Here is a 104,169-nt window from a genome sequence, read left to right on the forward strand (position 1 = left end):
ACTGTGTAGCCAAAGCCACGCAGCATGCGCTCGGTGTGATCACGGGTAGGCGCAGGCTCGGTGACAGTGGTCTTGCCTTCAGCGTACAGGCCAGCCAGCAGCAGGCAGGATTTGACCTGGGCGCTGGCCATCGGCAGCGTGTAGGTCAACCCTTTGAGCTTGTGGCCACCGCGGATGGTCAGCGGCGGGCGCCCTTCCGGGCCGGTCTCGACCACAGCCCCCATTTCACGCAGCGGGTTGGCCACGCGGTTCATCGGGCGCTTGGACAGCGAAGCGTCGCCAGTCATGGTTACGTCGAACGACTGGCCGGCCAACAGGCCCGACAGCAGGCGCATCGAGGTGCCGGAGTTGCCCACATACAGCGGCCCGGGCGGCGGCTTCAGGCCGTGCAGGCCTACACCATGAATGGTGACGCGACCGTGGTTGGGGCCTTCGATGACCACACCCATGTCCCGGAATGCCTGCAGAGTCGCCAGTGCGTCTTCACCTTCGAGGAAGCCTTCGACTTCGGTGGTGCCTTCGGCCAGCGAGCCGAGCATGATCGAGCGGTGGGAAATCGACTTGTCGCCCGGTACGCGGATTCGCCCGGACAGGCGGCCACCCGGTTGGGCCAGGAAAATCAGATCGTTGGCGTTCATAGCGTCCACATAGGCCCGGCGGGCCAGGATTTTACTAAAATGCTCGCGGGCAACCCGTGCACGGGTGAATACACCCAGCAACTGGTGCCCGTCCCCTTCAGCGATCGCGTCGCGCAAGGCGTCGAGATCGCTGCGATATGTATCGAGTGTGCGCAGGACAGCGTCGCGGTTGGCGAGGAAGATGTCATGCCACATGGTCGGGTCGCTGCCGGCGATTCTTGTGAAATCGCGGAAGCCTCCCGCAGCGTACCGGAAGATCTCGAGGTTTTCATTGCGCTTGGCCAGCGAATCGACCAAACCAAAGGCCAGCAGGTGCGGCAAGTGACTGGTGGCTGCCAGCACCTCGTCATGGCGCTCGACCGACATGTGCTCCACGTCGGCATCCAGCGCACGCCACAGCCGGTCGACCAGGGCCAGCGCGGCCGGGTCGGTTTCGGCCAGCGGCGTCAAAATCACCTTGTGCCGACGGAACAGGGCGGCGTTGGAAGCCTCCACGCCGCTTTGCTCGGAACCGGCGATGGGGTGGCCGGGGACGAAGCGTGGCAGCCGCTGGCCGAAGACCGAACGCGCCTCACGGACGACATTACCCTTGGCACTGCCAACATCGGTAATGATCGCATCGCCCAGATCGAGCCGGGCCAGGACGGCCAGGACTTTTTCCATGGCCAGGATGGGTACGGCCAGCTGGATGACATCGGCACCAACACAGGCTGCGGCGAGGTCTTCTTCGCAGCGGTCGACCACGCCCAGGGCCACGGCCTGCTTGCGCGAAGGCGCGTCCAGGTCGACACCGACCACTTCGCGGCACAGGCCGCTTTCACGCAGGCCCTTGGCGAACGAACCACCGATCAGGCCGAGGCCGACCACGACCAGGCGGTTGATGATCGGCTCAGGTTTGGTTTTTGCTGCTTTTACCACTGGTGCGAACCCTGTTCTGAAATCTGGACAGCCTGCTGGACCCTACGGCGCCGCTTCGCGACCCTTTCGCGGCACAAGGCCGCTCCTACAAGGACCCTGCAGGAGCGGCCTTGTGCCGCGAAAGGGCTGCAAAGCAGCCCCAAGGGCCTTGAATCAAAGCACCGCCTTCGGATAAGAGCCCAGCACCTTCAGCGCCACCGCCTCCTGGCTGATCTGCTCGAGCACCGCCTTGATCAGCGGGTCGCGGTGGTGGCCAACGAAGTCGATGAAGAACACGTAGGTCCACTTGCCACTGCGCGACGGGCGGGTCTCGATGCGGGTCAGGTCGATACCGTTCTGGTGGAACGGCACCAGCAACTCGTGCAAGGCACCCGGCTTGTTGCTCATCGAGACAATGATCGAGGTCTTGTCATCGCCAGTCGGCGGCACTTCCTGGCTGCCGATCATCAGGAAGCGCGTGGAGTTGTCCGGGCGGTCTTCAATCTTTTCGGCCAGGCGGGTCAAACCATACAGGTTGGCCGCCATGTCACCGGCGATCGCCGCCGAGTTCCACTCACCCTTGACCCGCTTGGCCGCCTCGGCATTGCTCGACACGGCCACGCGCTCCACGTTCGGGTAGTGGGCGTCCAGCCACTTGCGGCACTGGGCCAGCGACTGGGCGTGGGAGTAGATGCGGGTGATGCTGTCGGTCTTGGTGTTTTCGCCTACCAGCAGATGATGGTGGATGCGCAGCTCGACTTCACCGCAAATCACCATGTCGTGCTCAAGGAAGCTGTCCAGCGTGTGACTGACAGCACCTTCGGTGGAGTTTTCCACCGGCACCACGCCAAAGTTGACGGCACCGGCCGCCACTTCGCGGAACACTTCGTCGATAGCGGCCATTGGCCGGCTGATCACCGCGTGGCCGAAGTGCTTCATGGCTGCGGCCTGGGTGAAGGTACCCTCTGGGCCGAGATAGGCGATTTTCAGCGGCTCTTCAAGGGCCAGGCACGACGACATGATTTCGCGGAACAAACGCGCCATCTCTTCGTTGCCCAGGGGCCCCTTGTTGCGCTCCATCACGCGCTTGAGCACTGCGGCCTCACGTTCGGGACGGTAGAACACCGGCTTCTCGCCTTCTTTCAGCGAGGCGGTCTTGACCCGGGCGACTTCTTCAGCGCAACGGGCACGGTCGCTGATCAGCTCGAGAATCTTCTCGTCGAGGCTGTCGATGCGTACGCGCAGCGCCTTGAGTTCCTGTTCGGACATCAGCCGTGCTCCTTCTCGAATTCAGCCATGTAGCCAACCAAGGCTTCCACAGCCTCAAGGCCCAGGGCGTTGTAGATGGAAGCGCGCATACCGCCCACCGAACGGTGGCCCTTGAGGTTGAGCAGGCCACGGGCATCGGCGCCGGCGAGGAAGGCCTTGTCCAGGCGCTCGTCAGCCAGGCGGAACGGCACGTTCATCCACGAACGGGCGTTGACGCTGATCGGGTTGGTGTAGAAATCGCTGTTGTCGATGAAGCCGTACAGGCGGTCTTTCTTGGCGCGGTTGCGCTGCTCCATGGCGTCGACGCCACCCTGCTCCTTCAACCATTCGAAGACCAGGCCCGAGAGGTACCAGGAATAAGTGGCCGGGGTGTTGTACATCGAGCCGTTGTCAGCCGAGACCTTGTAGTCGAGCATGGTCGGGCAGCTGCTGCGGGCATGGCCCAGCAGGTCTTCGCGAACGATGACCACCACCAGGCCGCTGGGGCCGATGTTCTTCTGCGCGCCGGCGTAGATCAGGCCGAACTGCGACACGTCGATGGGGCGCGAGAGAATGTCGGAGGACATGTCGACCACCAGGGGCACATCACCAGTCTGCGGCACCCAGTCAAACTGCAGGCCACCAATGGTCTCGTTGGACGCATAGTGCACATAGGCGGCGTTTTTGGTCAGATTCCAGTCGTTCTGGCCAGGGATGCTCAGGTAGTCGTAGGGCTTGGCACTGGCGGCGACGTTGATGTGGCCGAAGCGGCGCGCTTCTTCGATGGCCTTTTTCGACCAGATACCGGTTTCGATGTAGTCGGCAGTGCCGTTTTCCGGCAGCAGGTTCAGCGGAATTTCGGCGAACTGCTGGCTGGCGCCGCCCTGCAGGAACAGCACCTTGTAGTTGGAGGGGACGGACAGCAGGTCGCGCAGGTCCTGCTCGGCCTTTTCGGCGATGGCCACGTAGTCGTCGCTGCGATGGCTCATTTCCATCACCGACAAGCCCTTGCCGCGCCAGTCCAGCATCTCGGCCTGGGCGCGCTGCAACACAGCATCAGGAAGCGCGGCAGGGCCTGCGCAGAAGTTAAAGGCTCGTTTGCTCACATCCACTCTCGCTCTGCCAAATAGAACAAAATCATAATTCGGTGGCCACATTCCATGCAGGATCGGTGGCGCCTGCATCGCGGGCAAGCCCGCGCCTACACAGGCAAACGGGGCGACCTTGGTCGCCCCGTCCGGGTTTACGCTCGCTTACTCCTGCGGGGCCTCTTCGGCACCCGCAGCGTCTTCATTGTCTGGCGCTTCAGCCTCGGTGCCCTCCTCGTCCACCTCGATCACTTCATCGAGTTCGTCCTCGGACGGCTCCTGGATCCGCTCCAGGCCCACCAGTGTTTCATCAGCCGCCAGCTTGATAAGCGTCACACCCTGGGTGTTACGGCTCAGGCTGGACACTTCGCCAACACGGGTGCGCACCAGGGTGCCCTGGTCGGAAATCAGCATGATCTCCTCGCCTTCCTGCACCTGGATAGCACCGATCAGCAGGCCGTTGCGCCCTTTGGTACCCATGGCAATCACGCCCTGGCCACCACGGCCGCGACGCGGGAACTTGGACAGCGGGGTGCGCTTGCCGAAGCCACGCTCGGAGGCAGTGAGAATCTGCGAACCGGACTCCGGGATCAGCATCGAAATGATCTGCTGGCCTTTGCCCAGCTTCATGCCGCGAACACCACGGGCAGTACGGCCCATTTCACGCACTACGCTCTCGGCGAAACGGATGACCTTGCCGGCGTCGGAGAACATCATGACTTCTTTGGCGCCGTCAGTGATGGCCGCCGCAATCAGGGTGTCACCTTCCTTCAGCTTCAGGGCGATCAGGCCGTTGGAGCGTGGGCGGGCGAACTGCACCAGCGGGGTTTTCTTGACGGTACCGGAGGCCGTGGCCATGAAGATGTAGGCGCCTGTCGGCTCTGCCACCCACTCTGCGGTGTCGCCATCTTCCTCGTCGACTTCCTCGGCCTCTACCAGCTCACCCTCGAGCACGGTGTCATCAGCGTCTTCCAGCTCTTCGTCAAGGTCAGCGTTCTGCTGCAGCGCTTCGAGGTCGATCTGCAGCATGGCGGTGATGCGCTCACCTTCCTCCAGCGGCAGCAGGTTGACCAGCGGGCGACCACGGGCAGCGCGGGACGCTTCGGGGATTTCGTAGGTCTTCTTCCAGTACACCTTGCCCTTGCTGGAGAACAGCAACAGGGTGGCATGGCTGTTGGCGACCAACAGGTGCTCGATGTAGTCCTCGTCCTTTACGCCGGTCGCCGACTTGCCTTTACCGCCACGGCGCTGGGCCTGATAAGCGGACAATGGCTGGGTCTTGGCATAACCACCGTGGGAGATGGTGACCACGCGCTCTTCTTCCGGGATCATGTCGCCGTAGTTGAGGTCGTGGCTGGCATTGAGAATTTCGGTGCGGCGCACATCGCCGTATTCGGCACGGATGGCTTCCAGCTCTTCGCGGATCACTTCCATCAGGCGCTCTGCGCTGCTGAGGATGCGGATCAGCTCGCCGATCTGCTCGAGGATTTCCTGGTACTCGGCCAGCAGCTTCTCGTGCTCAAGGCCGGTCAGGCGGTGCAGGCGCAGGTCGAGGATGGCCTGGGCCTGTTCCGGCGACAGGAAGTACTTGCCGTCATGCAGGCCGTACTGCTCCGGCAGGTCCTCAGGGCGGCAGGAATCGGCGCCGGCGCGCTCGACCATGACCTGCACGGCACTGGATTCCCACGGCGTGGAAACCAGGGCTTCCTTGGCCTCGGACGGGGTTGGCGACGCCTTGATCAGGGCGATGACCGGGTCGATGTTGGACAGTGCAACCGCCTGGCCTTCAAGGATGTGGCCACGCTCACGGGCCTTGCGCAGCTCGAATACGGTACGGCGTGTCACCACTTCACGGCGGTGACGGACGAACGCTTCGAGCAGGTCCTTGAGGTTGAGCAAACGCGGACGGCCGTCGATCAGGGCGACCACGTTGATGCCGAACACGCTCTGCAGCTGGGTTTGCTGGTAGAGGTTGTTGAGCACCACTTCCGGCACCTCGCCGCGGCGCAGCTCGATGACGATGCGCATGCCGTCCTTGTCGGACTCGTCGCGCAGCTCGGTGATGCCTTCGATCTTCTTCTCTTTTACCAGCTCGGCGATCTTCTCGATGAGGCGCGCCTTGTTCAGCTGGTACGGCAGCTCGGTCACGACGATCTGCTGACGGCCGCCAACCTTGTCGATGTCTTCGATTTCGGAGCGGGCACGCATGTAGATGCGGCCACGACCGGTACGATAGGCCTCGATGATGCCCTGACGGCCGTTGATGATACCGGCAGTCGGGAAGTCCGGCCCAGGGATGAACTGCATCAGCTCATCGATGGTGACTTCGGGGTTGTCGATCAGCGCCAGGCAGCCGTCGATCACTTCACCGAGGTTGTGTGGCGGAATGTTGGTCGCCATGCCCACGGCGATACCGCTGGATCCGTTGACCAGCAGGTTGGGAATACGGGTCGGCATGACCGCCGGGATCTGCTCGGTGCCGTCATAGTTGGGCACCCAGTCGACGGTTTCCTTGTGCAGGTCGGCCAGCAGCTCGTGAGCCAGCTTGGTCATGCGCACTTCGGTGTATCGCATGGCCGCAGCGTTGTCGCCGTCCACCGAACCGAAGTTGCCCTGACCATCGACCAGCAGGTAGCGCAGCGAGAACGGCTGGGCCATACGCACGATGGTGTCGTAGACCGCAATGTCGCCGTGCGGGTGGTACTTACCGATCACATCACCGACCACACGGGCGGATTTCTTGTACGGCTTGTTCCAGTCGTTGCCCAGTTCGCTCATCGCATAGAGAACGCGACGATGCACGGGCTTCAAGCCGTCACGCGCATCGGGCAGCGCTCGCCCGACAATCACGCTCATCGCGTAGTCGAGGTAAGACTGTCTCAGTTCGTCTTCGATATTGACCGGGAGGATTTCTTTGGCCAGTTCGCCCATGAGAAGCCTGATTCCTTTTTCTGGTGAAACTTCGCAGCTCCATCAAGGGCCGAACGAAGCTCGCCGCCGCAGCGCATAAGGGTGCGACGACTTACGACAAATCAATGAGTTGTGCCATGGATCTGCGCAATGAAGGCCGCCGTGATGAGCGGTCTTGGAAACTGCCGGATGTTATCACAAAGGCGGGGGCGGTGGGGAGAGGTGGCAGTTGGTCTCAGCCGGGTTTGAATCCTGGTTTTTGTATTGCCTGCACCGGCCTCTTCGCGGGCTCGCCCGCTCCCACAGATTCACCACCGCCCTAAGGCCATGAGATATCCCTGTGGGAGCGGGCAAGCCCGCGAAGAGTCCGGTGCAGGCAGCGCAAAATCAGTGCAGGCGCTTGCGGCAAATCAACTGGGCCAGCTTGGCGGTATCCGGGCGCTCTACGATGCCCCGCTCGGTCACGATCACGTCGATCAAGTCGGCCGGGGTCACATCGAACACCGGGTTGAACACTTCGACATCCGGTACCGCCGGGGCACCGCCAAAGTCCAGCCACTCGTCGGCGTCACGCTCTTCCAGCGGGATATCCTCGCCGGTGGCCAGGTTCAGGTCGATGCTGGTGCTCGGCGCCACCACCATGAAGCGCACGCCGTGGTGCATGGCACTGACCGCCAGCTGGTAAGTGCCGATCTTGCTGGCCACGTCACCATTGGCAGCAATGCAGTCCGCCCCCACCACCACCCAGGTGATGCCCTTGCTCTTCATCAGGTGCGCCAGCGCCGAGTCGGCACAGAGCGTTACCGGGATGCCTTCGTTGGCCAGCTCCCAGGCGGTCAGGCGCGAGCCTTGCAACCAGGGCCGAGTCTCGCCGGCGTACACCCGCTCGACCATACCCTCCAGGTAGCCGGCGCGAATCACCCCCAGGGCGGTGCCAAAACCGCCGCTGGCCAGGGCACCGGCATTGCCGTAGGTGAGCAGGGCCTGGGCATTGCCCTGATGACGACGGATCAGCTCGATACCTTGCTGGGCCATGGTCAGGTTGGCTTCACGGTCGCTTTCGTGGATGGCCACGGCCTCTGCCTCCAGCACGGCCAGCACGTCTTCATCAGGGCGCAGGCGCAGCAGGCGTTCGCGCATGCGGTTCAGCGCCCAGAACAGGTTGGCCGCCGTGGGGCGTGCTTCGGCAAGGGTGAGGTAGTCTTCTTCCAGGTCCATTTCCCAGTCGCCACCCTCGGCCAGCCGCTCTTCCAGGGCCAATACCAGGCCGTAGGCCGCGGCAATACCAATGGCCGAGGCGCCGCGCACCGCCATGTCGCGGATTGCCGCCGCCACCTGCGCAACATTGTCGCAGGCCAGCCAGCGTTCCTCCGACGGCAGCAGGCGCTGGTCGAGCAGGTGCAAGATGCCGCCCTGCCAGCGGATCCCGGTCACCTTCTCCGCCGCCAAAAGTCGCTCGCGCATCGCCTCTCCCCGTGGTTCGCATGTCAAAAGCCGGCGATTATAGCGAGCCTGGGGGCCGAGCGCTCGGGTATACTCCGGCCCAATTTTGCGAAGTTTCAGAGGACTGTTCAATGAGCAACGTCGACCGCGCCGAAATCGCCAAGTTCGAAGCGCTGGCCCACCGTTGGTGGGACCGCGAAAGCGAGTTCAAGCCGCTGCACGAAATCAACCCGCTACGCGTCAACTGGATCGACGAGCGGGCCAGCCTGGCCGGCAAGAAAGTGCTGGACGTAGGCTGCGGCGGCGGCATCCTCAGCGAAGCCATGGCCCTGCGCGGCGCCACGGTAACCGGTATCGACATGGGCGAGGCACCACTGGCGGTGGCCCAGCTGCACCAGCTGGAGTCGGGCGTACAGGTGGAGTACCGGCAGATCACCGCCGAAGCCCTGGCCGAAGAAATGCCTGAACAGTTCGACGTTGTCACCTGCCTGGAAATGCTCGAACACGTCCCCGACCCGTCCTCGGTGATTCGCGCCTGCTACCGTATGGTCAAGCCAGGCGGCCAGGTGTTCTTCTCCACCATCAACCGCAACCCCAAGGCCTACCTGCTGGCCATCGTCGGCGCCGAGTACATCCTGAAGATGCTGCCGCGCGGCACCCATGACTTCAAGAAGTTCATCCGCCCGTCCGAACTGGGCGCCTGGAGCCGTGATGCCGGCCTGCAGGTGAAGGACATCATTGGCCTCACCTATAACCCGCTGACCAAGCACTACAAGCTCAACAGCGACGTCGACGTCAACTACATGATCCAGACCCTGCGCGAGGAATGAGCATGCGTTTGCGAGCAGTACTCTTCGACATGGACGGCACCTTGCTCGACACGGCGCCGGACTTCATCGCCATTTGCCAGGCCATGCTCGCCGAGCGCGGCCTGCCAGCCGTTGACGACCACCTGATCCGTGGCGTGATCTCTGGCGGCGCCCGCGCCATGGTTGCCACTGCGTTTGCCATGGACCCGGAAGCCGAGGGCTTCGAGGCCCTGCGCCTGGAGTTTCTGGAGCGCTACCAACGCGACTGCGCGGTCCACAGCAAGCTGTTCGACGGCATGGCCGAGCTGCTGGCTGACATCGAAAAAGGCAACCTGCTGTGGGGCGTGGTCACCAACAAGCCGGTACGCTTCGCCGAGCCGATCATGCAGCAGCTGGGCCTGGCCGAGCGCTCGGCACTGCTGATCTGCCCGGACCACGTGAAGAACAGCAAGCCTGACCCCGAGCCGCTGACCCTGGCCTGCACCACCCTGGGCCTGGACCCTGCCAGCGTGCTGTTCGTTGGCGACGACCTGCGCGACATCGAGTCTGGCCGCGACGCTGGCACGCGCACGGCTGCGGTGCGTTACGGCTATATTCATCCAGAGGACAACCCCAACAACTGGGGTGCCGACGTGGTGGTGGACCACCCGCTGGAACTGCGCAAAGTGATCGACAGCGCGCTGTGTGGCTGCTGAACTAGAGACAGGGAATACACAATGTTCGACTACACCGCCCGTCCCGACCTGCTGCAAGGCCGGGTCATCCTGGTTACCGGCGCCGGCCGCGGCATTGGTGCCGCGGCCGCAAAGGCTTACGCTGCACTGGGCGCCACCGTGCTACTGCTGGGCAAGACCGAGGCCAACCTGAACGAGGTCTACGACCAGATCGAAGCCGCCGGACACCCGCAACCGGTGGTCATCCCGTTCAACCTGGAAACCGCCCTGCCCCACCAGTACGACGAGCTGGCAGTGATGATCGAAGACCAGTTCGGCCGCCTGGACGGCCTGCTGAACAACGCCTCGATCATTGGCCCGCGCACGCCGCTGGAGCAGTTGTCGGGCGACAACTTCATGCGCGTGATGCACATCAACGTCGATGCCACCTTCATGCTCACCAGCACCCTGCTGCCCCTGCTGAAGCTGTCGGAAGACGCCTCGGTGGTGTTCACCAGCAGCAGCGTCGGCCGCAAAGGCCGGGCCTACTGGGGCGCCTATGGCGTGTCGAAGTTCGCGACCGAGGGCCTGATGCAGACCCTGGCTGACGAACTGGAAGGCGTGGCACCCGTGCGCTCCAACAGCATCAACCCGGGCGCCACGCGCACAGCGATGCGGGCCCAGGCTTACCCCAGCGAAAACCCGCAGAACAACCCGCTGCCTGAAGAGATCATGCCGGTGTATCTGTACCTGATGGGGCCGGACAGCAAAGAGGTGAATGGGCAGGCTCTCAACGCCCAATAAGCTTTTTTGCCTGTCCTGGCCCTATCGCCGGCAAGCCAGCTCCCACAGGATCACCACAGGCCAGGGCAATGTGGAATCCCTGTGGGAGCTGGCTTGCCGGCGATAGGGCCAGGACAGGCGAAAGATCAGCCGGCCGCCAACGCCGGGCGCAAACGGCCTTGCTGGCGGCTCTCCAGCTGCATGCACCGCTCCAGGAATAGGTACATGCAGTCGTAACTCTTGCAAATCGCCCTGCGCAACTCGGTACGCAGCCCAAGGCTCGGGTTCTCGCCGGCCAGGGTACAGATGATCTCCAGCGCCTCCCAAGGGTGCGCATCATCGTACTGAGCATGCATTTTCAACCACTTCATCGCCCGCTTGCGCTGGTCTTCCGGGAAGCCCTGGGCGTAGGTATCGGTCGAGCACACCACCGCCGACCATTCCCCGGTCGCACCCTCGATGGCGTAGTTGGTCGCTGCCATGGAAATGGCCAGGTTCTCGGTGGCGCACACGCGCCAGCACCAGTCGTTCAGGCCGTTCAGCTCGGGTGGCACTTCCTGGGCCTGCAAATCATGCAGGTGCACACCATGGGCCTGGCACCAGTTCACCCAGTAGTCGGCATGGTTGAGCTCGACGCGGATGTTGCGCATCAGCCAGCGCCGCGCCATGTCTTCGCCCTGATGGCGGCCATAGCGGGTCTTGGTCAGGTTATGGGCCATGTACAGAGAGAACTGCTCCACCACCGGCCAGCCACCGATCAGGTACTGACGAATGGTCGACTGCTTGAGCTGGCCGTCGCGCAGGCGCGCGTAGAACTCATGCTCCACCACCCGGCGCTTGCTCTCCCGGCAGTCTTCAATCAGTTGCTGGGCCCATTGGGGGTAGCTGGCGGGGTCCATCAGAGGCCCGATACGAACGAATGCATCAATCACTTTCAGCTCCTTGATCCTTGTGATTTCTCGCTAGCGAAATGTGCCAGGTGCCCGCTGCAACAGAGGCCGGGCGGCAATCCGTTGGCGCTGCAGACTGTCACAGGTGAACACCTGGGGGCGCTCGATCAGGTAACCCTGGGCGTAATCCACGCCTATTTCCTGCAGGGCCTGCTCGATCAAGGGTGTTTCGACGAACTCGGCGATAGTGCGTTTACCCATGACATGGCCGATGTGGTTGATGACCTCGACCATGGCCCGGTTGATCGGGTCGTCGAGCATGTCCTTGACGAAACTGCCGTCGATCTTCAAGTAATCCACCGGCAAATGCTTGAGGTAGGCGAACGACGACATGCCGGCGCAGAAGTCATCGAGCGAAAAGCGGCAGCCCAGCCCCTTCAACTCGTTGATGAAGCGAATGGCACTGCCCAGGTTGGCAATTGCGCTGGTTTCGGTGATTTCGAAACAGATCATCCGCGGCGGAATGGCATACTCGACAAACAACCGCTGCAGGTATTCAAGGAACTTGTCATCGCCAATGCTCGACCCTGACAGGTTGATCGCGCAGGTCGACAGCGGCCCTTCGCGGCCTTCGTCCAGGCATTGGCGCACAACCTGGAACACATTGCGCACCACCCAACGGTCCAGCGCACTCATCAGGCCGTAGCGCTCGGCCGCAGGAATGAAGCTGCTGGGCAGGATGGTGCGGCCACTTTCGTCGTGCAGGCGCAGCAGGATTTCGATATGGCCTGGGCCTTCAAAGGCTTTCAGCGGCGCTATTTCCTGTGCGTAGAGGCAGAAGCGGTTTTCTTCCAGAGCCACGTGCAAGCGCTGGATCCAGGCCATTTCGCCAAAACGCATGGACAGCTCGCTGTCGTCGGTGTGGTACACCTGTACGCGGTTGCGGCCCTTCTCCTTGGCCATGTAGCAAGCCATGTCGGCGGCCCGCAGCGAGGCCTCCAGGGTGCCAGGTGCCTGGGCCATGTGCACCAGGCCGACGCTGACCGTAGTGACGAACGGCCGCCCCTTCCACACAAAGTGCAAGCTCTGCACCATCTGGCGCAACTGCTCGGCAATGCGCTCGGCCTGCTCGGGCGGGCAGTTTTCCAGCAGCACGCCAAACTCATCGCCACCCAGCCGCGCCAGGGTATCGCCTTCGCGCAGGCCCGATTGCAGCACAGCGCAGATGTGCCGCAACAATTCGTCGCCAGCGGCATGCCCGCAGGTGTCGTTCACCAGCTTGAACTGGTCAAGGTCAAGGAACATCAGCGAATGCCGCCCGGCCTGGCGCGCCAGGCCGTTCAGCGCCTGCTCCAGGCGGTATTCGAACTCACGGCGGTTGGCCAGCCCGGTCAGGGCGTCATGGGTAGCCTGCCAGGACAGGTTGGCGATGTACTGCCGCTCCTGGGTCATGTCATGCAGCACCAGGACGATGCCACTGAGCTGGCCGTTACTGACGATCGGCGAGCCCACCAGGTTGATCGACACGGTGCTGCCATCCAGGCGCTGGATCAGCCGGGCATGCTCGGCGCCGCCCTTGAGGCTGCCACTCAGTACCTGCTCGACCAGGCTGCGGCCATCTTCCTCGGCCTGCTCGTCCACCAGGCTGAACAGCGCCGACAACGGCAAGCCCTGGGCCTGGCCAGACTGCCAATGCGTCAGTTGCTCGGCGGCTGGGTTCATGTAGCCGATGCAGCCATCCACGTCGGTGGTAATGACCGCATCGCCAATGGCCTGCAACGTGGTCTGGGCCCGCTCTTTTTCTTCCTGCAGTGCGCTGGCAAATGCCTGCCGCTGGGCCAGCAGCTTGCTGGAGCGGCGCCAGGCAATGGTAATGAGGAACATCGCTGTCAGCAGGTTGGTGATCAGCAGCACCCGCAGCAACATGCGCGAGCCTTCGCCCAAGGCATCGCTGAACGCCTTGGCCGCCGGCGTGACCCCTTCGTTGATGGTGACGATGCGGGCTTTCCAGGCGTTGACTGCCTGGGCGTCGACCGGGCCATTGGCAAAACTTTGGCGCATCTCGCCGGCCAGTACATCGAGCTTGGCCAGGTAGTCGTCGCCGATGTCCCAGTAGTCGATGGCTGTCTGCATGTAGCTGATGTTGCGAAAGTTACGGTAGAACCAGATGATCCGTTCGACATCGTTAGAGTGGTTGCCGCCTTGCAGCACAGCTTGGCGCGCGGCAGCCAGGTCGGGGCTGGGGTGGTCAAGCACCTCGCGTAGCTGGTGGTCACCCTGGGGCACGGTAATGGCCTGGCGATAACGCTGGTAGGTGCTTTCGTCGCGGGTGTCGGCGTACAGGTTCAGGTAATAGATGGCGTCTTTCTGCGCCTTGGACCACAGGCTTTCGCCCGCGACATAGGCACGCACGGCCGACAGCGTATAAAGGCTGAGGCTACCGAGTGCCACCTGGAAGACCACAACGGCGATGAAGGGCCAAGTGATGCCGAGCAACTTTGGCGCTTCGAGTGTGCGATGTCCCTTCATGGAGTCCCTGTCACAGAGCAGATAAGGCGCAAATCGACCCAGACAAGCACAGCGTAGGCCATCTGCCATCAACGTGACGGGGTTTTTTATGACAGGGAATCGCAGGATTTGCACGCACGCTGTGGGAGCGGCCTTGTGTCGCGAAAGGGCCGCGACGCGGCCGCCGAATTTAAAGGTTGATGCTGAAATTGCCGGGGCTGCTTTGCAGCCCTTTCGCGACACAAGGCCGCTCCCACAGCGACGGCACAAGGCACCTGAAATTCAGCTTTGCTGCAAGTGCCCATAAAGCTTGGCGTACAACCCACCCTCGGCAATCAGCTGCTGGTGGTCGCCATCTTCGGCCACATGCCCGCCATCGAACACCAGCACCCGGTCGGCCTGCTTCACCGCCGACAGCCGGTGGGCGATGATCAGCGTGGTGCGGCCGCTGAGGAAGCGCGCCAGGGCCTGGTGCAGGTTGTACTCGGTGGCGGCGTCCAGGGCCGAGGTGGCTTCGTCGAGAATGACCACCTTGGGCTCGGCCAGCACCATGCGGGCAATGGCCAGGCGCTGGCGCTGCCCGCCAGACAAGCGCACGCCGGAACGCCCCACCACACTGTCCAGGCCCTGTGGCAAGGCGGCGATGGTGGCATCCAGCTGGGCGATGCGCAGCGCCTGCCAGCACGCCTCGTCGCTGCAGTCGCGGCCCATGGCCAGGTTGGCGCGTACGGTGTCGTTGAACAGCGACGGGTGCTGCAACACCACCGCGACGTTTTCGCGCAGGGTTTCCAGGCCGATTTCCTGCAGGCTGGCACCGCCAAAGCGGATGGTCCCGGCCTGGGCGCTGTAAAGGCCAAGCAGCAGTTGCACCAGGGTGCTCTTGCCGCCACCACTGGCGCCGACAATCGCCACCTTTTCCCCCGGGGCGATGGACAGGTCGAGGTTTTCCAGCACCGGCTCGTCAGCATAGGCAAAGCGCAAGTCGCGCACTTCGATGCCCACCGTCTCGCGGCCGGCGAACGGGTCGCTGGCGGCCGGGTACTGCGGCTCGTCATCGCGTGCCAGCAGCTCGTTGAGGCGGCTCAGCGCACCTCCCGCGGCGTAGTAGGCATATTGCAGGTTGAGCAATTGCTCCACCGGCCCGATCATGAACCACAGGTAGCTGAACACCGCCAGCATCTGGCCGATGGAAAGGTCGGAGAACAGTACGGTCAGCATGGCCGCGGCGCGGAAGATGTCGATGCCGAACTGGAACAACAAGCCACTGGCTCGGCCACTGGCATCGCTCTTCCACTGGGAATCTACGGCGTAATCACGCACCTCGCGGGCGCGCAGGCCCAAGCGACCAAGGAAGTAGCCCTGGCGGTTGCTTGCACGGATTTCCTGGATAGCATCAAGGGTTTCCGTCAGCGCCTGGGTAAAACGCGCGGTGCTGTCGTTCTCAAGCTTTTTAAGGTGTTTGACGCGCTTGCCCAACTGCACGGTGAAGTAGATCACCAGCGGGTTGAACAGCAAGATCAGCAAGGCCAGCTGCCAGTGCATCCAGATCAGGATCGCCGCTGTGCCGGTCAAGGTCAGCATGGCCACCAGGAAACGGCTGAGTGTTTCGCCAACGAACTTGTCAAGGGTGTCCAGGTCGGTGACCAGATGGGTAGTGACCGTGCCACTGCCCAGGCTTTCGTATTCCTTCAGCGAAATGCGCTTGAGGCGCTCGATCAGGCGGATGCGCAGGCGGTAGACGATATCCTTGGCCAAACCGGCAAACAACTTGGCCTGGAGCACGTTGAATGCCAGGGCAGCCAGGCGCAGGCACAAGGTGAGCGCCAGCATCAGCCCGATATAACCGGCTGCCACCTGCCAGCTGGATGGCAGCAGGTGGTTCATCCACTTCAGGGCGGCATCGCCATGGCCCAGCAGCACTTCGTCCACCAGCAGGGGCAACAGCAACGGGATGGGCACACTGCAGCAAGCCGCCAGCACGGCGATGAGGTTGGCAGACCAGAGGTTTTTCTTGTGATGCAGGGCCAGGCGGCGGATTTCCGCCCAGCTCAGTCGATCGCCCGCAGCATGAGGCTTGCCCGGCACCGGGTCGGGTGACCCCGGCACATCAAGCACAGGCGGCCTGCTGCAGCCAGCGGCCGAGCAAGGGTTGCAGGCGCTCCAGCGGCTGGTAGCCGTTGGTCAGCAGCGCCAGCTGGCCATTGCGTTCGGCCAGCAGGGTCGGGAAGCCGGCGATACCCAGGTCCTGGGCCCAGCTGAAATCGGCTGCGGTGGCGGCTCGGGTATCGGCGCGGGCGAAGGTGTCGGCAAACACGGCGCGGTCGAAGCCGCATTGCGAGGCCAGCTCGACCAGCTGTGGCGCAGTGGTCACGTCCACGCCCTGCTCGTAGAACGAACGCTGGATCAGCGCCAGCAGCGGCCAGACGCGCTCGGCGTCAAGCTCGCGGGCGGTGACCAGGGCGCGACAGGCCGGCTCGGTGTCATAGACGAAGCCGTCAGGCATGGCCCCCTCGAAACGAAAAGGCTGGCCGGTGGCGTCAGCCACCGCCTGCCAGTGTTCGAGGATGTACTTGCGGGTGGAGCTGTCCAGCGCGCTGCCGCCGGTGCGCAACCCGCCCGGCACCACGCGGGTGGCAACGCCCGCCTCACGCGCCTGGGCGATCAGGGCGGCGGCTACCGGCGCGAACCCCCAGCACCAGGAGCACATCGGGTCCATCACATAGATCAGGCGGGCAGACATGCATCAAGCCTCGGCTTTGTAGTTGTAACCGATCGGGTGCGGCAGGTTGCGGGCCTTGGCCAGCTCGATCTGCTTCTGCCGGTCGATGGCGCTGCGCCGGGTCTTCTCGCTCAGGGTGTCCCAGCAATGCGGGCAGCTGACACCTGGCGAATAGTGCTCGGACGCGCGCTCTTGTGCATTGATCGGGTGGCGGCAGGCGTGGCACTGGTCGTACTCGCCTTCGGTCAGGTCATGGCGCACCGTGACGCGGTTGTCGAAGACGAAGCAGTCGCCGTCCCACAGGCTTTCTTCCTGAGGCACTTCTTCGAAGTACTTCAGGATGCCGCCCTTAAGATGATAGACCGCCTCGAAGCCTTCACCGAGCATGTAGCTGGAGGCTTTTTCGCAACGAATGCCGCCGGTGCAGAACATGGCCACTTTCTTGTGCTTGCTGGGGTCGAAGTTGGCCTTGATGTACTCCGGGAACTCGCGGAAGGTTTCGGTCTTGGGGTCCACCGCGCCCTTGAAGGTGCCAATGGCCACTTCGTAGTCATTGCGGGTGTCGATCAGCAGCACTTCCGGGTCGCTGATCAGCGCGTTCCAGTCCTTGGGTTCGACATAGGTGCCGACCGCCTGGTTCGGGTCCACGCCTGGTACGCCGAGGGTGACGATTTCTTTCTTGAGCTTGACCTTGGTGCGGTAGAACGGCTGCTCGTCGCAGTACGATTCTTTATGGTCGACATCGGCCAGGCGCGGGTCGTTGCGCAACCAGGCCAGCAGCCCGTCGATGCCTTCGCGGGTGGCCGACACAGTGCCGTTGATGCCTTCGTGGGCCAGCAGCAGGGTGCCTTTGACGTCGTTGTCGAGCATGGCCTTGAGCAGCGGTTCGCGCAGCTCTACGTAGTCTTGCAGGGTGACGAACTTGTACAGCGCCGCGACGACGATGGGTTGTGACATGAAACAGGTTCTCCAGGTGGTTGCCCTCGTAAGGGGCGGACCGGGTTTGACAGGTATTGAAAAAAGCATGGGGGCGCTTTGCGCCCCTTTCGCGGCACAAGGCCGCTCCCACAGGGACCGCGTAACCCGATGGCGAGTGCGGTTCCTGTGGGAGCGGCCTTGTGCCGCGAAAGGGCCGCAAAGCGGCCCCCGGATTTTGCAGGATTCTACCAGAACAACAGAAAGGTTTCAGTGCCCGCCGCCGGCACACACCGGCGAGGCCGGCGCTGCGCCGACCTTGGCCCACTCTTCTGCGGTGTAGGTATGGATGGCCAGGGCATGGATCTGCTGCATCAGCTCACCCATGGTGGCGTACACCTTCTGGTGGCGCTTGACGCTGTTCAACCCGGCAAACTGCTCGCTGACGATCACTGCCTTGTAGTGGGTCTCCTGACCACGACTGTGCATGTGGCTTTCGTCGAGCACTTGCAGGTGCTGCGGCGCCAAGGCACCCAGCTGTTGTTCAATGCGCTGTTGCATGGTCATCGCGGCGTGCTCACTTCTTGGCAGGAACGGCGGCCTTGCCTGCGTTAGGGTCCAGTTCCTTGGTCATGTCTTCCAGCAGCTTGTTCACCACCGGCACTGCTGGCTCCAGGCTCTGCTGGGTCAACTGGGCCGACTGCTGGGTAACCTTGGGCATTTCACGCAGTACTTTCTTGCCCAGCGGCGATTCGTAGAACTTGACCAGGTCTTTCAGCTCTTGTTCAGTGAAGGTCTGGGTGTACAGGTCGACCATCTTCGGCTTCAGCTTGTTCCAGCCGATGGCGTTGTCCAGCGCGGCGTTGGCCTTGGCCTGGTAGCTTTCCAGCACCGGCTGCTTGGCGGCCGGGGCCTTGGTCTGGGCAAAGCGCTGGGCGAACATCTGCTGGACCTGCATGTACACCGGGGTGCCCAGCTTGTCGGCGTTGGCCAGGGTCAGGAATTTCTCGGCAGCAGCGTTATGGCTGGCGGTGGCAGCGAGCACCTGGCCGCTGGCGCAAGCCAGGGCAACGGCGGCACAAAGGACACGGAGACGGGTCATTGCATTTCCTTCAAGGAGAGGGAGGCGGGTACCTCAGAGTAGAGCATTCTGCGCCGTGGTGGCGATGTGCTCAAGTGGCACGACGAGCGACGGAACCGCTCGGTCGAATCAAGGCCTAAACTGCGATTTCGAACTACACAGGAGTGAGTACAGAATGAGCCGTATCGAGACAGACAGCCTGGGCCCGGTCGAAGTTCCTGAAGGCGCCTACTGGGGTGCGCAAACCCAGCGCTCGCTGATCAACTTCGCCATTGGCAAGGAGCGCATGCCCATCGCGGTGCTGCACGCCCTGGCGCTGATCAAGAAGGCCGCGGCACGCGTCAACGACCGCAACGGCGACCTGCCGGCCGACATCGCCCGGCTGATCGAACAAGCCGCCGACGAAGTGCTGGGTGGCCAGCACGACGACCAGTTCCCGTTGGTCGTCTGGCAGACCGGCAGCGGCACGCAAAGCAACATGAACGTCAACGAAGTGATCGCCGGGCGCGCCAACGAACTGGCCGGCAAAGGCCGCGGCGGCAAAGCGCCAGTACACCCCAACGATCATGTCAATCGCTCGCAAAGTTCCAACGATTGCTTCCCGACTGCCATGCACATTGCTGCTGCGCAGGCGGTGCACGCGCACCTGTTGCCCGCCATCGCCGAACTGTCGTCGGGGCTGGCCGAGCTGTCGGGGCGCCACCAAAAGCTGGTAAAGACTGGCCGCACCCACATGATGGACGCCACACCGATTACCTTCGGCCAGGAGGTGTCTGCCTTCGTCGCCCAGCTCGACTATGCCCAGCGCGCCATCCGCGCCACCCTGCCGGCAGTGTGCGAACTGGCCCAGGGCGGCACCGCCGTAGGTACCGGGCTGAATGCCCCGCACGGTTTTGCCGAAGCCATCGCCGCCGAGCTGGCGGCGCTGTCCGGGCTACCCTTTGTCACGGCGCCGAACAAGTTCGCCGCCCTCGCCGGCCACGAACCACTCACCAGCCTGGCGGGCGCCCTGAAAACCCTGGCCGTGGCGCTGATGAAAATCGCCAACGACCTGCGTTTGCTGGGCTCCGGCCCGCGCGCCGGTTTGGCCGAAGTGCGCCTGCCAGCCAACGAACCGGGCAGCTCGATCATGCCAGGCAAGGTCAACCCGACGCAGTGCGAGGCGCTGTCGATGCTGGCCTGCCAGGTGTTGGGCAACGACGCGGCCATCGGTTTTGCCGCCAGCCAGGGGCATTTGCAGCTGAACGTGTTCAAACCGGTGATCATCCACAACCTGTTGCAGTCGATCGAACTGCTGGCCGATGGCTGCCGCAACTTCCAGCTGCACTGCGTGGCGGGCATCGAGCCCGATGCCGAGCAGATGGCCGCGCACCTGGAGCGTGGCTTGATGCTGGTAACGGCATTGAACCCGCATATTGGCTACGACAAGGCGGCGGAAATTGCCAAGAAGGCTTATAGCGAGGGCAAGACCCTGCGCGAGGCTGCACTGGAGCTGAAGTACCTGACCAATGAGCAGTTCGACCAATGGGTACGGCCGGAGAACATGCTGGCACCGGGTGGCAAGGGCTGAGTCATCTATAGCCTGTGCTGGCCCCTTCGCGGGTAAACCCGCTCCCACAGGGGTAGCACAACATTCAGCCCCGTGGTGAACCTGTGGGAGCGGGCTTGCCCCGCGAAAGGGACCGCGCGGTGCAAGGCACCGGCTTCGCCGGTGTTCGCGGGGCAAGCCCGCTCCCACAAAACGCTCAGTGAAACTGGGCCAATCGCGCCTTGCGGGCACGCCAACTGGCCACCAGCGATGGCCCCAGCGCCACCAGCGCCGAGCCGCACACCACGGTCACCGCCCCTACATAGCCCAGGGCATTGATGTCTTCGGCCTGCACGTACTCCGGCCACACCCCTGCCGCCACCGCCACCGCAACGAACGTCACCAGCGGGGTCAGCGCCAGGGTGGCACTGACCCGCGACGCCTCCCAGTGCGCCAGCGCCTCGGCGAACGCGCCGTAGGCCACCAGCGTATTCAGGCAACAGGCCAGCAACAGCCAGCCCTGCACCGGGGTCAGCTGCAACGCCTCCAGTGGGTGTACCCAAGGCGTGAGCAGCGCAGCGCAACTGAGGTAAATCACCATCATCACCTGCTGTGAATGCCACACGGTCAACAGTTGCTTCTGGCTGAGGGCATAGAACACCCAGATGCTGGTGGCCAGCAGAATGGTCAGCACGCCGGTGGTGTAGGTACCCAGTGAGGTCAGCAGCTCTTCGAGGCGCTGGTTGAAGAACAGCCCAAAACCCGCCAGCAGAATCAGCAGGCCCACCCCCTGCCCCAGGCTGAAGCGCTCACGGAACACAAACACGCTGGCCACCAGCAACAGCACCGGGCCGACCTGCACCACCAGTTGCGCGGTACCGGGGCTGAGCAGGTTGAGGCCGATCAGGTACAGCACGTAGTTGCCCATCAGGCCAAGCACAGCCACCACTACCAGGCCTTTGCCCCTGGGGGCCAGGCGCGTGAACGAGGGCAAGCGCTGTTGGGCTGCCAGCCAGGCAAACAGCAGGCCACCTGAAACCAGCAGGCGGTACCAGGTGACGGTGATCGGGTCGACCACCTGCAGTACCTGCTTGAGCTTGATCGGCAAGATGCCCCAGAGCAGCGCGGTCAGAAGTGCCAGGAACAGGCCATAGCTCCAGCGGCCGGAAGTGGTGTGCATAGTGTCCTCGGTCAAGCCCGTGGTGGGGGTGATTGAATTCTACGGGCTTGGAGGGCAGTGACGGGGGTGGGTGCCGAGAAAAGAATTCATCAGGTCATTCTTTTGGGGCATGGCTGGGGCTTGCGAGCTTTTGCGCCCGTGACATCAAGCGCCGCCCGCGCGGCGCTCGATGTCACGGGCGCAAAAAAATCCCAAGACCAGCACCCGGCCTATTTCTTGTGCTTGGCAAACGCTGCCTCCAGCGCCTCATTGATAGTGCGCAGCACCTTCACTCGCGCCCAGCGCTTGTCGTTGGCCTCCACCAGCGTCCAGGGCGCAATTTCGCTGCTGGTCCGGTCGACCATATCGCCCACCGCCTGGGTGTAGTCGTCCCACTTGTCGCGGTTGCGCCAATCGTCCTCGGTGATCTTGTAGCGCTTGAACGGGATTTGCTCACGCTCCTGAAAGCGCTCCAGCTGGGTCTGCTGGTCGATCGCCAGCCAGAACTTCACCACCACCACGCCGGCATTCACCAACTGTTCTTCAAAGTCGTTGATCTCACTGTAGGCGCGCATCCAGTCCGCCGGGCTGCAAAAGCCTTCCACCCGTTCCACCAGCACCCGGCCATACCAGGAGCGATCGAAGATGGTGAACTTGCCGCGTGCTGGAATATGCCGCCAGAACCGCCACAGGTAGGGCTGCGCGCGCTCTTCCTCGGTGGGCGCGGCAATCGGCACGATGCGGTACTGGCGCGGGTCCAGCGCTGCCGCCACGCGGCGGATGGCACTGCCCTTGCCGGCAGCATCGTTGCCTTCGAACACCGCCACCAAGGCGTGCCGGCGCATACGCTTGTCGCGCAGCAGGCCGGCCAGGCGGGCCTGTTCGGTGACCAACTGCTCCTGATAGTCAGCCTTGTCCAGGCGCAACGTCATGTCCAGGGCGCCGAGCAGGCTGCGCTGGTCGATACTGCGGCCCAGCGGTGCCACGTTGCCCTGGTGCTTGCCCTTGGGGTTGTTGGCCAGCGCGGCTTGCAGGCTGTCCAGCAAGATACGCCCCACCGCCAGGCTGCGGTAGTTCGGGTCTACGCCTTCAACGATATGCCACGGCGCATAATCGCGGCTGGTGCGGCGCAGTACGCGCTCGCCAAAGCGCACGAAGCGGTCGTAGGTTTGCGACTGCTGCCAGTCCAGCGGGCTGATCTTCCAGCTGTGCAGCGGGTCGTCCTTGAGCGACTTCAACCGGGCCTTCATCTGCTTCTTGGACAGGTGGAACCAGAACTTGATGATCAGTGCACCTTCATCGCACAGCATCTGCTCCAGGCGCTCGGCGCCCATGATGGCCTGATCAAGCACGGCATCCTTGAACACCCCGTGCACCCGCCCCTGCAGCATCTGGCTGTACCAGTTGCCAAAGAACACGCCCATCCGCCCCTTGGGCGGCAAAGCCCGCCAGTAGCGCCAGGCGGGCGGGCGGGCCAGCTCTTCGTCGGTCTGCTGGTCGAAGGTGAGCACGTCGATCATGCGCGGGTCCATCCACTCGTTGAGCAGTTTTACCGTCTCACCCTTGCCGGCGCCTTCGATGCCGTTGATCAGCACGATCACCGGGAAGCGCGCCTGCTGCTTGAGTTCGTACTGGGCTTCGAGCAGGGCCTCGCGCAAAGCGGGTACCTCGGCGTCGTAAGCCTCCTTGTCGATGCTGTGGCCGATTTCGGCGGATTCGAACATGCACTGGCTCCTTCAATGGATAAGCAAGACTAGCGGATTTCATTTCTGCCTGTACTGACCTCTTCGCGAGTGAACGCGCTCCCACAGGTAGCGGGTATGGCATAAAATCCTGCCATCCGCTGCAACCGAGCCAACCATGTCCACCCTCCTCCAGCACGCACAAATCGACTGGGACGACCAGGGCCGCCCCCACTCGCGGCAATATGACGACGTCTATTTCGCGGTCAACGAAGGCATCGAAGAAACCAAGCATGTGTTCCTGGGCCAGACCCGCCTGGCCGAGCGCTTTGCCAACCTGGCGCCGCATGCCTGCAAGGTGATCGGCGAAACCGGTTTTGGCACCGGCATGAATTTTTTCTGCGCCTGGCAGCTGTTTGACCAGCACGCGCACCGCGACGCCCGCCTGCACTTCGTCAGTGTCGAGAAATACCCTCTCGGGCACGAAGACATGGCCCGGGCAGTGCGCCTTTGGCCGGAGCTTGCCGCCTACACAGAGCCATTGCTGGCGCAATATGTGGCAGTGCACCCGGGCTTTCAGCAGTTCACCTTCGCCGATGGCCGGGTCACCCTGACCTTGCTGATCGGCGACGTACTTGAGCAACTGCCGCAACTCGATGCGCAGGTCGATGTGTGGTTCCTCGATGGCTTCGCCCCTGCCAAAAACCCCGAGATGTGGACCCCGGAACTGTTCGCGCAACTGGCGCGGTTGTCGCAGCCGGGCACTGTGCTGGGCACCTTCACCACCACCGGCTGGGTCCGCCGCAGCCTGGTCGACGCCGGTTTCGCCATGAAGAAGGTGCCGGGCATCGGCAAGAAGTGGGAAGTGATGAGCGGCGCCTACGTCGGCCCCCAGCCCAGCCCAGGGGCACCTTGGTACGCACGTCCCGCCGTTACACAGGGACCGCGCGAGGCGCTGGTGATCGGTGCCGGGCTCGCCGGCAGCACAACGGCCGCCAGCCTGGCCCGACGCGGCTGGCAGGTGACCGTGGTGGAGCGCCACGGTGCCCCGGCACAGGAAGCTTCAGGCAACCCGCAAGGGGTGCTGTACCTCAAGCTGTCTGCCCATGGCACTGCGCTGTCGCAGGTGATCCTGTCCGGTTTCGGCTACACCCGGCGCCAGCTTGAACGCCTGCAGCGTGGCCGCGACTGGGATGCTTGCGGGGTGCTGCAACTGGCCTTCGACAGCAAGGAAGCTGAGCGCCAGGGCAAGCTGGCCGCCGCCTTCGACCACAACCTGCTGCACGCACTGCCGCGCACGGAGGCCGAAGTCGTCGCCGGGGTGGCGTTACCGGCCGGGGGGTTGTTCTACCCCGAAGGCGGCTGGGTGCATCCACCTGCGTTGTGCCAGGAGCAACTGCAGCACCCAGGGATTCGACTGGTCACCCATCAGGAAGTGCTCGAGCTGCGCAAGGTCGACCAGCAGTGGCAGGCTTGGGCGGGTGACCGCCTGATCGCCAGCGCGCCCGTGGTGATTCTGGCGAGTGCCGCCGAGGTAAAGCGCTTCGAGCCTTGCGCGCAGCTGCCGCTCAAGCGCATCCGGGGGCAGATCACCCGCTTGCCGGCCACCGCCAGCAGCCGGGCACTGCGCACCGTGGTGTGCGCGGAGGGCTACGTGGCGCCGCCACGCGAGGATGAACATACCCTGGGCGCGAGCTTTGACTTCCACAGCGAAGACTTGGCGCCGACGGTGGCCGAGCACCAGGGCAACCTGGCGTTGCTGAACGAGATTTCCCTCGACCTGGCGCAGCGCCTGGGCACAGTTGGGTTGGCCCCTGAGCAGTTGCAGGGGCGCGCGGCGTTCCGTTGTACCAGCCCGGACTACCTGCCGATCGTGGGGCCGGTAGCGGATGGACAGGCATTTGCCGAAACCTATGCGGTGCTGAGCCGGGATGCGCGGCAGGTGCCGGATGTGGCCTGCCCTTGGCTGGATGGGTTGTATGTGAACAGCGGGCATGGGTCGCGCGGGTTGATCACGGCGCCACTGAGTGGCGAGCTGGTGGCGGCCTCGGTATGTGGGGAGCCGCTGCCGTTGCCCCGGGCAGTGGCAGAGGCGTGTCATCCGAACCGGTTTGCCTTGCGTAAGCTGATTCGGGGGAAGTAATCGGCCGGGGGCCGCCGGCGATTGGGCCGCACAGCGGCCCCATATAACAAATCGTTCTAAAACTCTCAAAAAGCACGCCGGTCAGTTCCTTAAGGTGCCCTAATCCTGGGCGCCCCCTCCCCAACGGAAAAACCGGTAAGGACTTATGTGCGGATTAGCAGGAGAGTTGCGTTTCACCCCCCTCGACCAAGCCCCTCGCCCAGCCGACCTGGCTGCGGTAGAGCGCATCACCCATCACCTGGCGCCTCGCGGCCCGGATGCGTGGGGCTTCCATAGCCAAGGCCCGATCGCCCTCGGCCACCGACGCCTGAAAATCATGGACTTGTCCGACGGCTCGGCGCAACCGATGGTCGACAACACCTTGGGCCTGTCACTGGCCTTCAACGGTGCCATCTACAACTTCCCCGAACTGCGCCAGGAGCTGCAGGACCTGGGCTACAGCTTCTGGTCCGACGGCGACACCGAAGTACTGCTCAAGGGCTATCACGCCTGGGGCGCAGCCTTGCTGCCCAAGCTCAACGGCATGTTCGCCCTGGCCATCTGGGAGCGCGACAACCAGCGCCTGTTCCTGGCCCGCGACCGCCTGGGCGTCAAGCCCCTGTACCTGTCGCGCAACGGCGAGCGCCTGCGTTTTGCCTCGACCTTGCCAGCGCTGCTAAAGGGTGGCGATATCGACCCGATGCTCGACCCGGTGGCGCTCAACCATTACCTGAACTTCCACGCCGTGGTACCCGCGCCGCGCACGCTGCTGGCCAACGTGCAGAAGCTTGAACCCGGCACCTGGATGCGCGTCGACCGCCATGGCGAAGTGGAACGCCAGACCTGGTGGCAGCTGAAATACGGTGCCAACCCGGATGAGCGTGAGCTTGATCTGGAAGGCTGGACCACCCGCGTGCTCGACGCCACCCGCGACGCCGTGGCCATTCGCCAACGTGCTGCAGTGGACGTCGGCGTGCTGCTGTCCGGCGGTGTCGACTCCAGCCTGCTGGTCGGGCTGCTGCGCGAAGTCGGCGTGGACGACCTGTCGACATTCTCCATCGGGTTCGAAGATGCCGGTGGCGAACGTGGCGATGAGTTCCAGTATTCCGACCTGATCGCCAAACACTACGGTACCCGCCACCACCAGTTGCGCATTGCCGAACACGAGATCATCGACCAGTTGCCGGCTGCATTCCGCGCCATGAGCGAGCCGATGGTCAGCCACGACTGCATCGCCTTCTACCTGCTGTCGCGGGAAGTGGCCAAGCACTGCAAGGGCGTGCAAAGCGGCCAGGGCGCCGACGAGCTGTTTGCCGGTTATCACTGGTACCCGCAGGTGGACGGCGCCGATGACGCCTTTGCGGCTTACCGCGACGCGTTCTTCGACCGCAGCCATGCCGAGTACCGCGACACCGTGCAGGCGCCCTGGCTGCTGGACACCGACGCCGCCGGCGACTTTGTGCGCGAGCACTTCGCCCGCCCCGGTGCCCGCGACGCAGTGGACAAGGCCCTGCGGCTGGACAGCACGGTGATGCTGGTGGACGACCCGGTCAAGCGTGTGGACAACATGACCATGGCCTGGGGCCTGGAGGCGCGCACACCGTTCCTCGACTACCGCCTGGTGGAACTGTCGGCACGTATCCCGGCGCGCTTCAAGCTGCCCGATGGCGGCAAGCAGGTGCTCAAGCAGGCAGCACGACGGGTAATTCCCCATGAGGTGATTGACCGCAAGAAGGGCTACTTCCCGGTACCGGGCCTGAAGCACCTGGAAGGCGCCACCCTGGGCTGGGTGCGTGAGCTGCTGACCGACCCCAGCCAGGACCGTGGGCTGTTCAACCCGGCCATGCTCGACCGCCTGCTGAGCAACCCACACGGCCAGCTCACCCCACTGCGCGGCTCCAAGCTGTGGCAGCTGGCAGCGCTGAACCTGTGGTTGAGCGAACAAGGAATCTAACCCATGAAAGCCCATGAAATCGCTTACGGCCAGCGTCTGTTGCGCGGCCAGGCGCCGTCCTACGAGCGCCTGCAGGCGCGCCTGGCCGGCGATGGCAGCCAGCCCCATGACCAGCCTCGCGCGGTGCACTGTGGCTGGGGTCGATTGCTGATCGGCCATACCTACCCCGACCCGGTCAGCCTGGCCGAAGAGCTGCTGGACGAACGCCCTGGCGAGCGCGACATCGCCCTGTACGTGGCCGCGCCGCAGCAGTTGCTGGCCCAGGCCCCTCAGCAGCTGTTCCTTGACCCGTCCGACACCCTGCGCCTGTGGTTTACCGACTACCGGCCGGCGCAGCGGGTGTTCCGCGGCTTTCGCGTGCGCCGGGCGCAAAACCCGGCCGACTGGCAGGCCATCAACACCCTGTATCAGGCACGCAGCATGCTGCCGGTAGACCCAGACCTGCTTACCCCCAGGCACCTGGGCGGCCCGGTGTACTGGCTGGCCGAGGACGAAGACAGTGGCGCAGTGATTGGCAGCGTCATGGGCCTGAACCATGCCAAGGCGTTCGACGACCCGGAACACGGCAGCAGCCTGTGGTGCCTGGCTGTAGACCCGCACTGCACCCGCCCCGGCGTGGGCGAGGTGCTGGTGCGCCACCTGATCGAGCACTTCATGAGCCGTGGCCTGGCCTACCTCGACCTGTCGGTCTTGCACGACAACCGCCACGCCAAGCGCCTGTACCAGAAGCTGGGTTTTCGCAACCTGCCCACCTTTGCGGTCAAACGCAAGAACGGCATCAACCAGCAGCTGTTCCTGGGCCCGGGCCCTGAGGCCGAGCTGAACCCCTACGCCCGCATCATCGTCGATGAGGCCCTGCGCCGGGGCATCGACGTGCAAGTGGATGACGCCGCTGGCGGCCTGTTCACCCTGAGCCTTGGCGGGCGCCGCATTCGCTGCCGTGAATCGCTCAGCGACCTGACCAGTGCCGTGACCATGACCCTGTGCCAGGACAAACGCCTGACCCAGCATGCCCTGCACAACGCCGGGCTGCAGGTGCCAGCGCAGCAGCTGGCCGGCAATGCAGACGACAACCTGGCGTTTCTCGACGAGCATGGCGCGGTGGTGGTCAAACCGGTCGATGGCGAGCAAGGCCAAGGCGTGGCGGTGAACCTGACCTGCATTGACGAGATCACCCGCGCCGCTGAGCACGCCCGCCAGTTCGACAGCCGCGTACTGCTGGAGAGCTTCCATGCCGGGTTCGACCTGCGCATCGTGGTAATCGGCTACGAGGTGGTGGCCGCGGCCGTTCGCCACCCTGCCCAGGTGCTGGGTGACGGCAAGCACAGCATCCGCCAGCTGATCGAAGCCCAGAGCCGTCGCCGCCAGGCCGCCACCGGTGGCGAAAGCCGCATTCCGCTGGACGGCGAAACCGAGCGCACAGTGCGTGCAGCGGGCTTTGCCTATGACGATGTATTGCCAGCCGGGCAGCGCCTGGCGGTACGGCGCACCGCCAACCTGCACACCGGCGGCACCCTGGAAGATGTGACCGAACGCCTGCACCCGGTGCTGGCCGACGCTGCCGTGCGCGCTGCACGGGCGCTGGAGATTCCGGTGGTTGGGCTGGACTTCATGGTGCGTGATGCCGGGCAGCCTGAATACGTGATCATCGAGGCCAACGAACGTGCCGGGTTGGCCAACCATGAACCGCAGCCAACCGCCGAGCGCTTTATCGACCTGCTGTTTCCGCATAGCCGGGCCTTGGCGTGAATCAATGACGGCCTCTTCGCGGGGCAAGCCTGTTCCCACAGGTCAGTGCTGGACTTGAGAGCCACCGTGGACCTGTGGGAGCGGGCTTGCCCCGCGAAGAGGCCGATGAAGGAGTACATATGCCTGAGCACTACCCCGAGCCCGATCTCGACTACCTCAAACGAGTGCTGCTGGAGATGCTCGCCATCCCCAGCCCCACCGGTTTCACCGACACCATCGTGCGCTACGTGGCCGAACGCCTGGACGAACTGGGTATCCCCTTCGAGTTGACCCGTCGCGGCACCATACGCGCCACCCTCAAGGGGCGGCAGTCATCCCCCGACCGGGCCGTATCGGCCCATCTGGATACCATCGGCGCCAGCGTGCGCCAACTGCAGGACAACGGGCGCCTGGCCCTGGCGCCGGTCGGCTGCTGGTCCAGCCGCTTCGCCGAAGGCAGCCGGGTCAGCGTGTTCACCGACACGGGGGTCGTGCGCGGCAGCGTGCTGCCGTTGATGGCCAGCGGGCATGCCTTCAACACCGCCATCGACCAGATGCCGGTCAGCTGGGACCACGTGGAGCTGCGCCTGGACGCCTACTGCGCCACCCGGGCCGACTGCGAGGCGCTGGGCGTGAGCATTGGTGACTTCGTCGCCTTCGACCCGCTGCCCGAGTTCACCGAAAGCGGCCACATAAGCGCCCGCCACCTGGATGACAAGGCCGGCGTAGCAGCGTTGCTGGCGGCGCTGAAGGCGGTGGTGGAAAGCGGCCAACAACCGTTGATCGATTGCCACCCGCTGTTCACCATTACCGAAGAGACCGGCTCGGGTGCCGCGGGTGCCCTGCCTTGGGATGTCAGCGAATTCGTTGGTATCGACATCGCCCCGGTGGCACCCGGGCAGGCCTCCAGCGAGCATGCGGTCAGCGTGGCCATGCAAGACTCTTCGGGGCCCTATGACTACCACCTGTCCCGGCATTTGCTGAAACTGGCCGGCGACCACGACCTGCCGGTACGGCGCGACCTGTTCCGCTATTACTTCAGCGATGCCCATTCGGCGGTAACGGCGGGGCATGACATTCGTACCGCGCTGGTGGCGTTTGGTTGCGATGCCACCCATGGCTACGAACGCACGCACATCGACAGCCTTGCGGCGTTGAGCCGGCTGCTGTCGGCGTACCTGTTGAGCCCGCCCGTGTTTGCCAGCGACTCGCAGCCGGCCAATGCCTCGCTTGAAAGGTTCAGCCACCAGCTGGAGCACGATGCGCAGATGGAGAGCGACACGCGGGTGCCGGCGGTGGACAGCCTGGTTGGCAATAAAGGCTGATGGCCTGGGGGCTGCTTTGCAGCCCCAAATGCCCGAACGTTTCGCGTAGCATTGCCCACACTTACTTCAGAACCTGCCCACCATGCTGATCCCCTACGAGCAACTGCAAGCCGAAACCTTGACCCGCCTGATTGAGGACTTCGTCACCCGCGATGGCACCGACAATGGCGACGACACCCCGCTGGAAACCCGTGTGCTTCGGGTACGCCAGGCGTTGGCCAAAGGCCAGGCGTTCATCCTGTTCGACCCGGAAAGCCAGCAGTGCCAATTGCTGGCCAAGCATGATGTGCCCCGCGAGCTGCTCGATTAGCACGCCAAGCCCGCGATGAGGTCAGCACTGGCAACCTCAAGCCCTGCGGGCCTTACGCTGACCTGCCTCCTTGATGCGCCTGTAGACCTCGGCACGATGCACTGACACCGCCTTCGGGGCGTCGATCCCGAAGCGCACCACCCCGTCACGCGTTTCTACCACCATGATCCGGATGTCATCGCCAATCACGATGACCTCCCCCACTTCGCGTCCTATTACCAGCATGTTCCGCTCCTCCAGCGAAAGGGAAAAACGGAGCGTGCATCGCGGGCATTCACCTACTCAATAGCTCCACAGCAAATCAGAAGCACCCTACATTCGCGGGTAATTTCCCCTACAGACCATTCACTTCGAATGCCCTCTGGCGCGCATTTTTACCGCCATTTTCGCCATTTCTTCATACAGCCGCTCAGGCGCCTGCCGCTTCAACGCCCAAGCTTCGCGCCCGGCTTCGTGGGGCAGGATCAGGAACTCGCCAGCGGCCACCTGCTGATGCATGTAGTCAGCTATGTCCGACGCACTGATCGGCGAGCCTTCCAGCAGCTTGCCCACTTGCGCTTTCATTGCCGGGTTGGGCCCGCGGAACGAGTCCAGCAGGTTGGTCTGAAAGAACGACGGGCACACCACGTGCACCGCCACCTCCAGTTGGCGCAACTCCACCAGCAGGCTCTCTGACAAAGCCAGTACACCGGCCTTGGCCACGTTGTAGTTGCTCATGCCCGGGCCCTGCATCAACGCGGCCATCGAGGCGATATTGATGATGCGCCCCTTGCTGCGCTCCAGCAGCGGCAGGAAGGCCTTGCAGCCTTTGACCACCCCCATCAGGTTGACCGCAATCTGCCAGTCCCAGTCTTCCAGCGACAGTTCAGCGAAGAAGCCGCCCGAAGCGACACCTGCGTTGTTGACGATCACATCGATGCCGCCGAGCTGCTCGGTGCAGGCCTGGGCCATGGCCGTCAGCTGGCTGTAATCGCGGACGTCGCAGCGCTGGAAGAAGCCGTCGCCGCCGGCAGCGCGTACCAGCTCCAGGGTTTCGCGCAGGCCGGCTTCGTTGACATCGGCCAGCGCCACGCGCCAGCCCTCACGCGCCCAGCGCAGGGCGATCTCGCGACCGAGGCCGGACCCGGCGCCAGTGATCATGATGCGGTTTTGCATGGTGGCTGGCCTTGTTCTGGTGAGGGTGCAACGAGTCTAAACAAGGCCGAGTGGGCAGGCAGGGTTCATCAGGCTAGTGAATGGGCGGGCATGACTGTGTGGTCAGTACCGGCCCGGCGCGGCGAAGAATCCCATACCGGCAATACTCAAATGGAATCTTTGCCAAGCGGCAACAGTCCGACTTTACAAGAGGCCAGCAATCCGAGGCCCTTTACCCTCAACTACGCAAGGACTCCGTCATGACCACGATTCTCATCATCATCCTGATCCTGTTGCTGATTGGTGGCTTACCGGTCTTCCCGCACTCGCGCAGCTGGGGCTATGGCCCGTCTGGCATCGTTGGCGCCGTGCTGGTGATTCTGCTGGTGCTGTTGTTATTGGGCATGATATGAGCCTGTCCGCCTGAACTTGGGGGCTACTGGGCCTTTGTTATCAGCAGCCCCCCTGAAATGCAGAACGCCCCGGCAAGCGGGGCGTTCTGCATTTCAGGGGGGCTGCTACAGCATCAGTGGGAAACCGCCCCGCTGGCACCCAGGCCAGTCTGCGAACGCACGAACTGCGGGTAGAACAGCGCACGCTCGTCGTCAGCCGCCTTGGACTTGTCGGTGACCGAGAAGAACCAGATGCTGACGAAGGCAATGGCCATCGAGAACAGCGCCGGGTACTCGTACGGGTAGATCGGTTTTTCGTGGCCGAGGATCTGCACCCAGATGGTCGGGCCGAGGATCATCAGCGTCACCGCACTCACCAGGCCCAGCCAGCCGCCGATCATGGCGCCGCGGGTGGTCAGCTTCTTCCAGTACATCGAAAGCAGCAGTACCGGGAAGTTGCAGCTGGCGGCAATGGAGAACGCCAGGCCAACCATGAAGGCGATGTTCTGTTTCTCGAACAGGATGCCCAAGCCGATCGCCAGCACGCCCAGGGCGATGGTGGTGATCTTCGACACGCGGATTTCGTCCTTGTCGTTGGCCTTGCCCTTGCGCCATACGCTGGCGTACAGGTCGTGGGACACCGCCGAGGCACCGGCCAGGGTCAGGCCGGCAACCACTGCCAGGATGGTGGCAAAGGCCACTGCCGAAATGAAGCCGAGGAAGATGCTGCCACCCACGGCATCGGCCAGGTGCACCGCGGCCATGTTGTTGCCGCCCAACAGGGCGCCGGCGGCGTCCTTGAAGTCCGGGTTGGTGCTGACCAGCAGGATCGCGCCAAAGCCGATGATGAAGGTGAGAATGTAGAAGTAACCGATGAAGCCGGTAGCGTAAAGCACGCTCTTGCGGGCTTCCTTGGCATCACTGACGGTAAAGAAGCGCATCAGGATGTGCGGCAGGCCGGCGGTACCGAACATCAGCGCCAGGCCCAGCGAGAAGGCCGAGATCGGGTCCTTGACCAGGCCACCCGGGCTCATGATCGCCTCACCCTTGCTGTGCACCTTGATCGCTTCCGAGAAGAGGGTGTTGAAGTCGAAGCCTACGTGCTTCATCACCATCAGCGCCATGAAGCTGGCACCGGACAGCAGCAGCACGGCCTTGATGATTTGTACCCAGGTGGTGGCCAGCATGCCGCCGAACAGCACATACAGGCACATCAGGATCCCCACCAGGATCACCGCGACGTGGTAGTCCAGGCCGAACAACAGTTCGATCAGCTTGCCGGCACCGACCATCTGCGCGATCAGGTAGAACGCCACCACCACCAGCGAACCGGAGGCCGACAGGGTACGGATTTCCTTCTGCCCAAGGCGGTACGAGGCCACGTCGGCAAAGGTGTACTTGCCGAGGTTACGCAGGCGCTCGGCAATCAGGAAGAGAATGATGGGCCAGCCGACCAAAAAGCCGATCGAGTAGATCAGGCCATCGTAGCCAGAGGTGAACACCAGGGCGGAAATACCCAGGAAGGAGGCAGCCGACATGTAGTCGCCGGCAATCGCCAGGCCGTTCTGGAAGCCGGTGATCTTGCCACCGGCAGCATAGTAGTCCGCCGCCGACTTGTTGCGTTTGGAGGCCCAGTAGGTAATACCGAGGGTGAAGGCGACGAAGGCCACGAACATGGCAATCGCGGCAACGTTCAGCGGCTGTTTCTGCACCTCGCCGGTCAGGGCATCGGCTGCCCACACGGCGGGTGCAAAGGCTCCGCAGGCCAGGACGGCCAGGGCTTTGGCGTGACGAGTCATTGTTGCGCCTCCTTGAGGATGGCCTTGTTCAGCTCATCGAATTCGCCGTTGGCGCGGCGTACGTAGATGGCGGTCAGGACAAATGCCGAAACGATCAGGCCGACGCCCAGGGGAATGCCCCAGGTGATCGACGACTCAGGGCTGAGCTTGGCGCCCAGCAGATGAGGACCGTAGGCGATCAGGAGGATGAAACCGCAGTACAGGCCGAGCATGATCGCCGAGAGAACCCAGGCGAACCGTTCGCGTTTGGTGACCAGCTCCTTGAAACGGGGGCTGTTTTGTATCGAGAGGTAAATGCTGTCGTTCATTGTTTTTGTCCTAGCAGCACAGGTAGGGGTGAAACCCACGCCCTTACTTTATGCGGCTGTTGGACGGCAACCAGACGACCTTAGTCTTAGATGCAACGGTGTTTTACCGGTTGCGTAACAAAGAAAAGATGGGGGCAGGGCTGGAATGGGACCGGCTTCGGTTTAGCGGTCGGGCATAAAAGGAGCGCCGCCCGCGCGGCGCTCGATCTAACTGGCGCTAAAAAAACAACGGCAAACGCTACTTACCCGTCCACTCCTTCACGCGATCAGGGTGCTTGGCCACCCAATCCTTGGCCGCCGCTTCAGGCTTGGCCCCTTCCTGAATCGCCAGCATCACCTCGCCAATCTCGTCCTTGGACTTCCAACTGAACTTCTTCAGGAACTCCGCCACTTCTGGTGCCTTGGTAGCCAGTTCCTTGCTGCCGATGCTGTTCACGGTTTCTGCCGCGCCATACACGCCTTTCGGGTCTTCGAGGAACTTGAGTTTCCACTTGGCGAACATCCAGTGCGGGACCCAGCCGGTCACTGCAATCGACTGCTGCTTGGCATAGGCACGGCCCAGTTCCGCAGTCATCGCCGCGCCCGAGCTGGCCTGCAGCTTGTAACCCGTCAGGTCGTAGTCCTTGATCGCCTGGTCGGTCTTGAGCATCACGCCGGAGCCCGCGTCGATGCCAACAATCTTCTGCTTGAAGCTACTATCGGTCTTGAGGTCAGCGATGCTCGCCGCCTTGACGTACTCGGGGACGATCAGGCCGATCTTGGCGTCCTTGAAGTTGGCGCCATAGTCGACCACGTTGTCCTTGTTCTTGGCCCAGTACTCACCATGCGTCACCGGCAACCAGGCGGACAACATGGCATCGAGCTTGCCGGTTGCCACACCCTGCCACATGATCCCTGTGGCCACAGCCTGCAACTTCACGTCGTAGCCGAGTTTTTGCTTGATCACTTCGGCGGCCACGTTGGTGGTCGCCACGCTGTCGGCCCAACCATCCACGTAACCAATGCTTACTTCTTTAGCCATTGCCTGTGCAGCGCCCATGGCCATTACCAGGGCGGTGCCCACACCCAGGAACCGTCGCATTTTTTTCAAAGTCGCCATCAAAGCATCCCCTCGTCAGGTCTTGGAGATTGCATCATCTGCCTGCAATACAGGTCGACCTGATCCAGCAGCGACCTGCACCCGCCCCATATGCGACAGCACTGTGCCATTAGCGTCATTGGCCTACACCCGCCTGCGCGATCCTTGCATGCCAAAGCTTTGGCGCCGGGCTACTATCTACCCTTTTGCGCCTGACGATGGACCGCCCGATGCCCAGTTCTGCCCGCCTGTTGCTGCCGCTTTACCTGCTTGCCTGCCTGCTGGCCCTGGCCGGGCTCGCCGGGCTCTGGTACGGGCTTGGCAAGCCGGCGCACCTGCCCGATGCGGCCAGCCCGACGCACAAGTTGCAATGCGCGTCGTACACGCCGTTCGACAAGGACCAGTCGCCGTATGACCAGCCGTTTCGCCTGCGCCCGGCACGGATGGACGCCGACCTTGCCTTGCTGGCTGAGCGTTTCCAGTGCATCCGCACCTATTCCATGACCGGCCTTGAGGCCATCCCGGCGCTGGCCCGCAAGCATGGGCTGAAAGTGATGCTGGGCGCCTGGGTGAACGCTCACCCGGCCGACACCGACCGGGAAATCGACTTGCTGATCGCCACCGCCAACGCCAACCCCGATGTGGTCAGCGCGGTAATCGTGGGCAACGAGACATTGCTGCGCAAAGAAGTTACCGGCGCGCACCTGGCCAAGCTGATCGCCCGGGTGAAAAGCCAGGTCAAGGTGCCCGTGACCTACGCGGATGTGTGGGAGTTCTGGCTGCAGCACCCGCAGGTGGCGCCAGCGGTGGATTTTTTGACCATACACCTGCTGCCCTACTGGGAAGACGACCCGCGCGGCATTGACGATGCACTGGCCCACGTCGCCGATGTGCGGCGGGTATTCGGCACGCGCTTTGCGCCCAAGGACATCCTGATTGGCGAAACCGGCTGGCCCAGCGAAGGCCGCCAGCGCGAGACCGCCGTACCCAGCCGCGTCAACGAGGCGCGCTTCATCCGCGGTTTTGTAACCTTGGCCGAAAGCAACGGCTGGCACTACAACCTGATCGAAGCGTTCGACCAGCCATGGAAGCGTGCCAATGAAGGGGCGGTAGGCGGTTACTGGGGGCTTTACGATGCCGACCGGCAGGACAAGGGCATACTGGAGGGGCCGGTCAGCAACCTGCAGGACTGGCCGCAGTGGTTGCTGGCCAGTGCACTGTTGATGGCGGGCATGTTGTTGCTTGCCGGGCGCCCCGCCAGCCCGCAGGCTGCCTTGTTGCTGCCATTGCTGGCGGCGTTTGGCGCGGGTTGCCTGGGGCTGTGGGGCGAGCTGATGCGCACCCATGCACGCTTTGCCGGGGAGTGGCTGTGGGCCGTTGCACTGGCCGGGCTGAACCTACTGGTGCTGGCCCATGCGCTGCTGGCGTTGGCGCAACGTGCCGGTTGGCGCATGCGCTTGTTCGCCTGGCTGCAGGCGCAGGCCGGCTGGCTGTTGCTGGCGGCGGGCTTTGCCGCGGCGGTGAGCATGCTGGCAATGGTGTTCGACCCGCGCTACCGTAGCTTCCCCAGCGCCGCGCTGGCGTTGCCGGCGCTGGTGTATGTGCTGTGGCCGGTGCCCGCGCGGCGGGCGGAGGTGGCGTTGCTCGCGTTCATTGTCGGGGCCGGGGTGGCGCCGCAGTTGTTCGTGGAAGGGCTGGAAAACCAGCAGGCCTGGGGTTGGGCGGTAGTGAGTGTGTTGATGACAGCCGCATTGTGGCGCAGCTTGCGGGTGCGCCAGGCTTGATGACCGGGGGCCGCTTCGCGCCCCTGTCAGCCGTGCTGCGGTCTCCTGACCAGGCGCAACCCCGCCAACACCAGCGCAAACACGGCAATGCTGGCGGTATACAGCACCAGCGCCGGCACCGCGAATACCAATGCCAACACCGCCAGCCACCAGCCGGCCCGCGCAGGCACGAACTGCGACAGCAGCGCCAGGCCCAGCCCGCCCCAGGCCAGCACCTGGTGGTGAATGCCTAGCCCCAGCAGCGAGCGCACCTCGCACTGCCAGTACGCCGCAGGCAATGTGCACAGCCCTACCCACTGGCCATCCTCCATCAGCCCATAACGCACGCCATAACTGGCAGCGAGCCACAGCCCCAGAAACAGCAAGAGCAGCGCAGCCGGCACTGAACGAGACATCCTGTTCTCCAATAGCGGTAATCGAAAGCATCCATGATCGCTTATGCCCGGTTGTAAGGCAAAATCACAACCCTGCAGCTATGTTGCAAATAACAAGCACACCAAAGGCCACCGCCACTGGCAACTTTGCCCGGTTGGCTGTGGTCCTAGCCTGCACACTGCTCGACCTTGCGTTCTTTTGGGGGATTACATGCATCGATCTTTGCGCCTCGCTGCCCTGCTGGGTAGCCTGCTCATGGCGGTGGCCGCTTCAGCGCGGGATATCGACGCTGCCAGCTACGGCTACCCCTTGACCAACCCGTTCGAGGCGACCATCGCCACCACGCCGCCGGATCAGCGGCCTACCCTGCCCAGCGACGAGGACATCACCCAGTCGGACTACAGCCTCAACCTGCGCCCCGAGCGTGAATTCACGTTGCCCGACAATTTCTGGGCCGTGAAAAAGCTCAAATACCGCCTGGCCCGCCAAGACCGCGAAGCGCCGCTTATCTTCATTATTGCCGGCACCGGCGCACCGTACACCAGCAGCATCAACGAATACCTGAAAAAGCTGTTCTACCAGGCCGGCTTCCACGTGGTGCAACTGTCGTCGCCCACCAGCTACGACTTCATGAGCGCCGCGTCACGCTTTGCCACCCCCGGCGTCAGCCGGGAAGACGCCGAGGACATGTACCGGGTAATGCAGGCCGTGCGCGCCCAGCATCCACGCCTGCCGGTCAGCGATTTCTACCTCACCGGCTACAGCCTGGGTGCGCTCGACGCCGCGTTCGTCAGCCACCTGGACGAAACCCGCCGCAGTTTCAACTTCAAGCGCGTGCTGCTGCTGAACCCGCCGGTCAACCTGTACACCTCGATCAACAACCTGGACAAACTGGTGCAGACCCAGGTCAAGGGCATCGATCGCAGTACCACCTTCTATGAGCTGATGCTGACCAAACTGACGCGCTACTTCCAGGACAAAGGCTACATCGACCTGAACGACGCCCTGCTTTATGACTTCCAGCAGTCGAAACAGCACCTGTCCAACGAACAGATGGCCATGCTGATCGGCACTTCGTTCCGGTTCTCGGCAGCGGACATTGCCTTCACTTCCGACCTGATCAACCGCCGCGGCCTGATCATTCCGCCGAAGTTCCCGATCACCGAAGGCAGCAGCCTCACGCCGTTCTTCAAGCGTGCCCTGCAATGCGACTTTGACTGCTACATGACCGAACAGGTAATCCCCATGTGGCGCGCCCGCACCGATGGCAACAGCATCTTGCAACTGGTCAACCAGACCAGCCTGTATGCCCTGGAAGACTACCTGCGTGACAGTGACAAGATCGCCGTGATGCACAACGCTGACGATGTCATTCTCGGCCCGGGCGACATCGGTTTCCTGCGCAAGGTGTTCGGTGACCGGCTGACCCTCTACCCCCATGGCGGCCATTGCGGCAACCTCAACTATCGCGTCAACAGTGACGCCATGCTGGAGTTCTTCCGTGGTTAACAAACTCCTCTTCGCCACTGCCTTGCTTGCCGCTGGCCACACCCTGGCCGCCGAGACCGCGCCCCGGGCCAGCGTGGTCGAGGCCGACCCGCAGGTGATCGGTACCGCTCCACTGGTGCCCGAAGCCGATGGTTTCATCGACCCGCTGCGCGAGCTGAAATTCAACCCGGGGCTGGACCAGCGCGAGTTCGAGCGTTCAACCCTGGAAGCACTGAACGTGTACGACCCGCTGGAGTCGATCAACCGGCGCGTGTATCACTTCAACTACCGGCTGGACCAGTGGGTGCTGCTGCCACTGGTGAATGGGTACCAATACGTCACGCCACGCTTCGTGCGCACGGGGGTGAGCAACTTCTTCAACAACCTCGGCGACGTGCCAAACCTGCTCAATAGCGTGTTGCAGCTCAAGCCCAAGCGCTCGGCCGAGATCACGGCACGGCTGATGTTCAACACCCTCATCGGCGTGGGTGGGCTATGGGACCCGGCGACCAGCATGGGCCTGCCGCGCCAGAGCGAGGACTTTGGCCAGACCTTGGGCTTCTATGGCGTACCGGAGGGGCCGTACCTGATGCTGCCGCTGCTGGGGCCATCGAACCTGCGCGATACCACCGGGCTGGTGGTGGACTATGCCGGCGAGCAGGCGATCAATTACCTGAACGTGGCCGAAGCCAGCACCGACCACCCGGAAATCTTCGCGCTGCGCGTGGTGGACAAGCGCTACACCACCAACTTCCGCTATGGCCAGCTGAACTCGCCTTTCGAATACGAAAAAGTGCGGTATGTGTACACCCAGGCGCGCAAGTTGCAGATAGCGGAGTAAACCTGCTGCGGCCCGATCGCCGGTACAGGCAACATTAAATTCCGAGGAACTGACACAGCTCCCGCTTCTTGGCCAGGGCATCCTTGCGCCCCAGTTCGATCAGCTCACTGCAATAGCTGGCCTCGAACAGCAGATAGCTCAACACCCCCGCCCCGCTGGTGCGGGTAGCCCCTGGCCCACGCAGGAACAGGCGCAACGCCGCCGGGAGCTCACGCCGGTGCCGGGCGGCGATCTCATCCAACGGCTGGCTGGGGGCTACCACCAGCACCTCGACTGGGGCCAGCCCCAGGCGCCGGGCATCCAGATGCGCCGGCAGCAGCCGGCTCAGGTGGTTCAGCCGCTGCAGCAGCTCGATGTCGTCTTCCAGGCTGTCAATGAACGTGCTGTTAAGCAAGTGCCCACCAATCTGCGCCAGGCTGGGCTGCTGCCCGCTGAACACGCGCTGAGTGGGCAAGGGCGGCGCTGGCCGCTGCGGGTTGCCGCTGACCCCGACCACCAGCACCCGGCTGGCGCCCAGGTGCAGGGCTGGGCTGATCGGCGCTGACTGGCGCACCGCGCCATCACCGTAGAATTCGTCGCCCAGCTGCACCGGGGCAAACAGCAGTGGAATGGCCGCGCTGGCCAGCAGGTGGTCGATGGTCAATGGCGTGGGCACACCGATGCGGCGGTGGCGTAGCCAGGCTTCGATGGTGCCGCGCCCTTGGTAGAAGGTGACCGCCTGGCCAGACTCGTAGCCAAAGGCGGTGACGGCCACCGCGTTCAACTGCTCGGCGGCCAGGGAATGGCCGATGCCATCCAGGTTCAGGTGTGCCTCCAGCAGGCTGCGCAAGGGGCTGCTGTCCAGCAGCGCTACTGGCGCCTGGCCGCCCAGCCCCAGCAGGCTGTGGCCGACAAAACGGCTGGCCTGACGGACTACGCCGGGCCAGTCGCTGCGGATGACCAGATGGCTGCGAAAGTTCTGCCAGAAGGCGGTTAGACGCTGCACGGCGTCGTTGAAGTGGGTGGCGCCGCTGGCCAGGGTGACGGCATTGATGGCACCGGCAGAGGTGCCGACGATGACCGGGAACGGATTATGTGCGCCGGCGGGCAGCAGCTCGGCGATGCCGGCCAATACGCCGACCTGATAGGCGGCGCGGGCGCCGCCGCCAGAAAGGATAAGACCGGTTACCGGGGGTGGGGCCATGGCTTCCTTCCTGGATTCACTTGGTCAGTACCGGCCTCTTCGCGGGGCAAGCCCGCTCCCACAGGTTCCCTGCTCCCTCAGGCCGTGTAGAAAACCCGTGGGAGCGGGCTTGCCCCGCGAGGGGCCGGCACTCACAGCACAAATTTCAGCGCTTTTTCTTGTCATACAGCCGCGGCGCACCCTCGGGCCGCGACTTGAACCGGCGGTGCGCCCACAGGTACTGCTCGGGGCACTCGCGCAACACACGCTCGACCCACTGGTTGATGCGCAGGCAGTCGGCCTCTTCGCTTTCGCCGGGAAAGTCCGCCAACGGCGGGTGGATGACCAGACGATAGCCGCTGCCATCCTCCAGGCGCTTCTGGGTGAACGGAATCACCTGTGCCTTGCCCAATCGGGCGAACTTGGTGGTGGCGGTTACCGTCGCCGCCGGGATGCCGAACAGCAGCACGAAAATGCTCTGCTTGGCCCCGTAGTCCTGGTCCGGTGCGTACCAGATCGCCCGGCCCGAACGCAGCAGCTTGAGCATGCCGCGCACGTCCTCGCGCTCCACCGCCAGCGAATCGAGGTTATGCCGCTCGCGGCCGCTGCGCTGGATGAAGTCGAACAGCGCATTGCCGTGCTCACGATACATGCCGTCGATGGTGTGCTGTTGGCCCAGCAGTGCGGCGCCGATTTCCAGGGTGGTAAAGTGCACGGCCATGAGGATGGCGCCCTGCCCCGCCTGCTGGGCGGCCTGCAGGTGCTCCAGCCCCTCGATATGGGCCAGGCGCGCCAGCCTGGCCTTGGGCCACCACCAGCTCATGGCCATTTCGAAGAAGGCGATACCGGTAGAAGCGAAGTTGGCCTTGAGCAAACGCCGCCGTTCGTCGACCGACAGCTCCGGGAAGCACAGCTCTAGGTTGCGGGCGGCAATGCGCCGACGCTCGCCGGCAAAGCAATACATCACGGCCCCCAACGCGGCACCGGCTTTCAACAGGACCCGGTACGGCAACTGGACCACCAGCCACAGCAGGCCCAGGCCCAGCCACAGGCCCCAGAACTTTGGGTGAAGGAAATAGGGGCGAAAACGCGGGCGTTCCATTGAAGCTTCCGGAAAGACAAAGGCTGCGCATTCTACAACGGATCAGCGTATGTTGCGGGCAACCGGTGTTCTCGTTATAAATCAGGGCACTTTTTTCGCAACAAGCCGTCTATGCAGACCATGAGCCCAAACCACACACCCGACACCGCCTCCGTGTTCCAGCTCAAGGGCAGCATGCTCGCCATCACAGTGCTGGAACTGGCGCGCAATGACCTTGAAGGCCTCGACCGCCAGCTGGCGGCCAAAGTTGCCCAGGCACCGAATTTCTTCAGCAATACGCCACTGGTGCTGGCGCTGGACAAGCTGCCGGCCGGCGAAGGGGCAATCGACCTGCCAGGCTTGATGCGTATCTGCCGCCACCATGGCCTGCGTACCCTGGCCATCCGCGCCAATCGCATCGAGGACATTGCAGCCGCCATCGCCATCGACCTGCCGGTGCTGCCACCGTCCGGCGCCCGCGAGCGGCCGCTGGAGCCGGAACCCGAGGTTGTCAAAAAACCCGAGCCGGCCCCCGTGCCACCACCCGCCCCCGAGCCCGAGGTGCGCCCGACCCGGATCATTACCGCGCCAGTGCGCGGCGGCCAGCAGATCTACGCGCAAGGTGGCGATCTGATCGTTACCGCCTCGGTCAGCCCGGGCGCGGAACTTCTGGCCGATGGCAACATCCATGTGTACGGCGCCATGCGCGGGCGCGCCCTGGCCGGCATCAAAGGCAACACCAAAGCGCGTATCTTCTGCCAGCAGATGACCGCCGAAATGGTCTCCATCGCAGGCCAGTACAAGGTTTGCGAAGACCTGCGCCGCGACCCTCTGTGGGGCACCGGTGTGCAAGTCAGCCTGTCCGGTGATGTGTTGAACATCACCCGTCTTTAACGGATACTTGCCGTCATTTTCAGAGCAACTTTTTTAACTGTTGCCGTTTTTATGCTTTTTGCCGGGACACGTGTCCCGACTTATTTTAGGGGTGAAACACCTTGGCCAAGATTCTCGTGGTTACTTCCGGCAAGGGGGGTGTGGGCAAGACCACCACCAGCGCCGCCATTGGTACCGGCCTCGCACTGCGTGGCCACAAGACCGTCATCGTCGACTTCGACGTGGGCCTGCGTAACCTCGACCTGATCATGGGCTGCGAGCGCCGCGTGGTGTACGACTTCGTCAACGTGGTCAACGGCGAGGCCAACCTCCAGCAGGCGTTGATCAAGGACAAGCGCCTTGAGAACCTGTTCGTGCTGGCCGCCAGCCAGACCCGTGACAAGGACGCGCTGACCCAGGAAGGCGTAGAAAAGGTGCTGATGGAGCTGAAGGAAACCTTCGACTACGTCATCTGCGACTCGCCGGCCGGTATCGAGAAAGGCGCACACCTGGCCATGTACTTCGCAGACGAAGCCATTGTGGTCACCAACCCCGAAGTGTCCTCGGTACGTGACTCCGATCGCATGCTGGGCATCCTGTCGAGCAAATCGCGTCGCTCCGAAAAAGGCGAAGAGCCCATCAAGGAACACCTGCTGATCACCCGTTACCACCCCGAGCGCGTGGAAAAGGGCGAAATGCTGAGCATCGCCGACGTCGAAGAGATCCTGGCGATCAAGCTCAAGGGCGTGATTCCCGAGTCTCAGGCCGTGCTCAAGGCTTCCAACCAGGGTATCCCGGTCATCCTCGACGACCAGAGCGACGCTGGCCAGGCGTACAGCGATACCGTCGACCGCCTGCTGGGCAAAGAAAAACCCCTGCGGTTCATCGAAGTGCCGAAGCAAGGATTCTTCGCGCGACTGTTTGGAGGCAAGTAAACCATGAACCTTTTTGACTTCTTTCGTGGCAGACAGAAACAGACCAGCGCGTCGGTAGCGAAAGAGCGTCTACAGATCATCGTGGCGCACGAGCGCGGCCAACGCAGCGAGCCGGACTACCTGCCGGCGCTGCAGAAAGAACTGCTGGAAGTGATCCGCAAGTATGTGAACATCGGCAACGATGACGTGCACATCGAGCTGGAAAACCAAGGCAGCTGCTCGATTCTGGAGCTGAACATCACCCTGCCGGATCGCTGATCTGGCTGAAAGCCGGGGCTGCTTTGCAGCCCATTCGCGGCACAAGGCCGCGCCTACAAGGGATCGCGTTCCCCTGTAGGCGCGGCCTTGTGCCGCGAATGGGCCGCAGAGCGGCCCCGCTTTTTTCTCCCGATTTAACAGAGACCATGCAATGCCGCTGTCCAATATCCAGATCCTGCACGAAGACGCCGCCATCCTGGTGATCAACAAGCCGACCCTGCTGCTGTCGGTGCCCGGCCGCGCCGAGGATAACAAGGACTGCCTGATTACCCGCCTGCAGGAAAACGGCTACCCCGATGCGCTTATCGTGCACCGCCTGGACTGGGAAACCTCCGGCATCATCCTGCTGGCCCGCGATGCCGACAGCCACCGCGAGCTGTCGCGGCAGTTCCACGACCGCGAAACCGAGAAGGCCTACACCGCACTGTGCTGGGGCCAACCGGCACTGGACAGCGGCAGCATCGACCTGCCGCTGCGCTACGACCCGCCAACCAAGCCACGGCATGTGGTGGACCACGAGCAGGGCAAACATGCGCTGACCTTCTGGCGCATCGTCGAGCGCTGCGGTGACTACTGCCGGGTAGAACTGACGCCGATCACCGGGCGCTCGCACCAGTTGCGCGTGCACATGCTGTCGATCGGCCACCCGCTGCTGGGTGACCGGCTGTATGCCAACCCCGAAGCACTGGCGGCCCATGAGCGGCTGTGCCTGCATGCCTCCATGTTGAGCTTTACCCACCCGGTGTCCGGTGAGCGGTTGAAGTTCGAGTGCCCCGCGCCCTTCTGATTTTCGCCCGGCTGGCCCGGCCTCTTCGCGGGCTCGCCCGCTCCCACAGGGATGACCCTGCGTTGGAAATGTGTGCAGTACCGGTGGGAGCGGGCAGGCCCGCGAAGAGGCAGACACATATTGTCGACATTGTGCGTTAAACTCGCGCCACTGCTGTCTGGAGTGAGCTATGCGCGATGCACTGAATACTGGCCTTATCGAATTCCTCAAGGCCTCCCCCACGCCCTTCCACGCCACCGCCAGCCTGGCCCAACGCCTGGAAGCTGCAGGCTATCAGCGCCTGGACGAGCGCGACAGCTGGGCCACCGTGCCTGGCGGCCGCTACTACGTCACCCGTAACGACTCGTCGATCATCGCCATCAAACTGGGCAAGCAGGCACCGTTGCTCAACGGTATCCGTATGGTCGGTGCCCACACCGACAGCCCGTGCCTGCGCGTCAAGCCGCAGCCCGAGCTGCAGCGCCAGGGCTTCCTGCAGTTGGGTGTGGAAGTGTATGGCGGCGCCCTGCTGGCGCCATGGTTCGACCGTGACCTTTCCCTGGCCGGCCGTGTCACCTACCGCCGTGACGGCAAAGTTGAAAGCCAGCTGATCGACTTCAAGCTGCCGATCGCGATCATCCCCAACCTGGCCATCCACCTGAACCGCACTGCCAATGAAGGCTGGGCGATCAACCCGCAGAACGAGTTGCCGCCCATCCTGGCTCAGGTAGCGGGTGATGAGCGTATCGACTTCCGCGCCCTGCTCACCGAGCAACTGGCCCGCGAGCACGAGCTGATCGCAGACGTGGTGCTGGATTACGAACTGAGCTTCTACGACACCCAGGACGCCGCGCTGGTCGGCCTGAACGGCGACTTCATCGCCGGGGCGCGCCTGGATAACCTGCTGTCGTGCTACGCCGGCCTGCAAGCCCTGCTGGCCGCCGACAGTGACGAAACCTGCGTGCTGGTGTGCAACGACCACGAAGAAGTCGGCAGCAGCTCGGCTTGCGGCGCCGACGGCCCGATGCTGGAGCAGACCCTGCAGCGCTTGCTGCCCGATGGCGACGCCTACGTGCGCACCATCCAGCGCTCGCTGATGGTGTCGGCCGACAACGCCCACGGCGTGCACCCCAACTACGCCGACAAGCACGACGGCAACCACGGGCCCAAGCTCAACGCCGGGCCGGTGATCAAGGTAAACAACAACCAGCGCTACGCCACCAACAGCGAAACCGCCGGTTTCTTCCGCCACCTGTGCATGGCCGAGGAAGTGCCGGTACAAAGCTTTGTGGTGCGCAGCGACATGGGCTGTGGCTCGACCATCGGCCCGATTACAGCCAGCCACCTGGGCGTGCGCACGGTGGATATCGGCTTGCCGACCTTTGCCATGCATTCCATTCGCGAACTGTGCGGCAGCCACGACCTGGCGCACCTGGTGAAGGTACTGACTGCCTTCTACCGAAGCCGCGAGCTGCCTTGATGTAAGCAGGCCCGGCCTCTTCGCGGGCTCGCCCGCTCCCACAGGGACCGCACAACCTTCGGGAACTGCGCTGAACCTGTGGGAGCGGGCAAGCCCGCGAAGAGGCCGGGCCTGCTCAAGGTCAATCCCGCCTCGCTTGCCAAGCGCTATGCTTGTTACATGGCCCCACTGCAAAAGGATTGCTGTCCATGTCACCGTTCCTGTCACTGTTCGTGCCGGTGTTCCTGTTCCTGCTGCTGCTGACCATTGGCTTCAGCATGCGCGAGCGCAATATCGGTGTACTGATGATGTGGATCGGCACCTTGGGTATCTTTGGCCTCACCTGCTGGAAGATCCTCGAGAAACTGCCGACATAAACCTCTACACTCGGTCAATCGTTTGACCTGAGGTAGATTTGCCCGTGCCTGCCCTCCTGCGTTACCTGTTCCTTCTCCTGCTGCTGTTCATCACTCCGGTACAGGCAGCGGGCCTGCCCGGCCTGCTGGGCGGCAGTGCGCCCGCGCAACCGGAGGCCACCGAGCCGCTGGGCAAGTCGCTGGACGAAGTGATCAAGAACCTGGAAAACGACCAGCAGCGGGCCAAGCTGCTGGCCGATCTTAAAAAGCTGCGCGACGCCACCAGGCAATCGCAGCCCAGCGTGGAACAGGGCGTGCTCGGCCTGATTGGCGGCGCGCTGCATGATTTTGAAAAACAGTTCAGCGGCGATGCCAGCCCGTTTCACCGCTGGGCGGCAGAAATCGAACAAGCCCAAGCCGAACTGACCGACCTGGTAGTGCCGGTGCACCAGTGGCCGGCGATCCTGTTCGGCTTTGCCGCCGTCATTGCCGTGTGGAGCGTGCTGGCCTACGCCTTCAACTGGGTCGGCCACCGGATACGCCTGCGCTTTGGCCTGAGCGAAGAACTGCCCCAGCACCCGCGTACCTGGGACCTGGTGCGCTTTGCCCTGCGCAAGCTCGGCCCTTGGCTGGTGGCGCTGGTGTTCACCGTGTACCTGAGCGTTGTGCTGCCACCGTCACTGGGTAAATCGCTGGCCATGGTGCTGGCCTACGCACTGGTCGTCGGCACCTGCTTCTCGGCCATCTGCGTGATCGCCTTCTCGCTGCTCGACGGCCCGCACCGCCACCGCGCCCTGCATATCCTGCGGCATCAGGCATTTCGCCCGCTGTGGCTGATCGGCAGCTTCGCAGCGTTTGGCGAGGCCATGAGCGACCCGCGCATGCTGGTCGCACTGGGGACCCACCTGGCCCATGCCCTGGCGACCTTGGCCAACGTCATCGCCGCACTGTGCACCGGGCTGTTCATCCTGCGCTTCCGCCGCCCCATCGCCCACCTGATCCGCAACCAGCCGCTGGCACGGCGCCTGACCCGGCGAACCCTCAGCGACACCATCGAGATCCTCGGCAGCTTCTGGTTCATACCGGCGCTGATTCTGGTGGCCATTTCGCTGTTCGCCACCTTTGTCTCGGCCGGTGACACCAGCACCGCCCTGCGCCAGTCGCTGATGTGCACGGTGCTGGTGGTGGTGTGCATGGTGCTCAACGGCCTGGTGCGCCGCCACGCCGCCAACCCCAAACGCGCCAACAAGCGCCAGGCGGTGTATGCCGAACGCCTGCGCAACTTCGGCTACCTGCTGGTGCACCTGTTCATCTGGCTGGTGTTCATCGAACTGGGCCTGCGGGTGTGGGGCCTGTCGATGATCGGCTTTGCCGAGGGCGACGGCCATGAAGTGAGCCTGCGCCTGCTGGGCCTGGCCGGCACGCTGATCGTCGCCTGGCTGGTGTGGATCCTTGCCGACACCGCCGTGCACCACGCCCTGGTGCGTTCGCGCCGGGGCCTGGCGAACGCTCGTGCGCAAACCATGATGCCGTTGATCCGCAACGTGCTGTTCGTGGTCATCTTCATCATTGCGGTGATTGTCGCCTTGGCCAACATGGGCATGAACGTGACCCCGCTGCTGGCCGGTGCCGGTGTGATCGGCCTGGCCATCGGCTTTGGTGCGCAATCGCTGGTGGCCGACCTGATCACCGGGTTGTTCATCATCATCGAAGACTCGCTGGCCATCGACGACTACGTGGACGTGGGCGGGCACCTGGGCACGGTAGAGGGGCTGACCATCCGTACCGTGCGCCTGCGGGACATCGACGGCATCGTGCACACCATCCCGTTCAGCGAGATCAAGAGCATCAAGAACTACTCGCGGGAGTTTGGCTACGCGATCTTCCGCGTGGCGGTCCCGCACAGCATGAACATCGACCAGGCGATCACGCTGGTTCGCGAGGTGGGGCAGAAGCTGCGCAATGACCCATTGATGCGCCGCAACATCTGGTCACCGCTGGAGCTGCAAGGCGTGGAGAGTTTCGAATCGGGGTCGGCGATCTTGCGGGCCCGGTTCAAGACCGCGCCGATCAAGCAGTGGGAAGTGTCACGGGCGTTCAACCTGGCGCTGAAGCGGCAGCTGGATGAAGCCGGGCTGGACCTGGCGACGCCGCGGTTGTCGGTACAGGTGGTGACTGCTGGTGGAGGTGGGATAGCGGAATCCGGTTCCTCCAGTTAGGTCCCGATCGCCGGCAAGCCAGCTCCCACAGGCACTGCACAGGGCCTGAAGCCAATGCAATCAAGGTGGGAGCTGGCTTGCCGGCGATGGGCTGCAAAGCAGCCCCAGAATCCAAGATCAACCGGCCTGTGCACGGATGCGGATGGCATCATGCCGCCAATACTCCAGGTCACAGTCGATCAGGTGCCCATGCTGGTCGCTGTTGACCCGCGTAATGTGCAGCCCCGGGCTGCCCACCGACACCTTCAACGCCCCTGCTGCCTCCACCGGCAATGCCGTCGGCAAGATTTCGAAGCATACCTGCCCGTACCGGATGCCATACACCCGCCCATAAATCTCGGTCAGCGACTGCGCCAGGTGCTGTTCGAGAATGCCCGGAAAATAACGGGGATTCAGGTAGTGCTCGGCATACAGCACCGCGCGCCCGTCAATTCGCCGCAAGCGGCAGATTCGCACCACGCTGGACAACGCCGGTAGCTGCAAGCGGGCACAGATGGCCGCCGACGCTGGCTGCAGCCGTGCCGAGAGGAGTTCGGTAGTGGCCACACGCCCCTGATCGCGCACCATGGCATGGAAGTGGCTGCGCTCGATCAGGTCGTAGGTGAGCCGCTCGGGCGCGACGAACCAGCCGCGACGCTCTTCGCGGTAGATCAGGCCCTGGGCCTCCAGCTGCGCCAGTGCCTCACGCAGGGTGATGCGCGTGGTGTCGAACACCTCGCTGAGCTTGCGCTCGGCCGGCAGCTTGCCGCCGGGCGCCAGCAGGCCGTGCTCGATTTGCTCCAGCAGGGCATGGCAGATGGCTGTTACCGCACGCGGTGGCATCGGCTGCATGAATGGTTACCTATCTGGACTAGTCCAGCCCCAGAACAGGGCACTTGGAGAATAGTGCAAGCCTAGGCAGGGCTGATGAATATCCTGTGACAAGGCTGCCGACGGGGTACTGCCAGAATCGGGCCAGCCCCGCAAAACCGGGGGTTCACCATGGTCTACGCTGTATTGCCAGGAGCCCGTCGACACCTTGGCGGGCCCTTCCCTACATCAAATTGTCACGCAAGCGGCCTACCTTGGCTCAAGGTTTGCTGACCTAGACCAAAGGTTCCAGGCAACGGCTTCACTCATAACAACGATCGGTTAAAGGCACCCACCCAAGGAGCTACGGATGAAAAAGTTGTTCATGGCGTCACTGCTCGGTTCGGCCATCGCGTTCTGTACCTCGGCCATGGCCGAGGACCTCAAGGCCCTGGAAGATGCCGCCCGCAAGGAAGGCACCGTCAACAGCGTGGGCATGCCCGATGCCTGGGCCAACTGGAAAGGCACCTGGGAAGACCTGGCCAGCAAATACGGCCTCAAACACAGCGACACCGACATGAGCTCGGCACAGGAACTTGCCAAGTTCGAAGCCGAGAAGGACAACGCCAGCGCCGACATTGGCGATGTGGGGGCCGCCTTCGGCCCTATCGCGGTGACCAAGGGCGTGAGCCAGCCATACAAGCCAAGCACCTGGGACCAGGTGCCGGAGTGGGCCAAGGACAAGGACGGCCACTGGGCGCTGGCCTATACCGGCACCATTGCCTTCATCATCAACAAGGACCTGGTCAAGGAAGAGGAACGGCCGAAAACCTGGCATGACCTGGAAAAAGGCAAGTACAAGGTCGCCATCGGCGACGTCGGCACTGCCGCCCAGGCCGCCAACGGCGTGCTTGCCGCCGCCATCGCCTACAAAGGCGATGAAAGCAACGTGGCCCCCGGCCTGCAACTGTTCACCAAACTGGCCCAGCAAAAGCGCCTGTCGCTGGCCAACCCGACCATCCAGACCCTGGAGAAAGGCGAGGTGGAAGTCGGCGTGGTGTGGGACTTCAACGGCTTGAGCTACCGTGAACAGATCGACCCCAAGCGCTTTGAAGTGCTGATCCCGTCGGATGGCTCGGTGATTTCCGGCTATACCACGGTCATCAACAAATACGCCAAGCACCCCAACGCGGCCAAACTGACCCGTGAATACATCTTCAGCGATGCCGGGCAGATCAACCTGGCCCAGGGGCATGCCCGGCCCATCCGTGCCGAGCACCTGAAGCTGCCGGCGGATGTGCAGGCCAAGTTGCTGCCTAACGAGCAATACGGAGCTGCCCAGCCGATCAAGAATGCCGAAGCCTGGGAAGCCACCTCGAAGAAACTGCCACAGATGTGGCAGGAGCAAGTGATCATCGAGATGGAATAAACGGCTAGCTTGCCTAGTGCCTGACCCGGCCCCTTCGCGGGCACGCCCGCTCCCACAGAGGCCGTGCAAAACCCTGTGGGAGCGGGCATGCCCGCGAAGAAGCCAACGCGGTTTATGACTGGAGCCACCATGCAACACAACGTCATCCTGGTCCTGCTAGACGGCCTGAACTATCAGGTCGCCCACCACGCCATGGGCCACCTGCATGCCTATGTCGAGGCCGACCGCGCCGCGCTGTACCGCGTGGAATGCGAGCTGCCGTCGCTGTCACGGCCGTTGTACGAATGCATCCTCACCGGCGTGCCGCCCATCGACAGCGGCATCGTGCACAATAACGTCAACCGCCTGTCCAACCAGCGCAGCGTGTTCCACTACGCCCGCGAAGCCAACCTGGGCACCGCAGCGGCGGCCTATCACTGGATGAGTGAGCTGTACAACCGCTCGCCTTTCGACCCCCAGCGCGACCGCCATACCCACGCGCCGAAGCTGCCGATCCAGCATGGGCTGTTCTACTGGGACGACCGTTACCCCGATTCGCATCTGCTGGCGGATGGCGAATACCTGCGCCGTCGCCATGCCCCCAACTTCCTGCTGGTGCACCCGATGAGCATCGACGATGTCGGCCACCGCCACGGCCTGGACAGCAGCCAGTACCGCAACGCAGCGCGCAGCGCCGATATCTTGCTGGCCGACTACCTGCCAGGCTGGCTCGAAGAGGGCTATCAGGTAATGGTCACCGCCGACCACGGCATGAACAACGACCGCTCGCACAACGGCCTGCTGACCGAGGAGCGCGAAGTGCCGCTGTTCGTCTTTGGTGACGCCTTCAGCCTGGACCCGGCGGCCAAGCCGCTGCAGACCGAACTGTGCGGCACCCTATGCGAGCTGCTGGGCGCTGCCCACGACAAGACCGTGTGCCGGGAGCTGCTGAAGTGACCACACCCAAGCGCAGCGGCGCCCGTGGCCGCTACCTGGCCCTGCTTTGCTTGCTGCCGTTTGCCGTGTTCTTCGTCATCTTCCAGATTGCCCCGTTGGCCTGGGTGGCGATCAACAGCGTGCAATCGGAAGCAGGCTGGGGCGTCGAAAACTTCAGCAAGGTGTTCAGCTCCAAGTTCTACCTGCAGGCCATACAACGCAGCCTGGAGATCAGCTTCTGGTCGAGCCTGTTCGGCATCGTCATCGCCACCCTTGGCGCCTATTCGTTGCGCCAGGTGGACTCGAAGCTGCGCGACTTCGTCAGCGCCTTCGCCAACATGACCAGCAACTTTGCCGGCGTGCCGCTGGCGTTCGCCTTCATCATCCTGCTCGGGTTCAACGGCGCGCTGACACTGCTGCTGAAGCAGGTCGGCCTGCTGGAAGACTTCAGTATCTATTCCAAAAGCGGGCTGATCCTGGTGTACACCTACTTCCAGATCCCGCTGGGTGTGTTGCTGCTCTACCCCGCCTTCGACGCCCTGCGTGAAGACTGGCGCGAGTCGGCCGCCCTGCTTGGCGCCAACCACTGGCAATACTGGCGGCACATCGGCCTGCCGGTGCTCACCCCGGCACTGCTGGGCACCTTCGTCATCCTGCTGGCCAACGCCCTCGGTGCATACGCCACCGTGTACGCGTTGACCACCGGCAACTTCAACGTACTGCCGATCCGTATCGCTGGCCTGGTAGCCGGGGACATCAGCCTCGACCCGAACCTGGCCAGCGCCCTGGCCATGGTGCTGGTGGGGCTGATGACGCTGGTCACGGTGGTGCATCAATGGCTGCTGAAGAGGAGCTACCATGCGCGCTGACGCCCGTTCCGGCGGCTGGTACCACCGCGTTGTGGTCTACCTGCTGTTCTTGATCCTGCTGCTGCCACTGGCCGGCACCCTGCTCTATTCGCTGGCCACCAGCTGGTCGGCCAGCCTGCTGCCCAGCGGCCTGACCCTGAAATGGTACGTGGCACTGTGGAGTGAGCCGCGCTTCCTCGCCGCCTTCGGCCAGTCGCTGCTGGTGTGCCTGGGCGCGCTGCTGCTGTCGGTGGTGCTGATCCTGCCGCTGCTGTTCGTGGTGCACTACCACTTCCCGCGGCTCGATGCGTTGATGAACATGCTCATCCTGCTACCGTTCGCGGTACCGCCGGTGGTGTCCTCGGTGGGGCTGCTGCAACTATATGGCAGCGGGCCGATGGCCATGGTGGGCACGCCGTGGATCCTGATCGGCTGCTATTTCACCATTGCCCTGCCGTTCATGTACCGGGCCATTACCAACAACCTGCAGGCAATCAACCTGCGCGACCTGATGGACGCCGCCCAGCTACTCGGCGCCAGCACCTGGCAGGCAGCGCTGCTGGTGGTACTGCCCAACCTGCGCAAGGGCCTGATGGTGGCGCTACTGCTGTCGTTCTCGTTCCTGTTCGGCGAGTTTGTGTTCGCCAACCTGCTGGTCGGCACCCGCTACGAGACCCTGCAGGTGTACCTGAACAACATGCGCAACAGCAGCGGCCACTTCAACAGCGCACTGGTGATCTCGTACTTCGCCTTCGTGCTGGTACTGACCTGGGTCGCCAACCGCCTGAACAAGGACAAGACCTGACATGAGCTTCGTCAGCGTACAGAACCTGCAGAAAAGCTACGCCGGCAGCCCGGTGTTCGAGAACATCGACTGCCACATCGAGCGCGGCGAGTTCGTGACCCTGCTGGGCCCGTCCGGCTGCGGCAAGTCCACCCTGTTGCGCTGCATCGCCGGGCTGACGCCGGTGGACAGCGGGCAGATCCTTCTCGACGGCCACGACATCGTGCCGCTGAGCCCGCAGAAGCGTGGCATTGGCATGGTGTTCCAGAGTTACGCGCTGTTCCCCAACATGACCGTGGAACAGAACGTGGCGTTTGGCTTGCGCATGCAGAAGGTCAAGGCCGACGAAAGCCAGGCCCGTGTCCGTGAGGTGCTGGCGCTGGTGGAGCTGGGCAACTTTGCCGGGCGCTACCCGCACCAGTTGTCTGGCGGCCAGTGCCAGCGCGTGGCCCTGGCCCGCTCACTGGTTACCCGCCCGCGCCTGCTGCTGCTCGACGAGCCGCTGTCGGCACTGGATGCGCGTATTCGCAAACACCTGCGCGAGCAGATTCGTGCCATCCAGCGCGAGCTGGGGCTAACCACTATCTTCGTCACCCACGACCAGGAAGAAGCGCTGACCCTGTCCGACCGCATCTTTCTGATGAATCAGGGGCGTATCGTCCAGAGCGGCGATGCCGAAACCCTCTACACAGCGCCTGTGGACCTGTTTGCCGCCGGCTTTATCGGCAACTACAACCTGCTCGACGCCGAAAGCGCCAGCCGCCTGTTGCAGCGCCCGGTCACCAGCCGCCTGGCGATCCGCCCAGAGTCGATCACCTTGGGCGTCAACGGCGAACTGGATGCCGAAGTCCGCAGCCACAGCCTGCTGGGCAATGTGATCCGCTACCGGGTAAACGTGCGCGAGGTGGAGTTGGTGGTCGACGTGCTCAACCGCTCGCCGGCCGACCTGCACGGGGACGGGAAACGGGTAAGCTTGTCCATCGACCCCACGGCGCTGCGGGAAGTGGCTTAAGGAGATTCAACACAATGGCACTGGCACTTTTCGATCTGGACGAAACCTTGATCCACGGTGACTGCGCGTCGCTGTGGAGCGAGCAGATGGCCCGGCTGGGCTGGGTAGACGGCAAAGCGTTTCTGCGCCGCGACCATGAACTGATGGAGGCCTATGGCAAGGGCCACCTGCGGATGGAGGAGTACATGGCCTTCAGCCTGGAGCCGATTGCCGGGCGTACCCTGGAAGAAGTCGAGCACCTGGTGGAGCCGTGGGTAGAAGACGTGATAGAGCCGATCATCTTTGGCGACGCCTGCCGCTGCATTGCCGAGCACCGCCAGCGTGGGGACCGCATTCTGATCATTTCCGCTTCGGGGACGCACCTCGTCGGGCCGATTGCGGCACGGCTCGGGGTGGATGAATACCTGGCGATTGAGCTAGAGGCGGTGAACGGGGTGTATACGGGCAAGACTCACGGGGTACTGACCTACCGCGAAGGCAAGATCACCCGGCTGCTGGAATGGCTGGATCAGGAGCAGGAGAACCTTGAGGGAGCGAGTTTCTATTCCGATTCACGCAATGACCTGCCGCTGCTGCTGAAGGTGGATCACCCGCATGTGGTGAACCCGGATGCGGTGTTGCGCGAGCATGCCCAGACCAATGGCTGGCCGATCCTTAGCTGGTCCTGAAGATTTGTGTGGGCCTCTTCGCGGGCACGCCCGCTCCCACAGGTATCACCACACGCTCGGACATTGTGGGGTCTTTGTGGGAGCGGGCGTGCCCGCGAAGGGGCCGGGCCTGCTTACACCAGGCTTGGGTCTATCACCATCACCAGCTTGCCCGACACCTGATTGGTCTCAAGCTCGGCATACGCCGCCTGGGCAAACTCCACCGGGTAGGTATCGACCAGCTGGGGTGACAAACGCCCTTCGGCGAACAGCGGCCACACTTGCTGTTGCAGCTCGCGCAGCAACTCAGCCTTGAAGCCGTCATCGCGGTTGCGCAGCGTTGAGCCGGTAATTTCCAGGCGCTTGCCCAGCACCTGGGCCAAGTCCAGCTCAAACTTGCGCCCGCCCATCAGGCCGATGATCACCCAGCGCCCGTCACGGGCCAGCAGCTTGAGGTTGAGTTCGCCGTAGCTGGCGCCCACCGGGTCGAGAATCACGTCGAACGGCCCGAAACCTTCCAGTGCATCCAGGTTCTCGTTACGTACCACACCCCCCGCAGCGCCCAGCGCTTCGCAATAGGCCAGGCGATCCGGCGAGCCGACGCTGACCCACACCGGGCTGCCGAATGCCTTGCACAGCTGGATGGCAGCCGAGCCAACGCCACTGGCGCCAGCATGCACCAGCACCTTCTCACCGGCGTTCACACCCCCCAGCTGGAAGATGTTCAGCCAGGCAGTGGCATACACCTCCGGCAAGGCTGCCGCTTCATGCAGGCTGAGCCCTTCGGGCACCGGCAGTACATGACGGGCATCGACCACCACTTCCTCGGCCATGGCGCCACTGGCCAGCAGTGCGCACACCCGGTCGCCCACGCGCCAGTCGGCGCCGGCGCCCACTTCCTCGACCACCCCGGCGCATTCAAGGCCCATGTATGGGCTGGCGCCTGGCGGTGGCGGGTACAAACCTTTCATCTGCAGCAGATCGGCGCGGTTCAGGCCCGCAGCAGCCACGCGAATGCGCACTTGGCCCGCGTCACAGGCCGGGCGTTCGGCCTCGACCCACTCCACATGTCCGTCAACGCCTTGCAATGCCTTCACAGTGCCTCCATAGTTGAATCATGACTGGGCCTGGGGAACGCACACCCCAGGCTTTTTGCAGTATTTGCCCGGTTCCATGGAACCGGCAACGGAAAAGACGGCCTACTATGCGTGATCAATTGCCTCCACGTCGAATCAGCATGAAGCATTTCCTCCCAAGCACCGCCCTCGCTGTAATGATCGGCCTGGGCAGCCTCGCGCTCGGCGGCAATGCAGCGGCCGCCAACAAGTGGGACGGCCTGCAGCCGGACCGCGACGAGATCGTCGCCAGCCTCAACGTGGTGGAATTGCTCAAGCGCCACCACTACAGCAAGCCGCCGCTGGACGATGCCCGCTCGGTCATCATCTACGACAGCTACATCAAGCTGCTGGACCCGGCGCGCAGCTACTTCACCGCTGCCGACATTGCCGAATTCGACAAGTGGAAAACGCAATTCGACGATTTCCTCAAGAGCGGTAACCTGGACCCGGGCTTCACCATCTACAAACGCTACCTGGACCGTGTCAAGCAGCGCCTGGACTTCGCCCTGGCCGAGCTGAACAAAGGCGTGGACAAGATCGACTTCACCGCCAAGGAAACCTTGCTGATCGACCGCAAGGACGCACCGTGGATGAAGGACCAGGCCGAGCTCGACGACCTGTGGCGCAAACGCGTCAAGGACGAGGTGCTGCGCCAGAAGATCGCCGGCAAGGAACCCAAGCAGATCCAGGAAACCCTGATCAAGCGCTACAAGAATCAGCTGGCGCGCCTGGACCAGACCCGTGCCGAGGATATCTTCCAGGCCTATATCAACACCTTCGCCCAGTCCTATGACCCGCACACCAACTACCTGTCGCCAGACAACGCGGAAAACTTCGACATCAACATGAGCCTGTCGCTCGAAGGCATCGGCGCGGTGCTGCAAAGCGACAACGACCAGGTCAAGATCGTACGCCTGGTGCCGGCAGGCCCGGCAGCCAAGACCAAGCAGGTAGCACCGGCCGACAAGATCATCGGCGTGGCCCAGGGCAACAAGGAGATGGTCGACGTTGTCGGCTGGCGCCTGGACGAGGTGGTCAAGCTGATCCGTGGCCCGAAAGGCTCGGTGGTACGCCTGGAAGTCATCCCCGCCAGCAATGCGCCGAGCGACCAGACCAGCAAGATCGTGTCGATCACCCGTGAAGCGGTAAAACTCGAAGAGCAGGCGGCGAAAAAGTCGGTGCTCAAGCTCAAGCAGGACGGGCGTGACTACAAACTGGGTATCATCGAGATCCCGGCCTTCTACCTCGACTTCAAGGCTTATCGCGCCGGTGACCCGGAATACAAGAGCACCACGCGTGACGTGAAGAAACTGCTCACCGAGCTGCAGAAAGAGAAAGTCGACGGCGTGGTCATCGACCTGCGCAACAACGGCGGCGGCTCCCTGCAGGAAGCCACCGAGCTGACCAGCCTGTTCATCGAGAAAGGCCCGACCGTGCTGGTGCGTAACAGCGACGGCCGCGTAGACGTGCTCGAAGACGAAAACCCGGGTGCCTTCTACAAAGGCCCACTGGCGTTGCTGGTCAACCGCCTGTCGGCCTCGGCGTCAGAGATCTTCGCGGGCGCCATGCAGGACTACCACCGCGCGCTGATCATCGGTGGCCAGACCTTCGGCAAAGGCACCGTGCAGACCATCCAGCCGCTCAACCATGGCGAGCTGAAGCTGACCCTGGCCAAGTTCTACCGGGTTTCCGGGCAGAGCACCCAGCATCAGGGCGTACTGCCGGACATCGACTACCCGTCGATCATCGATACCAAGGAAATCGGCGAGAGCGCTCTGCCCGAAGCCATGCCGTGGGACACCATCCGCCCGGTAGTCAAGCCGGCGGCGGACCCGTTCAAGCCTTACCTGGCCATGCTCAAGGCGCAACATGAAGCGCGCAGCGACAAGGATGCCGAGTTCACCTACATTCGCGACCGCCTTGCCCTGACGCAGAAGCTGATGACCGAAAAAACCGTCAGCCTGAACGAGCAGGACCGCCGTGCACGCCACGACGAAATCGAAGCCAAACAGCTGGCGCTGGAGAACATCCGCCGCAAGGCCAAGGGTGAAGAGCCGCTCAAAGAGCTGAAAAAAGAGGACGAGGACGCGCTGCCGGTCGAGGACGAAAACACCAAGCCGGAAGACGACGCCTACCTTTCGGAAACCGGTCGTATCCTGATCGACTACCTCAGCGCCAGCACCAAGGTGGCCAAGAAGTAAGGCGAGTCGGCAGTGATGGCAAAATAGCGCGACCTGTCATCAAACAGTCATCGCGCTGTCGTGAAATACGGTGGCCGGGCATGCAAATGCCCGGCCCTTTCATTTTCAGGAATATGTCATGACCGTCGCCGAACAGCTCAGTGCCTTGAGTGCCATCCTGGCTCAACGCAGCATCCACAGTCTGTTTCAGCCGATCATGTGCCTGAGCGAGCAACGGGTTTTCGGCCATGAAGCGCTGAGCCGTGGGCCGTCCAACAGCCCGCTGCATGCACCCCTGAACCTGTTCAGCATCGCCCGCCAGGCCGGCCGCCTCACCGAGCTGGAAGCCGCTTGCCGGGAAAGTGCCTGCCGGCGCTTTAGCGAACAGCAGTTGCAGGGCAAGCTGTTTCTCAACATCTCGCCTGAATCGCTGCTGGAGCCGCACTACCCGTCCGGCCTCACCCTGAAGCTGCTGGAGCAGGTCGGCCTGCCGCCCAGCCGGGTGGTAATCGAGCTGACCGAGCACACCCCGACCGACGACTTCCAGCTGCTGTCAAATGCGCTGCACCACTACCGTGACATGGGCTTTTCAATAGCCCTCGACGATCTGGGCGCGGGCTATTCAAGCTTGCGCCTGTGGTCGGAGTTGCGCCCTGAATACGTGAAGATCGACCGCCACTTCATCGACGGTATTCACCGCGACCCGCTCAAGCGCGAGTTCGTTGGCTCGATCTTGCAGATTGCCCGGGCATCGAAGGCACAGGTGATTGCCGAAGGCATCGAGCTGGCAGAGGAGCTGGCAGTGCTGACCGAGATGGGGGTAGACCTGGTGCAGGGCTACCTGCTGGGGCGCCCGCAAGAGCTGGGCGTACGGGAAAGCTGGCCGTTACCGGCGCTGGGCAGCGTGCCGTTGGCCGAGCAACCGACAGTGCGGCTCAATGCCACGCTTGGGCAGTTGCTGGAGTTGTTTGAGCGGCATCGGCACCTGGAGGCATTGGAGGTGGTGGATGCTGACGGCAAAGGTTGTGGATTAATCCACCGGCATGGTTTGCCTGCCCTGGCCCTATCGCCGGCAAGCCAGCTCCCACAGGTACAGCACAGGCTCTGAGTGATGGGGTGTGCCTGTGAGAGCTGGCTTGCCGGCGACAGGGCCAGAACAGGCCCCCATCAGGCGGTTTCGGGGTAGCTGTACTCGAACACCCGAGCCACCTCGGAGGCATGCCAGGAGGCCGCCTCCATTCCATCGACCGGCCCGGCAAACCGCCCCAGCCGTTCGACACATTCAAAAAAGCCGGTGCGCGGTAAACGGCTGGCGCCCTGGCTGATTACCAGCGAGCTGCGCAACGGCTGCTCGGCACGGGCATCCAGCACTGCCAGGTACTCCAGCGCGGCAGTCAGCGTCTGCATGGCGGGGCTGGGCAGTTGCAGTCGCTCGATCAGCGCTCGGTAGGTCAGCAAGTGACGTTGACGTCGGGCCAGATCAAGCTCGCCCAGCAGGTTCTCCCAGTGCTGACGGCTGATCCTGACCTGGCTCATGATGGCTCGCTCCAGCCAGCCACCCCCAGGTGCCAAGCCAAGGCGCGTCGGATGGCAGCATCCGGCTGACGTTCGCCCGACTCGATCATGGCCAGATACGCCGGGCTCACCCCGACATTGCGCGCCAGTTGCTCAGGGGCTATGCCCTTGGCCTGGCGGATCTGCCCTACTTCACTGAACGCCGGCATGGGCGCCACGGCAGCGGAGCCGGCATCTTCAGTGGCAACCGCCTCGGCAGGCGCCTGCCCTGCTGCCTTGAGCAGTGCCTGGTACTGCTCCCAGGGAACGACGGCGTACTCGGGTTGACCGTCCCGGCTGATGACCTGAATACCCATTACAAACCCCTTAAAAAAGGATTACAGCATGTAATCCGTAGGCATAACCCTTATGCCAATTATATTACCAACTCCGGGGTCTGTCCGGTTGAGGAGCAATTCAGGCTGATTTCACTGCGTATTGCGCTCCAGGCCCAGCGCTTGCGGGGTCGCTGGCAGGCGCTCGACCACGCGCAACCGCTCGGGTGCCTGGCTGTCGCGCCAGGCCCTGAAGCGCGCCAGTTCATCGGCCACAGTCTTCAACACCCAGCCCAGCACGGCGATGTCATCCAGAAAACCCACGCCCAGCAACCAGTCGGGGATGGCATCGATGGGGCTGACGAAGTACAACAAGCCGGCCACAATGGTGACCAGCGCTTTGGGGCTTATGGCGCGATACTCGCCGCGCCACCACGCCAGGCACAGCGACTGCAGCAGCTTCACGTCCTCACGCAGCTGGCCGAGGCGCGGGCCTTTGCGGGCCACTGCAAACAGCAGGGCCGGCAGCCGGCCACGGCTTAGCAGGCGCTCGGCCAAGGGCAGGAAACGGGCAAAATTCCAAGGTGCGCTCATGGAGCCTCCAGGCGGAACAGGTTATCCACATTTATTGTGGATAACCTTGTGAACAGGGGTACGTTTCTGACCCCAGGTGCCTGCCAGGCAAGGGCCACGGTCAGATCGGGCGTTTTTTACACAGCCGTTTCAAGCCGTGGATGCCGGACCGCAAACGATTTGCGTCAGAAACATCCTACATCTACACACTGCATTTTCTCGGACAGTATCAGTTGTCGCAGGTTCGTCCAATCGCCAAAAACGAAAACGCCCCGTCAGAACGGGGCGTTTGGCAAGCACCAGCCAGTGTTACTTGGCAGGTGCTTCAGCTGGAGCCTCGGCTTCCGGCTCAGCGCCTTGCAGTTGGGCCGGGTCCTTGATGGCGATCAGTTCCAGGTCGAACACCAGTACCGAGTTTGCCGGGATCAGCGGGCTTGGGCTTTGTGCGCCGTAAGCCAGTTCAGCCGGGATGAACAGTTTGTACTTCTCGCCGACGTGCATCAACTGCAGGCCTTCAACCCAACCCGGGATCACACCGCTGACTGGCAGATCGATCGGGCTGCCACGCTCCACAGAGCTGTCAAACACCTTGCCATCGATCAGCTTGCCTTCGTAGTGAACAGTGACCACGTCGGTCGGCTTGGGCTGCGGGCCATCGGCCTTCTTGACCACTTCGTACTGCAGGCCCGAGGCAGTGGTGACCACGCCAGGCTTCTTGGCGTTTTCTTCGAGGAACTTCTTGCCGGCCGAGGCGGCTTCTTCGCTGGCCTTGGCCAGACGCTCTTCGGCACGTTTCTGCAAGGCGGTGAACGCCTCTACCAGCTCTTCATCCTTGATGCGTTGCTCTTTCTTGCCAACCGCGTCTTCGATGCCCAGAGCGACCGATTTCGAATCAAGGTCTTCCATGCCTTCCTGAGCCAGGCTCTTGCCCATGTTCAGGCCGATACCGTAGGAGGCTTTCTGCGCCGGAGTCTTCAGCTCGGGGCTGCTGGCCTGTTGATCACAGCCAGCCAGTACCAGGCCTACCAGGGCAACCGCAGCCGCCAAACGATGCTGTTTCATGCTAATTCCTTGTTCATGCGCCATAAGGGCAATCAGGGTAAAGCCGCGAGCTTAGCAGGCGGCCATGACCAATGGCTACCGGCATAGGAGCGGGTTTCACGGACTAAGTTCAGTAGGCAGTGCGCTTCTTCACAATCTTCCGAGGCAATGGCCAGTATTGACCATTCGCAGCGACAGCGCCTCGCAGCCAACAGCCTTTTTAAACAACAAAAGGCTCAGCGAGCAAGCCGAAAAACCTGACATTTCTGCCAGTAGCGCCGAACTCGAGCCTGCTTTCCAATGACCAGGCAACGTAATTTGCCAAATCTGAGTGACCCGCCATTGCGGCCGCGCGCTCTGCATGTACCCTTTTCAAAGGAAATGTCATGAACGCCTCACGAAAGCCTAACCGTTCAACCCTGTTCCCCTCCGGTCCGGCCCCATCATCTACTCCATTGCCGAAGGCGCCGATCGATCAACATTATGGCGTCGGCGGGCTTGCATGTATCTTCGAAAAGGCAACTGGGTCTCGCGCCGATAGTAATGGGGTCATCAATAGCAGGACATGCCGTGGGCGCAGTTATGTAATGGGTAGGAGTAGCAACCCCAATACCGATGAGTTCAAGGTCTTCGTGGCTTGCTTGAATGAACGCGGGGGGTTGGATAGCGGCTTCCATGGCGATGGCGTCTTCGATTTCAATCAGGTACCAAAAGCTGCCTACAGCAGGCTGAGCGGCCTCGTTGAAGATGCTGCAGGGAATTTACTGATCATTGCCCGCGTGGAGGGCGTGGAGGGTGAATCAACAAGTCACCTCTGGAAATTGACTGCCTCGGGGGAACCGGACCTCACATTTGGCCAAGGCAAAGGATTCGTAGATATTCGTGATGTGATCAAAGAAGAGCTGCTGCTAGAACACGTGGCACTGGCGAAAGATCGAATTTTCGCCAGTGGGTTGCGTCGCGGGCCTCAGATGTTCGAACCGGTGGTGATCGCGCTCGACCTCGAAGGCGCGCTATGGAAGCGTTTTGCGACTGATGGCGTCCTTGATGTGCTCAAGCTGATTCCAAATGCCCAGGATCACATCATCGATGGTATTGCCAGTTTCACGCTCCCCTCTGGCCCGGAGCGTCTGCTACTACCCCTTTACCTGATGCGCAACGGCGATGCGTACAGCGTCACTACGGCCTTGACCCTCGACGGAAAAATGGATGATGCCTTTGGCGATCATGGCCAGCATTGGTCGGACCCTTGGGTGATCAACAATGGCTTTTCAGTGGATGCCATCTCTCAACGCTTCAGTTTTTATGGCGAACTTTACTCCCTCGATGCAGATATCAGCCACCCGACTGTTTACCGCATCGACTATTCCGGCAAGCCAGCCAAAGAGTTCAATGACGGCAACGTTTTGGTATTCGACCGCCCCGGAGGCTGGTACGCAGGCGTCGAGGTAGCGAGCGGCCTGGTCGGCTATGGCATGTTCTACACCCACTCTCTTGCCTTTCGCTTCACCTCGGACGGCAAATTTGACACCATCTTCGTCCCTCCTCACGGTTATGGCACGTTCGGCGCTCATCTACCCGAGGACGGCTTCTATACATCGACGGGGTCGATCGCCCTCGATACACCTAACCAACGCCTGTTGCTCAGTGGCCGTGACGAAGAGGACCGAGGCTCCACTGTGCCTTGTGTGATCGCGGTCTCCTTGCGGGCTACGTGATTGCTACCGGGGTGATCCGTGCGAGCGTTTCTCAGCTGGAAACGCTCAACGGCCACGATGCTCACGGATACGACTGCTCCCGATATTGCGCCGCCACCTCACGCAGCACCTCGCATACCCACTGCCCCGGCAGGCTCTGCGGCAAGGCCGCATTGCGGCAGATGCCAACCGAGCCGCCGGGCTCGCGCACGCCCAGGTCAAGCTCGACCAGCTCGCCTCGGCGCAGGTCGAGCAGCACGGCATCGCGCGGTGCCACCCACAGGCCATCACTGCCCAGCACGTAACGCCGGCTCAAGGCCAGCGACAAGGTCTCCAGGCGCTGCGCCGGCATCTGGATGCCGCATTGCACAAACAGGCTGTCGGCGTGCTGGCGGATGGTGGTCCCGGCGGGCGGCAGCACGAGCGGGTAACGCCCGACCTGCCCCCGCTCGACGGGCGTGCTGGCCAGCAGCGGGTGGCCCGGGCGCACCACCAGGCTCATCGACTCGCTGTACAGGTGTTCGAACGACAGCCCCTGGATCTGCGGGCTGTCAGTCATACGCCCGACCACCAGTTCCAGCTCGCCCAGGCGCAGTTGACCGAGCAGCTGCGCGCTGACCCCGGTGGCCACGCTGATGACCAGCGCTTCATGGCGCTGGTGCATGCGGCACAGCACTTCGGGCATGAGCAGGCCCTCGACCGTCGACAGCACGCCAATACGCACCTGCGACGGCGCCCGCGCTTCACCGCGCAGGCTGCTGACGCCATCGCGCAGGGCTTGCACGCTGGGCCCGGCATAACGCATGAAACGGGTCCCGGCCGGGGTAAGCTCGACGCCCTGCCGGCTACGCGCGAACAGGCGCGCTTCCAGCAGGTCTTCGAGCTCCTTGAGGGTCTTGGAGATGGCCGGCTGACTGATGGCGAGCACGTCGGCAGCCCTGGCCAGGCTGCCCTGCCGGGCAATCTCCAGGAAGCACAGCAGGTGGCGGTATTTGATGCGGGTGTCGAGGTTCATGGTTTAAAGCTTACCGCATCAGGATCTTCATCGCCTGGGAGACCGAGCGCCGCCCGCGCGGCGCTCGATTTCCCAGGCGACGAAAATGCAACGGCGAACAACTGCCGAGCCCCCGCAACCTCTCAGCCCACCGCCAACTCCACAGCCTCACCGTTCAAGCGCACCGGCCACACCCGCAACCTCTGCCCGCCATCCTCCAGGCACTCCCCGGTCTGCAGGCTGAAATGCTGCTTGTACAACGGCGCTGCGACCACCAGCTCGCCCTGCACACTGCCCACCAGCCCGCGGCCGATGATGTTGGCACCGGACCGCGGGTCACGGTTGTCCACCGCATACAGCGGCTGCGCCTGCCCCGGCAGGTAGAACAGCGCCACTTGGGCCCCGTCCAGCCACACTACCACCCCAGAGTCGGGCACCAGGTCTTGTGCCAGGCACACCGCTTGCCAGTTCGCGTGGGTTTTCACAGCAGCATTGGACAGGTTCATCAGACAGCCTCCTCGACAGTAGCAATGAGGTGCAGCGGTGCAGCGGGCCGGCGTTGTTCGCGTTCGCGCACAAAGTGCACGTCGGGGTCGGCACGCCGGTCATTGACGAAAGTGCGAAAGCGCTTGAGCTTCTCCGGGTCGTTGAGCGCGTTGGCCCATTCGCACTCGTACTGGTCGACCACATGCTGCATCTGCGCTTCCAGCTCGCTGGCCAGGCCCAGGCTGTCGTCGATGATCACCTGCTTCAGGTAGCCCAGCCTGCCATCCAGGTTTTCGCGCCACACCGAGGTGCGCTGCAGCTTGTCGGCCGTGCGGATGTAGAACATCAACACGCGGTCGATCAGCCGCACCAGGGTTTCGTCGTCCAGGTCGGTGGCAAACAGTTCGGCATGCCGTGGGCGCATACCGCCGTTGCCACACACGTACAGGTTCCAGCCCTTGTCGGTGGCGATCACGCCGATGTCCTTGCTCTGCGCCTCGGCGCATTCCCGGGTGCAGCCCGACACTGCAAACTTGAGCTTGTGCGGGCTGCGCAGGCCCTTGTAGCGGTCTTCCAGGCGCAGGGCCATGGCAACGCTGTCCTGCACGCCGTAACGGCACCAGGTGCTGCCCACGCAGGATTTCACCGTGCGGGTCGACTTGCCGTAGGCATGGCCGGTTTCGAAGCCTGCGTCGATCAGCTCGCCCCAGATCAGCGGCAGTTCGTGCAACTGGGCACCGAACAGGTCAATGCGCTGACCGCCGGTGATCTTGGTGTACAGGTCATATTTTTTGGCCACCTGGCCGATGACGATGAGCTTGTCGGGGGTGATTTCACCCCCGGGAATGCGCGGCACTACCGAGTAGGTGCCGTTCTTCTGCATGTTGGCCATGAAGGTGTCGTTGGTATCCTGCAACGGCACCAGCGCGGGGTCCATGATCGGCTGGTTCCAGCACGAGGCGAGGATGTTGCCCACCGCCGGCTTGCAGATGTCACAGCCAACGTGGCCCTTGCCGTGGCGTTCGAGCAGCTCGCTGTAGGTGCGGATGCCCTCCACCCGCACCAGCCCGTACAGTTCCTGACGGGTGTAGGTAAAATGCTCGCACAGGCTTTTGTCCACCGCTACGCCGCGGGCGGTCAGCTCGTGCTCGAACACTTGCTTGAGCAAGGCCGCGCAACCACCACAGCCGCTGGCGGCCTTGGTGCAGCCTTTGACCGCAGCAAGGTCGCTGCAGCCGCTGTCGATGGCCGCGCACACCGCGCCCTTGCTGACGTTGTGGCACGAGCAGATGGTTGCGCTATCGGGCAGCGCATCGGCGCCAAGGGCCGGTGCACCACCGCCTTGGGGCAGGATCAGCGCTGCAGGGTCGGCTGGCAGGGCAATACCGTTCTGGGCGTACTGCAAGAGGGTGTCGTAATACGTGTTGTCCCCGACCAGCACCGCGCCGAGCACGTGCTTGCCGCTGGCGTCCACCACCAGCCGGCGGTAGGCGCTGTTGGCTTCGTCGATGAAGCGGTAGCTGCGTGAACCGGCGGTGGCGCCATGGGCATCGCCGATCGAGCCGACATCCACGCCCAGCAGCTTGAGTTTGGTCGACATGTCCGCGCCGGTGAACGCTACCGCCGCCTCCCCCATCAGTAATGCGGCCAGGTTGCGCGCCATGCTGTAGCCGGGGGCGACCAGGCCGAACACGCTGCCGTTCCAGGACGCGCACTCGCCAATGGCGAAGATGCGCGGGTCGCTGCTGCGGCAGTGGTTGTCGATTACCACGCCACCGCGCACAGCGATATCCAGGCCGCAGCCACGGCCCAGGGCATCCTGTGGGCGGATACCGGCGGAGAACACGATCAGGTCGGTTTCCAGGTGCTCGCCACCGTCGAAGTTCATGCGGTAGCGGAATGCTTCACCGGTGCTGATCGACTGGGTGGCGCGCGACAGGTGCACGCCAACGCCCAGCGCTTCGATCTGTGCCTTGAGCGCGGCACCGCCCTCGCCGTCCAGCTGAACCGGCATCAGCCGTGGGGCAAATTCCACCACGTGGGCTTCCAGGCCCAGCGACTTGAGCGCATTGGCGGCCTCCAGGCCCAGCAGGCCACCACCGACCACCACGCCACGGCGGGCACCAGCGGCTGCGGCGCGAATGCCATCGAGGTCGTCGAGGGTACGGTAGACCAGGCGGGCATAGCCACTGGAGCCTTGGATCGGCGGCACGAACGGGTAGGAGCCGGTGGCAAGGACCAGTTGGTCGTAGCCATAGCGCCCCTCGGCGGTGACGACCTCGCAGCGCTCACGGTCGATTTCCAGCACGGCCTCACCGAGGTGCAGGTGCACGCCGTTGGCGGGGTAGAACTCGTGTTCGCACAGGGCCAGGGTCTCGGCACAGCTGCCGCCGAAGTACTCGGAAAGGTGCACACGGTCGTAGGCACGTTGGCGCTCTTCGCCGAACACCCGCACCTCGAAGCGCTGCAGGGCGCCGCGGCTGACCAGTTGTTCGACGCAATGGTGGCCGACCATGCCGTTGCCGACGATGACCAGTCGCTCTCGTTGCCCGCTGCTCGCTGTTGCCTTCATAAGCCGATCCTCGATCAAAAAAAAAGCGCCTGGAGCCGAAGCTCCAGGCGCCTTTGCCTGTATTCATCACGGTGTGCCCCCAGGTTGATCGCCGTTGATCAGTGGGGCTTGTTGTAGTGGAGGTAAAGCAGGGAATGTGCCAATTACTTTGCCTGTACCGGCCTCTTCGCAGCACAGGGCTGCTCCTACAGGAGCACGCGATCCCTGTAGGAGCAGCCTTGTGCTGCGAAGGGGCCCCACAGGCGATCAAAATGCACAACCGGGGTGCACATCAGCCCATCCCGGTGCACTCAGTACACATCCCGCCGATAACGCTTGGCCTTGCTCAACCCTTCGACATAGGCAGCCGTCTGCGCCTCATCCATCCCGCCATGCTCAGCCACAACCGTGCGCAACGCCGCATCTACATCCTTGGCCATGCGCTGCGCATCGCCACACACATAGAAATACGCCCCCGCCTCCAACCACTGCCACAGCTGGGCGCCCTGTTCGAGCATGCGCTGCTGCACATAGACCTTAAGCGCCTGATCCCGCGAGAACGCCGTGTCGAGCCGCAAGTGCCCTGCTTTCTCCCAAGCCTGCAACTGTTCGCGGTAATAGAAGTCGGTAGCGGCGTACTGCTCACCAAAGAACAGCCAATTCCGCCCTTTTGCGCCCCGCGCCTCCCGTTCTTCAAGAAACGCCCGGAACGGTGCAACGCCGGTACCTGGGCCAACCATGATCACCGGCACGCTGTCGTCCTCGGGCAGCCGGAAGTGCTTAGATACCTGCGGGAAAATGGCCACCTTCAACGCTTGCGCACGGTCGGCGAGGAAGGCCGAACACACCCCCTTGCGCTCGCCATAACGCACGGTGGAGACGGTCAGGTGAACCTGGCCCGGATGGGCCAACGGGCTGGAGCTGATCGAGTAAAGACGCGGCTGCAAGGGCTTGAGCAGGCCAAGCCAGTCGGCCAGCGGCAGCTGTTGGGGAAAGGCGCGCAGCACATCGGCCAACTGCCGGCCGCACAGCCAGTCCTGCAGCTCGGCCTTGCACTCCGGCCGCAGCAGGCGCTGCAGGTCCGGGCTACTGCCAGCGAAGGCCTGCAGTTGCTGACCGGTGACCTTGGCGATCTCCAGGTGCGTTTGCAGGGCTGCGGCCAGGGGCATGGCAGGCTGGCCCTTGAGCTCGACCAGCGTCTGGCCATCGAGCTGCATCAGCGCCAGCAGTTCGTCGACCAGGGCCGGGCAATTGCGCGGCCACACGCCCAGGGCATCGCCGGGGGCATACCTGAAGCCGCTACCGCTCAGGTCGAACACCAGTTGCCGAGTTTCCTTGCTGGCACCGGGGCCGTTGAGCAGGTGGTTTTCCAGCAAGGTGGCAGCCCAAGGTTGCTGTTTGCTGTAGGCCGGCATGGGTACGGGGTGGCTCGCCGGCTGCGGTGCAGCGGCACTGCCCAGCGTGGGCAGCAAGGCGTCTAGCCACCCCGCGAACGCTGCGTCAAAGTCCGGCTCGCAGTCCACCCGTTGCAGCAGGCGACGCCCACCCAGTTCGGCCAGGCGTTGGTCAAGCTTGCGGCCAAAGCCGCAGAACTGGTCGTAACTGGAGTCGCCCAAGGCCAGCACGGCATAGGGCAGCTCGGCACAACAGGCGCCCTCCTCGCCCTGCAAGGCCTGCCAGAATGCCGCCGCGCTGTCGGGCGCGTCACCATCGCCAAAGGTGCTGGTGATCAGCACCACGCTGGCCGCGCCCTGCAGTTGGCTTGGGCTGACCGCCTCCATGCAACTGAGCTGCACATCAAGGCCGGCACCGCGCAGGTGTTCGGCACAACGCTCGGCCAGCAGCTCGCCGTTACCGGTCTGCGAGGCCCACAACACTTGGTGCCGTGGGGCCACCAACGCTGCAACGGGCAGCGCCGCCGGCTGAGCGAACAGCCCGGCCAGCAAGCCGTCGATAAACAGCCGGCGGTTGCCTGCCAGTGGCGCACTGGCAGGCAGGCTAGGCACGCCCTCGGCGCGGGCCTGCTCCAGGCCCAGCAGGAAACCCTGCAGGTAATGGCGCTCTTCTTCTGCCAGCACCGGGGCTGGCAGTGTGTCCAGGCCAAGCAGACGGGACAGGGTGGCAGTGGGCATGCGGACTGGCTCCAGAATGGCAGTGTGCAGCTCAAGGGCGTCGATACGCTCGCCGGCGACCCGCTGCAGGGCCACGGCGCAGTATTTGAAAGCCGGCTGTAGCGACAGTGGATCGACCGCATCGCAGGTCACGGCATTGATTGCCAGTTGCTCACCGACCAGGTCGTTCCAGTGAAACGGCGCAAAGCAGTTGCCTGGCAGCACCCGGTCGCTGATTCGCACCGGTAGCACGGCTTGCCCGCGCCGCGAGCGGATGGCGACCTGGTCTTTTTCAGCCATGCCCAGGCGTGCGGCGTCGTCGGGGTGGACCTCGACGAAAGGGCCAGGCTCCAGCTTGTTCAGCGCCGGCACCTTGCCGGTCTTGGTCAGGGTGTGCCACTGGTGCTGCACACGGCCGGTGTTCAGCACCATGGGGTAGTCGTCATCCGGCAATTCTGCTGCCGGCAACCAGGGCCTGGCGAAGAAACGCGCCTTGCCACTGGCGCTAGGAAAGGCCAGCGCCGGGCGATCGCCCTGGGCATCGTGCAGCAGCGCCTGGCTGCTGCCGTCGTTCAGGTAGCGCAATGGGCTGCGGTCGCTGCCATGGCCGGGTGCACAAGGCCACTGGTGTGGTTGCCGGCGCAGCTCGGCGTAACCGATGCCGCGCAGATCGTAGCCCGTTGCGGGGTTATGGAAATGGCGGATTTCTTCATACACCGCTTCGGCATCGGGGTAGTCGAAGGCTTCGGCGTAGCCCATGGCGCAGGCCACCCGGGCGATGATCTGCCAGTCGGGCAGGCTTTGCCCGGGCGGCTCGACGGCGCGCGGCATCAGGGTAAGGTTGCGTTCGCTGTTTATCATTACACCCTCGCCTTCGGCCCACAGCGCGGCCGGCAGCACGATGTCGGCGTAGCGGTTGGTTTCGGTGTCGAGGAAGGCATCCTGGGTAATCACCAACTCGGCCTGGCACAGGCCATCGATCACCTGCTGACGGTTGGCGACGCTGGCCACCGGGTTGCTGCAGATGACCCAGCACGCTTTCACTTCACCCGCGTTCATCTGCTCGAACAGTGCCACCGTGCCCTCGCCGCCTTCACTGCGCAGGCTGCCGGGTGCCAGTTGCCACTGCTGCTCGACAAACGCGCGGTCGCCCTCCACCAACGCCGAGCGCTGGCCTGGCAAGCCGGGCCCCATGTAGCCCATTTCACGGCCGCCCATGGCGTTGGGCTGGCCGGTCAGCGAGAACGGCCCGCTACCGGGGCGGCAGATGGCGCCCGTGGCCAGGTGCAGGTTGCAGATGGCGTTGGTGTGCCAGGTACCGTGGATGCTTTGGTTCAGGCCCATGGTCCAGCAGCTCATCCAGTCGTTGGCACTGCCGATCCATTCGGCGGCCTTCATGATGTCGCCCACGGCCAACCCGGTGATGGCCGCCACGCGCTCCGGGCTGTAGTCATCGAGGAAGGCTGGCAGTTCGTCCCAGCCTTCGGTGTGGCGGGCAATGAAATCGCGGTGGGTGTGGCCATTACGGTGTAGCAGGTGCAACAGGCCGTTGAGCAAGGCCATGTCAGTGCCGGGGCGTACCTGCAGGAACAGGTCGGCCTTGTCGGCGGTGGCGCTGCGCCGCGGGTCGACCACGATCAGCCTGGCGCCGGCCTTGACCCGGTCGAGCAGGCGCAGGAACAGGATCGGGTGGCAGTCGGCCATGTTGGCGCCGATCACCAGGAACACGTCGGCGTGCTCGAAGTCCTGATAACTGCCAGGTGGGCCATCGGCGCCGAGCGACAGCTTGTAGCCACTGCCGGCGCTGGCCATGCACAGGCGCGAGTTGGACTCGATGTGGCGGGTACGGATAAAGCCTTTGGCCAACTTGTTGGCCAGGTATTGAGCTTCCAGCGACATCTGCCCCGACACGTAAAGCGCCACAGCGTCGGGGCCATGCTGGTCAATGATGCCGCGCAGGCGTTTGCCTGCGTCGGCGATAGCCTGATCCATGCCAGTGCGCGCCGGCTGCTGGCTGCGCTGCTGGCGCACATAGGCGTCTTCGAGGCGGCCGGCGGCCGTCAGCGGCAGGTGCGCGGTCAGGCCTTTGGTGCACAGCCGGCCAAAGTTGCTGGGGTGCTGCTTGTCGCCACTGACCTTGACGACTTTGCCATCGGCAACGCTCATGACGATGCCGCAGCCAACGCCGCAATAGGGGCAGACGCTGCGTACTTCGCTATTGGCCATGGGCGGGCTCCTGTTGAAAAACGCAAAAAGGCGCCGGCTGCCCCGCCTTGCTGAGCAAGTGGGGCAACACGGCGCCTTTGTCGTGAGTTTTTATGGGCTGTCGACGTTGATAGCCCGGGATGAAGGGAGATCAGCAATTTATGGGCCAGCCATACCGGCCCTTTCGCGGGCACGCCCGCTCCCACAGGGCTATCGCAAGGCCTGAGGGGCGTGCCGTACCTTTGGGGCGGGCGTGCCCGCGAAAGGGCCGGCACAGGCTGTGCACCATGCGGTGGCAAGCCGGTACCCGCTGGCGCTATGCTGGGGCAAATTCCAGCATGAGCAACTACCCTCCCCCCATGTCCCAGGTGATCCTCAAATCCCCCGCCCAACTCGACCTGATGCGCCGCGCCGGCCAGCTGCTGGCCCAAGTGTTCGCCGACCTCGACCGCTTCATCGGCCCCGGTGTGACCACCATGCAGATCAACGACCGCGCCGAAGCGTTCATCGTCGACACGCTCAAGGCGCGGCCAGCGAGCAAGGGCCAGTACGGTTTCCCCTACTCGCTCAATACCTCGGTGGACCACGTGGTGTGCCACGGCATGCCCAAGGTCGATGAAGTATTGAAGGAAGGCTCGATCATCAACGTGGACATCACCCTCGAACAGGGCGGCTATATTGCCGATTCGTCGAAGATGTACAGCATCGGCAAGATCAGCGATGAAGCCCGGCGGTTGGTCGACACCACCTATGACGCGCTGTGGAAGGGCATTGAGCAGGTGCGCCCCGGGGCTACGCTGGGCGATATCGGCCATGCCGTCCAGGCCCATGCCGAGGCAGCGGGCTACAGCGTGGTCCGCGAGTATTGCGGGCATGGTATCGGCCAGCAGATGCATGAAGGGCCTGAAGTACTGCACGTTGGCCAGCGTGGCATGGGCATGAAGCTGAAACCGGGGATGGTGTTCACCATCGAGCCGATGATCAACCAGGGTGGACGCGGAACGCGCACATTGAAGGATGGCTGGACGGTGATTACCCGTGACCACAGCCTGTCAGCGCAGTGGGAGCATACCGTGGCGGTGACTGAGGACGGGTTTGAGGTGCTGACCTTACGGGAAGAAGAGCGCCGTAGCTGAAATCGCAGACACAAAAAAAGCGACCTTAAGGTCGCTTTTTTTGTTACTTCCGGGTGTTCAGTGGGCCCTGGAAGTGGAATATGGCGCAGCGGACGGGACTCGAACCCGCGACCCCCGGCGTGACAGGCCGGTATTCTAACCGACTGAACTACCGCTGCGCTATACATCGAGTGGTGGGTGATGACGGGATCGAACCGCCGACCCTCTGCTTGTAAGGCAGATGCTCTCCCGGCTGAGCTAATCACCCATGTCTCTCGGTGTGGCGCGCATTCTACGGGCGACTTTGCGCTCTGGCAAGCACTTATCGAAGTTTTTTCAAACTTCGCGCCAACACCAGAATTCAGGCACAAAAAAAGCGACCCTAAGGTCGCTTTCTCTGTTACTTCCGGGTGTTCAGTGGGCCCTGGAAGTGGAATATGGCGCAGCGGACGGGACTCGAACCCGCGACCCCCGGCGTGACAGGCCGGTATTCTAACCGACTGAACTACCGCTGCGCTATACATCGAGTGGTGGGTGATGACGGGATCGAACCGCCGACCCTCTGCTTGTAAGGCAGATGCTCTCCCGGCTGAGCTAATCACCCTTCGTCTCGGTGTGGCGCGCATTCTACGGACGACCCCGCACCCTGGCAAGCACTTTTTAAACTTTTTTCAAAAAAAACCTCATGCCTTTCAAAGACCTAGCGTTGCCGGTGGTTTCTTTTATGCATAAGCCACTGCTGGCCCTCTGACAGGGTTGGCCTCAGAGCTCCGCTCGGAGAATAATGCCCGCCTTATGCATTAAGGAGAGTTACCCCTCATGTGGTTCAAGAACCTGCTGACCTACCGCCTGACCCAGGAAGTCCCGTTCGAGCCTGAAGCGCTGGAAGCCGCACTGGCCAGCAAGCCGGCCCGCCCCTGCGCCAGCCAGGAGCTGACCACCTATGGTTTCGTCGCGCCGTTCGGCAAAGGCGAAGACGCTCCTCTGGTGCATGTCAGCGGCGAGTTCCTGCTGATTGCCGCCCGCAAGGAAGAACGCATCCTGCCTGGCAGCGTGGTCAACGACGCGGTCAAGGAAAAGGTCGAAGAGATCGAGACCGAGCAGATGCGCAAGGTCTATAAAAAAGAACGCGACCAGATCAAGGACGAAATCATCCAGGCCTTCCTGCCGCGTGCGTTCATCCGCCGCTCGATGATCTTCGCCGCCATCGCCCCGCGTCTGGGTGTGATCCTGGTCAACTCGGCGAGTGCCAAGCGTGCCGAAGACCTGCTGTCCACCCTGCGTGAAGTGATGGGCTCGCTGCCGGTGCGCCCGGCCACGGTGAAGGTTGCGCCAACCGCCACCATGACCGACTGGGTAAAAACGCAGCAAACCGCCGAAGGCTTCTATGTACTGGACGAGTGCGAACTGCGTGACACCGCCGAAGACGGCGGCATCGTGCGTTGCAAGCGCCAGGACCTGACCGGCGAGGAGATTCAGCTGCACCTGAGCACTGGCAAGGTGGTAACCCAGCTGGCCCTGGCCTGGCAAGACAAGCTGTCGTTCATTCTGGACGATAAAATGGTAATCAAGCGCCTGAAGTTCGAAGAGCTGCTGCAGGAGCAGGCCGAGCAGGACGGTGGTGATGAGGCGGCGCAGCAGTTCGATGCCAGCTTCCTGCTGATGATGATGACCTTTACCGAATTCCTGCCGGCGCTGTTCGAGGCGCTGGGTGGGGAGGAAATTCCGCAAGGGGTCTGAGGTGGTTTGAAGGACTGGTGCTGGCCTGAGGCACAACTTCAGCCAGTATCGACCCCTTCGCGGGGCAAGCCCGCTCCCACAGGTACATCACAATGCCTGAAGGCTGTGATGTACCTGTGGGAGCGGGCTTGTCCCGCGAAGGGGCCAGTAAGATTCATAGTGCTATAAAAAGAAAAGGAATTGCCCCATGCGCGCCCTCGCCGCCTTAAGCCGCTTTGTCGGCAATACCTTCGCCCTGTGGGTGCTGGTGTTTGCCGTGCTGGCCTTTCTGCAACCGCAATGGTTCATCGCCCTGAAGGTCGCCATTGTGCCGCTGCTGGGGCTGGTGATGTTCGGCATGGGGCTGACCCTCAAGCTCGACGACTTCGCCGCCCTCGCCCGCCAGCCGTGGCGGGTGATGCTGGGGGTCGTCGCGCACTTCGTGATCATGCCCGGCATGGCCTGGCTGCTGTGCCAGCTGTTCCACCTGCCGCCGGAAATTGCCGTGGGCGTGATCCTGGTCGGCTGCTGCCCGAGCGGCACGGCATCCAACGTGATGGTGTGGCTGTCCCGCGGAGACCTGGCGCTGGCAGTGGCGATCGCGGCAGTAACCACCCTGCTGGCACCGCTGCTGACCCCGGCGCTGATCTGGTTCCTGGCGTCGGCCTGGTTGCCGGTGTCCTTCATGGACATGTTCTGGTCGATCTTGCAGTTGGTGATGCTGCCGATCGTGCTCGGCGTGCTGGCCCAGCGCCTGCTCGGTGCCCGGGTTCAGGCGGCGGTGCAGGTACTGCCGCTGGTGTCGGTGGTGAGCATTGTGATGATCGTGTGCGCGGTGGTGGCTGCCAGCCAAGCGAAAATCGCCGAGTCGGGGCTGCTGATCATGGCGGTGGTGATGCTGCACAACAGCTTCGGCTATTTGCTGGGGTACCTGACCGGCAAGCTGTGCAAACTGCCGCTGGCCCAGCGCAAGTCGCTGGCGCTGGAGGTGGGCATGCAGAACTCCGGGCTGGGGGCGGCACTGGCGGCGGCGCACTTTTCGCCACTGGCGGCGGTGCCGAGTGCTTTGTTCAGCGTTTGGCACAATATTTCCGGGGCGTTGTTGTCGACCTGGTTCCGGCGCATGGATGAGCCTGAGACTGAGGCTGAAGGGATCGAACCGGCCAAGCATTGATGTCTGCCTGTGCGGGCCTCTTCGCGGGTACACCCGCTCCCACAGGTGCTGCGCAAGGCTTGATACCTATACGGTCCCTGTGGGAGCGGGTTTACCCGCGAAGAGGCCGGCACAGGCTTGCCCTGAAACCTGCAGGTGTGCACCATAGTGCCCACGGTGAGGACGGCCTCACGACGCACCGCGTGACCATTCCGGGGACGGCCCCATCATTTAAACGATGGAGACACTCACATGTCCTGGATCATCCTGTTCTTCGCCGGCCTGTTCGAGGTCGGCTGGGCCGTGGGCCTGAAATACACGGACGGCTTCAGTAAACCGATTCCCACCGTACTCACGGTCGGCGCCATGGTCATCAGCCTGGGCTTGCTCGGCCTGGCCATGAAAGAACTGCCGCTGGGCACCGCCTATGCCATCTGGACCGGTGTTGGCGCAGTCGGCACTGTCATCGCCGGGATCATCCTGTTCGGCGAGTCCATGGCCTTGGTACGTCTGGTCAGTGTGGCGCTGATCGTCTGCGGCCTTGTCGGCCTGAAAGTCAGCGCCAGCTGACCCTGCCTGGCTAGCGCAGGTCACCGCGCAGGCGGCTGACCTGCTCGCGCAACAGCTCAGGCTGCGCTGCCTCCACCGGGATGGCAGCGCCCGCCACAATGGTTACCCGCGACCACAGGCGCCTGAAAAAGCCCTTGGCCGGGTCACGGCTGAAGAAACTGCCCCACAACCCCTGCAAAGCCAGCGGAATCACCGGCACCGGCGTTTCTTCGAGGATGCGCTTGACGCCGCCTTTGAACACATCGATCTCGCCATCGCCGGTCAACTTGCCCTCCGGGAAGATGCACACCAGCTCACCAGCAGCCAGGTACCCGGCAATGCGTGCGAAGGCCCGCTCGTAGGTGGCGGGGTCTTCACTGCGCCCGGCAATCGGGATGGCGCCTGCGGTGCGGAACACGAAGTTGAGCACTGGCAGGTTGTAGATCTTGTAATACATCACAAAGCGGATCGGCCGGCGGATTGCTCCGCCCAGCAGCAATGCATCAACGAACGACACGTGGTTGCACACCAGCAGCGCCGCGCCTTCGTCGGGGATGCGCTCAAGGTCGCGGTGCTGCACGCGGTACATCGAATGGCTGAGCAGCCAGATCAGGAAGCGCATGGTGAACTCGGGCACGATCCTGAAGATGTAGGCGTTGACCGCGATATTAAGCAGCGACACCACCAGGAACAGCTGCGGGATGCTCAGCTCGGCAAGCCCCATCAGGATGATGGTAAGCACCGCCGACATCACCATGAACAAGGCATTGAGGATGTTGTTGGCCGCAATCACCCGGGCGCGCTGGTCTTCGGCCGTGCGGGCCTGAATCAGCGCATACAGCGGCACAATGTAGAAGCCACCGAACACGCCCAGGCCGACGATCGACAGCAGAATCCACCAGGCCTGGCCCATGCCCAGCAGCGCCAGCCAGTCGTGCGACGCCGCTGCAACCGGCACATCGCCGGAGTGCCACCACCAAAGCAGGCCGAACAGGGTCAGGCCGAACGAGCCGAACGGCACCAGGCCGATCTCCACCTTGCGCCCGCTAAGCCGTTCGCATAGCAACGAACCCAAGGCGATGCCCACCGAGAACAGCGTCAGCACCAAGGTCACCACCGTGCCATCGCCGTGCAGCCAGTCTTTGGCATAGGCCGGGATCTGCGTGAGGTAGATGGCCCCGACAAACCAGAACCACGAGTTACCCACGATCGAGCGCGACACAGCGGGCGGCTGCCCCAGGCCCATGCGCAGAATTGCCCACGACTGCCTGAAGATGTTCCAGTCCAGCGCCATGTTCGGCGAGGCGGCAGCGGCCCGCGGGATCCAGCGGCTGGCCAGGTAGCCGAGCACCGCAGTGCCGACCACACCGCCGGCCACTACCGTGGCATAGCTGTCGGCCGACATCATGACCCCGGCACCGATGGTGCCGGCAAGGATGGCGAGGAACGTGCCGGTTTCCACCAGCCCGTTGCCGCCGACCAACTCCTGCTCGCGCAGGGCCTGCGGCAGGATCGAGTACTTCACCGGGCCGAACAGCGCCGAGTGGGTTCCCATGCCGAACAGCGCCACCAGCATCAGCGCCAGGTGGTTGGTGATGAAACCGAGCGCACCGATTGCCATGATGACGATCTCGGCCAGCTTGATCGCACGGATAAGCGCGTCCTTGGCGAACTTCTCACCAAACTGCCCGCCCAGCGCCGAGAACAGAAAGAACGGCAGAATGAACAGCAAGGCGCACAGGTTGACCCAGATCGAACGGTCACCGTCACCAAGGCTGAGCTTGAACAGGATCGCGAGGATCAGCGATTGTTTGAACAGGTTGTCGTTGAAGGCACCCAGCGACTGGGTGATGAAAAACGGCAGGAAGCGCCGCTTGCCGAGCAAGGTGAATTGCGAGGAGTGACTCATCGTCCTTGGTCCTGAGGGCTTTTCAATTGGAGGCGCGCCGGGCACGTCAGGCCACAAATCTGCATGGCAAATGCCTTGGCTGGCAAGCCTACACGCTTTTTGCAGAAGCAGCCGGGGCACTCCTGCCGAGGCCACATGTGGCTTATGCTTGTGCCCGGCAAACCAGAACAACAAGGACGTGGTAATGCTAGCTGCCCTGAAACGCTACCCGGACACCGTACGCCTGCTGCTGCTGACCACGTTCACCCTCACTGTCGCCCGCGCCCTCACCCTGCCCTACCTGGTGGTGTACCTGGCCGACAACTTCCAGCTACCGATCAGCCAGATCGGCCTGCTGATCGGTGGCGCGCTGATCATCGCCTCGCTGCTGAGCCTGTATGGTGGCCACCTGGTCGACACCGTGCGCAACCACACGCTGGTCAGCGCCAGCACCCTGCTGTTCGCCCTGGCCTTCGTCGCCGCGGTCGTCAGTGAATCGGCGCTATTGTTCTTTTTGTGCCTGGTGCTGATCAACCTGGCGCTTGCAGTGGTCGACATCGCCGCCAAGGCAGGCTTCTGTGCCTTGCTGCCAGTGGAAGCGCGGGCCGAGGTGTTCGCCATCAAGTACACCCTCAGCAACGTCGGCTACGCCGCCGGCCCGCTGCTGGGGGTCGCCATGCTGGAACTGGACGACCACATGCCGTTCATCGCCTCGGCCCTGCTAGGCCTGGGCATGTGCCTGGCCTACTGGCGCCTTGGCGACCGTGACCTGCAGGCGAGCGCACCGGACAAGCCTGCGGCCGGCTTCGGCCAGGTGGCGCTGGGGCTGGCGCGTGACCGCCGGCTGGTGTATTTCACCTTGGGCGGGGTGCTCAGCGCGGTGGTGTTCGGCCAATTCACCGCCTACCTGTCGCAGTACCTGGTGGTCACCAGCAGCCCGACGGAGGCGGCGCGGCTGGTCGGCTACCTGGTCACCACCAACGCAGTGACGGTGATTGCCCTGCAGTACCTGATTGGCCGGCGCATCAGCCGCCAGCACCTGATGCCCTGGTTGCTGGCCGGCATGGCCCTGTTCATCGCCGGGCTGCTGGGCTTTTCGCTGGCAGGCTCGGTGCTGGCGTGGTGCCTGGCGATGCTGGTGTTCACCCTGGGCGAGATCATCGTGATCCCTGCCGAATACATGTTCATCGACCTGATCGCGCCGGAGCACTTGCGCGGGGTGTATTACGGCGCGCAGAACCTGTCCAACCTCGGGGCGGCGCTGGGGCCGGTGATGGTGGGGTTTGCGCTGGTGCACCTTTGGCCGGGGGCAATTTTCTACCTGCTGGTGTTGTCGGTGTTGCTGGCGGGGGTGTTTTACGGGTTGGGCACCCGAAAAAAATGATGTTTTGTTTCAGATCAATCGCGAGCAAGCTCTCGCCTACAACCATGGTCTGCGCTGACGAAGCGGCACCTGCGTGCCAGACTGGTTGATCGGGACCGCGTTATCTTTTTTGCTTCGGAGTTTTCATGTCGTTGTCCAGCGGGCTGATCGCCGTGGTCGCCCTGGCCTATATGGCCGTCATGTTCGCCATCGCCTTTTACGGCGACCGCCGCAGCACGCCGTTGCCGCCGAAGCTGCGTGCCTGGGTGTACAGTTTGTCGCTGGCCGTTTACTGCACCAGCTGGACCTTCTTCGGCGCCGTCGGCCAGGCCGCCGAACAGCTTTGGGCATTCCTGCCGATCTACCTGGGCCCGGTGCTGCTGCTGATCTTCGCGCCCTGGGTGCTGCAGAAGATGGTGCTGATCAGCAAACAGCAGAACATTACCTCAATCGCCGACTTCATCGCCGCACGCTATGGTAAGTCGCAAACCCTGGCGGTGGTGGTGGCGCTGATCTGCCTGGTCGGCGTGTTGCCGTACATTGCCCTGCAGCTCAAAGGCATCGTGCTGGGGGTCAACCTGCTGATCGGTGCCAACGCGGACGCCACCGGCACCCGCGTGCAGGATACCGCGCTGGTGGTGTCCCTGGTGCTGGCACTGTTCGCCATCGTGTTCGGCACCCGCAGCCTGGACGTGACCGAACACCACCGTGGCATGGTGCTGGCGATTGCCTTCGAATCGCTGATCAAGTTGCTGGCCTTCCTGGCCGTGGGTATTTTCGTCGTCTTCAACCTGTATGACGGCTTCGACGACCTGTTCAGCCAGGCACGCCAGTCGATCCACTTGCAGGACTATTGGCAAGAAACCGTCAACTGGCCGTCTATGGTGGTGCAAACCGCGGTGGCGATGATGGCGATCATCTGCCTGCCGAGGCAGTTCCACGTCACCGTAGTTGAGAACATCGAACCCCAGGACATGCGCCTGGCGCGCTGGGTGTTTCCGATGTACCTGGCGCTGGCCGCGCTGTTCGTGGTGCCGATTGCCCTGGCCGGGCAGATGCTGCTGCCGGGCACGGTGATTTCCGACTCGTTCGTCATCAGCCTGCCGTTGGCCGAGGCGCACCCGAGCCTGGCCCTGCTGGCGTTCATTGGCGGCGCTTCGGCAGCCACCGGCATGGTCATCGTCGAGGCGGTGGCGCTGTCGACCATGGTCTCCAACGACATGTTGCTGCCCTGGCTGCTGCGCCGCAACAACGCCGAGCGGCCGTTCGAGGCCTTCCGCCACTGGATGCTCTCGGTGCGCCGGGTAACCATTGTGGTGATCCTGCTGCTGGCCTACGTCAGCTATCGCCTGCTGGGCTCTACCGCCAGCCTGGCGACCATCGGCCAGATCGCCTTTGCCGCCGTCACCCAGCTCACCCCGGCCATGCTCGGCGCGCTGTACTGGAAGCAGGCCAACCGCCGCGGCGTGTTCGCCGGCCTCGCGGCAGGCATCTTCCTGTGGTTCTACACCTTGGTGCTGCCGATTGCCGCGCATAGCCTGGGCTGGCCGCTGCAGCTGTTCCCGGGGCTGGCCTGGCTGCATGGCAACCCACTGGGCCTGCCAATAAGCCCGCTGACACAAGGGGTGGTGCTCTCCCTGGCGGGCAACTTCACCCTGTTCGCCTGGGTCTCGGTACTGTCGCGTACACGGGTTTCCGAACACTGGCAAGCCGGCCGCTTCATCGGCCAGCAGACCAGCGCCCGCCCCAGCAGCAAGCCATTGCTGGCGGTGCAGATCGACGACCTGCTGACCCTGGCGTCGCGTTTTGTTGGCGAGGAGCGCGCCCGGCAGAGCTTCATCCGCTTCGCCTACCGCCAGGGCAAGGGCTTCAACCCCAACCAGAATGCCGACGGCGACTGGATCGAGCACACCGAGCGCCTACTGGCCGGGGTGCTGGGAACCTCGTCGACCCGCGCCGTGGTCAAGGCGGCCATCGAAGGCCGCGACATGCAGCTGGAAGACGTGGTACGCATCGCCGACGAAGCCAGCGAGGTACTGCAGTTCAACCGCGCGTTGCTGCAGGGCGCCATCGAAAACATCAACCAGGGCATCAGCGTGGTCGACCAGAACCTGCACCTGGTGGCCTGGAACCGTCGCTACCTGGAGCTGTTCAACTACCCCGACGGGCTGATCAGCGTGGGCCGGCCGATTGCCGACATCATCCGCTACAACGCCGAGCGTGGCCTGTGCGGCCCGGGCGAAGCACAGGTGCATGTGGCGCGGCGCCTGCACTGGATGCGCCAAGGCCGCGCGCATTCTTCCGAACGGCTGTTCCCCAATGGCCGGGTGATCGAGCTGATCGGTAACCCGATGCCGGGGGGCGGCTTCGTCATGAGTTTCACCGACATCACCCCGTTCCGTGAGGCCGAGCAGGCCCTACGCGATGCCAACGAAGGCCTGGAACAACGGGTGGCCGAGCGAACCCACGAACTGTCGCAACTGAACCAGGCGTTGTCCGAAGCCAAGAGCCAGGCCGAAGCGGTAAGCAAGTCCAAGACCCGTTTCCTGGCGGCGGTCAGCCATGACCTGATGCAACCCCTGAACGCCGCTCGGCTGTTCTCCGCCGCCTTGTCGCAGCAGGCCGAGGGCATGAACGAAGAGGCGCAGCAATTGGTACAGCACATGGACAGTTCGCTGCGCTCGGCCGAAGAGCTGATCAGCGACCTGCTGGACATCTCGCGCCTTGAAAACGGCAAGATCACCCCTGACGCCAAGCCCTTCGCCCTCAACGAACTGTTCGACACGCTGGGTGCCGAGTTCAAGGTACTGGCGGCCGAGAAAGGCCTGGAGTTCCGCCTGCGTGGCAGCCGGCTGCGGGTAGACAGCGACATGAAGCTGTTGCGTCGGGTACTGCAGAACTTCCTTACCAATGCCCTGCGCTACGGCAAGAGCCCGATCCTGCTGGGCGCGCGCCGCCAGGGCGAGCGGCTGTGGCTGGAGGTGTGGGACCGTGGCCCGGGCATCGCCGACGACAAGCTGCAAGTGATCTTCCAGGAGTTCAAGCGCCTGGACAGCCACCAGACACGCGCCGAAAAAGGCCTGGGCCTGGGCCTGGCGATTGCCGACGGCCTGTGCCGGGTGCTGGGGCATCCGCTGCAAGTGCGCTCGTGGCCGGGCAAGGGCACGGTGTTCCGCGTCAGCGTGCCGATTGCCCGCCAGGCCGCTCCGGCGCCAAGCGCCCCCGCAGAACAACAGGGCGGCCAGCCACTGGCGGGGTTGCAAGTGCTGTGCGTGGACAACGAAGACAGCATCCTGATTGGCATGAACAGCCTGCTCAGCCGCTGGGGCTGCCAGGTATGGACCGCGCGCAACCAGGCCGAATGCGAAGCCCTGCTGGCAAAGGGCATGCGCCCCCATCTGGCGCTGGTGGACTACCACCTGGATGACGGCGAGACCGGTACCGGGCTGATGGGCTGGCTACGTGCGCGCCTGGGCGAGCCGGTGCCAGGCGTGGTGATCAGCGCCGACGGCAGCAAGGAAACCATCGCCATGGTGCATGCCTCAGGCCTGGATTACCTGGCCAAACCGGTCAAGCCGGCGGCCCTGCGCGCCATGCTCAACCGCCATCTGAGCCAGGTTCAGTAACCGCTACATCCGGCACCTCATCGGACAGCGCCCGCTCCAGCAAGTCTGCCGGCAGGCTCTTGCTGGCGCGGGCGCCCAGCAGCTTCAGCTGTTCGCTGCGGCTGACCAGGTTGCCGCGCCCCTCGCACAGTTTGTTACGGGCCGCCGCATAGGCCTTGTCCACCTGCTGCAGCCGGCTGCCCAGCTCATCCAGGTCCTGGATGAACAGCACGAACTTGTCGTACAGCCAGCCGGCGCGCTCGGCAATTTCCCGGGCATTCTGGCCCTGTCGCTCCTGTTTCCACAGGCTGTCGATCACCCGCAGGGTAGCCAGCAGGGTGGTGGGGCTGACAATCACGATATGCCGGTCGAAGGCTTCCTGGAACAGGTTCGGCTCGGCCTGCAAGGCCGCAGAGAAGGCCGCCTCGATGGGCACGAACAGCAGCACGAAATCCAGGCTGTGCAGGCCTTCGAGGCGGTTGTAGTCCTTGCTCGACAAACCTTTGACGTGGCTGCGCAGCGACTGAACATGCTGCTTGAGCGCGGCCTCATCATTGCTGGCGACAAACTGCTGGTACGCCGTGAGGCTGACCTTGGCATCCACCACCACCTGTTTGTCGCCGGGTAACATGATCAGCACATCGGGCTGGAAACGCTCGCCGTCGGCGCTCTTGAGGCTGACCTGGGTCTGGTATTCACGGCCTTTTTCCAGGCCGGCATGCTCCAGCACCCGCTCAAGGATCAGCTCGCCCCAGTTGCCTTGGGTTTTCTGGCCTTTCAGAGCCTGGGTCAGGTTGGTGGCTTCGTCGGACAGGCGCAGGTTGAGCTGTTGCAGGCGCTCAAGCTCTTTGCCCAGGGAAAAACGTTCGCGGGCTTCCTGCTGATAGCTTTCTTCCACGCGTTTTTCAAAAGACTGGATGCGCTCCTTGAGCGGGTCGAGCAACTGGCCCAGATGCTGCTGGCTGGTCTGGGCGAAGCGTTGCTCGCGCTCGTCGAAGATTTTGGTGGCCATGTCGGCAAACTGGGCGCGCAGGGTGTCGCGGGCTTCCTGCAGGTCTTCCAGGCGCTGCTGATGGCTTTCCTGCTGCTCACGCAGTTCGGCCTCCAGACGCGCTGCCTGCGCCTCCAGGCGCCGCAACTCGGCTTCACGGTTGGCACGCTCCAGGCTCCAGGCGTGGGCCGCGTCACGGGCGTTGTCGCGGTCAATCTGCAGCAACTCCAGTTCGCGGCCTTGGGCGGCCATCTGAGCCTGCTTGACGGTATTGGCTTCGCTGAGGTCGCTGACTTCGTCGCGGCTGGCCTCCAGCTGGGCCTGCAGGCCAGCCAGGGTCAGTTGTGCTGCGTTGAAGCGCTCTTCGAGCAAGGCCTGCTCGCTTTGCCGTGCACCCTGGCGGCGCTGCACCTGCATGACCCACACCAGGCAAGGTAAAGCACCTGCCACCAAGCCCAGCAGAATGCTGCCCAGATCCACTGTCATGCTTACCCCGATCACGCTGTTGCAAATTGAGTGCAGCTTATCAGCCCGGGGCTTGTCGGAGCATTACTTCGCCTGGTCCGGTGCGTTGTTCTGGCACAGCCGCGCATACTCCAGCTGTGCTCGCCGATCACCGGCGCGGGCAGCCTGGCGCAGCAGTTCATGGCCAATACGCCGGTCGCGGGCATTGCCGCAATCGCGGCACAGCATCTGCCCCAAACGGCTCTGTGCCACCACCACGCCCTGACGCGCCGGCTGTTTCAGCAGCCGCCCGGCCAAGTGTTTGACCTGCCGCTTGTCGCCCAGGCGCGGGCTGTCGAGCAGCCACAAGGCAACTTTCAAGGAAAAGCGTTCGGGAAGAGGCGTCGATGCAGCGGGGCTGGTGAGGTGTTTACCGCGAAACTTCATGAGCAACAGGCTTGGTAACTCGAAAGGCGCGCCACTCTACTCTTTTTTTTCCGCCATGACCTGTCGATTTCTGAAGGATTGAAAAAAAATTTCAATGATCTTTTCTTGACGTTTTCCAGTCGATGACCAACTGTTCTGCCGGGGCATGTCGATTGTCGGACAGTTGATTGCAATGCTGGCACGCCCGTTCTAGAGCAAGCGCCCGGGACAATCCACAGTTCCTGTGGATAACTCGGTGGACAACCCCCTTGCACACCCCGCAAAGCCCCGTAAATTGGGGCTTTGTCTCAAACTGACGATTTTTTCACCAGCTAAAAATAGTGTTTTTTTTCATTGACTTAACCGCCCAGTCAAGGCATTGGCGAGGCTGTTGAGGCGTGTTGCCGGCTTGTTACAACCGCTGACCCGAATGTGAACAAGTGCACCATTAATCGTCATTGTCGTGCACGAAATGGGCACATCAGCCTGGATACGGGCCGTTTGCCCCTCTTCACAGCAATGCGATTACGCGCCATACTGCGCGGCTCACCTGAACAAACGTAGGGCTTGCCAAGCGCCAATCTTTCCAGTAAGGTGCCCCTCGTTAGTACCAAGCTGAAAGTCAATTCGGGCCACATCGTCCTTGCAGACCCACTCCCCCCAAGAGTGCGCTGCTGAAACCAGGACGGCCCATTCGATGATTCACTTCGCCAGCCTCAGGCTGCTCAAGCACGAATCACGTGACAGATTGATCAGGATTCCACCCGACGGCCTAGAACCTTGGCCCCGGAGTGCTGCCTGCCTTCCGAAGTACCTACCAGTCAGCCCAAGCGCCCACATTTGATTGCGCTCCCTCTGGCTGCCCTGTTCCAGTCAGGTTCGTTCGTCCCTTAATAATGGCGTCACTGGAACGTTTCTATCATGCACGGATCATATCCCCCGTGTTTAAAGCAGGAACCTCCAACAATTATGCAAACTCATCATCAGATTCAGGCTGCCATTGGCACCCTCTCCCAGGCCTTCTCGCCGTTGAAGTGCCTTATCGTTGCCCCACGCAAGGGCAGCTTCAGCTTTACCCTGGTAGACGAACACGGCGTCGCCTGCCACACCGAGCGCCTGTACCCTGAACAGTACAGCCGGAACGAACCGCTGCAGGCGGTCATCGCCCGGACTCGTCAATCGCTCACCGCGTGAGCGGCGAATACCGTGGTATTCAAGCGCTGAATCGGCCTGTTGTAAGCCTGCCTGAACGTTCTTGGCGTAATTGCCTCAGGGCATATAGCCCGGGACGTCAGGCAGCAATCGATTTAAAAACAGCTCTTTACACCACGATTATCACACTACACTTCAACTCGAGCGGTGCTTACCGCTTCCGGCGGGCCTGATCTTTCACCAGCTGCCAAGCTCCAGCGCCCGTCCGGCCCTTAATTGCTCGAGGGCATCATGGGTATCGCGGCGAATGAATTGTGTCAGTATGTGATCCGACCCACCCTGGTCTACCTGAACCGTCACTGCGCCAGCGCCGAAGCCTTGTTGCTGGGCATAGCCGCCAGCCAGTCGGCACTCGGGTCAGCTTTGCATGACCGGCGCGGGCACGGCCTTTACCGCATTGGCGAACACCGTCACCGGGCACTCTGGGACGAATATCTGGCCCGCGACCCCGACCTGGCCAGCCTTGTACGCGGCCTGGCCAGCCAGCACGCCTTCCTGGGCGGCCCGCATCTGGAACTCACCGTCAACCTGCGCTATTCCACTGCAATTGCCTGGATGCTGGTCGAAGAGCAGGGCACGCCACTGCCCGCAGCTGACGACCTGTTAGCGCTGGCGCGGATCTGGCGGCAGATTTTCCATCCCCAAGGTCGCTTGCGCGACTTCACCCATGCCTGGCACACCTGCATAGATCAGAAATTGCCACAAGCATCTTAAGAAGCGTCCTACAACATTACCGGAAAAAAGGGAATTTTGGTCGGATTGTCCTACAAAAGCGCTCTATCTTCAGCGATTGCCGCTATAGCGCAGCGCGTGATTTGTTGGTAGCTTTTCGCCCCGGAGATCCCAAGGAGTTTTCTAATAATGAAAAAAGTAATGCTCAAAACCTCCCTCGGCGTAGCGGTTGCAATTGCTTCCAGCCAACTGCTCGCCAGCGGCTTCGCGCTCAACGAACAGAGCATCAGCAGCATGGGGACAGGTTTCGCGGGACGTTCTTCTTCTGCCGATGATGCCAGCACCGTGTTTGGCAACCCGGCCGGCATGTCCCGCCTCAAACGCGAACAGGCTACCGTGGGCGCCGCCGCCGTTATCGCCAAGTCCGATATCTCGGGCCGTGGCAGCAACCTCGGGGGGGAAACCGATGGTGACATGGTGCCTTTCGTTGGCGTACCCATGGGTTACTACGTCAAGCCGATCGATGACCACTGGAGCGTCGGCTTCGGTGTCTACGTACCGTTCGGCCTGGTAACCGACTATGGCAGCGATGATGCCGCGCGCTACTGGGGCAAAAAGAGCCACGTACAGGTTGTCACGTTCCAGCCGACGGTCAGCTATGCCTTCAACGACAAGGTCTCGATCGGTTTTGGCCCGACCATCAACCGCATCGAAGGGGAACTGGGCTCGAGCCTGATCAACCCGTTCACGCCGGGCCGTAATGACGGCGAAGTGAAAATCAAGGGTGACGATACCGCCGTTGGCTACAACATCGGCATCCTGGTGCAGGCCACCGACCGTACCCGCGTCGGCCTCACCTATCACTCGATGGTCGACTACAAGCTCGAGGGCAAGACCCGCGTCAGCACCCCGCTGATCGGGCCGTTCAACGGCAGCAAGTTCGACGCAACGCTGAAGATCAAGACGCCGGAATCGGTCGACCTCTCGGTGACCCATGAACTGGACGATCAGTGGACCCTGTATGCAGGCAGCACCTGGACCCGCTGGAGCCGCCTGAAAGACATCACCGTGCAGAACGATGTCCCGGCGCCACTGGCAGGTTCGGCGTTCCAGACCATCACCGAAGAACAGAACTGGCATGACACCTGGGCCCACGCCATTGGTGCGTCGTACAAGGTCAACAAGGAGTGGGTGCTGCGCACTGGCTTCACCGTCGACCAATCGCCGACCAACAACCACGACCGTTCGCCACGTATCCCGACTGGCGACCGCAAGGTATTCAGCCTGGGTGCCGGCTGGAGCCCGAACGACGACATGACCATCGACGTGGCCTATTCCTACCTGTGGGAGGAAGACACCAAGGTCAATCAGGTGAGCGCAACCAAAGGCAGCTACCAGGCCAAGTACGAGAACAGCGCCCACGGTATCGGTGCCTCCCTCACCTACCGCTTCTGATCCGTACGTACCCTCTGAAAAACCGCCCTCGTGGCGGTTTTTTCATGCCTGTACCTGCCAACTGTCCCCAAGGCACTCGCGCAGATAATCCGTGAACACACGCACTTTCGCGGTCATGGCAAAACGGTCGGCCAGGCACAGGTAGATATCCATCGGTTCGGTCTGGGCGTAGGCTTGGCCACTGTCGCTGTACTCGAACAACGGTACCAGTGCACCGCTGGCCAGATGCGGTCGCACAATGAACTCAGCCAGGCGGGTGATGCCGCCATCGTGCAGCGCCATCTGAGTCAGTGCGTCGATGTCGTCGCTGATCAGCACGCTGCCGAACTCCGCTTCAAAACGCAGCCCGTCGCGCATAAAGCCCCAGCGTAAAAACCGCCCATCCACCGGGTAGCGGAACACAAGGCAGCGGTGATCGCGCAATGCCTCGGGCGAACCCGGCACCCCAGCGCTTTGCAAATAACCGGGCGAGGCGCAGCAAATGAACGGGATACGGGCTATGTGCCGAGCCAACAGCTGGTCTTCCAGTTGCGGGGCAATGCGCAGGCTCACATCGACGTCTTCACGGGCGTGGTTTACCCGCCGATCAGTCGTTACCAACTCTATCGAAAGCAGTGGATAGCGGCGACTGAATGCGGGGATGAGTGGCGCCAGCACGTGGCGGCCAAAAGCGGACGTCGAGGCAATGCAAAGACGCCCTTGGGGTTCACTGTCTGGCGTAGTGACGGCCTGCTCGGCCAGAGCCAGGTCACGTTCGATATGCCTGACACGCTCGTAATACTGCGTACCCGCCGGCGTTAGTGCCATGCTGCGGGTGGTACGACTGAGCAGGCGCACCTGCAGATGGCCCTCCAGGCGTGCCAGGTTCTGGCTGACCGCTGCCGGGCTAATGCCCAGGCTACGGGCGCCGCCGGCGATGCTGCCGGCCTCCACCACTTTGATGAAGCTGCGGATGGCGTTGAGCAGGTCCATGCGTGAGCTCTCGGATTCGTAAGAATCTCTTTATAAAGAACTCAGTAAAGCTGGTCTACAGCTGCGGCCGGGCGGGTTGCTAACCTGCGGCTCCACTCACCTTTCAGGAGTTCACATGAGCAACCTGTCCCAGTCGCGCAGCCGACGCAAATTGCACCCGGGTGCTACGCCTTACGTTTTTGCCTTTTTCATGTCGTCGATCATGGCGCTACTGATGTGCTTCGTGATCACTGCGGCGAATGCCGGGGTTACTGCGCAGTACCTGAGCAATGTGCTGAAGGCCTATCAACTGGCGATGCCTGTGGCGTTTGTTTGTGTGCTGATGGTCAGGCCGGTGGTTGTGCGGTTGGTGGCGATTACGGTGCATGCAAAGTGAAGTAACCCGAAGCCGAGCCCCGGCTCTTGCTCTTGCTCTTGCTCTTGCTCTTGCTCTTGCTCTTGCTCTTGCTCTTGCTCTTGCTCTTGCTCTTGATCTTGCTCTTGATCTTGCTCTTGATCTTGATCTTGATCTTGATCTTGATCTTGATCTTGATCTTGATCTTGATCTTGATCTTGATCTTCGCGACTTCAGGAGGCCGAACGCAGGCCTTGCGGAGGGAGGTGACGGGCATGGATGCCCGTCAAGCGCTGGGCCCCAGGATGGGGCCTGCAGCGCGGTCCTCCCGGGAGCGAGGCCGCAGTGAGGGAACCCCGGAGCGCAGCGCAGGGGCCGGATGATGGGAGCGCAGCGTTTTTTGGTTACTTTTTGTCGCGTTTGACAAAAAGTGACTCGCCGTAAGGGCGAAAAGGTGAGTGTGCGTCGCCATCGCAAATGGCCTATGCGCGAGCTAAAAACCAGCACCGTTTCGCTTGTCGCTTGTCGCTTGTCGCTTGTCGCTTGGAGGCGTGGGCATCAATGAGGAGGCTAACATTCATTTTCGAAGGTGGCGTCAAGTCACCTTTCCGCCCTTACGGCGGGTCACTTTTTGTCAAACGCGACAAAAAGTAACCAAAAAACGCTGGCTCCCATCATCCGGCCCCTACGCTGCGCTCCGGGGTCCCCTCGCTCCGGGCTTGCTCCCGGGAGGACCGCGCTGCAGGCCCCATCCTGGGGCCCAGCGCTTGACGGGCATCCATGCCCGTCACCTCCCTCCGCAAGCCCTGCGCTCGGCCTCCTGAAGTCGCAATCTGCGTTGCCTGAACTACCGCGCGCTTAGAAGCCAAAGCAAGAGCAAGAGCAAGAGCAAGAGCAAGAGCAGCGAGATTACTGCTGTGAGGAAATGGCCTTCTCGATGGCTGCGCGGAATTCGGGATCATCCGGTTTGGTCAGGCTGGAGAAGTTACCGATCACCTTGCCCTTACGATCGACAACGTACTTGTAGAAATTCCACTTCGGCGCACTGCTCTGGCTCGCCAACTCAGCGAACAGCGGTATCGCATCCTTGCCGCGCACCGCCTGCGTCTTGGTCATGGTGAAGGTAACGCCATAGTTGGCATAGCAAACCTTGGCAGTCTTCTCGCTATCGGTATCTTCCTGCTTGAAATCATTGGATGGCACGCCAAGCATTTCCAGACCTTGCTCGTGATATTCCTTGTAAGTCGACTGAAGCCCCTCGAACTGTGGTGCAAAACCACAATAGCTGGCCGTATTGACCACCACCAAAGGCTTCCCGCCAAAGCGCTGGCACAGGTCGATCGGCCCCTTGCCACGCAATTCCGGCAGGCTGCCTTGCAACAACGCCGGGCAATCGGCAGCCCAACTCGATGTGCTGGCAAGCACGGCCAACAACGGCACTGTCAACCAATGAGCACGCATGATTCGTTTCTCCTGCTAGACAACCCTTGAGCTTGCAGGGTAGCGCCTAACAAACACTCATGCCCAGTTGCATCAACGCCATCCCGCCCCTGTGCCAGCCCCACCACGCCAACACCAGCAGCGCCAGCAGCGCCAGCGCGCCAAAGGCCAGCAACCCCCGGCCCAGGTAGCGCTTCATACAGCCTGGGCCTGCAGGCGCGCCACCGGCCGTTCGCGCACGGGCCAGTTCAGGGCAGCGGCCAGCAAACTGAGCAGGATGGAAATCTGCCAGACCAGGTCATAGCTACCGGTGCGGTCATACACCACCCCGCCCAACCAGCCACCCAGGAACGCACCCAGCTGGTGGAAAAGGAAAACGATACCGCCGAGCATGGACAAGTTACGCACCCCGAACACCGTAGCCACGGTGCCATTGGTCAGCGGGACCGTGGACAACCACAACAGGCCCATGGCAATGCCGAACAGATAGGCACTGAAAGCACTCACCGGCGCCCAGAGGAACAGCACGATCACCACTGCACGCAGCAGGTACAGCCCGGTCAGCAGGCGCGGCTTGGACATGCGCCCGCCCAGCCAGCCAGCGGTGAAAGTACCCACGATATTGAACAGGCCGACCAGCGCCAGCACCGTGGTACCGGTGGTCGCGGCCAGGTGTTGGTCAACCAGGTAGGCCGGCAGATGCACGCCAATGAACACCACCTGGAAACCACACACGAAGAAACCCAGCGCCAGCAACCAGAAGCCCGAATGCGAGCACGCTTCGCGCAGCGCCTGGCCCAGGGTCTGTTCGGTGCCATGGCTGGGCAGCGGGCGGTCGCGCAACAGGCCAACAAAGGGCACGATGAACGCCACCATCAGGCCCAGCACCAGCAACGCTGCGGACCACCCCAGCCACTGGATCAGGCCGAGAGTGCCCGGCAGCATGGCGAACTGGCCAAAGGAACCGGCCGCGCTGGCAATGCCCATGGCCATGCTGCGCTTCTCGGCCGGCACCGCACGCCCGACCACGCCGAGGATGACCGAGAACGATGTGCCGGACAGGCCGATGCCGATCAGCAAACCGGCACTGAGCGACAACGACCAGGCAGAGTCTGCCATGCCCATGAGGATCAAACCGACGGCGTACAGAATGCCGCCGATGATCACTACCCGTGCGGCCCCCATACGGTCGGCCAAGGCACCGGCAAACGGTTGCGCCAGCCCCCAGATCAGGTTCTGCAGGGCAATGGCAAAGGCGAATACCCCACGCCCCCAGCCAAAATCGGCGCTCATCGGCCCCAGAAACAGGCCAAAGCCATGCCGTACCCCCAGAGACAGCGCCAGAATCAAAGCCGCCCCCACCAGTACCCACCCGCTGGTTCGCCACACCGAAGTCATTGTCGTTATCTCCAGCACATCGCAAGGTTTTTACGGGTATATACCCGCTTATGGTCGTATCAATTCAGGCCAATTGGTCCAGCAAACGCACCAGTTCATCCCGCTGCCCGGCGCCCAACCGCTCCACCAGTTCGATCTGGGCTTGTTCCCAGGCTGGGTGCGCGGCATGCAGCAGCTGCGTCCCGGCCGCAGTCAGCAGCACCACGCGGTTGCGCTGGTCCTCGCCTTCGGCCAGGGCCACCAGCCCTTCCGCCTCCAGTACCCGCAGGTTACGCCCCAGGGTACTGCGCTCCAGGCCCATGGCTTCGGCCAAGGTGGTGATGCTGGGGCGGTCGAGCCGCTGCAGGTGCCTTAGCAGGGAAAACTGCGCGACATTGACCCCGAAGCCGGCAAGGGCCTCGTCATAATGCCGGCTCACCCCGCGGGCGGCGCGACGCAGATGGGTACAGATGCATTCACTGGTCAGCATGGATACGTGTATATACCCGCGTCATGACTGTTGCAAGAGATTTCACAATGGGTGATGAGTGTCAGTCCGGGTTCAAGCGCTTTCGTATAGGCTCGAACTCAACCGTTGCTGTGCGCGGCAATGGGTCTGGCGTACCTTGCTCGATCGCCTGCCAGTAGCGCCACGGCACCTTCGCCGAACCCAGTTCGTAGTCCATGCCGTCCCAGTTGTCTTCACGGAAGCTATAGAAAGCCCAATGCAACTGATTGCGATCCAGCACGGTGAGTACGTCTTCAAGGTATTGCCGGCAACCCGATAGCCTGCGCATGCAGCCAAACTCGCCTACCACCAGGCGCGACCGCGGCAGGCCCATGGCTTCGGCCCATGCCAACGGCTGGCGCAAGTAGCGTTCAACTCGCGCCCCATCCCACTGCTGGGTTTGCCCGGCAAACGGTGCGGCGCCCGGATAGGCGATGGGGTGCTTGCGCGTCATGTTGGGCGCACTGGTAGCGGCATAGGGCTCGTACATGTGCACGCTGTACAACACTCGCGGGTCTTCCAGGGGAGCAGGCCAGTAGTCGAAGGCGTCTGCGGCAGCAAACCAACCTGCATCGACCATGACCGGTGTGTCAGTGTCCTGCTCGCGAATGGCCGCTATCAGTTGCCGGTACAGCAACGGCAGATCGCGCGCGGTGCCCTGCGCTCGCACATACCACTGCTGCATTTGCCCCGGTTCGGCGTGTTCGGCCAAGCCGCCCAGTTTTTCCGGGGCGGGCTCATTGATCAGGTTGTAGGCGCCAATGGCCGGGTGGCCTTTCAGTTCACGTGCCATGTCTCGCCAGAAGGCCATGGCCTGGGACCAGTAGCGCTTGTCTTGCCACAGTCGATCATCGAATTGGCCCTGGTTGTTTTGCGACCAGCGCATACCGGGTAGCGAGAGTGGGGCAATGACCACCTTGAGCCCCGCCTGATGAGCACGGTCAAGGGTGGCGCGCAGCGTAGCCAGGTCGGCGGCGGGCAGGCCTGCATAAGCGTCGGCATTGCCGAGCAGGAAATCACGTTGTACCGGTTGCCATTTGTCGTACGACAGCCGCACCCATGTGGCGCCATACCCCTTCAGGGCATCGAAATAGGCTTGATCGGGTGGCAGCCGGTTGAAGCTGTTACCGCCGTGGCGAGGGGCATCCCAGAACGCCATGAGGTCTGCGGCGGTGGCTGGGAGGTTGGGCAGCATCAACAGACTGGCAAAGATCCAGTTTCGCACGGGAGGCCTACCGGGTCGTATGGGGGGAGGCAGAGGATACGCTGGCAGAGAAGATGCAGGACTTACCGAACCGTTGCCGGAAGTTACTGCACCCACCCCACAGGCACCGACGGCACGGGCTTTGCTCGTGTTCGCAGGCAAGCCCGCTTCCACAGCAGGCCAGTGGCCTTCACAACGCGCCCAGGCTTTTAGATTTCGACCGACTTCAAAGGCCTAGCGCCAATCCAAGCACGACAACCAGTTCGAGCAACTCCAGCATCGCGCCAGCTGTATCCCCGGTAGTTCCACCCAGGCGTCGGCAAATGAGGTGCCGCAACCAGGCAAACATGGCCAGCGCCAGCACTGCCACCCAGCCGCCCAAGACCAGGCAGAACAGCGCACTGCCCAGCAGCACCCACCCGGCTATACGTCGGGGCAAGTGCTCGGCCAACGCCTGGCCCAACCCGCCAGGCCGCACATAGCTTGTACAGAGGAACAGGCCCAACATCGCCGCCCGGCCGATCAAGGGAGCCAGCAGCAACTGCGCCCCGATGCCCTGCTCAACCAACACCCACAAGGCGCAAAACTTCAGCAACAGCACCAGCACCAGGGTGACCACGGCAGTCGGCCCGCTACGGGGGTCTTTCATGATCTGCAAGGTGCGCTCACGGTCGCCGAAACCACCCAGCCAGGCGTCGGCACTGTCAGCCAGACCATCCAGGTGCAAGGCGCCACTGAGCAATACCCACAACGTCAGCAGCAATGCCGCATGCAGCGGCGCTGGCGTACCCTGCAGCAGAAGGCTGGCCAGCCACAGCAGCAGCCCGAACAACAGCCCGACCAGCGGGTAGAACAGCAGCGAACGCCCCAGCTCACGCGGCTCCGGCATGCCCGGCAGGCTCACGGGCAAGCTGCTGAGAAACTGCAAGGCAATCCAGAACGGCAACATCTCAGTGTTCCTCGGCCAGTTGACCGTCGCCACCCATCACCAGCCGCACCAGCGCCCCGTGCCCGACTTCAACCTGCAACAACTGCTCCTTCGGCAGGCCTCGCGCCCGGGCCAGCAATAACCGCATCACCCCGCCATGGGTGACCAGCAGCACCCGCTTACCCGCATGCTGGCGGCTCAAACGCTCGACAGCGGCCAGCACCCGCTCGGCGAATGCCTGCACCGGTTCGCCGTTGGGCGGGGTGCAGGCGTAGGGGTCTGCCCAAAAGCGCCCCAAGGCATCCGCCTGGTCTTCCATGATCTGCGCTGCACTACGGCCTTCCCAGTCACCAAAATGCAGCTCTTGCAAACCTGCTTCGCGTTGCACGGTCAAATCCAGCCGCCGACCCAGTTCATCGGCAAAACGCGCACAGCGCTGCAGCGGCGAACTGACCAGCACCTGCCACGGGCCCGCTTCGGCCACGGCGCTGCGCATCTGCGCCCAGCCCTTGTCAGTGAGGGCATCGTCCAGGCTACCGCGCAAGCCGCCCTGTTCCGTTTCGCCGTGGCGCAGCAGGTCGAGGATCATGCCGGGCGGTCCGCCACGGCGGCCTCGGCAAAGGTCGCCATCTGCCCGTGCAGCGCACAGGCCAGGCGCAACAACGGCACGGCCAACGCAGCACCACTGCCCTCGCCCAGGCGCAGGCCCAATGCCAATAGCGGTTCGGCCTGCAACGCATCCAGCAAAGCCTTGTGCCCAGGCTCCGCGCCCTGATGGGCAAACAGCAACCACGCCCGGCACTGCGGGTTGAGGCGCACCGCCACCAGGGCGGCAACGCTACAAATGAAACCGTCCACCAGCACGGCGATGCCCGCCTGCGCGCAGCCGATATAGGCCCCGGCCAATGCCGCGATCTCGAAACCGCCGACACAACCCAGTGCCTGCAATGGATCTGCGGCCTGCAGGCCATGCAGGTTCAGCGCCCGCTCGATGACCTCGGCCTTGTGCCGCACGCCAGCGTTGTCCAGGCCGGTGCCCGGGCCGCTGAGTTCAGCAGGCGGGCAGCCTAGCAGGACGCTGGCCAAGGCCGCAGCGGCCGTGGTGTTGCCAATCCCCATCTCGCCGCCAATGAACAGCTGCGCGCCCTGTTCAGCGGCACGCAGGGCGCTGTCGCGGCCTGCCTGCAAGGCTGCGTGCAACTGCCCCTCGGTCATCGCTGGCTGGCGGGCGAAGTTGGCCGTGCCGGCCCCCAGGCGCAGGTGGCGCACACCGGGCAGTTCCAGATGAGGATCGATGGTGCCAAGGTCGACCACCTCAAGGCTGGCCTGCAGCTGGCGCGCCAGTACGCTGATCGCCGCACCACCGCCGACGAAGTTGCGCAGCATCTGACCGGTCACCGCCTGCGGGTAGGCCGAGATACCTTCTTCGACCACGCCGTGGTCACCCGCGAAAATGCTGATGGCGGCCTGATCCAGGGCTGGCCGTTCACGCCCTTGCAGGCCCGCCAGCTGAACGGCCAGGCCTTCCAGTTGCCCGAGTGAGCCAGCAGGTTTGGTCAGCTGTTGCTGACGGGCACGAGCCTGGTCCATGGCGGCGTTGTCGAGAGAATGGCAGGCGTCACGCCACCAGGCTTGAGTCATAGTGCAGCTCCTTTGAGCATTAGGGGCAGGCCGGCTACGGTCAGCACCACGCGCTGGCAGCGTTCGGCCACGGCCTGGTGCAGCCAGCCGGCCAGGTCGACATAGCGCCGGGTCAGCTCGCCCATGGGCACGACGCCCAGGCCAGTTTCGTTGCTGACCAGAATGAGGGTGCCAGGCAACTGCTCCAGGCAGGCCAGCAGGGCGTCACGCTCCTCGGCCAGGCGCTGGTCGTCTTCCAGCATCAGCAGGTTGGTCAGCCACAGGGTCAGGCAGTCCACCAGCAGGCAGCGCCCTTCGGCCGCTTCGGTACGCAGTACTGCCGCCAGGGCCAACGGCTCTTCGATCAGCCCCCAATCGGCGGGGCGGCGCTGACGGTGCAGCGACACGCGCTCACTCATTTCACCATCCAGCGGCTGGCTGGTGGCGATGTAGGTTACCGGCAGGCCACTTGCACTGGCCAGCTGTTCGGCCAGGCGACTCTTGCCGGAACGGGCCCCGCCGAGAATAAGGTTGCGCATGTCAGGCCACCCCACACAGTTGGCGCAAATGCGCCGTGTCCAGGTGTTTTTCCACCAGGTCGGCCAGGCGCTCTATGTCGCGTTCACGCAAGGCTTCGTAATCGATGCTTTGCACCTCCTCCAGGCCAGCCCAACGCAGCAGCGCAGCACACGACTGGCTGCCTTCGAACAGGCCGTGCAGGTAGGTGGCGAGGATCTGGCCATCGGCGCTCACAGCACCCTCGCAGCGGCCATCGGCGAGCTGTACCGCTGGCTGTTCGAGGGCCGGCCCCGTGGTGACGCCAGCGTGAATTTCATAGCCGGCCACCGGCACTGCTTCAAGCTTCAGGGTACCGGCAACGTTGCGCAGTTGCTTCTCGGCCTCCAGCACCGTGGCGTAATCGAGCAGGCCAAGCCCAGCGCTTGAGCCGGGAGCCCCTTCCAGACCCAGCGGGTCATGCACTTCGCGGCCCAGCATCTGCAGGCCGCCGCAGATCCCGATCAGCTTGCCACCGTAACGCAGGTGCCGCTCGATGGCTTTACCCCACCCACGCTCGCGCAGCTGTGCCAGGTCACTGCGTACGCTCTTGGAGCCCGGCAGGATGATCAGGTCTGCAGCCGGGATCGGCTGGCCCGGGCCAATGAACTGCAGGTCCACCTGCGGATGCAGGCGCAACGGGTCGAAGTCGGTATGGTTACTGATGCGCGGCAATACCGGCACAATCACCTTGAGCACGCGCTCGCTTTTGGCGCCTTGGCGCACATCGATGCCGTCTTCGGCTTCCAGGTGCAGGTCGGTGACATAAGGCAGCACCCCCAGCACTGGCTTGCCGGTGCGTTGCTCCAGCCAGTCCAGCCCCGGCTGCAATAAAGCGATATCGCCACGGAAGCGGTTGATGACAAAGCCTTTGACCCGCGCCTGCTCACTGGGCGACAGCAATTCCAGCGTGCCCACCAGGTGGGCGAACACCCCGCCGCGGTTGATGTCGGCAACCAGGATCACCGGGCAGTCCACCGCCTCGGCAAACCCCATGTTGGCGATGTCGCCGGCACGCAGGTTGATCTCCGCTGGCGACCCCGCGCCTTCGACCATGACCACCGGCCAGGCGGCACTCAGGCGCTGGTGCGAAGCCAGCACCGCCTGCATGGCGATGGCTTTGTAGTCGTGGTAAGCCACCGCGTTCATGCTGGTGACCGCACGGCCGTGGATGATCACCTGGGCGCCGGTATCGCTGTTGGGTTTGAGCAACACGGGGTTCATGTCGGTGTGGGGTGCCAGCCGGCAAGCCTGCGCCTGCACCGCCTGGGCGCGGCCAATTTCACCGCCGTCGGCAGTTACCGCGCTGTTCAGTGCCATGTTCTGTGGCTTGAACGGCACCACGCCAACGCCTTGGCGCAACAGCCAGCGGCACAGGGCAGTTACCAGCGTGCTCTTGCCAGCGTCGGAGGTGGTGCCTTGCACCATGAGGGTGGTCATGCCGATTCCTTTTGAAAGTCCGCCAGGGCCTGAGCGAGACGCTGTTCGTCCGCCGCACATTCAGGCAGCCCCAGGCGCACGGCCGGTGGGTGTTCGAACAAGCGCACCAGGATGCCGCGGCGGGCAAGAAAGTCATGCAACTGCACGGCGCGCTCGCTGCGCACGTACTGGAACAGGTCACAGCCGCCGCTGGGGGCAAGGCCGGTGCTGGACAGCATTGTTGCCAAGCGCTGGCTGGCGGCAGCGCAACGTTCAATCTGCACGCGCTGGGCAGGCTTGTCGGCCAGGCTTGCCTGGGCCAGCACCCGGGTGGGCCCGTTGACCGTCCACGGGCCAAGCAGCTCGGCCAGGCGCAGCAACAGGCTGCGCTCGGCGGCGACGAAGCCCAGGCGTACCCCGGCCAGCCCAAAGAACTTGCCGAATGATCGCAGCACGATCAGCCCCGGGAGGTCGGCGCAATCGACCACGCCATCCGCCGGGGTGTTGTCCATGAACGCTTCGTCGACCAACAGCCAGCCACCGCGTGCAGCCAGGCGCGCGTGCCAGCCCAGCAGGCGCTCACGCGGTACCCGCTGCCCGGTCGGGTTATTGGGGTTGACCAGCACCAGCACGTCGAGGCTGTCGAGCATCGCCTCGACCTGCGTTTCATCCAGCTCGACCAGATGATGGCCCGCCCGATGCCAGGCATACGGGTGTTCGGCATAGCACGGCGACAGCACCCCTACCCGGCCAGCCGCACGCAGCAGCGGCAAAGCCTGGATCGCCGCCTGGGAACCCGCCACCGGCAGCAGCTCGCGGGCGCCGTAATACCCGCGTGCCGCCGCCTCCAGGCCGTCTTCGGTCTCAGGCAGGCGAGCCCAGGCATCTGTAGGTATCGGCGGGATCGGGAACGGCCAGGGCGCGATGCCGCTGGACAGGTCGAGCCACTGCTCGCGAGGGATACCGTAATGTTGCACCGCACGCAGCAGGCGGCCACCGTGTTCAAGCATTGATGTAAGCCCCCAGGCAGATCAACAACAGCCACAGCCACACGCCGCGCTGCACCAGGCTCCAGCCACGCTCGATGGCATCGGCGTCAGCCATCGGCCCTTCGCCCAGGCATGGCCGCTCATGCAGTTCGCCGTGGTAAACAGCCGGGCCGCCCAGCGCTACACCGAGTGCTCCGGCACCGGCGGCCATCACAGGGCCGGCGTTGGGGCTGTCCCACAGCGGGCCCTGCTTGCGCCAGCAAGCCAGCGCCAGGCGGGTCTTGCCCAGCAGTGCGTAAGTCAGCGCCACCAGCCTTGCGGGAATATAGTTGAGCACATCATCAATGCGCGCCGCGCACCAGCCGAAGCGCTCGAAGCGTTCGTTGCGATACCCCCACATGGCATCCAGGGTGTTGCTCAGGCGGTACAGCACCACGCCCGGCGCGCCGGCCACCACAAACCAGAACAGCGCGGCGAACACCGCGTCACTGCCGTTTTCCAGTACCGACTCGGTGGCTGCGCGGGCCACGGCGGGCTCATCCAGCTCCCGGGTTTCGCGGCTGACCAGGTAGCCGACGCGGCGCCGGGCTTCCTCCAGGTCGCCCTGGCGCAAGGCGTTGGCCACCGGCAGCACATGTTCGCCCAAACTGCGCAGGCCCAGGGCGCAGTACAGCGCCAGCACATCCACCAGCCAGCCGATGTACGGCAGCCAGGACAGGATCAGCGCCACCAGGGTCAGCGGCACCACCGCCAGAAACCACGCACTCACGCCGTGGCTGCGCCAGCCGCGGCCACCTGCATTCAGGCGGCGCTCCAGGTTACCGGCCATATTGCCGAAGGCCACCAGCGGGTGGCGCCGCTGCGGTTCGCCCAGCAAGGCATCCAGGGCCACCCCGGCCATGGTCAGCAAGGCCACGCTCATTGGCGCTCTCCCCATTGGTTTTCGTACAACATGTCACTCAAAGGCCGTTCTTCGGCCCAGTTTTCCAGCACCAGCATGGGTGCAGGGTAAAATTCGGTCACGGGTCCCAGGCACAGCACCGCCACCGGTTTGGCCCCTTCCGGCATACCCAGCAGTGCTGCCAGCGCCAGAGGGTCGAACAGCGACACCCAGCCCATGCCCAGCCCTTCGCCACGGGCCGCCAGCCACAGGTTCTGAATGGCGCAGGCCAGCGAGGCCAGGTCCATCTCCGGCAGGGTGCGACGGCCGAAGATGTGCGGCTCGCGGTTGTCCATCAAGGCCGCTACCAGCAGCTCGGCACAGTCATTGATGCCTTCTACCTTCAGCTTCATGAAGTCATCAGCCCGCTCGCCCAATGCCTCGGCAGTGCGCAGACGCTCCGCCTCCACCAAGGCCTGGATGCGGGTACGCAGGTCGCGCTGGGTGATGCGAATGAAACGCCAGGGCTGCATCAAACCGACGCTAGGCGCCTGGTGTGCGGCGGCCAGCAAGCGGCCCAGCAGTGCTGGCGCAACCTGGCCACCGGCAAAATGGCGCATGTCGCGACGCTCACCGATAGCCCGATAGATCGCAGCGCGTTCGGCGGCGCTGTAGGCGTGTTCGCTCATGGTCGCAACAGCGCCGCCGCCGCATCAGGGTTGGAGGGGAAGTAGAAGTGCACGTAAGAGGCCGTCAGCCGACCCAGGCGATACACCGCTTCGTTGCCCCGCCCGCCGTTGGGGCTGAGGCCTCGGGCGATCGGTTCCAGCGGCGTGCTGGTTAGCGAGTGGTGATAGGTATGGCCGCGCAGGGTACCTTCCGGCAGCTCCACCGCCTGCAAGGCCAGGGCCGCCAGGCGCTTTTGCATGGTCGCCTCGCCTGGCAGCAGGCCGAGCAGTTCGGCACGCTCGCCGGCGACGTCAGTCAGGGCATCGAGCAGGTACAGCATGCCGCCACATTCAGCCAGCAACGGCTTGCCCTGAGCATGATGGGCGCGGATTGCCTCGCGCATTGGCGCATTGGCAGCCAGGGCGTGGTGATGCAGTTCGGGATAGCCACCCGGGAGGTACAGGCTGTCCACCACTGGCAGTTCACGGTCGTGCAGCGGCGAGAAGAATTCCAGCTGCGCGCCCAGGCTGCGCAGCAGCTCAAGGTTGGCACCATAGGTGAACGCGAACGCTTCGTCTCGCGCCACACCAATGCGCACACCGTCCAGCGAGGCAGCACGCACCTGCGGCTCGGGGCCGACAAAGGTCACCGGCGGAGGCATCGCGGCGTCGCAGCTGGCGGCAAGCGCCTCGGCGGCGGCATCTAGGCGGGTATCCAGGTCGTTCAGCTCGCTGGCCTGAACCAGCCCAAGATGACGGCTGGGCAATTCAATGCCGCGCTCACGGGACAAGCCGCCATACCAGCGCAGGCCCTCGGTCAGGCTACCTTCGAGCAGCTGCGCGTGGCGCAGGCTGCCCACGCGGTTGGCCAGTACGCCGGCGAACGGCAGGTCGGCCTGGTAACGCGCCAGGCCCAGGGCCAGGGCGCCGAAGGTCTGGGCCATGGCCGTACCGTCGATCACAGCCAGCACTGGCACGCCGAAGTGGCGCGCCAGGTCAGCACTGGACGGGGTGCCGTCGAACAATCCCATGACCCCTTCGATCAGGATCAGGTCGGCCTCGCCGGCGGCTTCCCACAGCAGGCGGCGGCTTTCCTCGGCTCCGATCATCCACAAATCCAGCTGGTACACCGGCGCGCCACTGGCCCGCTCGAGAATCATCGGGTCCAGAAAGTCGGGGCCACACTTGAACACCCTCACCTTGCGCCCGAGGTTGCGGTGCAGGCGGGCCAAAGCAGCAGTGACGGTGGTCTTGCCCTGGCCAGAGGCCGGTGCCGCGATCAACACCGCGGGGCAGTGGCGCGATTGACTCACAGCTCGACGCCCTTCTGTGCACGGATACCGGCCTGGAAGGCGTGCTTGAGCATGCCCATCTCGGTCACGGTATCGGCCAATTCGATCATCTCGGGCTTTGCAGCGCGGCCAGTCACGATCACGTGCTGCATGGGCGGACGGCCCTGGATGTCGGACAGGACCTGGTCCAGGTCGAGGTAGCCATGCTTGAGGGCGATATTCAGCTCATCCAGCACTACGAACTGCACACTTGGATCCTGCAGCAACTGCCGCGACACCGCCCAGGCGGCTTCGGCGGCAGCGATGTCACGCTGGCGGTCCTGGGTTTCCCAGGTAAAGCCCTCACCCATCACGTGATAGCGAACCTGCTCGGGGAAGCGGCGGAAAAACAGCTCTTCGCCGGTGCTATTACGGCCTTTGATGAACTGCACCACTCCACACTGCATGCCATGGCCCAGGGCGCGGGCGAGCATGCCGAAGGCAGAGCTGCTCTTGCCTTTGCCATTGCCGGTCAGCACCAGCAGCAAGCCGCATTCGTTGGGGGAATTGGCGATGCGTTCGTCGATGACCGCCTTCTTGCGCTGCATGCGCGCCAGGTGACGTTCGTCGCGTTCGGTGGCTTCGCTCATCAGGGTTCTCCGCAGGCTGGCACCACGGCACGCGTGGCGACAGGGAATAGGCAGGCAGACGGAGAGCGCGCAGGGGCCATGGCAGGGCGCCACGGTGCACCGCGCATCACCCTCCGTGATGCCGTTGACAGTTTCAGGCCGGTCTCCGGGCTTGTGAGCGGGCCTTGGCCCAAACCTGCGCGCCTTCCCGGATGCTGGCATCCAGTGGCCCTGCGCGGCCTTCTACTCACCTACCGTTGCGGGGGCAGCGCCGGAATCGCGCCATGCTGGCGCCCACCGGCTTCCCAGTTTCACCCTGCCCAGTCGGGGCTGGCAGGGCACCTGAAACACGCCGCGAAGGTTAGAGGGTTGCACCGGGAGCGTCAATCGAAGTGGTTGCTGCAGCAACGTAAGCTTTTGATCTTGATCTTGATCTTGCTCTTGCTCTTGCTCTTGCTCTTGCTCTTGCTCTTGATCTTGATCTTGATCTTGATCTTGATCTTGATCTTCGCGACTTCAGGAGGCCGAACGCAGGCCTTGCGGAGGGAGGTGACGGGCATGGATGCCCGTCAAGCGCTGGGCCCCAGGATGGGGCCTGCAGCGCGGTCCTCCCGGGAGCGAGGCCGGAGTGAGGGAACCCCGGAGCGCAGCGTAGGGGCCGGATGATGGGAGCGCAGCGTTTTTTGGTTACTTTTTGTCGCGTCTGACAAAAAGTGACTCGCCGTAAGGGCGAAAAGGTGAGTTAGTGTCGCTATCGCAAATGGCCTATGCGCGAGCTAAAAACCAGCACTGTTTCGCTGTTCGGTCTTGCTGTTCGCTGTTCGCTGTTCGCGTTCAGGTGTGAGCATCAACAATGAGTCAACATTCATTTTCAAA

Annotated in this window: 91 protein-coding genes, 4 tRNA genes, 1 pseudogene and 1 riboswitch (1 of these 97 cut by a window edge); of the genes and pseudogenes, 39 read left to right on the forward strand and 57 right to left on the reverse strand. The window is 63.2% G+C overall.

The features are described from left to right. The 5 genes from LU684_RS19455 to mtnA all read right to left on the reverse strand — a co-directional run. Window positions 1-1,556, reverse strand: the 5' portion of a protein-coding gene (locus tag LU684_RS19455; RefSeq protein ID WP_016485357.1) for a bifunctional prephenate dehydrogenase/3-phosphoshikimate 1-carboxyvinyltransferase. 685 nt of this gene lie to the left of the window's left edge; 1,556 of the gene's 2,241 nt are visible here — the first part of the coding sequence; the start codon lies at window positions 1,554-1,556; its stop codon lies beyond the left edge, outside the window. 153 nt (window positions 1,557-1,709) lie between these two features. Continuing rightward, window positions 1,710-2,804 (reverse strand): prephenate dehydratase, encoded by a 1,095-nt coding sequence (gene pheA / locus LU684_RS19460; RefSeq protein WP_016485356.1) that lies wholly within the window; start codon window positions 2,802-2,804, stop codon window positions 1,710-1,712. Then, on the reverse strand, window positions 2,804-3,889 hold the full coding sequence (serC, locus tag LU684_RS19465) for a 3-phosphoserine/phosphohydroxythreonine transaminase (protein ID WP_024717769.1): 1,086 nt from the start codon (window positions 3,887-3,889) through the stop codon (window positions 2,804-2,806). The genes pheA and serC overlap by 1 nt, the downstream gene beginning before the upstream one ends. Before the next feature lie 147 nt (window positions 3,890-4,036). Then, on the reverse strand, window positions 4,037-6,802 hold the full coding sequence (gene gyrA / locus LU684_RS19470; protein ID WP_191087358.1) for a DNA gyrase subunit A: 2,766 nt from the start codon (window positions 6,800-6,802) through the stop codon (window positions 4,037-4,039). Between the two features lie 366 nt (window positions 6,803-7,168). Then, on the reverse strand, window positions 7,169-8,245 hold the full coding sequence (gene mtnA, locus LU684_RS19475) for an S-methyl-5-thioribose-1-phosphate isomerase (protein ID WP_016485353.1): 1,077 nt from the start codon (window positions 8,243-8,245) through the stop codon (window positions 7,169-7,171). Between the two features lie 110 nt (window positions 8,246-8,355). Here mtnA and ubiG point away from each other — a divergent pair, with 110 nt between their 5' ends. From ubiG to LU684_RS19490, 3 genes are read left to right on the forward strand one after another with little or no spacing between them, the layout of a single operon-like run. Continuing rightward, entirely contained in the window at window positions 8,356-9,054 is a 699-nt protein-coding gene (gene ubiG / locus LU684_RS19480; protein ID WP_012271034.1) for a bifunctional 2-polyprenyl-6-hydroxyphenol methylase/3-demethylubiquinol 3-O-methyltransferase UbiG, read from the forward strand. A gap of 2 nt (window positions 9,055-9,056) precedes the next feature. After that, window positions 9,057-9,728 (forward strand): N-acetylmuramic acid 6-phosphate phosphatase MupP, encoded by a 672-nt coding sequence (gene mupP, locus LU684_RS19485; RefSeq protein ID WP_016485352.1) that lies wholly within the window; start codon window positions 9,057-9,059, stop codon window positions 9,726-9,728. Between the two features lie 21 nt (window positions 9,729-9,749). Continuing rightward, window positions 9,750-10,490, forward strand: a complete 741-nt coding sequence (locus LU684_RS19490) for a YciK family oxidoreductase (RefSeq protein ID WP_016485351.1) — start codon at window positions 9,750-9,752, stop codon at window positions 10,488-10,490. 125 nt (window positions 10,491-10,615) lie between these two features. Here LU684_RS19490 and LU684_RS19495 read toward each other — a convergent pair whose 3' ends face one another. The 7 genes from LU684_RS19495 to LU684_RS19525 form a co-directional block, all read right to left on the reverse strand. Beyond that, complete coding sequence (locus tag LU684_RS19495) at window positions 10,616-11,401, reverse strand: TenA family transcriptional regulator (protein WP_023047425.1); 786 nt, start codon at window positions 11,399-11,401, stop codon at window positions 10,616-10,618. A gap of 30 nt (window positions 11,402-11,431) precedes the next feature. Next, window positions 11,432-13,888, reverse strand: a complete 2,457-nt coding sequence (locus LU684_RS19500) for an EAL domain-containing protein (RefSeq protein ID WP_023047426.1) — start codon at window positions 13,886-13,888, stop codon at window positions 11,432-11,434. A gap of 261 nt (window positions 13,889-14,149) precedes the next feature. Beyond that, window positions 14,150-15,982: an ABC transporter ATP-binding protein gene (locus LU684_RS19505; RefSeq protein WP_016485348.1), complete on the reverse strand. Its 1,833-nt coding sequence runs from the start codon at window positions 15,980-15,982 to the stop codon at window positions 14,150-14,152. Then, window positions 15,975-16,607: a DsbA family protein gene (locus LU684_RS19510; RefSeq protein WP_145913253.1), complete on the reverse strand. Its 633-nt coding sequence runs from the start codon at window positions 16,605-16,607 to the stop codon at window positions 15,975-15,977. The genes LU684_RS19505 and LU684_RS19510 overlap by 8 nt, the downstream gene beginning before the upstream one ends. A gap of 3 nt (window positions 16,608-16,610) precedes the next feature. Further along, window positions 16,611-17,543, reverse strand: a complete 933-nt coding sequence (gene trhO / locus LU684_RS19515; RefSeq protein WP_016485346.1) for an oxygen-dependent tRNA uridine(34) hydroxylase TrhO — start codon at window positions 17,541-17,543, stop codon at window positions 16,611-16,613. 228 nt (window positions 17,544-17,771) lie between these two features. Further along, a complete protein-coding gene (locus tag LU684_RS19520; protein ID WP_023047764.1) occupies window positions 17,772-18,068 on the reverse strand; it encodes a BolA family protein in 297 nt (98 codons plus the stop codon). A 10-nt stretch (window positions 18,069-18,078) separates the two neighbouring features. Then, window positions 18,079-18,603 (reverse strand): DUF2059 domain-containing protein, encoded by a 525-nt coding sequence (locus LU684_RS19525; RefSeq protein WP_016485344.1) that lies wholly within the window; start codon window positions 18,601-18,603, stop codon window positions 18,079-18,081. A gap of 154 nt (window positions 18,604-18,757) precedes the next feature. On the opposite strand from LU684_RS19525, the gene LU684_RS19530 reads away from it, so the two are divergent. Then, the gene (locus LU684_RS19530) at window positions 18,758-20,152 is read left to right on the forward strand and encodes a class II fumarate hydratase (RefSeq protein ID WP_016485343.1); all 1,395 of its coding nucleotides are present in this window, start codon (window positions 18,758-18,760) and stop codon (window positions 20,150-20,152) included. Between the two features lie 175 nt (window positions 20,153-20,327). Here LU684_RS19530 and LU684_RS19535 read toward each other — a convergent pair whose 3' ends face one another. Further along, entirely contained in the window at window positions 20,328-21,290 is a 963-nt protein-coding gene (locus LU684_RS19535; protein ID WP_016485342.1) for a DMT family transporter, read from the reverse strand. Between the two features lie 209 nt (window positions 21,291-21,499). Further along, window positions 21,500-22,993 carry a polyphosphate:AMP phosphotransferase gene (gene pap, locus LU684_RS19540; RefSeq protein WP_016485341.1) on the reverse strand — a complete coding sequence of 498 codons (1,494 nt, stop codon included), beginning with the start codon at window positions 22,991-22,993 and terminating at the stop codon, window positions 21,500-21,502. A 136-nt stretch (window positions 22,994-23,129) separates the two neighbouring features. Between pap and mnmC the strand changes: the two genes are divergently transcribed. The 5 genes from mnmC to LU684_RS19565 all read left to right on the forward strand — a co-directional run bounded on the left by mnmC (window position 23,130) and on the right by LU684_RS19565 (window position 30,390). After that, window positions 23,130-25,094: a bifunctional tRNA (5-methylaminomethyl-2-thiouridine)(34)-methyltransferase MnmD/FAD-dependent 5-carboxymethylaminomethyl-2-thiouridine(34) oxidoreductase MnmC gene (gene mnmC / locus LU684_RS19545; RefSeq protein ID WP_232894937.1), complete on the forward strand. Its 1,965-nt coding sequence runs from the start codon at window positions 23,130-23,132 to the stop codon at window positions 25,092-25,094. Window positions 25,095-25,239: 145 nt separating this feature from the next. After that, window positions 25,240-27,027 (forward strand): N-acetylglutaminylglutamine amidotransferase, encoded by a 1,788-nt coding sequence (locus tag LU684_RS19550; protein WP_016485339.1) that lies wholly within the window; start codon window positions 25,240-25,242, stop codon window positions 27,025-27,027. A 3-nt stretch (window positions 27,028-27,030) separates the two neighbouring features. After that, the gene (gene ngg / locus LU684_RS19555; protein ID WP_232894938.1) at window positions 27,031-28,776 is read left to right on the forward strand and encodes an N-acetylglutaminylglutamine synthetase; all 1,746 of its coding nucleotides are present in this window, start codon (window positions 27,031-27,033) and stop codon (window positions 28,774-28,776) included. Between the two features lie 119 nt (window positions 28,777-28,895). Continuing rightward, complete coding sequence (locus LU684_RS19560; protein ID WP_232894939.1) at window positions 28,896-30,080, forward strand: osmoprotectant NAGGN system M42 family peptidase; 1,185 nt, start codon at window positions 28,896-28,898, stop codon at window positions 30,078-30,080. 82 nt (window positions 30,081-30,162) lie between these two features. Continuing rightward, complete coding sequence (locus LU684_RS19565; RefSeq protein WP_009682864.1) at window positions 30,163-30,390, forward strand: YheU family protein; 228 nt, start codon at window positions 30,163-30,165, stop codon at window positions 30,388-30,390. Between the two features lie 36 nt (window positions 30,391-30,426). Here LU684_RS19565 and csrA read toward each other — a convergent pair whose 3' ends face one another. Beyond that, on the reverse strand, window positions 30,427-30,615 hold the full coding sequence (csrA, locus tag LU684_RS19570; protein WP_016485336.1) for a carbon storage regulator CsrA: 189 nt from the start codon (window positions 30,613-30,615) through the stop codon (window positions 30,427-30,429). A gap of 120 nt (window positions 30,616-30,735) precedes the next feature. Further along, on the reverse strand, window positions 30,736-31,545 hold the full coding sequence (locus LU684_RS19575) for an SDR family oxidoreductase (RefSeq protein ID WP_232894940.1): 810 nt from the start codon (window positions 31,543-31,545) through the stop codon (window positions 30,736-30,738). A 239-nt stretch (window positions 31,546-31,784) separates the two neighbouring features. Between LU684_RS19575 and LU684_RS19580 the strand changes: the two genes are divergently transcribed. Further along, entirely contained in the window at window positions 31,785-31,937 is a 153-nt protein-coding gene (locus tag LU684_RS19580) for a DUF3309 family protein (RefSeq protein ID WP_016485334.1), read from the forward strand. Between the two features lie 113 nt (window positions 31,938-32,050). Here the strand turns inward: LU684_RS19580 and LU684_RS19585 are convergent, their stop codons facing one another. From LU684_RS19585 to LU684_RS19595, 3 genes are all read right to left on the reverse strand, one after another. Further along, the gene (locus LU684_RS19585) at window positions 32,051-33,715 is read right to left on the reverse strand and encodes a cation acetate symporter (RefSeq protein ID WP_232894941.1); all 1,665 of its coding nucleotides are present in this window, start codon (window positions 33,713-33,715) and stop codon (window positions 32,051-32,053) included. Then, on the reverse strand, window positions 33,712-34,023 hold the full coding sequence (locus LU684_RS19590) for a DUF485 domain-containing protein (RefSeq protein WP_016485332.1): 312 nt from the start codon (window positions 34,021-34,023) through the stop codon (window positions 33,712-33,714). The genes LU684_RS19585 and LU684_RS19590 overlap by 4 nt, the downstream gene beginning before the upstream one ends. A 238-nt stretch (window positions 34,024-34,261) precedes the next feature. Then, entirely contained in the window at window positions 34,262-35,122 is an 861-nt protein-coding gene (locus LU684_RS19595; protein WP_016485331.1) for a glycine betaine ABC transporter substrate-binding protein, read from the reverse strand. Between the two features lie 197 nt (window positions 35,123-35,319). On the opposite strand from LU684_RS19595, the gene LU684_RS19600 reads away from it, so the two are divergent. Next, window positions 35,320-36,885: a glycoside hydrolase family 17 protein gene (locus LU684_RS19600; protein WP_191087354.1), complete on the forward strand. Its 1,566-nt coding sequence runs from the start codon at window positions 35,320-35,322 to the stop codon at window positions 36,883-36,885. Window positions 36,886-36,911: 26 nt separating this feature from the next. On the opposite strand, the gene LU684_RS19605 is transcribed toward LU684_RS19600, so the two are convergent. Next, window positions 36,912-37,280 (reverse strand): hypothetical protein, encoded by a 369-nt coding sequence (locus LU684_RS19605; protein ID WP_145913258.1) that lies wholly within the window; start codon window positions 37,278-37,280, stop codon window positions 36,912-36,914. 190 nt (window positions 37,281-37,470) lie between these two features. On the opposite strand from LU684_RS19605, the gene LU684_RS19610 reads away from it, so the two are divergent. Together LU684_RS19610 and LU684_RS19615 are read left to right on the forward strand one after the other, a co-directional pair. Next, window positions 37,471-38,769 (forward strand): serine protein kinase PrkA, encoded by a 1,299-nt coding sequence (locus LU684_RS19610; protein WP_016485328.1) that lies wholly within the window; start codon window positions 37,471-37,473, stop codon window positions 38,767-38,769. Window positions 38,770-38,842: 73 nt separating this feature from the next. Continuing rightward, complete coding sequence (locus LU684_RS19615) at window positions 38,843-39,589, forward strand: MlaA family lipoprotein (RefSeq protein ID WP_049870369.1); 747 nt, start codon at window positions 38,843-38,845, stop codon at window positions 39,587-39,589. Window positions 39,590-39,623: 34 nt separating this feature from the next. Here the strand turns inward: LU684_RS19615 and LU684_RS19620 are convergent, their stop codons facing one another. Then, entirely contained in the window at window positions 39,624-40,772 is a 1,149-nt protein-coding gene (locus LU684_RS19620; protein ID WP_095117064.1) for a patatin-like phospholipase family protein, read from the reverse strand. 145 nt (window positions 40,773-40,917) lie between these two features. Then, window positions 40,918-41,853 carry a lipid A biosynthesis lauroyl acyltransferase gene (locus LU684_RS19625; protein ID WP_232894942.1) on the reverse strand — a complete coding sequence of 312 codons (936 nt, stop codon included), beginning with the start codon at window positions 41,851-41,853 and terminating at the stop codon, window positions 40,918-40,920. A 111-nt stretch (window positions 41,854-41,964) separates the two neighbouring features. On the opposite strand from LU684_RS19625, the gene minC reads away from it, so the two are divergent. From minC to LU684_RS19660, 7 genes are all read left to right on the forward strand, one after another. Further along, window positions 41,965-42,726, forward strand: coding sequence for a septum site-determining protein MinC (minC, locus tag LU684_RS19630; protein ID WP_060518719.1), 762 nt, complete (start codon window positions 41,965-41,967; stop codon window positions 42,724-42,726). 101 nt (window positions 42,727-42,827) lie between these two features. Continuing rightward, on the forward strand, window positions 42,828-43,640 hold the full coding sequence (gene minD / locus LU684_RS19635) for a septum site-determining protein MinD (RefSeq protein WP_016485323.1): 813 nt from the start codon (window positions 42,828-42,830) through the stop codon (window positions 43,638-43,640). Between the two features lie 3 nt (window positions 43,641-43,643). Continuing rightward, window positions 43,644-43,898 carry a cell division topological specificity factor MinE gene (gene minE, locus LU684_RS19640; protein WP_003252572.1) on the forward strand — a complete coding sequence of 85 codons (255 nt, stop codon included), beginning with the start codon at window positions 43,644-43,646 and terminating at the stop codon, window positions 43,896-43,898. Between the two features lie 151 nt (window positions 43,899-44,049). Beyond that, window positions 44,050-44,685: an RluA family pseudouridine synthase gene (locus LU684_RS19645; RefSeq protein ID WP_011532730.1), complete on the forward strand. Its 636-nt coding sequence runs from the start codon at window positions 44,050-44,052 to the stop codon at window positions 44,683-44,685. Window positions 44,686-44,854: 169 nt separating this feature from the next. After that, window positions 44,855-46,144 (forward strand): M18 family aminopeptidase, encoded by a 1,290-nt coding sequence (locus tag LU684_RS19650; protein ID WP_060518720.1) that lies wholly within the window; start codon window positions 44,855-44,857, stop codon window positions 46,142-46,144. A 188-nt stretch (window positions 46,145-46,332) separates the two neighbouring features. Then, window positions 46,333-46,500 carry a hypothetical protein gene (locus LU684_RS19655; protein ID WP_012271002.1) on the forward strand — a complete coding sequence of 56 codons (168 nt, stop codon included), beginning with the start codon at window positions 46,333-46,335 and terminating at the stop codon, window positions 46,498-46,500. Window positions 46,501-46,544: 44 nt separating this feature from the next. Continuing rightward, a complete protein-coding gene (locus LU684_RS19660) occupies window positions 46,545-48,698 on the forward strand; it encodes a mechanosensitive ion channel family protein (protein ID WP_024717884.1) in 2,154 nt (717 codons plus the stop codon). Between the two features lie 117 nt (window positions 48,699-48,815). Here the strand turns inward: LU684_RS19660 and LU684_RS19665 are convergent, their stop codons facing one another. Next, a complete protein-coding gene (locus LU684_RS19665; protein WP_016485320.1) occupies window positions 48,816-49,529 on the reverse strand; it encodes a UTRA domain-containing protein in 714 nt (237 codons plus the stop codon). A 328-nt stretch (window positions 49,530-49,857) separates the two neighbouring features. Between LU684_RS19665 and LU684_RS19670 the strand changes: the two genes are divergently transcribed. From LU684_RS19670 to LU684_RS19695, 6 genes are all read left to right on the forward strand, one after another. Further along, window positions 49,858-50,916, forward strand: a complete 1,059-nt coding sequence (locus LU684_RS19670; protein ID WP_016485319.1) for an ABC transporter substrate-binding protein — start codon at window positions 49,858-49,860, stop codon at window positions 50,914-50,916. Window positions 50,917-51,045: 129 nt separating this feature from the next. Beyond that, a complete protein-coding gene (locus LU684_RS19675; RefSeq protein ID WP_016485318.1) occupies window positions 51,046-51,852 on the forward strand; it encodes an alkaline phosphatase family protein in 807 nt (268 codons plus the stop codon). Continuing rightward, on the forward strand, window positions 51,849-52,700 hold the full coding sequence (locus tag LU684_RS19680) for an ABC transporter permease (protein WP_016485317.1): 852 nt from the start codon (window positions 51,849-51,851) through the stop codon (window positions 52,698-52,700). Before LU684_RS19675 ends, LU684_RS19680 begins: the two co-directional genes overlap by 4 nt. After that, window positions 52,690-53,484, forward strand: coding sequence for an ABC transporter permease (locus LU684_RS19685; protein ID WP_016485316.1), 795 nt, complete (start codon window positions 52,690-52,692; stop codon window positions 53,482-53,484). The genes LU684_RS19680 and LU684_RS19685 overlap by 11 nt, the downstream gene beginning before the upstream one ends. Window position 53,485: 1 nt before the next feature. Beyond that, the gene (locus LU684_RS19690; protein ID WP_016485315.1) at window positions 53,486-54,475 is read left to right on the forward strand and encodes an ABC transporter ATP-binding protein; all 990 of its coding nucleotides are present in this window, start codon (window positions 53,486-53,488) and stop codon (window positions 54,473-54,475) included. A gap of 14 nt (window positions 54,476-54,489) precedes the next feature. Continuing rightward, window positions 54,490-55,143 (forward strand): HAD family hydrolase, encoded by a 654-nt coding sequence (locus LU684_RS19695; RefSeq protein WP_232894944.1) that lies wholly within the window; start codon window positions 54,490-54,492, stop codon window positions 55,141-55,143. Between the two features lie 113 nt (window positions 55,144-55,256). On the opposite strand, the gene LU684_RS19700 is transcribed toward LU684_RS19695, so the two are convergent. Then, window positions 55,257-56,219: an NAD(P)H-quinone oxidoreductase gene (locus LU684_RS19700; RefSeq protein WP_232894945.1), complete on the reverse strand. Its 963-nt coding sequence runs from the start codon at window positions 56,217-56,219 to the stop codon at window positions 55,257-55,259. A 140-nt stretch (window positions 56,220-56,359) separates the two neighbouring features. Between LU684_RS19700 and LU684_RS19705 the strand changes: the two genes are divergently transcribed. Both LU684_RS19705 and LU684_RS19710 read left to right on the forward strand, forming a co-directional pair. Then, a complete protein-coding gene (locus tag LU684_RS19705; protein ID WP_016485312.1) occupies window positions 56,360-58,441 on the forward strand; it encodes a carboxy terminal-processing peptidase in 2,082 nt (693 codons plus the stop codon). A 118-nt stretch (window positions 58,442-58,559) separates the two neighbouring features. After that, window positions 58,560-59,528, forward strand: coding sequence for an EAL domain-containing protein (locus tag LU684_RS19710; RefSeq protein ID WP_023047312.1), 969 nt, complete (start codon window positions 58,560-58,562; stop codon window positions 59,526-59,528). Window positions 59,529-59,587: 59 nt separating this feature from the next. Here LU684_RS19710 and LU684_RS19715 read toward each other — a convergent pair whose 3' ends face one another. The 4 genes from LU684_RS19715 to LU684_RS19730 form a co-directional block, all read right to left on the reverse strand. Further along, window positions 59,588-59,956, reverse strand: coding sequence for a hypothetical protein (locus LU684_RS19715; protein ID WP_016485310.1), 369 nt, complete (start codon window positions 59,954-59,956; stop codon window positions 59,588-59,590). Then, window positions 59,953-60,291 carry a helix-turn-helix domain-containing protein gene (locus LU684_RS19720; RefSeq protein ID WP_016485309.1) on the reverse strand — a complete coding sequence of 113 codons (339 nt, stop codon included), beginning with the start codon at window positions 60,289-60,291 and terminating at the stop codon, window positions 59,953-59,955. The genes LU684_RS19715 and LU684_RS19720 overlap by 4 nt, the downstream gene beginning before the upstream one ends. Before the next feature lie 111 nt (window positions 60,292-60,402). Next, window positions 60,403-60,843, reverse strand: coding sequence for a YkvA family protein (locus LU684_RS19725; protein WP_016485308.1), 441 nt, complete (start codon window positions 60,841-60,843; stop codon window positions 60,403-60,405). Window positions 60,844-61,131: 288 nt separating this feature from the next. Next, complete coding sequence (locus LU684_RS19730) at window positions 61,132-61,884, reverse strand: FKBP-type peptidyl-prolyl cis-trans isomerase (RefSeq protein WP_016485307.1); 753 nt, start codon at window positions 61,882-61,884, stop codon at window positions 61,132-61,134. Between the two features lie 365 nt (window positions 61,885-62,249). Here LU684_RS19730 and LU684_RS19735 point away from each other — a divergent pair, with 365 nt between their 5' ends. After that, a complete protein-coding gene (locus LU684_RS19735) occupies window positions 62,250-63,581 on the forward strand; it encodes a hypothetical protein (RefSeq protein WP_232894946.1) in 1,332 nt (443 codons plus the stop codon). Window positions 63,582-63,642: 61 nt separating this feature from the next. Here the strand turns inward: LU684_RS19735 and pcaQ are convergent, their stop codons facing one another. The 4 genes from pcaQ to LU684_RS19755 all read right to left on the reverse strand — a co-directional run bounded on the left by pcaQ (window position 63,643) and on the right by LU684_RS19755 (window position 71,928). Continuing rightward, on the reverse strand, window positions 63,643-64,575 hold the full coding sequence (gene pcaQ / locus LU684_RS19740) for a pca operon transcription factor PcaQ (RefSeq protein ID WP_016485305.1): 933 nt from the start codon (window positions 64,573-64,575) through the stop codon (window positions 63,643-63,645). A gap of 122 nt (window positions 64,576-64,697) precedes the next feature. Next, window positions 64,698-65,060 carry a nitrite reductase small subunit NirD gene (gene nirD / locus LU684_RS19745; RefSeq protein ID WP_016485304.1) on the reverse strand — a complete coding sequence of 121 codons (363 nt, stop codon included), beginning with the start codon at window positions 65,058-65,060 and terminating at the stop codon, window positions 64,698-64,700. Beyond that, a complete protein-coding gene (nirB, locus tag LU684_RS19750; protein ID WP_232894947.1) occupies window positions 65,060-67,612 on the reverse strand; it encodes a nitrite reductase large subunit NirB in 2,553 nt (850 codons plus the stop codon). Before nirB ends, nirD begins: the two co-directional genes overlap by 1 nt. A 290-nt stretch (window positions 67,613-67,902) precedes the next feature. Next, complete coding sequence (locus tag LU684_RS19755; protein WP_232894948.1) at window positions 67,903-71,928, reverse strand: bifunctional nitrate reductase/sulfite reductase flavoprotein subunit alpha; 4,026 nt, start codon at window positions 71,926-71,928, stop codon at window positions 67,903-67,905. Between the two features lie 317 nt (window positions 71,929-72,245). On the opposite strand from LU684_RS19755, the gene map reads away from it, so the two are divergent. After that, window positions 72,246-73,043 carry a type I methionyl aminopeptidase gene (gene map, locus LU684_RS19760; protein ID WP_232249004.1) on the forward strand — a complete coding sequence of 266 codons (798 nt, stop codon included), beginning with the start codon at window positions 72,246-72,248 and terminating at the stop codon, window positions 73,041-73,043. 81 nt (window positions 73,044-73,124) lie between these two features. On the opposite strand, the gene LU684_RS19765 is transcribed toward map, so the two are convergent. From LU684_RS19765 to LU684_RS19780, 4 genes are all read right to left on the reverse strand, one after another. Next, window positions 73,125-73,201, reverse strand: a tRNA-Asp gene (locus LU684_RS19765). Window positions 73,202-73,214: 13 nt separating this feature from the next. Next, window positions 73,215-73,290 (reverse strand) — tRNA-Val (locus LU684_RS19770). Window positions 73,291-73,460: 170 nt separating this feature from the next. After that, window positions 73,461-73,537: transfer RNA gene (locus LU684_RS19775), tRNA-Asp, on the reverse strand. Between the two features lie 13 nt (window positions 73,538-73,550). Then, window positions 73,551-73,626 (reverse strand) — tRNA-Val (locus LU684_RS19780). Window positions 73,627-73,841: 215 nt separating this feature from the next. On the opposite strand from LU684_RS19780, the gene rdgC reads away from it, so the two are divergent. The 3 genes from rdgC to sugE all read left to right on the forward strand — a co-directional run bounded on the left by rdgC (window position 73,842) and on the right by sugE (window position 76,464). Further along, window positions 73,842-74,762 carry a recombination-associated protein RdgC gene (gene rdgC, locus LU684_RS19785; protein ID WP_016485300.1) on the forward strand — a complete coding sequence of 307 codons (921 nt, stop codon included), beginning with the start codon at window positions 73,842-73,844 and terminating at the stop codon, window positions 74,760-74,762. Window positions 74,763-74,949: 187 nt separating this feature from the next. Continuing rightward, window positions 74,950-75,915, forward strand: coding sequence for a bile acid:sodium symporter family protein (locus tag LU684_RS19790; RefSeq protein WP_016485299.1), 966 nt, complete (start codon window positions 74,950-74,952; stop codon window positions 75,913-75,915). Between the two features lie 231 nt (window positions 75,916-76,146). Continuing rightward, the gene (gene sugE / locus LU684_RS19795; protein WP_012270979.1) at window positions 76,147-76,464 is read left to right on the forward strand and encodes a quaternary ammonium compound efflux SMR transporter SugE; all 318 of its coding nucleotides are present in this window, start codon (window positions 76,147-76,149) and stop codon (window positions 76,462-76,464) included. A 10-nt stretch (window positions 76,465-76,474) separates the two neighbouring features. Here sugE and LU684_RS19800 read toward each other — a convergent pair whose 3' ends face one another. Then, entirely contained in the window at window positions 76,475-78,352 is a 1,878-nt protein-coding gene (locus LU684_RS19800) for an MFS transporter (protein WP_232894949.1), read from the reverse strand. Between the two features lie 184 nt (window positions 78,353-78,536). Here LU684_RS19800 and LU684_RS19805 point away from each other — a divergent pair, with 184 nt between their 5' ends. Next, the gene (locus LU684_RS19805; RefSeq protein ID WP_232894951.1) at window positions 78,537-79,715 is read left to right on the forward strand and encodes an MFS transporter; all 1,179 of its coding nucleotides are present in this window, start codon (window positions 78,537-78,539) and stop codon (window positions 79,713-79,715) included. 125 nt (window positions 79,716-79,840) lie between these two features. Next, window positions 79,841-83,320, forward strand: coding sequence for a hybrid sensor histidine kinase/response regulator (locus LU684_RS19810; protein WP_191087345.1), 3,480 nt, complete (start codon window positions 79,841-79,843; stop codon window positions 83,318-83,320). On the opposite strand, the gene rmuC is transcribed toward LU684_RS19810, so the two are convergent. After that, entirely contained in the window at window positions 83,292-84,662 is a 1,371-nt protein-coding gene (gene rmuC, locus LU684_RS19815) for a DNA recombination protein RmuC (RefSeq protein ID WP_232894957.1), read from the reverse strand. The genes LU684_RS19810 and rmuC overlap by 29 nt on opposite strands. 180 nt (window positions 84,663-84,842) lie before the next feature. After that, window positions 84,843-85,181: pseudogene (locus LU684_RS19820) on the reverse strand (sel1 repeat family protein); the annotation flags it as partial. Window positions 85,182-86,129: 948 nt separating this feature from the next. On the opposite strand from LU684_RS19820, the gene LU684_RS19825 reads away from it, so the two are divergent. The 3 genes from LU684_RS19825 to LU684_RS19835 all read left to right on the forward strand — a co-directional run bounded on the left by LU684_RS19825 (window position 86,130) and on the right by LU684_RS19835 (window position 88,499). Continuing rightward, the gene (locus LU684_RS19825; RefSeq protein ID WP_009686213.1) at window positions 86,130-86,354 is read left to right on the forward strand and encodes a hypothetical protein; all 225 of its coding nucleotides are present in this window, start codon (window positions 86,130-86,132) and stop codon (window positions 86,352-86,354) included. Window positions 86,355-86,603: 249 nt separating this feature from the next. Continuing rightward, complete coding sequence (locus tag LU684_RS19830) at window positions 86,604-87,086, forward strand: hypothetical protein (RefSeq protein WP_016485293.1); 483 nt, start codon at window positions 86,604-86,606, stop codon at window positions 87,084-87,086. Window positions 87,087-87,233: 147 nt separating this feature from the next. Then, entirely contained in the window at window positions 87,234-88,499 is a 1,266-nt protein-coding gene (locus tag LU684_RS19835; protein ID WP_023048965.1) for an OmpP1/FadL family transporter, read from the forward strand. 42 nt (window positions 88,500-88,541) lie between these two features. Here LU684_RS19835 and LU684_RS19840 read toward each other — a convergent pair whose 3' ends face one another. Beyond that, the gene (locus tag LU684_RS19840) at window positions 88,542-89,471 is read right to left on the reverse strand and encodes a LysR family transcriptional regulator (protein WP_023048964.1); all 930 of its coding nucleotides are present in this window, start codon (window positions 89,469-89,471) and stop codon (window positions 88,542-88,544) included. Window positions 89,472-89,586: 115 nt separating this feature from the next. Between LU684_RS19840 and LU684_RS19845 the strand changes: the two genes are divergently transcribed. Beyond that, window positions 89,587-89,847, forward strand: a complete 261-nt coding sequence (locus LU684_RS19845) for a DUF2798 domain-containing protein (protein WP_016485290.1) — start codon at window positions 89,587-89,589, stop codon at window positions 89,845-89,847. On the opposite strand, the gene LU684_RS19850 is transcribed toward LU684_RS19845, so the two are convergent. The 17 genes from LU684_RS19850 to LU684_RS19925 form a co-directional block, all read right to left on the reverse strand. After that, window positions 89,828-90,082, reverse strand: a complete 255-nt coding sequence (locus LU684_RS19850) for a hypothetical protein (RefSeq protein WP_232894952.1) — start codon at window positions 90,080-90,082, stop codon at window positions 89,828-89,830. The two genes, LU684_RS19845 and LU684_RS19850, sit on opposite strands and share 20 nt — an antisense overlap. Window positions 90,083-90,714: 632 nt before the next feature. Further along, entirely contained in the window at window positions 90,715-91,266 is a 552-nt protein-coding gene (locus tag LU684_RS19855) for a glutathione peroxidase (protein WP_016485288.1), read from the reverse strand. A gap of 46 nt (window positions 91,267-91,312) precedes the next feature. Continuing rightward, window positions 91,313-91,444 carry a hypothetical protein gene (locus LU684_RS30525; protein ID WP_269803316.1) on the reverse strand — a complete coding sequence of 44 codons (132 nt, stop codon included), beginning with the start codon at window positions 91,442-91,444 and terminating at the stop codon, window positions 91,313-91,315. After that, complete coding sequence (locus LU684_RS19860) at window positions 91,441-92,643, reverse strand: MFS transporter (RefSeq protein WP_023049317.1); 1,203 nt, start codon at window positions 92,641-92,643, stop codon at window positions 91,441-91,443. Before LU684_RS19860 ends, LU684_RS30525 begins: the two co-directional genes overlap by 4 nt. 64 nt (window positions 92,644-92,707) lie before the next feature. Then, window positions 92,708-93,112: a MarR family winged helix-turn-helix transcriptional regulator gene (locus LU684_RS19865; protein WP_016485285.1), complete on the reverse strand. Its 405-nt coding sequence runs from the start codon at window positions 93,110-93,112 to the stop codon at window positions 92,708-92,710. Window positions 93,113-93,173: 61 nt separating this feature from the next. Further along, window positions 93,174-94,289 carry a glycoside hydrolase family 5 protein gene (locus tag LU684_RS19870; RefSeq protein WP_096426939.1) on the reverse strand — a complete coding sequence of 372 codons (1,116 nt, stop codon included), beginning with the start codon at window positions 94,287-94,289 and terminating at the stop codon, window positions 93,174-93,176. A 271-nt stretch (window positions 94,290-94,560) separates the two neighbouring features. Continuing rightward, window positions 94,561-95,283 carry an adenosylcobinamide-GDP ribazoletransferase gene (locus LU684_RS19875; protein WP_232894953.1) on the reverse strand — a complete coding sequence of 241 codons (723 nt, stop codon included), beginning with the start codon at window positions 95,281-95,283 and terminating at the stop codon, window positions 94,561-94,563. Window position 95,284: 1 nt separating this feature from the next. Continuing rightward, complete coding sequence (cobC, locus tag LU684_RS19880; RefSeq protein WP_070087016.1) at window positions 95,285-95,851, reverse strand: alpha-ribazole phosphatase family protein; 567 nt, start codon at window positions 95,849-95,851, stop codon at window positions 95,285-95,287. Then, entirely contained in the window at window positions 95,848-96,903 is a 1,056-nt protein-coding gene (gene cobT, locus LU684_RS19885; protein WP_096425711.1) for a nicotinate-nucleotide--dimethylbenzimidazole phosphoribosyltransferase, read from the reverse strand. Before cobT ends, cobC begins: the two co-directional genes overlap by 4 nt. Then, window positions 96,900-97,421, reverse strand: a complete 522-nt coding sequence (gene cobU / locus LU684_RS19890) for a bifunctional adenosylcobinamide kinase/adenosylcobinamide-phosphate guanylyltransferase (protein WP_016485280.1) — start codon at window positions 97,419-97,421, stop codon at window positions 96,900-96,902. The genes cobT and cobU overlap by 4 nt, the downstream gene beginning before the upstream one ends. A gap of 1 nt (window position 97,422) precedes the next feature. Next, entirely contained in the window at window positions 97,423-98,877 is a 1,455-nt protein-coding gene (locus LU684_RS19895; RefSeq protein WP_095117329.1) for a cobyric acid synthase, read from the reverse strand. Continuing rightward, a complete protein-coding gene (gene cobD, locus LU684_RS19900; protein WP_145913272.1) occupies window positions 98,874-99,866 on the reverse strand; it encodes a threonine-phosphate decarboxylase CobD in 993 nt (330 codons plus the stop codon). Before cobD ends, LU684_RS19895 begins: the two co-directional genes overlap by 4 nt. Then, entirely contained in the window at window positions 99,859-100,767 is a 909-nt protein-coding gene (cbiB, locus tag LU684_RS19905; RefSeq protein WP_096425709.1) for an adenosylcobinamide-phosphate synthase CbiB, read from the reverse strand. Before cbiB ends, cobD begins: the two co-directional genes overlap by 8 nt. Beyond that, on the reverse strand, window positions 100,764-101,414 hold the full coding sequence (gene bluB, locus LU684_RS19910) for a 5,6-dimethylbenzimidazole synthase (RefSeq protein WP_060519930.1): 651 nt from the start codon (window positions 101,412-101,414) through the stop codon (window positions 100,764-100,766). The genes cbiB and bluB overlap by 4 nt, the downstream gene beginning before the upstream one ends. Then, a complete protein-coding gene (locus LU684_RS19915) occupies window positions 101,411-102,706 on the reverse strand; it encodes a cobyrinate a,c-diamide synthase (RefSeq protein ID WP_232894954.1) in 1,296 nt (431 codons plus the stop codon). Before LU684_RS19915 ends, bluB begins: the two co-directional genes overlap by 4 nt. Then, on the reverse strand, window positions 102,703-103,314 hold the full coding sequence (gene cobO, locus LU684_RS19920) for a cob(I)yrinic acid a,c-diamide adenosyltransferase (protein WP_070087056.1): 612 nt from the start codon (window positions 103,312-103,314) through the stop codon (window positions 102,703-102,705). The genes LU684_RS19915 and cobO overlap by 4 nt, the downstream gene beginning before the upstream one ends. A 119-nt stretch (window positions 103,315-103,433) precedes the next feature. Further along, window positions 103,434-103,654, reverse strand: a riboswitch (cobalamin riboswitch). Between the two features lie 22 nt (window positions 103,655-103,676). Continuing rightward, the gene (locus LU684_RS19925) at window positions 103,677-103,853 is read right to left on the reverse strand and encodes a hypothetical protein (protein ID WP_232894955.1); all 177 of its coding nucleotides are present in this window, start codon (window positions 103,851-103,853) and stop codon (window positions 103,677-103,679) included. Between the last annotated feature and the right edge of the window lie 316 nt (window positions 103,854-104,169).

The sequence above is a fragment of the Pseudomonas sp. NMI542_15 genome (assembly GCF_021283425.1).
Classification (GTDB): domain Bacteria; phylum Pseudomonadota; class Gammaproteobacteria; order Pseudomonadales; family Pseudomonadaceae; genus Aquipseudomonas; species Aquipseudomonas fortuita.

Bases quoted from the DNA above. Each gene is read 5' to 3' on its own strand.
- LU684_RS19585 (WP_232894941.1), bottom strand. From the start codon at position 33,715: ATGACTCGTCACGCCAAAGCCCTGGCCGTCCTGGCCTGCGGAGCCTTT.
- LU684_RS19715 (WP_016485310.1), bottom strand. From the start codon at position 59,956: ATGAGCCAGGTCAGGATCAGCCGTCAGCACTGGGAGAACCTGCTGGGC.
- bluB (WP_060519930.1), bottom strand. From the start codon at position 101,414: ATGAGCGAACACGCCTACAGCGCCGCCGAACGCGCTGCGATCTATCGG.
- LU684_RS19840 (WP_023048964.1), bottom strand. From the start codon at position 89,471: ATGGACCTGCTCAACGCCATCCGCAGCTTCATCAAAGTGGTGGAGGCC.
- LU684_RS19860 (WP_023049317.1), bottom strand. From the start codon at position 92,643: ATGACTTCGGTGTGGCGAACCAGCGGGTGGGTACTGGTGGGGGCGGCT.
- LU684_RS19575 (WP_232894940.1), bottom strand. From the start codon at position 31,545: ATGCAAAACCGCATCATGATCACTGGCGCCGGGTCCGGCCTCGGTCGC.
- LU684_RS19675 (WP_016485318.1), top strand. From the start codon at position 51,046: ATGCAACACAACGTCATCCTGGTCCTGCTAGACGGCCTGAACTATCAG.
- LU684_RS19790 (WP_016485299.1), top strand. From the start codon at position 74,950: ATGCGCGCCCTCGCCGCCTTAAGCCGCTTTGTCGGCAATACCTTCGCC.
- LU684_RS19865 (WP_016485285.1), bottom strand. From the start codon at position 93,112: ATGCTGACCAGTGAATGCATCTGTACCCATCTGCGTCGCGCCGCCCGC.
- LU684_RS19735 (WP_232894946.1), top strand. From the start codon at position 62,250: ATGAACGCCTCACGAAAGCCTAACCGTTCAACCCTGTTCCCCTCCGGT.
- LU684_RS19530 (WP_016485343.1), top strand. From the start codon at position 18,758: ATGAGCCGTATCGAGACAGACAGCCTGGGCCCGGTCGAAGTTCCTGAA.
- LU684_RS19610 (WP_016485328.1), top strand. From the start codon at position 37,471: ATGCATCGATCTTTGCGCCTCGCTGCCCTGCTGGGTAGCCTGCTCATG.
- LU684_RS19550 (WP_016485339.1), top strand. From the start codon at position 25,240: ATGTGCGGATTAGCAGGAGAGTTGCGTTTCACCCCCCTCGACCAAGCC.
- LU684_RS19525 (WP_016485344.1), bottom strand. From the start codon at position 18,603: ATGACCCGTCTCCGTGTCCTTTGTGCCGCCGTTGCCCTGGCTTGCGCC.
- LU684_RS19650 (WP_060518720.1), top strand. From the start codon at position 44,855: ATGCGCGATGCACTGAATACTGGCCTTATCGAATTCCTCAAGGCCTCC.
- cobT (WP_096425711.1), bottom strand. From the start codon at position 96,903: ATGACTCAAGCCTGGTGGCGTGACGCCTGCCATTCTCTCGACAACGCC.
- LU684_RS19725 (WP_016485308.1), bottom strand. From the start codon at position 60,843: ATGAGCGCACCTTGGAATTTTGCCCGTTTCCTGCCCTTGGCCGAGCGC.
- pap (WP_016485341.1), bottom strand. From the start codon at position 22,993: ATGTTCGAATCCGCCGAAATCGGCCACAGCATCGACAAGGAGGCTTAC.
- LU684_RS19605 (WP_145913258.1), bottom strand. From the start codon at position 37,280: ATGTCTCGTTCAGTGCCGGCTGCGCTGCTCTTGCTGTTTCTGGGGCTG.
- LU684_RS19580 (WP_016485334.1), top strand. From the start codon at position 31,785: ATGACCACGATTCTCATCATCATCCTGATCCTGTTGCTGATTGGTGGC.
- LU684_RS19730 (WP_016485307.1), bottom strand. From the start codon at position 61,884: ATGAAACAGCATCGTTTGGCGGCTGCGGTTGCCCTGGTAGGCCTGGTA.
- LU684_RS19695 (WP_232894944.1), top strand. From the start codon at position 54,490: ATGGCACTGGCACTTTTCGATCTGGACGAAACCTTGATCCACGGTGAC.
- pcaQ (WP_016485305.1), bottom strand. From the start codon at position 64,575: ATGAACCTCGACACCCGCATCAAATACCGCCACCTGCTGTGCTTCCTG.
- LU684_RS19535 (WP_016485342.1), bottom strand. From the start codon at position 21,290: ATGCACACCACTTCCGGCCGCTGGAGCTATGGCCTGTTCCTGGCACTT.
- LU684_RS19705 (WP_016485312.1), top strand. From the start codon at position 56,360: ATGAAGCATTTCCTCCCAAGCACCGCCCTCGCTGTAATGATCGGCCTG.
- LU684_RS19595 (WP_016485331.1), bottom strand. From the start codon at position 35,122: ATGGCGACTTTGAAAAAAATGCGACGGTTCCTGGGTGTGGGCACCGCC.
- LU684_RS19645 (WP_011532730.1), top strand. From the start codon at position 44,050: ATGCCGCTGTCCAATATCCAGATCCTGCACGAAGACGCCGCCATCCTG.
- LU684_RS19490 (WP_016485351.1), top strand. From the start codon at position 9,750: ATGTTCGACTACACCGCCCGTCCCGACCTGCTGCAAGGCCGGGTCATC.
- LU684_RS19800 (WP_232894949.1), bottom strand. From the start codon at position 78,352: ATGAGTCACTCCTCGCAATTCACCTTGCTCGGCAAGCGGCGCTTCCTG.
- LU684_RS19925 (WP_232894955.1), bottom strand. From the start codon at position 103,853: ATGCCCGTCACCTCCCTCCGCAAGGCCTGCGTTCGGCCTCCTGAAGTC.
- LU684_RS19690 (WP_016485315.1), top strand. From the start codon at position 53,486: ATGAGCTTCGTCAGCGTACAGAACCTGCAGAAAAGCTACGCCGGCAGC.
- LU684_RS19710 (WP_023047312.1), top strand. From the start codon at position 58,560: ATGACCGTCGCCGAACAGCTCAGTGCCTTGAGTGCCATCCTGGCTCAA.
- LU684_RS19565 (WP_009682864.1), top strand. From the start codon at position 30,163: ATGCTGATCCCCTACGAGCAACTGCAAGCCGAAACCTTGACCCGCCTG.
- mupP (WP_016485352.1), top strand. From the start codon at position 9,057: ATGCGTTTGCGAGCAGTACTCTTCGACATGGACGGCACCTTGCTCGAC.
- LU684_RS19835 (WP_023048965.1), top strand. From the start codon at position 87,234: ATGAAAAAAGTAATGCTCAAAACCTCCCTCGGCGTAGCGGTTGCAATT.
- LU684_RS19870 (WP_096426939.1), bottom strand. From the start codon at position 94,289: ATGGCGTTCTGGGATGCCCCTCGCCACGGCGGTAACAGCTTCAACCGG.
- gyrA (WP_191087358.1), bottom strand. From the start codon at position 6,802: ATGGGCGAACTGGCCAAAGAAATCCTCCCGGTCAATATCGAAGACGAA.
- LU684_RS19895 (WP_095117329.1), bottom strand. From the start codon at position 98,877: ATGACCACCCTCATGGTGCAAGGCACCACCTCCGACGCTGGCAAGAGC.
- LU684_RS19685 (WP_016485316.1), top strand. From the start codon at position 52,690: ATGCGCGCTGACGCCCGTTCCGGCGGCTGGTACCACCGCGTTGTGGTC.
- LU684_RS19875 (WP_232894953.1), bottom strand. From the start codon at position 95,283: ATGTTGCCGTTCTGGATTGCCTTGCAGTTTCTCAGCAGCTTGCCCGTG.
- LU684_RS19620 (WP_095117064.1), bottom strand. From the start codon at position 40,772: ATGGCCCCACCCCCGGTAACCGGTCTTATCCTTTCTGGCGGCGGCGCC.
- mnmC (WP_232894937.1), top strand. From the start codon at position 23,130: ATGTCCACCCTCCTCCAGCACGCACAAATCGACTGGGACGACCAGGGC.
- mtnA (WP_016485353.1), bottom strand. From the start codon at position 8,245: ATGCGCGAGCGACTTTTGGCGGCGGAGAAGGTGACCGGGATCCGCTGG.
- minE (WP_003252572.1), top strand. From the start codon at position 43,644: ATGAACCTTTTTGACTTCTTTCGTGGCAGACAGAAACAGACCAGCGCG.
- ubiG (WP_012271034.1), top strand. From the start codon at position 8,356: ATGAGCAACGTCGACCGCGCCGAAATCGCCAAGTTCGAAGCGCTGGCC.
- LU684_RS19625 (WP_232894942.1), bottom strand. From the start codon at position 41,853: ATGGAACGCCCGCGTTTTCGCCCCTATTTCCTTCACCCAAAGTTCTGG.
- sugE (WP_012270979.1), top strand. From the start codon at position 76,147: ATGTCCTGGATCATCCTGTTCTTCGCCGGCCTGTTCGAGGTCGGCTGG.
- cobO (WP_070087056.1), bottom strand. From the start codon at position 103,314: ATGAGCGAAGCCACCGAACGCGACGAACGTCACCTGGCGCGCATGCAG.
- cobC (WP_070087016.1), bottom strand. From the start codon at position 95,851: ATGATCCTCGACCTGCTGCGCCACGGCGAAACGGAACAGGGCGGCTTG.
- LU684_RS19510 (WP_145913253.1), bottom strand. From the start codon at position 16,607: ATGTCTGCCCGCCTGATCTATGTGATGGACCCGATGTGCTCCTGGTGC.
- LU684_RS19560 (WP_232894939.1), top strand. From the start codon at position 28,896: ATGCCTGAGCACTACCCCGAGCCCGATCTCGACTACCTCAAACGAGTG.
- LU684_RS19830 (WP_016485293.1), top strand. From the start codon at position 86,604: ATGGGTATCGCGGCGAATGAATTGTGTCAGTATGTGATCCGACCCACC.
- trhO (WP_016485346.1), bottom strand. From the start codon at position 17,543: ATGTCACAACCCATCGTCGTCGCGGCGCTGTACAAGTTCGTCACCCTG.
- cobU (WP_016485280.1), bottom strand. From the start codon at position 97,421: ATGCGCAACCTTATTCTCGGCGGGGCCCGTTCCGGCAAGAGTCGCCTG.
- LU684_RS19655 (WP_012271002.1), top strand. From the start codon at position 46,333: ATGTCACCGTTCCTGTCACTGTTCGTGCCGGTGTTCCTGTTCCTGCTG.
- csrA (WP_016485336.1), bottom strand. From the start codon at position 30,615: ATGCTGGTAATAGGACGCGAAGTGGGGGAGGTCATCGTGATTGGCGAT.
- LU684_RS19720 (WP_016485309.1), bottom strand. From the start codon at position 60,291: ATGGGTATTCAGGTCATCAGCCGGGACGGTCAACCCGAGTACGCCGTC.
- cobD (WP_145913272.1), bottom strand. From the start codon at position 99,866: ATGCTTGAACACGGTGGCCGCCTGCTGCGTGCGGTGCAACATTACGGT.
- cbiB (WP_096425709.1), bottom strand. From the start codon at position 100,767: ATGAGCGTGGCCTTGCTGACCATGGCCGGGGTGGCCCTGGATGCCTTG.
- ngg (WP_232894938.1), top strand. From the start codon at position 27,031: ATGAAAGCCCATGAAATCGCTTACGGCCAGCGTCTGTTGCGCGGCCAG.
- map (WP_232249004.1), top strand. From the start codon at position 72,246: ATGAGCAACTACCCTCCCCCCATGTCCCAGGTGATCCTCAAATCCCCC.
- LU684_RS19805 (WP_232894951.1), top strand. From the start codon at position 78,537: ATGCTAGCTGCCCTGAAACGCTACCCGGACACCGTACGCCTGCTGCTG.
- LU684_RS19670 (WP_016485319.1), top strand. From the start codon at position 49,858: ATGAAAAAGTTGTTCATGGCGTCACTGCTCGGTTCGGCCATCGCGTTC.
- LU684_RS19855 (WP_016485288.1), bottom strand. From the start codon at position 91,266: ATGCGTGCTCATTGGTTGACAGTGCCGTTGTTGGCCGTGCTTGCCAGC.
- nirB (WP_232894947.1), bottom strand. From the start codon at position 67,612: ATGAAGGCAACAGCGAGCAGCGGGCAACGAGAGCGACTGGTCATCGTC.
- LU684_RS19850 (WP_232894952.1), bottom strand. From the start codon at position 90,082: ATGCCCGTCACCTCCCTCCGCAAGGCCTGCGTTCGGCCTCCTGAAGTC.
- LU684_RS19500 (WP_023047426.1), bottom strand. From the start codon at position 13,888: ATGAAGGGACATCGCACACTCGAAGCGCCAAAGTTGCTCGGCATCACT.
- LU684_RS19600 (WP_191087354.1), top strand. From the start codon at position 35,320: ATGGACCGCCCGATGCCCAGTTCTGCCCGCCTGTTGCTGCCGCTTTAC.
- LU684_RS19755 (WP_232894948.1), bottom strand. From the start codon at position 71,928: ATGGCCAATAGCGAAGTACGCAGCGTCTGCCCCTATTGCGGCGTTGGC.
- LU684_RS19825 (WP_009686213.1), top strand. From the start codon at position 86,130: ATGCAAACTCATCATCAGATTCAGGCTGCCATTGGCACCCTCTCCCAG.
- LU684_RS19590 (WP_016485332.1), bottom strand. From the start codon at position 34,023: ATGAACGACAGCATTTACCTCTCGATACAAAACAGCCCCCGTTTCAAG.
- minC (WP_060518719.1), top strand. From the start codon at position 41,965: ATGCAGACCATGAGCCCAAACCACACACCCGACACCGCCTCCGTGTTC.
- rdgC (WP_016485300.1), top strand. From the start codon at position 73,842: ATGTGGTTCAAGAACCTGCTGACCTACCGCCTGACCCAGGAAGTCCCG.
- LU684_RS19665 (WP_016485320.1), bottom strand. From the start codon at position 49,529: ATGCAGCCGATGCCACCGCGTGCGGTAACAGCCATCTGCCATGCCCTG.
- LU684_RS30525 (WP_269803316.1), bottom strand. From the start codon at position 91,444: ATGAAGCGCTACCTGGGCCGGGGGTTGCTGGCCTTTGGCGCGCTGGCG.
- nirD (WP_016485304.1), bottom strand. From the start codon at position 65,060: ATGAACCTGTCCAATGCTGCTGTGAAAACCCACGCGAACTGGCAAGCG.
- LU684_RS19810 (WP_191087345.1), top strand. From the start codon at position 79,841: ATGTCGTTGTCCAGCGGGCTGATCGCCGTGGTCGCCCTGGCCTATATG.
- LU684_RS19845 (WP_016485290.1), top strand. From the start codon at position 89,587: ATGAGCAACCTGTCCCAGTCGCGCAGCCGACGCAAATTGCACCCGGGT.
- pheA (WP_016485356.1), bottom strand. From the start codon at position 2,804: ATGTCCGAACAGGAACTCAAGGCGCTGCGCGTACGCATCGACAGCCTC.
- LU684_RS19520 (WP_023047764.1), bottom strand. From the start codon at position 18,068: ATGACCATGCAACAGCGCATTGAACAACAGCTGGGTGCCTTGGCGCCG.